The sequence below is a fragment of the Indolivaga macrotermitis genome, from assembly GCF_900128985.1.
In the GTDB taxonomy this organism is placed as follows: domain Bacteria; phylum Bacteroidota; class Bacteroidia; order Bacteroidales; family Dysgonomonadaceae; genus Dysgonomonas_A; species Dysgonomonas_A macrotermitis.
In genome coordinates this window covers 1-115,343 of record NZ_FQUC01000013.1, presented here as the reverse complement: position 1 = coordinate 115,343, position 115,343 = coordinate 1, and the positions used below count along the sequence as shown (strand labels likewise).

The following is a 115,343-nucleotide window of genomic DNA, read 5'->3' as shown; positions in this document are numbered from 1 at the left end:
ATATGATCCGGTCGATTTCTCCTGAAAGGAATTTCTGAATTAGGTCTTTAGATAGATTGAGAGTAAGTTGAAATGCAGGCTTGTCTGCCATCTCCTGAAAGGTTAGATCCTGTACCACAGAAAATCCCGATTTATTAGCAAAATCATATACTTTTTTACCAATAGGGTATACACTAATATTTTGCCTACCTACTATTTGAGTATATTCTGCCACAGTAGAAGCAAGTTCTTTCAGTATGTTGGCATTAAACCCTCCACATAAACTCGAGTTAGATGAGAAAGCCACGATTGCAACTTTCTTATTCTCCCTCTCCTGAGCATATGGAGAATCAAAACTACTGTCAGAAGCTAATAGATTTGTCAGAATCTCATTTAACTTGATAGAGTAGGGAAGAAAGGCTGCGATGGCCTGCTGAGACTTACGCACCTTTGCAGATGCGATCATCTTCATAGCCGAAGTAATTTTCTTCGTACTTTTAACCGAATCTATCCTGTCTTTAACTTCTTTCAAAGATGCCATATCTCAATTATTTTTTATATCTACCGGAAATTTCGTCAGCAACTTTCCGGATAATATCAGTTACATCATCATTAATAATCCCTTTTTGCAATTGGTCCAATACTGACTCGCGATACTGTGTTTCCAGTATCTGTAAGAAATCTGATTCAAACTCATGCACTTTGTCGATAGGTACATTTTTCAGGAGCCCGTTTGTTCCACAGTACAATACAGCAATCTGTTTTTCGACAGGTACCGGAGAATATTGAGGTTGAACCAACAGCTCAGCATTCTTTTGTCCTTTGTCGATTGTAAGAGCAGTAACAGGATCCATATCACCACCGAATTTGGTAAATGCTTCCAATTCGCGGAATTGTGCCTGGTCTATTTTTAGAGTACCGGCCACTTTTTTCATCGCTTTTGTTTGGGCACTACCTCCTACACGGGATACAGAAATACCAACATCAATAGCCGGACGCGATCCAGAGTTGAACAAGTCAATATCAAGGAATATCTGTCCGTCTGTAATTGAGATAACGTTTGTTGGGATGTATGCAGATACGTCCCCAGCCTGAGTTTCGATAATTGGTAAAGCGGTAAGCGAACCGCCTCCCTTTACTTTACCTTTCAAACTTTCAGGTAAATCGTTCATTTGCTCGGCAATTTCTTGTTGGCTGATAATTTTAGCTGCACGCTCTAATAAGCGCGAATGCAGATAGAAAATATCTCCCGGATATGCTTCACGGCCCGGAGGACGTTTCAACAGCAAAGACACTTCACGATATGCGACAGCCTGTTTAGACAAGTCATCGTATACAACAAGCGCATGACGGCCTGTATCGCGGAAATATTCACCGATTGCAGCACCGGCAAATGCCCCAAAATATTGAAGAGCTGCAGGTTCGGCAGCTGTTGCCGATACTATAATAGTATAATCTAAAGCTCCTTTTTCTTTTAAAGTATCTACAATATTAGCTACCGAAGAAGCTTTTTGGCCGATTGCCACATAAATACAATATACGGGGTCTCCTGCCAGATAGTTAGCCCGCTGACTGATAATAGTATCAATAGCAATAGCTGTTTTTCCTGTTTGGCGGTCACCGATAATCAACTCACGTTGCCCTCTACCGATAGGAATCATAGCATCAATTGCTTTAAGTCCTGTTTGTAATGGCTGAGTTACGGGTTGACGGTATATAACACCGGGAGCCTTTCTCTCCAAAGGCATTTCCAGTAATTCGCCGGAAATATCACCTTTTCCATCAATAGGTTCTCCTAACGGGGTGATAACCCGTCCTAATAATCCTTCTCCAACATTTATTGAAGCGATTTTACCGGTACGTTTTACATTATAACCTTCTTTCACGAGACTGCTCGATCCAAGAAGTACAGCACCTACGTTGTCTTCTTCCAAGTTCATCACAACGGCTCTCACTCCATTATCGAACTCTAATAATTCATTTGCTTCTGCATTGTTCAGACCATAAATACGAGCCACGCCATCACCTACTGAAAGCACAACTCCTACTTCGTCGAATTGAACACGGCTATCAATGCCGCTCAATTGCATCTGTAACACGTCAGAAACTTCGCTCGCTTTTATATTTTCAGACATACTATTCCTTCTATTAATAAGGCGTTTCCCTGATAAAAAAGGAAACTATGCTACTTTTTTATTTTTGCTCAATAACTGATCCTTTATACGTCTCAGTTGCGAAGCAACACTTGCGTCTAAACGATAAGTATCAATGTATAAAACAAAGCCGCCTTGAATACTGGGGTCAACTTTTGTTTCGAAGTCTACAGTTCCGGTCTTCTTTAGAAGAACCAACTGTTTGATCTTTTCGACAGTTGCTTTATCCACAGGACAAGCTGTTACCAGTTTACCGATACTTATGTTTTTATAATTCCTATATAAGTCTAAATATCCCAGACTGATTGTTTGCAGATGTTTTTCTCTCTTCTGATGCAATACTAATTCTATAAACCGGATATATTCCTGACTGACCGAACCGCCGCCGGCCGCTTTGATCAACTCAAATTTGTCTTTTTTACTCAGTATAGGATTATCTAGTGTTGCCCTGAAATTGCGTTGAATGGAAAAGCTTTCCGAAAGCTTTTTCATTTCGGCATAAATCACATCCTCTACTTTATTCTTTAAAGCATAGTTAAACAGAGCACGTGCATAACGCTTAGACACCATTCCTGAATTCATATTCGTTAAGATTTAGATACCATAGTTTCGTCAATCAGCCTATCTATCATAGCCATTTGTTCTTTTTCGTCGCTCAGGTTGTTACGGATTACTTTTTCGGCAATATCAACCGAAAGCAGAGCAACCTGACGGCGTATGTCTTTGATTGCATCTTCTTTTTCGCGTTGAATTTGTTTTCTAAGTTCGTCCAGTTCTTTCTGACCTTCCGCGCGAGCTTGTTCTTTGGCTTCGCTAATTATACGGTTTCTGGTGCTTTCAGCATCTTTTAAGATTTTCACCTGCTCATCACGGGCTGTGGCCAATATGGCTTCGCTCTCTTCTTTTATGTGAGCCAATTGGCTATTGGCTTCTTTGGCTGCATCCAAAGATTTCTCGATATACGCATTGCGGTTTTCGACCATCTTTGTTATCACCGGAAATCCGAACTTCGCCAATACGAAGAACACGATACCGAATGACAGAAGCATCCAAAATAAAAGACCGGCTTCAGGTTGTAAAAGCATAATTTATTGATTTTAATTTTTTAAAGGATAAACCCGCAAACTACTACCGCAAATAAAGCTACCCCTTCGACAAGAGCCGCTGCGATAATCATAGACATACGGATATCTCCACTTGCTTCAGGTTGACGAGCGATACCTTCCATTGCAGAACCACCAATCTTACCGATACCGATACCAGCACCGATAGCAGCTAAACCTGCTCCTAAACCTGCACCAAGAGTTCCCAATCCTGCACCAGCTTCAGCTGCTGCTTGTAAAATAGTTGATAGTAACATAATCTTATTTTTTATTAGTTATTTATTTTGTTTCTTAAGTTAATATTAAAATTTATAACCCAATGAAAAACTTGCATTGAGATTCCGATATCTCATATCTTTATAATTATCGTGGTTTGCTATATTAATAATACTTGAGGTAACGCCTACATCAAAGGTATATCTACGATACTCAAGGGCTAGTTTTACACCTGCGCCAAAATCGAACCGGTTTAAGGTTTCACCTTTGAGATGATCACGACTATTGTCATAAACACCGTCACCAAATGTATCCCATTTATATTCGGTATTATCAGTACTATTATTAAACTTCTGTTTAGTCTTTCCGCCTATTCCATATCCGAGATAAGGGCCTGCTCCGAAGACAAGGCTCAGATCGGAAGCTGTCACCAACCTGTATGCTCCATATAATGGAACTTCCAGATACAATTGGCTAAATGTATGAGTCATATCAGGGCTGTTTGGAATCCAGTCGCTTCCATTCAGTTTTTCTTGTTTAGAACCTTTTACTGAGAAAAGGAGTCCTGATTGAATCATAAAATTCATTGGAAGAGTATAGTCTACTGTAACTCCGGCATGAAATCCTAATCTGGCATTGCTTTCACTAGCATCGTTGACTGAGGCGTTTGACAGATTTAAACCGGCCTTTACCCCAAATTGAAAATTATTGGTCTGAGCTGACATATTTGTAACAAAACACATCAATATAAAAGTCAATAATGAAATTTTCAATTTCTTCATGTTATTATATATACCAAATAGCTTACAGTTTACCATCCAATAAACAAGTCAATTCTGGAATTAATATTAATGCTTTTCTGCATGGCTATGATGCGGTTCCACTTGTGCCAATCCTATAAATACAGCCGATAACATAGTAAATACATAAGCCTGAATATATGCCACTAGTATTTCTACAAGATCGATAAATATTGTCAGTACTACCGATACAATAGTCATAGATGTATTAATAGCAGTCCCCAATTGTACTGTAACAAAGATAAGACATACCAGTCCCAATACTATAGAGTGTCCTGCAAGTATATTGGCAAAAAGACGAATCATCAACGCAAACGGCTTGGTAAGTATACCTACTACTTCAATAGCCGGCATAATGGGAATTGGTACTTTTAACCAGGTTGGAACTTCCGGCCAAAAGATTTCTTTCCAATATTCCTTTGTGCCGAATACATTTACTATAACCATAGTAAACAATGCCAAGACTAATGTAACTGCAATATTACCTGTGACATTTGCTCCGAAAGGAAATATCGGAATCAAACCCATAATATTGTTGATGAATATAAAGAAAAAGGCAGTCAGCAAATAAGGTGCGAATTTCTTATAATTCTTTCCAACACAAGGTTTGATAATATCATCGTTGACATTCATTATAAAGAGTTCCATAAAACCGAAGAAGCCTTTGGGAACTTTGGGATCATCCTCTTTCGAATGTTTTTTATACCAACTGGCCATCGATAGGATTATAACAATAAGGAGCACACTACTCAAAAGTAATCCTAAAGTATTTTTTGTAATTGAAAAATCCCAAGGGCGAACTTCTTCTCCTGCTTGATTCTTCTCAACAATCTTTCCTCTATAATCTCCGGAAGATGCTATGTAAAAGCCATTGTGTTCGGCTGTTCCATGATGAAAGTTAGAAGACATGAATATTTGCCATCCACTATTTTCGCCCTTTACTATTATCGGAAGCGGAATTGTGGCATTTAGCCCGAGTATATTAATATGCCCTTCGTATGCATCTGCAACGTGATCGAGGATCAGCTCCTTTACATTGACATCTTCTGAACTTTCTGTCGAAGATGCGAATGTTGGTGCAACGCCTAGTACGAATATGCATATAAATGCCAATATGTATTTTAACCGACTATTCATCTTTACTTTTTTTTTCTTTGATATGCTTCTCTATCTTAACGAAGAGAGATGTTTCGGCAACCAGATATAATAGATATAATAATATAAAAACAGCGACAAATCCTTTTAAATTCTCTTTATCATAAAAGGCAAAAATACCTATCACGACAAGTGCTGCTAATATTTTTACCACCTTAGTCAACATATATATATTAACCATCTGCTTTTTGTCTTTTTTCTCGCTGGCATTGTTCACAAAGAGCATGATCCCAACTTCAAATATCAGAAAGAAAAGGGCTATTCCCACATACCAATCCCAATTGATAAGAGTAGGGAAAAAATAATATAACCCGACACCGATACATCCACTAATTAAAAGACCGAAAGCAATTGTATATGCGATTAATTTGGTTTTGAATATATCCATAAATCATTCGGCACAAACAGTTACAATATTTTTATTTACTTCAATAAAGCCTCCCCCGATAGGTACTTTTACAGCTTCGCCTCCTCTTTGTATTTCGTAAACAACTTCGCCTTTAGCTAAAGCCGAAATAAGTGGGGCGTGATTAGGTAAGAGACTGAATTCACCTTCTGTTCCAGGAAGTTTTACAAACTGTACTCCTCCTTCAAAAATAATCTTCTCAGGCGAAACTATTTTTAATTGTAATTCTTTCATTTGTTATCCTACCTCTCTTTTCAAGATAATTATTTGCCTCTGGATACTTGCTCCTGAAGTTTCTTTCCTTTTTCGATAGCATCTTCGATTGTACCTACATTCAAGAAGGCTTGTTCCGGAAGATAATCTACTTCACCATCAAGAATCATTTTGAATCCTTTGATTGTATCTTTGATATCAACGATAACCCCCGGTACTCCGGTAAATTGAGTTGCTACGTTGAAAGGTTGTGACAAGAAACGTTGTATACGTCTTGCACGGTTCACTGTCAGACGGTCTTCGTCCGAAAGTTCTTCCATACCCAGAATCGAAATAATATCTTGTAATTCTTTATTTCTCTGTAGAATTTGTTTTACACGTTGGGCAATATCATAATGTTCCTGGCCAACTACATTCGGATCCAGACTTCGTGATGTGGAATCCAATGGGTCTACAGCCGGATAGATACCCAGCTCAGTAATTTTACGACTAAGTACGGTCGTTGCATCCAAGTGAGAGAACGTTGTTGCAGGAGCAGGGTCGGTCAAGTCATCGGCAGGTACATATACAGCCTGAACCGATGTGATAGAACCGTCTTTTGTCGAAGTGATACGCTCTTGCATAGCACCCATCTCGGTAGCAAGTGTAGGTTGGTATCCTACAGCCGAAGGCATACGCCCGAGTAGTGCAGATACTTCAGATCCTGCTTGAGTAAAACGGAAAATATTATCGATAAAGAACAGAATATCCTTTGGTCCACCTTCTTCGTGCTTATCGCGGAACGATTCAGCAACAGTAAGTCCCGATAGGGCAACAGACTGACGTGCTCCCGGAGGTTCGTTCATCTGTCCGAAGACCAGAGATATCTGTGAGTTTTCTAGTTCTTTTTCATCTACTTTGGAGAGATCCCAATGACCTTCTTCCATACTTTTCTTAAACTCGTCACCATAGCGCACTACATTCGATTCAATCATTTCACGAAGCAGGTCATTACCTTCGCGGGTACGTTCACCTACACCGGCAAATACCGAATATCCATTATGTTTTTTCGCAATGTTATTGATCAACTCCATAATAAGTACCGTTTTACCTACACCGGCACCACCGAATAAGCCGACTTTACCTCCTTTAGCATAAGGGGCAAGCAAATCGATTACTTTGATTCCGGTAAAGAGTACATCGCGTGAAGTAAGCAGGTCTTCGAATTTAGGAGGGTCTCTATGGATCGGTAGTCCATTACTATTATCTAGCTGGTTCATGCCGTCAATAGATTCGCCCACTACGTTAAGTAAGCGTCCTTTTACCTGATTTCCTGTCGGAACGGTAATAGGGGCACCTGTGGCTATTACTTCGAGATTTCTTTTCAGCCCGTCGGTACTGTCCATCGCAACAGCACGAACTGTGTTTTCTCCGATATGTTGTTGTACTTCTACAATTAAAACCCTTCCATCCAGTCTTTTAATGTGTAATGCTTCATATATCTTAGGTAGATTAGAAGAAGAACCATCCAGATTCTCAAAATAAACGTCCACTACCGGACCAATTACCTGAGATATACGACCTGTTAATTGTGACATAATTATATAATTTTATTTTTCTCTATTTAATTACTGTGCAGGGATATTCCGGATAATACCGTTATACCGGAGATTCGATGTTCGCAGTAAAATGTCTATTTAAGATTTAGTTATAGGCTTAATAACTATATATCTCCTTCTTTAAGGAATGTTGTTTTAGTTAACAAGCATTAAACAATCAGATTGGAAATATGGTTCAATAAGTAAAAATACTTTATCGCTATATAAATACGCATTATTAAATGTCTGCGGGCAACAATATAAAATACTCTCTGATTGTGTAAGCAAATGTAAAGAATATTTCATTTTCAAAATTTAATTTATCAAGAAAAATAAGTGTACTTACTATTTTTTAAATATTAATTAACAAACATTTCTTTTTATGCGAAATAGATGTAATTGCCGATCTTATTCTGTTTGAGATTGTTATGACTGTTTTCGCACACAGGGTGTTATTTCGACAGAAAAATGAAAAAAATATATATTTATGAGATTTTCCGGTAACGATATCATTCGGGCTTTGGGGAAGAATATCGGGTATATGTCGATAATTCTCCCGAATATACTATTTTTGTATTAAAATATTGCGGAGGCAATATACGTAGATTGGAAACAAAACAAATAATTATTATAATGGGAAAAGTTTTAATAATAGGTGCCGGCGGAGTCGGAACAGTTGTAGCACATAAAGTTGCACAGAATTCGAATGTTTTCGACGAAATAATGTTAGCAAGCCGTACTAAGTCGAAATGTGATGCTATCGCCGAAAAAATCGGAGTAAATAAGATTAAAACAGCGAAAGTTGATGCTGATAATGTAGATGATCTGGTACAGTTGTTTAAATCGTTTCAACCCGATTTGGTAATCAATGTGGCTTTGCCTTATCAGGATCTTACGATAATGGATGCTTGTTTAATTGCCGGAGTAAATTATTTGGATACAGCTAATTATGAGCCTAAAGACGAGGCTAAATACGAATACAGCTGGCAATGGGCTTATCAGGATAAGTTTAAGGCCGCTGGTTTGACCGCTATCTTAGGGTGTGGTTTTGACCCCGGGGTAACCAGTGTATTCACAGCTTATGCTGCAAAACATCATTTTGACGAAATACATGAACTGGATATTGTGGACTGTAATGCAGGAGACCACGGAAAAGCTTTCGCAACAAACTTTAATCCGGAAATTAATATACGTGAGGTAACTCAAAAAGGAAAATATTGGCAAGATGGTAAGTGGGTGGAAACAGAACCTCATGAAATACATAAGCCGTTGAATTATCCTAATATCGGAGCAAAAGAGTCTTATGTGATTTATCACGAAGAACTGGAGTCTCTTGTGAAGAATTTTCCGACATTGAAGCGTGCCCGTTTCTGGATGACATTCGGTCAGGAGTATTTGACACACTTACGGGTGATTCAGAATATCGGCATGGCCCGTATTGATCCTATTATATATAATGGTGTAGAGATTGTTCCTATACAGTTTTTGAAAGCCGTATTGCCTGATCCGGGAGAATTGGGTGAGAACTATACCGGGGAAACTTCTATCGGTTGCCGTATTAAGGGTATTAAGGATGGAAAGGTGCAAACCTATTACGTGTACAACAACTGTTCGCACGAGGCAGCATATAAAGAAACCGGAGCACAAGGTGTTAGTTATACAACAGGTGTGCCGGCTACCATTGGTGCTATGATGTTTATGAAAGGGCTTTGGCGTAAACCGGGAGTTTTTAATGTAGAAGAATTCAATCCCGATCCTTTTATGGAAGAACTGAATAAGCAGGGACTTCCCTGGCATGAGTTGTTCAATGTTGATCTGGAAATGTAAAAGAACAAAACTTATATTGTACAGAAAAAGCCCTGAGTACTCAGGGCTTTTTTATTTATATGTATAAAGTAGTTTCTGTCAGGGAAGGTTATAAATAACGGAGCCATTACTCATATTAATAGTTCCGGGTGTCATGGATGGCGGGCATATCACAGTACTACCACCTAGAGTTACCTTACCTAGAGTGGCTACCCGTCCGCCGTCTTCGGCCATCAACGCATAATCGTAATTGGTAACAGTATAAGTAGCGCTGGCATCGGTGATGACTCTTACATTTCCTCCGACGGCATATAAGGCATTTACGACATCCGTCGAGGATGGATCTTTAGTTAATGTTGATGCAGTAGTCGTAGTACCTCCTGCACCTAGGTAGATATCTCCACCTTCAGTTGCATAAAAAGGACTGTTTTTGGTCGTCATCACTATATTGTATCTGAAGTGATCTATTTTACCTCCGTTCGATGCATAGAATACGTGCTTAGGTATAGCTGTTCCTTTTATAGAGCCAAACGTACCTTTCGATCCCTGATTCGCATAAACAACAGCATTGGTAAGAGGTGCATTGGCATTTATATACCCTTGCATATTTATCAGCGAAGCGTTGTCCAGGTATATATAATCATTATATGTATTTGTCCCGTTAAAATTCAGATTGATATTAGTACCGACTTTTAGGCTCGAATAGTTCATGTATAAACCATAATCAACATCTGTATCAGGAGTGAAAGTTATGACTACGGCTCCTGTACCGGCGGTTCCGGATGACTGGTCTAGTAACAGCCTCGAGACTTCAATCGGATAAGTAATGACATTGATATCAAACAAACATTTGTTCAGCATTACGTCTTTGGCCTTAAACGCTGTAAGTACAGTTATCGGAAAAAGTACATAAGAATTGATGCATGTTATATTATTAGCTGTTATATTTCCTTCGAATGTGATGTTGCAATTATATACTTCTATGTCACCAATAGTTGCAGGAGATGTTGTGCTGCCTTTTACTTTTATGTATGGAATAGACCCGTCGACATATAGATCTCCGGCAGAGCCGTTTTGGCAGATAAATTCGACCGGAGCATTATTTACTGTCGGAATGTATTTCTTTTTAGCTTCTTCATCGTAAGCAGCTTGCAAAGACCTGTAGTCGCCTGCTCCTGTAGGATCTATTACAACAGAAGATCTTCTTTCTTCTCTTTCCAATATTTTCCAGGTAGAGTCTAATGCATCGTAATACCAGAATCCTGTTGAAACAATTACCGGATTTACAGCATTAGATGCCTGGGTTGCAAAAACAAGTAATCCATTGTGTACACTTCCTATCGATGCCGAGGTAGTCATTGCTTCTATTTCATTACCTGTCAGCCTCGGAACCAATAGCCCTTCCGGCGATGTGCCGGTTGTAGCACTGGTAATGTCTAAAGTTGCCTGCGGATCTTCTGTATTTACTCCAACTTGGGAGAATACCAGTGCCGTATTCAATCCGACAAATATTAGAATTATTAATATTATTTTTTTCATCCTATTTTGGCGTAAATGCATTCTTGTTAGACTCGTTTTTGTTTAATTATCTATCTATCGTTCAATTATTAAAATACAGCACAGCCATTTGACGAGTAAAGGTTTCCCTGCGGAATATTTGAATGATTGCTGGTTGAAGCGCCTTGTATGAGTTTACTCTGGGTAAACAATTGCCCTCCCATAAGGGACTTCATGGTGTAATCGAAATTATCGAAAGTATAAATGGAACTGTCTGATGATACTTTGATATCTCCACCTGCGGCATTTGCTCCGTTGCTGGTCGGCGTGCTATTTGCGTTAGTTATCACCGAAGGCCCGGTTCCTCTAAGGAATATCTGGCTTCCTATAACAGAATTGAATCCCATGGGTTCAAGGCCATCGGAAGTTCTGCCTACCGAGGCCTGTATGTATCCTGTATGGTGTATCTGTGCACTGGTAAGTGCATATAATACATAGCGGGGATAGTTAGTCCCTTCTTGGATGATGTTCCCTACAGACAGGTTAGAAGCCTGTCTGGCTAATATAATAGCGCCGGTACAGGGAGCATCAGTTCTGATCGTACCGGGTATCGACATAGTGGAAGCATCTTCACAAAAGATGATATTTCCATACGTATACGTACCGGTTAGATATAATGTTGTTGTTGGCTGTGCTATGAAACTTGAGTAACTCATTTTAATACCTCCATTATCACCCGAAAGTGAACTTGTGGGCAAAATTGTAATTGTGGTATTAGGTTCGGTTACATTTACCAAACTCTGATAAAGATCCATTTGTGTAAACTTCAGGTCAGCCTCTATATCAACAAGGGTCTTTTTTAGTGTAAGCCGGCTGCTTGCAGTACTTGCAATATTATGGTTTTCCATTGTCGATGAGAATCGGGCGTACGATCCAATCAGGTCCATATTGCCGACCACCTTTAACCAACCGTCAAATGTAATGATACTATTGGTTATTTTTATGGTACCAAGAGTGGCACCCCATTGTCCGGATATACCGGTGATTTTTATATTGGGTATTGAACCATCAGCAACGAGGCTACCCACATTTCCCTCACATCTGAATTCAACAGGCTGATTTTGGTTAGATATATATTTCTTTTTAGCTTCAGTATCGAACGCTGTTTGTAAAGAATTGTAATCGGCAGCACCAGAGGCACGTACGATAACTATTTTAGCCCGTTCCTGTATTTCAAGGGGGAGCCAGTCATTAGCTATTTCATTGTCATACATCCAAAAACCGGTAGATGTTATTGTAGGAGAAGTTCCTGTCGAAATTTGTGTTGCATATGCTAACAATCCGTGATTGGCTATACTGAGGTTATTAAGCATTGCCTCCATTTGGTCTCCGGTCAAACGGGGAGTTAATAATCCATTGGGTTTTGTGATATCGGTCTGACCTGAATTATTGAGGTGTTTTTCAATATCGAATGTTCCATTTAAATTGGGAGCCTGTTTGTTAATTCCAACTCCTATTCCGTATGTCTGGGCTGATATTACATGGATATTTGTACTAAAAATGATATTTAATACAAATAAATATATTAACAATTGCTTTATTGATATTTTGTTCCTTATTTCCACCATATTAAAGTGTTGTTTTGACTTAATTTAGACTAAGTCTAAGCTATATTCCAACTGTAAAGCTAGTAAAAATGAAGCTTGTGCGAAAATGCGAGTTGTTTTTTTAACAAAAATCAAGAATCTCTTTTTTTGTCGAATTTATAATGCATTTTTGAAATATATAGAGTGATTATTTGTTAAAAAAAAGTTGTTGTTCTAATGATATATCAAAAATATAATTCTAAAAAGTGTAGTGTTAACACCCTTTGTGGGAAGATTCTCTTATTGTTAGGTATGTTCAAATAAGGTGTTTAGTATGTTAGCATATTCAGACAAAACGGACTAAATATCTACAGAAAATAGACATTTAGCCCGTTAAGGTTTTTTGATTAATTTTATGATTTATCCTTGTGTTTCAAGATATACTACATGTGTTTGAAGATATTCTTCCAAGCCATGCTTACCATCGGCTCCACCGATACCCGATTTACGACATCCGGCATGGAAGCCTTGCATTGCTTCGAAATTCTCGCGATTGATGTAAGTTTCGCCGAACTTCAATGCCCTCATAAGTTTGAATGCCGTATCCAGATTTTGGGTATATACCGAAGATGTCAGTCCGAATTCAGAATCGTTAGCCATAGCAATTGCATCCTCGATCTTTGTGAATTCTACAATTGGCAGTACAGGACCGAAAGTTTCTTCTTGGATAATATCCATTTTATTCGTTACATTATCGAGTACGGTAGGCTCAAAGAAATATCCTTTTGTCCCAATACGCTTTCCTCCACATACAAGACGAGCTCCTTGCTGAACCGCTTTATCTACTTTTTCTTGTACCGATTTCAACGCATTAGCTTCTACAAGAGGTCCCATATCCAGATCTTCTACCTGATTTGGGTCACCAACTTTTACCGCTTTCATTCCTGCTACAAGCTTATCCATAAACTTGTCTTTTATGGATGTGTGCACGTACACACGCTCGGCACAATTACAAACTTGTCCTGTATTTATAACTCTTGAAGCTATGATGCATTTTACAGCCAGATCCAAATCGGCATCGGACATAACGATTGCAGGTGCTTTACCTCCCAGTTCGAGCGAAACCTTGGTTAAATTCGGTGCAGCAGCAGCCATTGTTTGTTGACCGGCAGATACACTTCCGGTAAGGCTTACCATCGCAACTTTAGAGTTTGAAGCCAGTTCGTTACCGATAACGGAACCACGACCATTTACCAGATTAAATACACCTTTCGGTAAACCTGCCTCTTCTACAATCTGAGCGAAGATGTAAGCATTGATCGGTGTTTGTTGACTGGGTTTAACTACAATCGTATTACCTGTAACCAATGCCGGAGCAGCCTTACGGGCTATCAGGAAGAATGGGAAGTTCCAAGGAAGGATACCTGTTGTAACCCCCAATGGTTTCTTGAATAAAAAGATATTTTCATTTGGGCGGTCGCTTTGAATGATCTCGCCTTCGTACCGGCGGGCCCAACCTGCCATATATTCGAGGTAATCAGCTGTGAAAAGTGTTTCAACTTTAGCCAACCCTTGAGTTTTACCTCCTTCTTTTACAATTGTATCCGAAATTTCTTTTTCTCTTTTACGAATGCCTTCGGCTATTTTAATCAGGTAGCCGGCACGTTCTACTGCTGGAAGCTTTTCCCATGCAGTTTGAGCTGCATCTGCTGCGTCGATAGCCTTACGGGCATCATCAACTGTACCATCAGGCATTTTAGCAATAACTTCTTCAGTTGAGGGGTTTAGTACATCAATCCACTTTCCCGACGCATTCTCGGTGAATTTGCCGTCAATAAACATTTTTAATTCCTTCATGGCTTTTCTTTCGTGTTAATAAGATTATTTTATTTGGTTGATAATTATTTAAAAGTCCAAATTTTTTGGAGTTTCTCAAAAATATAAAAAAATACCAAGGAAAATAGCCGCTATCAGGAAAGAAAAATAATCAGCGTAGTTAAAAAGTCTGTTTGTCCCCTGTTAATGTTGGAGTTTCGGTTTTCCGGGATTTACAGGAATACATGATTGTGTACAAAATTCCTGTTACGGAAGTGACTAATAAAAGGTGTACTCCTGTTCCTGCATTAGACAATTTAAACATTTTCGAACTTAAGAAATAGTAATACATATATAATGAAACAAGTATTCCGAAGAAACAGGTTATCATCAGAAAGATATTAGCTGTCCGCTTTTTTCTATTGTACAGGAATAGACCGGAAATAAATGCCAGCACTGGTACGATATAAATAAATTTAGCCAGATGAGGAGAATCTTTTTTCGAAAAGAATAAAATAGTATTCGAAATGTTAGTTGATTTTCTGTAGAGGTCGGGTAAATTCCATCCTGATACATTTAGGAGTTTTCCCCATTGAATCCAGTAAAGCGAAAATGCGATGAATATCAGTATGATAATCAGCATTTCGAAACGGAATAAGGCGTAAAATTTAGGTTTCATTATTGCTTTGTATTTTAAAGGCAAATGTAAATAAGAGTCTGATATTTCACAAGTATAGTTTCGTGTAATATTGCGTTCTTTTTATAATTATAAGAATTTGTATTTTAGTATTGTATTCTGATTTTTATAAATTCGTCTAAAAAAGTGTACTTTTGTAAAAATGAAAAATTAATTATGATACAATCAATGACAGGGTTTGGTAAAGCTACATTAGAGTTACCGACTAAAAAAATAACGATAGAAGTTAAGTCCTTAAATAGTAAGCAGTTAGATCTTTCTGCCCGAATTCCCAGTGTTTATAAGGAACATGAATTAAATATAAGGGGATTGATCGGCAGGCGCTTAGAACGAGGAAAAGTCGATTTCGCCATTTATGTTGAAAATACAGGAAAAGAGACCACTTCCCAGATCAATCAGAATATATTGGAAGCATACTATTCCCAGATAAAGGAATCTTCTGAGAAATTAGGAATAAGTGTGCCGGCAGATTGGTTTCAGGTATTACTACGTTTGCCGGATGTTTTGAAATACGAGGCTCAGGAGGCTGACGAAGAAGAGTGGAACCAGTTACAGGCTACTATAAATGAGGCTTTAGATAAACTGATCGAATTCAGAAAACAGGAAGGAGCAATGCTTCAAAAGTTGTTTACCCAGAAAATAGAAAATATTAAGAGGCTGCAAACGGAAATAGAACCTTACGAGTCGGAAAGGGTCGAAAAAGTAAAAAGCCGTATTATAGAAGCCCTCGAAAAAATAGAGAAATTCGATTATGATAAAAATCGCTTCGAGCAGGAAATGATTTTTTATATTGAAAAGCTGGATATCAACGAAGAAAAAAGCCGTTTGACAAACCATCTTAAGTATTTTCTCGAAACAATAGATAGTGGAAACGGGCAAGGAAAAAAACTTGGATTTATCTCTCAGGAGATTGGCCGCGAAATAAATACGATGGGATCGAAGTCTAATCATGCCCAGATGCAGCAGATAGTGGTGCAGATGAAGGACGAATTGGAGCAGATCAAAGAACAGGTGTTGAACGTATTGTAAGTAAAAATAGTAAGTATAGGATGGGTAAACTCATTATATTTTCGGCTCCGTCGGGTGCAGGAAAGTCTACCATTGTAAATTATTTATTGACGCAAGATTTAAATCTTCAGTTCTCTATATCAGCTACAAGCAGACCGGCGAGAGGTACTGAACAAAATGGAGTCGAGTATTATTTTTTATCACCGGACGAATTCAGGTCAAAAATAGAAAAAGATGAATTTCTCGAATACGAAGAAGTGTATAAAGACCGGTATTACGGAACTTTGAAAAGCGAAGTTAAAAGAATTTTGGATAGCGGAGCGAGTGTTATATTCGATGTAGATGTAGTAGGAGGGTGCAATATAAAAGACTATTACGGAAAACAGGCTCTGGCTGTATTTATCGAACCACCATCAATCCAAGTCCTTCGGGACAGGCTTGTCAATCGGGGAACTGATAGTCCGGAAGTGATTAATGACCGTATAGCGAAAGCAGAATATGAACTGACCTTTGCCCCGAAGTTTGACGCTGTTATCCGTAACGATAATTTAGAGAAAGCACAGGAAGATGCACTTGCTATAATACGTAAATTTTTGAGTAAATGAAGGTTGGAGTATTTTCCGGATCATTCAATCCTATTCATGTAGGACACTTAGTTCTGGCTAACTATATTACAGAGTTTGTCGAAATTGACGAAATTTGGTTTTTGGTTACACCCCAAAACCCGTTAAAAGAAAATACGGAATTAATAGACGAAGTTTTGCGTTTGGACATGACGCGTCTGGCATTAGAAGATTATCCGAAGCTAAAGGCTTCTGATTTCGAATTTACACTACCTCGTCCTTCTTACACTATCCATACACTGGATGCTTTACAGACTAAACATCCCGAACATGAATTCAGCCTTATAATAGGAGCCGATAATTGGGACAACTTCCACCTCTGGAAGGACTATAAATCAATATTAGACGGCTACCGGGTTTACGTTTACCCAAGGTTAGAAACTACATTGACTATACCAAAAGGCCTTAGAGACAGGGTCGAAGCCATGGAATCTCCGATAATAGAAATTTCATCGACATTTATCAGGGAAAGTATTGCCGAAGGAAAAGACCTGATGGCCTTTCTTCCGGAAAAGGTTTATAGATATATAAAGGACAAAGATTTGTATAAAAATAATTAGGTAATGGATTTTAATACAGCTTTATCAAATGATTTGAACATACGCCGGAAACGTTTACAGGAAGAAATGCAACGGCAAGGAGTTGATGCTTGTATACTAACTACGAGTGTCAATGTATTTTATATGGTAGGGGCTATCTACAATGGGTATTTCTATTTACCGTCCGAAGGAGAAGCCATACACTTTATTAAGAGGAATATTGATTTTGAACTTGAACATACTATCCATATAAGGAAACCCGAACAGATATTAGAAGAATTACAGAAGGCTGGGTTAAAATGTCCTCAAAAAATATTATTAGAGATAGATACTTTATCTTTTTCGGACTGTGACAGGCTTATTGCTTCGTTGAAGCTACAAAAAGAGAATATTGTGAATGCATCGGTTTTGCTCCGTCGATTAAGGTCCGTAAAAACAGATTTTGAATTATCACAGGTGCGTTTATGTGCAAAGAGGCATATCGAGGTATATAAACAGATACCTTATATATATAAGGAGGGGATGACAGATTTGGATTTACAATTCGAAATCGAGTTTTTGATGCGTAAGCATGGCTCGTTGGGTATCTTCAGAAGCTATGGCGCTAATATGGATATCTATATGGGGAGCCTGCTTGTCGGCGAAAATGCAGAGAGTCCTTCTCCTTTCGACTTTGCTTTGGGTGGCAAAGGTGGCAATTCGGTATTACCATTGGGTGCATGTGGCGAAAAGATAAAAAAGGGAAATACTATAATGGTTGATATGGCAGGCAACTATTCGCCGTGGATGACCGATATGACCCGGGTATTTTCGGTAGGAAAGATTTCTGATCTGGCATATAAAGCCCATGCTGTGTCGGGTGAGATTCACCAAACTATTGTTTCGCAGGCAAAACCGGGTATAGCTTGTGCCGATTTGTACAATATTGCAATGGATATTGTGAACCGCAATGGTTTGGATGCTTATTTTATGGGTACTAGGCAACAAGCCAAATTTATCGGGCATGGGGTAGGGCTGGAGATAAACGAACCGCCTGTATTAACACCCAGATCAAAAGAACTGTTAGAAACTAATATCGTATTTGCTCTCGAACCTAAATTTGTTATTCCGGAAGTTGGGGCAGTAGGTTATGAGAATACGTATTTAGTTACAGACAACGGGCTTGAAAATCTGACTGTACTGGAGGAAAACATTATCGACCTGAATAATCAATGAAATATTTACCGGAAGAATGTCTTATACAATAAATATAAAAGGAGAACTTCTCGATTTGTCCCGTTCGGTAGTGATGGGTATTCTGAATATTACACCCGATTCTTTTTATGCCGATAGCCGTAAACCGGATATAACAGGGGCTTTAAAAAGGGTGGAGCAATGTATAGCGGAGGGAGCAACTATAATAGATATAGGAGCCCAGTCGACACGTCCGGCATCTGATTTTCTATCGGCGGAAGACGAAATACAAAGACTGGCACCGGTTTTAGAGGCTATAAACAAAGAATTTCCTCAGGCGGTTTTGTCAATTGATACATTTCATGCCGGAGTAGCCCGTTTTTGTGTTCAGGATCATAGTGTGGCTATTGTGAATGATATATCGGGAGGGGAGCTCGATAATAAAATGTTCGAAACTGTTGCAGAACTCAATGTTCCCTACATACTTATGCACATGCGGGGTACCCCCCAAACTATGCAGCAAAACACATCGTATGGTAATTTGCTGGAAGATATTGTTCTGTATCTGACAAAAAAAGTCAGAGAATTACATTTATTAGGTGTAAATGATATTATTATAGATCCGGGGTTCGGATTTTCAAAAAATGTAGGACAAAATTATGAATTGATGAGCAGTTTAAGCTTCTTCAAAAATTTTGAACTACCTTTGCTTGTAGGAATTTCACGGAAATCCATGATTACAAAGCTGCTGGATATCACAGCTGATGAGGCGCTCAATGCCTCTACGGTTCTGAATACATATGCATTGTTAAATGGAGCTGATATACTGAGAGTTCACGATGTAAAGGAAGCTGTACAAGCAATAGAGCTTGTCGAACAATTGCAGGGACACACTCGTTCTAAGACTAAAGAATAAAAATAAACGGTCTGAGACCTCAAAGATAAAAATACTTCTGTTTTGGAAAATTTCGGAATAAAAGATATCGTTGATATACTGCTGGTTGCCCTTATTATGTACCAGCTTTATTATCTGGTGAAAAAATCAGGTACAACTACCATATTTAAAGGTATTTTCGCTTTTCTGATACTTTGGATTGTAGTATCCCATGTCTTGCAGATGAGGCTTCTGGGAGCTATACTCAGCCAGTTTGTTAGTATCGGTATGTTTGTGATCATCATACTCTTTCAAGACGAGATCCGGCGTTTTCTTATGTCGTTGGGATCAAACAATACATTCAGGCTTTTGGCTAAATTTTTCGGTTCGAAGAATGAAAATAATGTAACAAATACCGTTATCACTCCTTTGGTTTTGGCTTGCATGAATATGGCGAAAACATATACAGGAGCATTGATTGTTGTAGAAGGTGAAATGTCGTTAGGGCATTATTCGCAGACCGGTGAAACTATCAATGCAGATGTAAGTACCCGGTTGATAGAAAATATCTTTTTCAAAAACAGCCCGCTACATGATGGTGCGATGATAATTTCGGCCGAACGTATTAAGGCTGCCGGATGTATATTGCCGGTATCTCAGGATCCTAACATACCAAAGCAATTTGGATTAAGGCACCGTGCCGGATTGGGGATAAGTCAGGAAACGGATGCTCAGGTAATAATAGTTTCGGAAGAAAGGGGACGTATTTCATATATGAAAGGAGGGCATATTCATCCGAATATTACGGCCGAGAAATTACAGGAATTGTTAAGTGAGCCTCTAACCAAGAAACGGGTAAAAGCTGAAAAGGATCATTAAATTATAGGATAGCTTCTCTACCCGATAATCGGAAAAAAAATTGTAAATTTGTATTATGTAAGTAACGGAAAGTATTTAATGACGCATTTCTAAGTAATAACTAACTATTGCTATTGTACTTGGAAAGTCAATAAAAAGGTCTGAAACTTTATTATACACGTAGGTAAAAAATTAATACAATAACTATTGCATATATAAAGGAAATCGTACGTTTACCGGATGATTTTCTTCGTTTTGTTTATTGTATTTATAATCAAAAGAGATGAAAAAATATATCGTAATAGCGACATCGTTCGCTTGTGTTTGTTTTTTAGGGTTCTTCTTCTTGTCGACTTCAGAGAAAACACTGGAAGATAGTAAAAACCCGAAAGTATTGTCAATGACTACTTCTGTTGAAATCCCTGAGAAAGTCGAATTTGCAGGAGAAGAAATAAAACTCGACAGATACGACCTGTACGAGAGGTTCGACCGCGAGTTGAATAGCTTTACATACTTGCATTCGACTACTTTACTCTTGTTAAAAAGAGCGAACCGTATATTCCCGATGATAGTTCCTATTTTGAAGGAAAACGATATTCCCGAAGATTTTAAATATCTGGCGGCAATAGAAAGTATGTTGGATACGAGAGCTATATCTTCGGCTAAAGCTGCGGGAATCTGGCAGTTGATGCCGGCAACAGGTACGCAATTCGGACTCGAAGTTGGTGCCGAGGTGGACGAACGGTATTCGGTAGAAAAAGCAACACGCGCAGCCTGCAAATATCTCCGCAGTGCATATAATAAATACGGAAGCTGGTCGAGCGTAGCTATTTCTTATAATGCAGGAATGGGACGTGTCAGCGGCGAATTGGAAAAGCAACAAGCCGAAGATGGTGTTGACTTATGGCTGGTTGAAGAATCTTCGAGATATTATTTCAGGATGTTGGCTCTTAAAAGTATTTTCGAAGCTCCGTATAAATATGGTTTTGTACTTTCTGCAGACCAATTATATAAGCCCATTGAGTTTAAACCGGTTGAAGTGACCACAAGTATACCGGATCTGGCAACATTTGCTAAAGAGCAGGGTATCAGCTATGCTCAGCTTAAGGATTTTAATATCTGGTTAAGAGACAGGAAGCTAACAATATCACCAAAGAGCCAGAACTCTTATACATTGCTGATTCCTACAGAAAAATCTCTGTATTACAGAAAAGGAGAAAATATAAAAGTATTTGATAAGAGGTGGATTTCCGAATAAAAAAGAACTACTACCGATATTAAGTAACAATAAGTATTTAATGATATATTTTCGGTATATAACTACTTATTGTTATTTTACTTACAAAATCAATAAAAAGGTCTGGGACCTTAAGATAAAGTTACAGGTTAAAAGATAAATGGATCAGAAGGTCGAAGAAACTGAAAAGATAGAGGTGTACGGCGCGCGCGTACACAATCTAAAGAATATAGATGTAGAAATACCCCGTAATTCGTTGGTGGTAATTACCGGGCTCAGTGGTAGCGGTAAATCGTCATTGGCTTTTGATACTATCTTCGCCGAAGGACAGCGAAGATATATAGAAACATTTTCGGCATATGCGCGGCATTTTCTGGGAGGGATGGAACGTCCTGATGTGGATAAGATCACGGGGTTAAGCCCGGTTATCTCTATTGAGCAGAAGACAGTAAACCGTAATCCCCGTTCTACCGTAGGTACTACGACCGAGATTTATGACTTTTTCCGTTTGCTTTATGCCCGTGCCGGAGACGCATATTCGTATCTTACCGGCGAGAAAATGGTTAAATATACAGAACAGCAAATTCTGGATTTGATTTTGACACGTTATCTCGGAAAAAAAATATATATACTGGCTCCTGTAGTACGCAACCGTAAAGGGCATTACAAAGAGTTATTCGAACAAATCAGAAAGAAAGGGTATTTAAATGTACGTGTCGATGGTGAAATCCGTGAAATTTTGCCGGGTATGCGTGTCGACCGGTACAAAAACCACAGTATAGAGATTTTGGTAGATAAGATGGCCGTATCGAATAAGTTTGCCGAACAATTACGGAACAGCGTAAGAGTGGGCATGAAGCAGGGAGACGGGCTTATTATGATTCAGGATGTGGAAAGCGGCGATGTCCGTCACTATAGCAGCCAGTTGATGTGCCCGAGTACAGGGCTTTCGTACGGAGAGCCTGCTCCACATAACTTTTCGTTCAACTCGCCTTTCGGTGCATGCCCTAAATGTAAAGGGCTGGGTGAGGTCAATCAGATCGATATGGATAAGATTGTACCTAAATCCGAGGTTAGTATTTATTCGGGAGGTATAGCTCCACTGGGAAAATATAAAAACTCATTGTTCTTTTGGCAGATCGAAGCTATTTGCCAGAAATATGATGTGACTATCAAAACACCGATCAAGGATATTCCGCAGGATGCTCTGGACGAAATAATGTTCGGAACAGATGAAAAACTACAAATTAAAAATGAAACATTAGGCACATCCTCGTATACAGTCGCGTTCGAAGGGGTTGCCAAATATATAACCATGCAGCAGGAGTCTGAAGCATCAGCCACTGCGCAAAAATGGGCTAATCAGTTTATCAAAACATCAGTGTGCCCCGAATGTAAAGGACAACGGCTGAATATAGAAGCCCTCCATTATAAAATTAACGGAAAGAATATAGCCGAACTGGCCACAATGGACATTCAGCAGTTGTACGATTGGGTACAAACGATGGATGATCATATATCGGAAAAGCAGCGCCATATCGCAGCTGAGGTGAAGAAGGAAATTGTATCACGCCTGTCATTCTTATTGGATGTGGGACTGAATTATCTTTCAATGAACAGGGCTTCGGCTACATTATCGGGAGGAGAGTCGCAACGTATCCGTTTGGCGACACAGATCGGTTCTCAGTTGGTCAATGTGTTGTATATTCTCGATGAACCCAGTATCGGCCTTCATCAGAGGGATAATGTACGTTTGATCAATTCGTTGAAAAAGCTACGCGATACAGGTAATTCTGTAGTTGTAGTGGAGCACGACAAAGATATGATGCTCGAAGCTGATTATGTTGTGGATATGGGGCCATTTGCCGGCAGACGGGGAGGTGAGGTCGTTTTTGCCGGAACTCCGGATGAAATGTTGAAAGCCGAAACTCTTACTTCCGATTATCTGAACGGAAGGAAGGAAATAGAAGTTCCCCCCGAAAGACGTGAGGGTAATGGTAACTTTCTCCACCTGACAGGTGCTACAGGTAATAATTTAAAATCAGTAGATGTTTCGATACCATTAGGTACTCTTACTTGTATAACAGGAGTATCGGGAAGCGGAAAATCTAGTTTAATAAACGGCACTTTACTGCCTATACTTAGCCAGCATTTCTATCGGTCATTGAAGGATCCCCTTCCTTATGAATCGATCGAAGGAATTGACTTTGTGGATAAAGTGATAAGTGTAGACCAATCTCCGATCGGACGTACACCACGCTCAAATCCGGCAACTTATACAGGAGTATTTTCCGACATCCGTAATTTGTTTGTGAATTTGCCCGAAGCCAAGATCAGAGGATATAAACCCGGACGTTTCTCTTTCAATCTGAAAGGCGGACGTTGCGAAACCTGCGGAGGTAATGGCTATAAAACTATCGAAATGAACTTTCTGCCCGATGTATTCGTTCCGTGTGAAGATTGTCATGGAAAAAGATATAACCGCGAAACATTGGAGGTGCGTTTCAAAGGAAAGTCCATAGCAGATGTTTTAGATATGACTATCAATGCCGCTGTTGAGTTTTTTGAGAATACGCCGAATATCCTTCATAAGATAAAAGTTTTGCAGGAAGTAGGTTTAGGATACATTAAATTGGGGCAACCTTCAACAACCTTGTCGGGGGGCGAGTCTCAGCGTATTAAGTTGGCTACAGAACTAGCTCGGGTTGATACAGGCAATACTGTTTATATCCTTGACGAACCGACCACCGGATTACATTTTGAAGATATAAGGATATTGTTGAAAGTGCTAAACCAATTGGTAGAAAGAGGCAATACAGTAATTGTGATCGAGCATAATCTGGACATAATAAAATGTGCTGATTATATCATAGATATGGGACCCGAGGGTGGATCAGGGGGAGGACAGCTTCTGGTTCAAGGAAAACCTGAAGATATTGTCATAAAAAAAATAGGAATTACCACAGAATTCCTGAAAAGTGAGTTAAAAAAGTAAAAAAAATGATTTTTGTTAAGGATATAAGAAAAAACAGTATTAAATTTGTTATGTAAAAGATATGATAATGATAGTTGAAAAGATAATTTGTTTTATACTATTATTGATTCAATAAAAAGATATTTAAAAAACACTGAGTTGATTCCTGGTTCCGGAATCCTCTGGGATCAGTCCTCAATCAACTCTATTGTGTAGTTTTGTAAAGTTTGTGTTAAGAAGGAGAGTCTGCGAAGTGATTTCGCGGACTTTCTATTTTTTTATACTTTCCCTTCATTTCTATTGACTACGGATGAGCATAAATCATCGAATTTTCCTAACTTCGTAATAAGGTTATATCTAAGAGTTTATTTGGTTGCCGGGCAACAAGATTCCTTCCGATCAATATAACTGAGAATAGAAGAGATAGGTTCTTAATTCAAAAGTATAATTATGAGAAAAGTAACGAAAGAAGAAGCACTGCTGTACCACTCGAAGGGCAAACCCGGTAAGATCGAAGTAGTACCAACTAAACCATACAGTACACAGACCGATCTGGCATTGGCATACTCACCCGGAGTAGCAGAACCGTGCCTCGAAATAGAAAAAAATCCACATACTGCATATGATTATACTACTAAAGGGAATCTGGTAGCTGTAATATCTAACGGAACAGCCGTTCTTGGTTTAGGTGATATAGGTGCTTTGGCCGGAAAGCCTGTAATGGAGGGCAAAGGGCTGTTATTCAAAATATTTGCAGGAATAGATGTATTCGATATAGAAGTTGACGAAAAAGACCCGGATAAGTTTATCCAGACCGTAAAAGCTATTTCTCCTACATTCGGAGGAATTAACCTAGAAGATATAAAAGCCCCGGAATGCTTTGAAATAGAACGACGGCTGAAAGAAGAACTGGATATACCGGTGATGCACGATGACCAGCACGGAACGGCTATAATATCATCTGCGGCCTTATTGAATGCTCTTGCGATAGTAAATAAGAAAATAGAGGATGTACAGGTAGTAGTCAACGGTGCAGGAGCATCGGCTGTAGCTTGTACTAAACTATATATGAGCCTCGGTGTGCGTAAAGAAAACATAGTGATGTGTGATAGTAAGGGTGTTATTTCGGTAAAAAGATCTAATCTGAATGAGCAAAAACGTTTCTTCGCAACAGATAAAGATATAACCACTCTGGCCGATGCGCTAAGAGGAGCCGATGTTTTTCTCGGTTTGTCGGTTAAAGGGGTAGTTACTCCCGATATGTTGAGATCGATGAATGATAACCCGATTGTTTTCGCTTTGGCAAATCCCGATCCGGAAATAAGTTACGAAGATGCCATGCAATCCCGGCAGGATGTTATTTTTGCGACGGGGAGGTCTGATTATCCCAATCAGGTGAATAATGTGCTTGGGTTTCCTTATATTTTCAGGGGAGCACTGGATGTCAGGGCTACAGGTATTAACGAAGAGATGAAGCAGGCAGCGGTAAGGGCATTGGCCGATCTGGCTAAAGAACCCGTTCTTGATGTCGTAAATGCAGCGTACGGTTTGCAACGCACGGTATTTGGTAGAGATTATATCATACCCAAACCCCTTGATCCCAGATTACTGACAAAAGTATCGATGGCGGTAGCAAAAGCTGCTATGGAATCGGGTGTTGCACGTAAACCGATTAACGATTGGAATGCTTATGAGAACCGCCTGACCGAAATGATGGGGTATAGCAATAAACTGGTGCGCCAATTGACTTCATTGGCGAAAAAACATGTTAAACGGATTGTCTTTTGCGAAGGTAACCACATCAATATGATAAAGTCTGCCGTAATTTGCGCGCACGATGGAATCTGTCATCCTATACTAATCGGTAACCCCGAACGTATTTACACTATTGCTCAAGATAATAATCTGAATCTGGAAGGTATAGAGATAATAAACCACAGGGCTATCAGTGAAGATCAGAGACGCGACAGGTATGCTAATATACTTTCTCATAAGCGTGAAAGGCAGGGCGTCACTTATCTGGAAGCCTTCGAGAAAATGAACGACCGTAACTATTTCGGTATGATGATGGTAGAGACGGGCGATGCCGACTCTTTGATTACAGGAGTATATAGCCATTATCAGGATTTTGCTCAAAAAGCGATAGAGGTAATAGGTTTACGTCCCGAAACAAAACATTTCGGAGCCATGCATATAATACAAACTAAAAGGGGAACATTCTTTTTGGCTGATACTCTTATCAACAGGTGGCCTAATACAGATGCTCTGATAGATATTGCCCGGTTAACGAACAATGCGGTGAAATTCTTCAATTACGAACCGGTGATGGCTATGCTTTCTTTCTCAAACTTTGGTGCTGATAATAATGGTAGTCCCCAAAGTATTTCGGATGCGGTAAAATATTTACACGAAAATCATCCGGAGATTGCTGTAGATGGCGAAATGCAGGTTAACTTTGCACTGAAAAAAGAGCTGAGGGACGAGATGTTTCCTTTCAATAGGATTAAAGGAAAAGATGTCAATACATTAATATTTCCAAACCTGAGCTCTGCGAATATCATCAGCCGTTTACTGGTAGATATGGGAATAGCTGGCGAAACGATAGGGCCTATACAGATGGGACTGAATAAACCGGTTCACTTTACAGATATCGAGAGTTCGGTACGCGATATAATCAATCTGGCTACAGTAGCGGCGATTGATGCTATTGTATATGAAAGTAAAGAATCAAAATCAAATAAAACGGAATAAACTTCGTTTATATTATTACTTTAAACTCAATAAAATTGATTTGCATGAAAAAATTATTGTTTATTTTATTACTTCCTTTTGTTTTTGTTGCTTGTACCGGAAATGGACCAGAAGGTGCTGCAAAAGGATTCTCTGAAAGCATGGCAAAAGGAGATATGACAGAAGCAAAGAAGTATGTTACTCCGCAGACCGGAGCTTTATTGGATATGATTGGAAGTATGGGAGGATCGGAAAAGATGCCTACATATCCTGACTATAAATTCGAAATGGTTAAAGATTCTATCGAAGGTGATTCCATTGCTTGGGTAACATATAAGACTCCTACCGGAGACGAGGATGTTCTTAATCTGGTAAAGCAAGATGGAGAATGGAAAGTATCGATGGGTAAATGACCTGTCTTTAATACTTCTGATTATTTGTTTTTGGGGGTGTAGTTCTTCGGAAGAAAAAAAGGATACGGATACCATATCCAAAGAAGAAAAATTACTACTCGAAAATGGAGATATAATATACCGGCATGGGAATGGCATCTTTTCGGGGTACTTTGTAAGTACGTCACAAAAAGAGCAGCTTTATTCTCACGCCGGTATAATTTCTATTAAAGGAGACTCCATTTATGTGATTCATTCCGAAGCCAGTGAATTTACCGGCATAGGAGGAGTTAGAAAGGAGACTTTACAAACTTTTCTGAAGGATATTTCTACATGGGGGGTATATCGTTTAGATACAACTATGGTTGTCAGGGATAGTGTTGCTTTGGTAGCAAGTAACTATCTGAATAAGAATATATCTTTCGACTTTGATTTTAACAGCCTGAATGATGATAAGATATATTGCACCGAACTTATAGCGTTATCCATAAATAAAGCTGCTAGCAGGCAGTTGATAGAGGCTAAAGGAAAACTCGGGAGTAAGACTTACTTTGCAGTGGATGATACCTACATGATACCCCAGATGAAAAAGATTATTTCCCATCATTCTGAAAACAAGCAGTCCAATTAAAGAACAAAATCTGAAAATTAAACGGCAGGTAAACTCATACCTGTAATTTTACGGTAGAGATCGAGCGCATAGATGTCGGTCATACCCGATATATAGTCCAATATGGCAAGTATGCGGGTGTATAATGAAGGATCGTTCACTTCGTATTGTTCCGGAACTCTACGCAATAATAATTGGGAATATGCCTTGTCCGGATTCAGTATGGCATCCATCAAAGCGTCAAGTAGGATACCTATGATGCGATGACCTGCAAGTTCGATATCCAGAACGTCTTTAGCTCTGTAAATGTATGTAACACTGTATTCCGTACAGGTTTTGTAGGCTTTGGCCGAGAGCTCGGGAATATGCTTTATCAAAGCACCTTCGAAAGTTCCGGCTAATATAGCTTCTTCATTATCTATAAATACCTGTGCACATTCGTTAACAAGCAAGCCTATTACATTGGAGCGGAGATATGCAAGCTGTTCATTCACATCATTGACGTGCTGCATAACTTTTTCCATCTTCCCCTGTTTCTCGGGAGGGAAGAAATTCATAAACAGCTCAACAGTCTTTTCTGTTGTCAGTATATGTAATTTATGAGCATCTTCAATATCCATGATCTTGTAACAGATATCATCCGCAGCTTCAACTAAATATACTAATGGATAGCGAGCCAGCCTGAGTGGCTGTTCCTGCAAACGGGGAATGCCCAGTTCTTCTGCAATTTTGTTAACAGATTCTTCTTCTGCCTGAAAAAAACCGAACTTTCCTTTGTTGTGTGCTAACTCCGAAGAGAAAGGATATTTGATGATGGAAGCCAGCATTGAATAAGTCATGGCAAAACCGCCTTTGCGGCGTCCTACGAATTGATGGGTAAGAAGGCGGATGGAATTGGCATTACCATCGAAGTTTGTAAAATCTTCCCATCGTCCTTCGCTTTTTACTATGTCGTGGTATAGCGGGCGTCCTTTACCTTCCGAAAAGTAAGTGGCAATAGCTTTTTCCCCCGAATGTCCGAATGGGGGATTGCCCAAGTCGTGTGCAAGACAGGCTGCGGCAACAATAGAACCTATTTCTTCGAAAGCTATATCAGTATCAGGGTATCTTTTTCTTAGTGCTTTTGATACAATCAGGCTGATAGATCTGCCGACTGAAGATACTTCCAGGCTGTGAGTCAGTCGGTTGTGAACAAATACACTACCCGGAAGAGGGAATACCTGAGTTTTGTTTTGCAGCCTTCGGAAAGGAGACGAAAATATCAACCTGTCATAATCTCTCTGAAAGTCAGAACGGTCATGCTGACGGTCGTCGTGATACTCTTCCATTCCGAATCTTTTGGATGATAATAGTTTACGCCATTCCATATTTTTCTGTCAATTTAGCAGTTCAAAGATAAGGCTATTCAGCTAAAAAACATTGTAGTAGTCAAAAAAATAAGGTCAAAGACTATAGTAGTTTTGACCTTATCGGGTATCTTGAATTTCTAGTGATACTTATTTTCTGTCCTGAATTAATCTGTCAGCCATTGCTTTGCCCAGTTTTACGCAAGCCTCATAAACAGGTATATTCATAGATTGTTTCATTTCAACAGGTTCACCAATAATTTCGAAGTTAGTTGATTCCGCAAAATTACCGATGCGTTTTACCGCTGCACCTGCCCAAGTGAATGAACCGAAGTAAGAGAGATAACGGTTTTTCATATCGCGTTCTTCTATCTTTTCCAGGATAGCGCTTATCTCAGGAAAAAGGCGGTTGTTGTATGTTGGCGAGCCTATAATCAATCCTTTGTATTTAAATATATCTCGGATGATGTAAGAATGCGCCCGTTTAGATGCGTTGTGCATAATTACTTCTTTTATACCTTGCATGGCTAATTCGTGTGCAATGGTTTCCGCCATTTGCTCGGTATTTCCGTACATACTGCCGTATACGATAACAACACCTTCGTCGCCTTCGTATTTGCTCAGCTTATCATAAATGGATATCACTTTCTGTATTTGTTCGGGGATTGTCCATGTAGGACCGTGTGTCGAGCAGATATAGTCGATTTCCAGATCACTTAATTTTTCTAATGCTTTTTGTACGGGAGAACCGAATTTTCCTACTACATTCGAGTAGTAACGGATCATCTCATCGTAATATCGCTCAGGATAAAGCTGTCTGTCGGTAATACCTCCGTCTATTGTTCCGAATGTTCCAAACGCATCTCCCGAAAACAGGATTTTATCGGTAGTATCATATGTCATCATCGTCTCAGGCCAGTGTACCATGGGAGTCAGATAGAATACAAGATTATGTTTTCCTAAAGGAAGTTCTTCTTTATCTCCTATGATTTTTATGTTGTCGGTGATATTATAAAAACCGGCAATCATATCGGCTGTCCTTTTATTTCCGACAATTTCTACATTAGGATATTTTGATCTCAGTAATCCTAACGAGCCGGAGTGGTCGGGCTCCATGTGATTGATTACCAGATAATCGAGAGGTCTTCCGTTAAGGGCTGTTTCTAATTTTTGAAAGAATACATCTGAATAACAAACATCTACAGTATCGAACAGAGCTGTTTTTTCGTCCAGAATCAGATAAGAGTTATAAGATACACCTTTAGGTAAAGGCCATAGATTTTCGAATAAAGCTTTCGTCCGGTCGTTTACACCAATATAGTAAAGGTCTTCTTTTATTTGAATAGGTTTTAACATAACAGTATATTAAGTAGCGTTTTTATTTTTTCTCTTTCAAAGAATTATATATGAGGCAAATTCCCCAGATAACGAATGGCAGGCTGAGCAGTTGTCCCATGTTCATGCCAATTGTTTCGCGCATTTGTATTTCGAACGGCTCTTGTACGTATTTAATATATTCGATGAGGAATCTTGAGAAGAAAATACCTATCAGCGATATACCCAGAATCAACCCGCGTTTTTCTTTAGCTTTCGTTTTGTAAAACATATACATACCCGCACCGAATATGATCAGGTAAATAAGGGCTTCGTATATCTGAGTCGGATGACACGGGAGTTCTCCTGCTCCTCCCATCTCCAGAGGAAGATGCCAGTTGCGGTCCAATACGAAATTGAATCCCCATGGCATTGTGGTAGGACCTCCGTAAATTTCGGAATTCATGAGGTTACCCAAACGGATAAATGCGGCTCCGATGGCAACCCCTATCACCAACCGGTCGAGTACCCTGATGGTCATTTCACGGGTAAGGTATACCATGTAGACACATAGTCCCAGAAGTAATCCTAAGAATGCCCCGATAGTACTTAAACCTCCATCCCAGAACATAAGCATCTTAAACGGACTTTGTAAATATACTTCCGGTGCATCAAAGAAGCAATAACCTAGCCTTAAGCCCAGAATAAGTCCGATAAGCCCGAATATGGAGAATTGTTTCCAGTTGATCTTTTTCTTATCTATAGTTTGAGAGTAGAAACATACGGCAAGAGTCATCCCTATGGCTCCTCCATGACTGGCAAGCCCTCCTTCCCAAATTTTAAAAAGTTCGAGCGGATTGGATAAATAATGTACCGGATCGTAGAATAAACAGTGACCAAGCCGTGCCCCGACAATGAGTCCGACAACGACGTACAGAAATAATCTGTCGAAGAGTTTATCCGGTTCTTTTTCGTACTTGTACATTTTCTGTACGAAATAAGATGTACAGAGGATACCGACAGCCCAGCATAATCCATACCAACGGACTTCACGGCCAAATAAATTAAAAAGCTCGGGATTTATATCCCAGGTGACAAAAGTAAGCATACTTTGTTTTTCAGTTAATCATTATCACTATTCTTTCTCTTCAATCTAAAAGTGTTGTCCACAGTGAATTAAATCAGGAACTTTAAATAGTTTAATTTTTATTATTGAAATGGCTCAAAAGTCTTTCAATGGTAGGCAAAGATAAATAAAATAATATAGAATCATTCTGATTAAGTAACATAAATATAGCTTTGCCGGTTCTGTCTTTTGCGCTACGGTAAACTTATACGGATTACCAAAAACAAAAGCAATCGAATAAATGACTGCTTCTGTTTCTGTATTTTATTTATAAAGGCTTTTGGCTATTCCTAACTCTAGACCTCGTAACTCGGCTATGCCACGCAGGCGTCCGATACACGAGTATCCGGGATTGGTCTTCTTGTTCAGGTCGTCTACCATCTGGTGACCATGGTCGGGACGGAAAGGAATCGATATATTGCGTTTTTGCTGAATTTCGAGGAACCCTTTCATTACATTATACATATCTACATCGCCTTCGAGATGGTTTGCTTCATAAAAATTGCCATCGGCATCCCTTTGGGTTGAGCGTAGATGGACAAAATTGATACGGTCTCCCAGATCGACAATCATTTCAGGAAGGTTGTTATCCGCCCTTACCCCGAATGATCCGGTACAGAAGCATAGACCGTTTGAAGGGTTAGGTACGGCGTCGACCAGTTTTCCGAAGTCTTTAGCTGTACTGAGTATACGCGGTAATCCTAGTATCGAGAAGGGTGGATCGTCGGGATGTATGGCTAATTTTATTCCGGATTCGTCTGCTACCGGAGCTATTTCGCTGAGAAAAGAAATAAGGTTAGCCCGGAGTTTTTCTTCGTCAATACCTGCATAGCGGTCGAGTTGCTTCTGAAATTCTTCGAGTGTAAAACTTTCTTCGGCACCCGGCAAACCAGCTATCATGTTACGGACAAGTAAAGCTTTTTCGTCTTCATTCATCTTTTCGAATCTTGCTTTAGCTTTAGCAATCTCTTCGGTAGAATAATCCTTTTCGGCACCCGGACGTTTGAGTATAAACAGGTCGAAGGCGAGAAAAGCCGCTTTCTCGAAACGTAATGCTTTAGAGCCATCGGGCATTGTATATGCCAGATCGGTACGAGTCCAGTCTAATACAGGCATAAAATTGTAGGTAACTATCATTACTCCACATTGCGCCAGATTGCAGATACTTTCTTTGTAATTCTCGATATACTGTATATAGTTTCCTTCACGGGTTTTTATGTGTTCGTGAACGGGAATACTTTCTACAACCGACCATTTTAACCCAACGGCTTCAATTTCGTTTTTCCGTTTCTGTATTTCATCGACAGTCCATACTTCACCGTTCTTTATGTGGTGTAAGGCTGTAACTATACCGGTGGCACCGGCCTGTTTTATATCCCAGAGGCTTACGGGGTCATTAGGTCCGTACCATCTCCATGTTTGTTCACTAAGTATCATGTTTCTTTTAGTATTAAAGATTTAAAGCATTAAATTGAGTATGAATCGAATCCTCCGTCAACAACCAGTATCGATCCGTTGACAAAGGTAGAAGCATTGCTTACCAGATAGTGAACTGATCCGAGAAGTTCGTCGGCTTCACCGAAACGCTTAAATGGTGTATGTGCAACAACCGATTTGGCACGGTCTGTATAAGACCCGTCAGTATTAAGCATCAGGTTTCTGTTCTGGTCAGTGATAAAGAATCCGGGAGCAATTGCATTTACCCTGAATTTATCTCCGAATTTGAGAGCTAATTCGCCTGCCATATATTTTGTGAAGTTGGCAATAGCCGCTTTGGCCACACCGTATCCCATTACCCGGGTAAGCGGACGGAATGACGACATGGAAGCGATATTGATAATGTTCCCCGCACGGTGTTTTACCATAGCTTGTGAAAATACCAGAGTAGGAATAACCGTTCCGAAGAGGTTGAGGTCTATTACTTTACGAAAATCATTCATGTCTACATCAAATATTGTTTTATCGGGTGGAATAACAGCACCGGGCATATTTCCTCCTGCAGCATTGATAAGCACATCTATTTTGCCATATTTCTTAACTATCTGTTCCCTGCAGCATTCGAGGCTTGCTTTGTCCATTACGTCCGATTTGAAGAATGTGACATTATAGCCTTTTTCCCTGATTTCTCTGGCAAGGGCTTCTCCTTTTTCGAGCGAACGTCCAAGTATAGCTACTTTGGCTCCGTTTGCCGCCAGATATTCAGACATACTCGATCCTAAGATTCCATATCCGCCTGTAATAACAACAACTTTGTCTTTGATATTGAATAATTCGTTTTCCATTAATACGGGGTTTAATTATTATAATTGATATTTAATTCATAGTATTTTAAGGTTTCATCCCTCTTTATTGGTTTTGTAAGTAATATTATTAAATACTTACTTCTTTTATAACCTGAAATTATTATAGTTATCTATATTTTCCTTCACAAGTATATCCAGAGGCATGTAATTCAGTTTTTCGGGACATTGTTTAAACAGCAAATAATTACTTAATGCTTTAACACCATCATATCCTTGCAGTCCGGGCCGTTGAGCTATAAGAAACGAAACCTGATCGTTTTTCATAGCATCAGTATTTTTTTCGATAGAGTCGTAGCCTATCAATACGATATTGTTGTTTTCCGGGCTATGTAACTTTTGACAGAGAGCAGCCAGTTCATATATTCTCGAATTGAACACAATACCTCCGACAGCTCCGGCCGTATTTTCTATAATTTCCTCAATTTGCCTGATTGCGCTAACGTAGTTTTGGGGATCGATTTCGATAGGATGAAGAGTCCCGTTAAACCGGGTTTTATGGAGATAATCTTTGAATCCCAACTCACGTCCATGCATTTGGGTAGATGTCCCTTTATCTGTATTTTTAATGTGTGCAATAATGATATCAGCCGATTTCCCTATTTCTTTGGTCATCAGTTTGGCCGCGATCGTTCCGCTCACAAATGAGTCTGCTCCGAAGTAGGCCAGATTATTTAGACCGGGGATATTGGAGTCGATAAACACATAAGGTATCTCTTTTTGATCCAACTCTTTCGATATGTCAATTACCCTGCTGCCAAAGAGGGTAGCTATAAGTATTCCGTCAAAATCCTTATTGGCGATATTGCTGGTTACTTTCATAAATGAGTCGGTTTCCTGCTGGTCAAAAAATACATATTCAACCGAAACGTTGAAATTCTTGAGTTCGGCAATAGCTCTGTTTATACCCTCTGTGACCTGTTCCCAATAATCACCTTTGGCATAGTCGGGAATGATGGCACAAAGCCTGTACACACGCTTGGATGCTAGAAACCGGGCGACCATGTTAGGTTCATAGTTGATTTCCTGTAATACCCGCTCTACCTTTTCCCGTTTTTCTTCCGACACATATCCTCTTTTATGAAGAACCCTGTCGACAGTTCCTGCCGAAACTCCGGCTAGTTTTGCAATATCGACAATACGTATATTTCCTTTCTGATCGTTACTCATGCGCATTAAATTCTAAATGGTGTGTACGCACACATATTGAAGGCAAATATATGGATTATTCGATATAAAAGGCAAACTTTTCAAAAAAAGATTTTAATGGAAACATTTATTGTAAAATACCGATGCGGCCTGTATTTCCTTTTATCTATATATTGAATTAAAGATACAAAGATAAAATAAAAAAAAGATGAAATTGGTGTCACCTTTGTCACTTTTGTCACCTTTTTATTTATTAGGTATTGATTATAAGGGTAATGGGTAGGTGACAAAGGTGACAATAGGGTAACATTGATGTATAAGATTTTGTATAAGAATGTTTACAAGATGAACGGATAAAGGGTAAATATGCTTCTCTGCTGCTACCTAAAAGCCTTATTAGCTATGTTATTTGTAGATTATTCCTTATTTTTATACTCAAATGAAAAGGGATACGGTCTCAGGCCTTTGATCGGTACTGCGGGTAGAGCAATAATAGCCGGCTATCTTTAAAAAACATTTCATTAAATACTGTTATTTTATATTATGAAATCGGGACATATTTTAGTTGTGGATGATAACCGGAATGTATTAAGTGCATTGCGTATTTTACTCGAAAACTATTTTGAGAAGGTTACTTTATTGACAACACCTAACCAGTTGCTCGTTAGCCTAAGGGAAGGAAAGCCCGATATTGTTCTACTAGATATGAACTTCTCGGCCGGTATTAATTCAGGAAACGAAGGTTTGTACTGGTTGGCCGAGGTAAAGAAATATGACAAAGATATACCGGTAGTCCTATTTACAGCATATGCAGATATCGATCTTGCAGTAAAGGCATTAAAAGAAGGGGCGAGCGACTTTGTTGTAAAACCTTGGGATAACGCCAAATTGATAGCGACTTTACAATCTGCTTATTCCCTTCGGAAATCGCAAAAGGAAATAAAACGACTGAAAGAAAAGCAAGGTGTATTGAGCCGTGTTCTCAATCGTGAAGAAGAATTGTGCTGGGGTAAGTCACCTGTGATGCAGCAGCTGCTGACCCTGATAGAAAAGGTAGCTAAAACCGATGCCAATATACTGATAACCGGAGAGAACGGAACGGGGAAAGAAGTTGTAGCTCGTGAGATTCACCGTTACTCGTCCCGGAAGGAAGAACCCTTAGTAAGTGTTGACATGGGAGCAATCACCGAATCCCTTTTCGAGAGTGAATTGTTCGGTCATGTCAAAGGAGCTTTCACTGATGCAAGGGCAGATAGGGCAGGGAAGTTCGAAGCTGCCGATGGAGGAACTCTCTTTTTGGATGAAATAGGTAACCTATCTTATACATTGCAGGCGAAATTATTGGTTGCATTACAGTCTCGCCATATCATCAGGGTAGGGAGCAACGACCCTATTCCCGTCAATATACGTTTGATCTGCGCAACAAACAGTAATCTGCACGAGTCTGTGCAAAACGGAACATTCCGCGAAGACTTACTATATCGTATCAATACTATTCAGGTAGAGATTCCCCCATTACGCGATAGGAAAGAAGATATATCGTTACTAGCCGATTTTTTCCTTCAAAAATATGCATCGAAATATGCTAAAGGAGCACTGAGGCTATCTAAAGAAACTGTTCGTAAACTCGAATCTTACTCTTGGCCGGGCAACGTCCGCGAACTTCAGCATGCTGTGGAAAAAGCAGTGATTTTGTGTGACGGAAGCGAACTTCAGCCATCTGACTTTTATATGAAAGAGCAAAGTGACCGCACCGGCAACGGAACAGCCTCAATAGATAATATGAGTCTGGATGAGGCAGAGCAATTGCTGATCGGTGCATCACTCAAAAGAAACGGAGGTAATATGTCGGCAGTAGCAGCAGAGTTGGGTATCACCCGTCCGACTCTTTATAGTAAGATAAAGAAATACGGACTCTAAATTGATTGGTATATGTTTAAATCTATTCATAATAAACTGGTTATACTTATAGCGTTACTGATTGTTTCAGTTTCTTTGCTTACTTATTGTCTTGTTGCCGGATATTATGTTTATGCAGCTTTGCCAGCCTTGTTGTTGGTTATATGCCTTTCTGCTTTGTCTCATCAATATAATAAGTATAATCAAAACATCTTATTTCTGCTCAATGCATTAGACAATGGAGATTACTCATTCCATTTTACAGAGACAAAGATGTCTGTACGTGAAAAGGAACTCAACATGATGTTGAACCGTATCAAGGATATTCTGACCAATGCCCGTAAAGAGGTTATACAGAATGAGAAATTCCTGAGCCTTATTATTGAGAATGTCACAACCGGGATTGTCATTGTTACCGAGCGAGGCAATGTGAGAACTGTTAACCAGATGGCATTAAGGTTATTGGGGCTGCCTGTTTTTACCCATCTCAATCAGCTGAATGCGATAAATGAAAGCTACCCTGAATTGTTTTATCAGATAAAGACGGGAGACCAGCAACAAATCTCGGTAATCAATGAGAGGGAAGAAGTACAGGTAAGCATACAGGCTTCGCTGATAAAGGTAAAAGATGAGACCATTAAAGTAATAACTCTTAATAATATAGGCAACGAACTCGAAGCTAAAGAAATGGAATCGTGGATACGGTTGATCCGTGTAATGACCCATGAAATAATGAACTCCATAGCTCCTATTTCTTCGTTAAGTGAAACGATGCTGACTCTGTTGAATAATCCGGATATGGAGTATGAAACCGAAAGTCTGAAGAATAATACAAGGGAAGCCTTTGATACAATACATATTACAGCTAAAGGGCTGCTTTCGTTTGTTGAATCGTACCGGAGGTTTACAGGAGTGCCTAAGCCGGTTATTAAACCCTTCGAACTACTTCCGTTAGTAAACAAATTAGTGCATTTACAGGAACATCTGATGGAGGAGAAAGGTATTGAAACCAAAATCATATCGGAAGACAATAATCTTATAGTTGCCGGAGATGAGAATCTGATAACTCAGGTATTAGTCAATATAATAAAGAATGCTATTCAAGCAATTGGTGCTTCGGAGAATGGTAAGATCTTTATCAACTGTAATAGACAAGATTCCCATACTTACATCGATATCAGTAATACCGGGAAACCGATCCCGAAAGAAGAACTATCCAGTATCTTCATTCCCTTCTTTACCACTAAAGAATCGGGCTCGGGTATCGGATTGAGCATATCCCGTTATATTATGCGTTTACACGGAGGAAAGCTGATGCACTCTCTTTCCCCCGAAGGATATACAACATTTACTTTGGTATTTCCTAACTGATAATTTAATCATTTTTCAATGCTATAACAGGATTCATAGTCGCCACTTTCCAGGTCTGATAACTTACTGTTATCAGAGCAATCATAACAGCTAATAATCCGATAAGGGCAAATATCCACCAGTCGAGGGATGTTCTGATCATATAGTCATCCAGCCATTTATTCAGGGCGAAATAGGAAATAGGGCAAGCTATAACAAATGCAGTAAGTACCCAGATAATGAAATTCTGGTTCAAAAGCTTTATTAGGTCAGAGGTTGTAGCTCCGTTGACTTTTCGTAACCCGATCTCTTTTATTCTTCTTTGTGTAGAATAATAAGCCATAGCAAATAAACCCGCTACTGTTATAATAATGGTTATAAACATCGCAAAGAGCAATACTTTACCAGAATTTGTGTCTGCTTTATAGAGGTCGTGATATATTGTATCCATATACAGATATTCAAAAGGAACGAGAGGAATCTCGGCTTTCCATTTTTGCTCTATTTTATTCAAAGCTCTTTCAGGATCACCTTTTATTTTGAAAAAGATCGGGCCTGTCCATTTTGATCCTAATTTTATATACACTTGAGGATCTACCGGCGAATGGAATGAACGTGTTTGAGCGTCTTTTACGACTCCTGCAATAGTCATAGAACGAGGTACATCTCCATTCGGAACTATAATCTTTCCTACAACCGGAGCCGTTAATCCAAAAACCTTGACAGCAGATTCATTAATAACACATATCCTTAAGCTGTCGGCAGTATCCAGATACAGAGGATTTTCTCCTTCTATGATTTTCATATCGAAGAAATCGAAATAGTTGGGTTTTATACGGCAGACTTCGGCGTTATATAATACTTCCAGATTATCAGGTAAACTGAATCCCCAACCCTGAACCCAATTCGTAGGTAAAGAGTTCTTCTTCGTAACATCGATAATTGAGGTTTCCTGCATCATTTCGGTACGGAACGATTCAAAGTTTTCCCCGAATTTATCCCTGTCGTTTACTGTGATTATATGCTCGGTATTAAATCCTTTATCATGGCTAACCATAAAATCTATTTGCTTGTATATAAAAACTACAACAGTCAGAAGTATAATTGAAACCGAGAACTGGATAATAATGAGACTCTTTTGTAAAAGAGAAACACGCTTGCCCCTGAATTTACCTGATAAGGTTTCGATTATATTGAACTTCGTCATATAAACAGCAGGGAATGAACCCGCCAGAAGCGTAGTAAATACAAACAATACTATAATGTAAATATAAAATATGGGTGATGTAAAATCTATTTCTATGCCGGAGTTGACAAACTGATTAAATACAGGTAACGTAAAATATGTCAAAGCAATACCAATAATAATAGCTGTAAGAACATAATAAGCTGTTTCCAGATAAAAGTCCCTGATAAGAGCCCATTTGGTAGCACCCTGAGATTTACGGATACCTATACTCCGGGCTCTGATAAATGAGGTCGAAACAAAAAGATTTGCAAAATTAATACATGAAAGAACTAATATAATTAAAGAGATAGAAGCGAATACGACGACAAGCGATTTGCTCTCAGAAACAGAATTATCAAATTTAGCTGACACTTTTTCCAAGTGAATATCTTTGAGTGGCTGTAATATAACTTTCGCTTGATTCAACTTATAAAAGTCAATACCATTTTGAGCAATCTCACTAAGCCCTTTTGATAACTGTTCTTTATCAGTATTATCCCTGAGTAGAAAATAAGTGGTAAACACATCTGACCAACCCCATTGATTTTTCAGATAATATCCGAACAAAGGGAAAACATAATCACCTTGAATATGTGAGTTTGCCGGAATATTCTTCATAACTCCACTCACTGTAAAATCTTGATCACTGTATTTAAATTGTTTTACCTATCGCATTTTCTCCGGGAAATAGCCTTTTTGCTGCTTTTTCGCTGATAACGACTTTGTCGGGGCTATCTATTACAGAAGCCGCATTATCTCCTTCTATAATAGGGAAAGTAAAGACTGTAAAGAAGTTATTATCGGCTATTAGTGTTTTCGAATCAGGGTATATCTGGTTTCCGACCCAGACTTCTTCATTGTTGTAATTTATAACAACTCTACACATAGCTTCGATATCAGGATATTTAGCAATTGCTTCTTCCCCGTATGGTTTGAATATCGATGGGTAGAGGTTTTCAACCCCATTAACCTTTACCTGAGTGATAGACCGGTATATACGATTTCCATTAGTATGGAAATTATCAAAACTAAAGGATTGTATAGTCCAAAGCCCAACAATAACTGATACCATAATACCCAAACTCAGGCTACTGATATTTAGAATACCAACAGTTTTCTGCTTGACGAAGTTTCTTATAAATAGTTTTAACATTATACCCTGATATTTTAGTAATAACTTTACTTGGTTTATAACTTATTGGCAACTTCGGTTACAATCTGTCCGTCGAACAGATTGATTACTCTATGGGCAAAAGACGAGTCGTGTAACGAGTGCGTAACCATAACAATAGTAGTACCTTCTCCATTCAGCTCCGACAATAAGTTCATAACATCCTGACCGTTTTTAGAGTCAAGATTACCTGTCGGCTCATCGGCAAGTATTAGTTTTGGATTAGCTACAACCGCGCGGGCTATGGCTACACGTTGCTGCTGTCCTCCCGATAACTGATTCGGGAAGTGTTTTGCCCGATGGCTGATATTCATTTTATGAAGAGCCTCTTCTACACGGGCTTTACGATCGGATGCACTAACTTTCATGTATATAAGCGGAAGTTCTACGTTTTCATATACATTCATTTCTTCGATAAGATTGAAACTCTGAAATACAAAACCGATATTTCCTTTACGGGTTTCTGTACGGTCTTTCTCTTTTAGATGTCCAACTTCTTTATCTGCTAAATAATAATCGCCGGATGAGGGGTTATCCAGTAGCCCCAGAATATTTAGAAGTGTAGATTTACCACATCCCGAAGGTCCCATAATGGCTACAAACTCTCCCTCTTTTACATGTAATGAAACATCATTCAAAGCAACGGTTTCGATCTCTTCTGTGCGGAATACTTTCTTTAGGTTATTGATCTTAATCATAATTTTATGTTTTTTGTTATGTTATTTTACTATTAATTGACTGTGAGCATTTAATGATATATTTTCGGTATATAACCGATTATTATTGTTTATAGGTCTGTGACCTTAATTTTTTAAAGATGCTACCGGATTTTCATTAAGCACTTTGATACTTATCCCGGAAGTGACAGCAATGGCTATGATACATTGTAATAATATTGGTAAAGCAAATACAATCCAATTAACAGATGTTCGGTTTGCATAATTCTCGAGCCAATTTGTCGACAGGAAGAAAGCTATAGGTATAGCTATAATACCTGCTATTAAGACCCATTTCAAAATGTCGAATGACAATAAGTTAAATATATTCTGTTTACTGGCACCATTCACTCTCCGTATGCTCAACTCTTTTTTCCGGCGTATGGTGTTGAAGGCATGGATTGCTAATAAGCCCAACATAGAGATAAATACAGAAAGGAACGAAGCTAATAAAAGAATTCTCGACTGTATCTCCAGATTTTTGAATTTACCTTTGTATATATCTTCTAGCCACGCCGGGTTTATCATATATGCTGCATCTATCTTTTTGGTCACATTCTGTATAATCGTCTGTACATCCAGCCGGTTCATATTATCGGCATATTTGATATATACAGAACCGGCATGCTCCCGATATGTAAGGATAATTGGAGTTATCGGATTTTCTAGTTTATTATAATAAAAGTCCTTTACTACTCCCCTGATTTCTTTTTGCCCTTTATAATCGACTACTGTACCCACAACCGGATATTGGAGTCCCAGCATCCTGATCGCAGCTTCGTTAAGTATAATAGATTTACTATTCTTACCTTCCTCATTTTCTTTATAGAACTCACCTTCGACCAACTGTAATTCCAGCATTTCGCATATTCCGTCCGTAATACGGTATTCCGAAATGGATTGGGAAATGGTTTGTCCCAATAAAGATATTCCTTGACCACTGGTTCCCATACCGAATGTATGATCAGACATTGCCACTCTCAAAATGCCTGTTTGCTTTTCCAGTTCTTGTTTTAAAGTTCCATACTCTTTGTGCAGGCTGCTATTTATATATAAGACAAGTACATTCTTTGGATTATAACCAAGCGGTAAATCTTTTAGATAGTTCGTCTGCATATTCACAACAAGGATAAAGGATATTATTACAATCGAAATAATTGACTGGAAAACTATGATAACAGACGTTAGGCGACGCTTAGAAAATAGAATCCTGTTAGCCAATATTTCTAAAGTATTGAACCTCGCCAGATACAAAGTCGGGTAGGAAGCGGATAAAAAGACGGTCAAAACAAAAACAAAGACGACCGAAATTATAAACACAGGGTTATACAGTTGCGCCAAATCGATATCACGGTCTATAAGCTCCGGAAAATAAGGGGTGAAGAGCAAAAGTAGCCCAAAGCCGATGATAAATGAGATAAGTACAACGAAGAATATTTCGGACAAAAATAACTTGCTTATGTCTTTTATACTAGCACCGTTCGATTTACGTACACCTATCTCTAACATACGTGTTTCGCCTTGTGCTATAAAGAGATTTATAAAATTAGTGATAGCTAATAATAATATAAAAACGGCAATAGCAGAAAGAAGCCAAACAAAAGATATGCTGCTTTTCTTTCCTAATGTATTGGTCGCTTTCGTATATAAATAGATATCGGCCAACTTCTCGGTTACACCATAGCCTTTTCCGTCGAAACCTTTCAGAAACTCTGAAGTAAGCTCAGTGTATTCTTTCTCTACAGCAGTTCGGGTTTCATCCACCGAAACGCCTTTCTTTATCTTGTAAAAAGTAAAAAACTCAATAGAAGGCCAGCTTTTTATATCATTATTCATCGATATTAGTAAATCGAAACTGAAATGGGTATTCTGAGGCCATCCTTTAATAACACCCCGTACAGTGTATTCGGTAACATCCATTTTTATAACCTTATTCATGGCCTTATTTATTCCTCCAAATATGATATTGGCATATTTTTCGGTAATAACGACTGAATTCGGAATATCCAGAGCTTCTTTATTCCCGTCTATAAATTCGATACCGAATACATCACAGAATCCCGATTCGGTCATATGCGAAGGGATATTCTGAAAATTCTCGTTTTCATATTTTATATCAGATTCTCCCACAAAATATATTTGTGTCGCAGCCTCGATACCCGGTACTCTCTGAGGAATATCGGTTAATGCCCGCCGTGTTGCAATGGGGATAGTATTTGCTTCTCCATTGGCTTCCATTACGGTATTCAGGCTTATGATACGGTCATTGTCCGGTATCGATTTGTCGATACTTAATTCGTTTACGACAAACAGAAGTAGCATAATGGAAGTTGCAAGGCCGATTGCAAGCCCTGTAATATTCACGAATAGAAACAACCGGGAGCGTTTGTAAGATCTGAGTACATTCATAGTATTTTCGTTTATTCAAAGATTAATTCTTCTACATCTCCATAAGTGTCATATCCTGAGGTTATAACTTTTTCGCCCGGGTCCAGCCCTGCCGTTACTTCATAGAAGGTCGGATTCTGACGGCCGATACTTATTTTCCGGCGGACAGCTTTCTTTCCATCAGGTGTAACTACGAATATCCATTGTCCTCCAGTAGTTTGATAAAATGCTCCACGGGGAATAAGTACAGCTTCTACAGGCTGTCCCAGTTGTAAGTTGATGTAGTAGGTTTGTCCTGCGCGTATATTGTCAGGTCGTTCCCCTACAAATATAAAATCTGTTTTGAACTGTTTTTCCCTTACTTCGGGATATACCTTTCGTACTCTTAAAGCAAAATTCCTATCCTGACGTTCGAAGGATGCATCCAGCCCGATTTTCACCCTGTCGATATAATGTTCGTCAATAGAAGCTTCGATCTTATAATCTGAAAGGACACTGATTTGCCCGATACGTCCACCGGAGGATACCGATTGCCCTATTTCCACATCCAGCAATCCCAGTTGACCGTCAACAGGAGCTTTTACATTCAGGTTATCGACACGCTGACGAACCAGTATCAGATTCTGACGCATGTTGTATAAACTCTCTTCCATTTGTTGTACTTGTATACCACGGTATATAGAGTCCTGCTTTTGGCGTTCAACAACCAGTTTACGTCCGTCTACGGCATACTCGTAGTCTTCTTTTGATTGAAGATATTCTTCTTTCGAGGTAAGGTTCTCGTCATACAGCTGTTTGTACTGGAGGTATTTTCTTTTTTTACGTTCTACATCCAGATCTAACTGTAGCTTTTCCTTTTTTAGGTTTAGTTTCTCTTGTTCCATGGAAACCTGAGTATTCCGTAAGAAGTTTTGCTTTTCGGCAAGTTGAGCTTCGCTATCCAGAATATTAAGATTTAGCATGGGATTGGTAAGCCTTATTATAATCTCGCCTTGTCGAACAGTTGCACCTTCTTCAACTAAGCGTTCGGCAACCATTCCACCTTCCACGGCGCTAAGCTGAATGGTGTTTATTGGTTGTACTTGCCCATTGACGCGTACATAATCATTGAATTCGCCTTTGGTTACTTCCTGAATGCTTACTTTTTTGCTATCTACATTCATTTTTGAGGCATGATTACCGAAAACCAACCAAGCGATAACGATTAGTACGAATGCTCCGCCGGCGATATAGGGTATATGTTTTTTTTGTAACCCCTTTTTCTTTTCTATAATTCTGTCCATATTGCGTTTGTTTTTTTCGTTACTGTATAAAGGGTTGTCCTTTGTAATAAGCTACCAATTTTGTTTTTAACTGATATTTCAAACCGGCATTAAGTTGTTCCACTTTTGCTTCAAGCAGTCTTTTGGAACTGGTAGTAAGTTCTAAAGCGCTTATGAGGCCTTCGGTATATTTGCGCTGGTTGACGTTATGTGCGGCATCCATTGCTACAACTTGTTGTTGTGCCTGAATGTATTCCTCGCCTTGTCCGTTCATATCGGCTACCGCTTGTTCTATTTCGCTGTATACAGTCCGTTTAGTCTCCTCTAATTCATTTTGGGCAATAATTACATTCTGCTTACTTCTCTTTACGGAGTTAAGGTTTGAGAAGCCGTTGAAAATAGGGATACTCAATGTAAAGCCAACATAATATCCTCTACGGTCTCTCAACTGGTCTGTAAATGAAGAGTATGCACTGCCATCCATTAATCGGGAGAAATTGGTAGAATAACCCGCTCCTAAATATAGGGACGGTAATAAACTACCCTTACTGACTTTGTACTGAGCTTTTTGTGCGAGTAATGCTCTTTCCGAAGCTAGTATCTGAGGAGAATATGTAACAGCCTTTTCAAAAATCTCGAAGGCATTGTCTTTTTCAGCAGAGACAAGTACATCGTTGTTCGTTTTGGTATCTATAGAGATCTCTTGATCCATAGGATAATTCATTTTCTGTTTTAACCGTATGATTTCTATATCAAGTAGATTTTGTTGTTTTATGAGGTTGTATTTATCAGAAGCAGCTTTTGCTTTTATTTCCAGCACATCAGGTCCGGCTTTTAATCCCAGTTCCTGCATGCGGGTAACTTGTTTTAGTGTGGTTTCACTTTCTTCCAGTTGCTGAACAGCTAAATCTACAGTCCCTTGATAGTATAAAATATTGAAGAATATTTCCATTGTTTCGAAAGCCAACATATCTTCTATCTGACGGAGCTGTTCTTTCCCCATCATTTGATTCATTTTCTGAAGTTTTATTCTGGAAACCTGGGCAAGTCCGTCGAATAATAATAATGAGGTTTGTAAGCTGTATGTATTGTTAAATGAGTTTTTATCGATATAAGTATTTGTCTCGGAATCCAGCCCGCGTCCAAAATTGAATGTAGCACCAACTGTGCCATTTACTTTGGGCAGGAGTCCTCCGATAGCTTCAGTATGATTCAATTTATATATCTGGTTTTGTGAATTTTGTTTTGTACGTTTCGAACTATGTTCTATCGCATATTGCATACATTCGTTTAATGTCCAGACTTTATCTTGAGCCGGAAGATATAAGCTGATGTTTACAAACAGGATTAATAAAAAATATTTCATACGATTAACTGCTTTTATGTTTTTAATAACTAAAACTATGCCATTGTTTGTAAATAGTAGTTTATCAGTGTGTTATAGGTGTGTGTGCTTGCCGTCTTTGTAAAAATATATTACACAACAATGAAAAATATTTTTACAGATAACACTATGTCTATAGATGTAAATCTTATATTTGGCTGAAAATATAAATCGGGATAAGGATGAAAAAAGGGATAAAGTATTCGTTATTTGGAGTAGGTGGCATAGTAGCTTTATATTGTGCAATTAAATTCTTTTGGATTATGGGGCATTTTGCCGGAAGTTACCCCTATACAGAATATTATGAGTTTAATACCAAACGGGATGATCTGATAAAACTTGTAGAATGGTACAAGAGAGATAATCCCGATCATGCATTGAAAGGGGAATATTTTGTCGGAAGTCGAGAGGGAAATTTTTATCATACTTATTTTTATTTTCCGGATATAGACTATTCGGTTCATTGCCATATTCGGTTGAATGGAGATGATACACCAGCTTATCTCGGTTTTGACGGAGTATCCAAAGGAACTAATTTTGGAGGATGGAAAGATATTAATACTTCAGATCTCACAAAAGAGGAGAATAAAATGTTTAAACGAAAATTTGAAGAAGAGATATTATCTAAAGTAGGACCATTCAAAAAAGATGAGAGCTTTTTCAAATGGTTTAACGAAAATTTTTAGTGCTACCATTTACTGAGGTTATTCCCAGAATTTTATCCACCAGAGACTGTTTATATAAACTAAGGTGTGTATACATATATGATTTTCTTCTGAAAAGTATTATCTTTGTATTGGATATTAGCACAGAAAGTATTTTGTAAATAATATCTAGGTTGGTATAAAGTGTTATATCAAAACAACAAACTCACGGGGTTGACTGGCTTTGACAGCGAGATGAAGTGGTTTGTAAGCATGCAGTGCATAGTCGGCTGGCACTATAATCTCAGACGTCAAAATTTTAACTGGCGAAGAAAATTACGCTCTTGCTGCTTAATCGAAGTATAGTAGATATAGCTTAATCTCGGCACATGTGTTGAGACAAGACATCACCCGGAAGCTGTGGCTCCGAAGCGTTTCGAATCGGTGGTGTAGGTAAATCGGAGATAGGATAGGGGAGGTTTTGGCTCCTGTTCGAAAATTAAGAAACTAAGGTTTGGGTTGATAGCTTTGGTCTTGCCCACTCCCGACAATTAAAGCAAAGATAAGCATGTAGAAAGCAAATTAGTTCCTTGTTTGGACGAGGGTTCGACTCCCTCCAGCTCCACAAATGAAACCTGCAGGAATGCGGGTTTTGTTATATATAGAACAAAGTTATTTATTCTCAAATGACTTCACAATCTGTTCAAGTTCAGAAAAAGGGATCTTCCATTTGATATTATAGGCATTGACCGGCCAGGCTTGCAATACTGTATCTACTTTGAGCTTATGATTTTTGACGACATTGTAGCAACTCGTCTCGCGTTTGCTAAGCTTTTTCATTTCTCCTTTTTCAGGTATGAATAGCAAGTCTCCTTGGTATAACATCTTTTCTTCCGGAAAGTAAAATGTAAGGTAATCATATGTATGATTAGACTTATCGCCTATAAAAATTATCTGCATTTCATATTTTCCGTCCGAGATTATATAAGGTTTATCTTTGTCTATTGTCTCAAATTGCAGTGGTTTGCTTTCTAATTGAAGACTATAGGTAGTTATTGTATGCAGATTCGATATTTGTTCTGTTATATATTCATAGTTGTCTTGTATTGATAACACTGTAGCGCCTTTGTGAACAAATGCACGCAATCCTCCCAGATAGTGTGGATGGAAATGTCCTGCAATAAAATATCTGACGGGTTTATGAGAAGCAATCTTACAGGCTTCCGCAATAATAAATTCACCGTTCTAGCTACGTTTGGGTGCTTCAACAGCCACAAAAAAGTTTTCGAATTCCACGAGTAATGCAATTGTATTTTCCTCTTTTATATTTATCAGATGAATATGGTCACTATACCGGGTTATTTCTATCTCAGCCGTTTGCCCCTCCTTTTGAGGAGCGCTAGCCTCCCATCTTTTTATCGCCTTATCTGTAACTGATATCTGGCGGATTTCTATCTTATCGGATATCTTACCATTGAGTTTCTCTATCCTTATCAACTGAGGAATATATATCCCTTGCTGTTCGGTATAAGAGGAGTAATAATATATGTCTTCCATATCGCCTAACGACTTTCCGAATCCGGAAATATCATCATACCGGGTACGGACTTTTTCGATCAGGTAATCTGATTTACGGATCTTAAATTCGACCAATACTTTATTTATCATAACCTTATATCCGGCATATTTATCATTTTCGAAATAAGGCAATAGATCGGGGTTCTTATCATAGATGTATTTTAAGAGATATCCCGGATTATAACGTATTGTCATAACCAAATATTCATATATCAGATTATTATCAATCGGGGATAGCTCAGCGTTACTATTATAATCATATAACAATAGGTGATTGTCTGCCAGTTGAAACGAAGAGGCTATTTCTCTTGCATTTGTAGAAATAGTATCTTGTCGCATAAAAGTCAGCCCGTCCGTTTGTATTATCCCTTTAATGTTGTATTCTGTTCTGCTCCATGGTTTAAATCCATGATTAAGATAACCTGAGTTTTCACTATAGGAGAGATTTAGTGTTTTATTATAAGAAAACAGAGCCTGTTTTTTCTACAGATATTTGCAGGGGATTTTGTGTATGAAGGTTGAATGACGAAAAGATTATGAATAAAAAAGACAGAGTGTATGTTCTCATAGAAACAATAAATTTTCTCAAAGATAACAGCACTTTTTATTTAAAAAATATTTATATAGAAAAAGACTTTGACTTGATAATCAAAGGCTTTTATAAATAGGGGTCGAAAGTAGTGCTTGTTAAAACCGATAGCCGATACCGATACTTATGGTTTGAGTGTCTGCTCCCGAAATCTTATCCTTAGAGCTTAAGTCATACCCGAGTTTATATCCGGCATTGAACATTAGTCCGTTTTCGAGTTCGTATCCGGCAATAACACCTCCACCCATATACCAGTGGCTCAATTCTAATTTGTTTGAACCTGGATCGGTTTCCGGAAGATCCTCGGTTCTGGTGTCAATGCTGAATCCATATCCGATATGTGGACCTATACCCAAAAATACTTTTCCGTTTCCGGCGTTGAATTGCCCCATTGCATATACCGGAATTTCCACCGAAGCATATTTAAACTTTAGTTTTTCGCCTTCTGCTTTTTCCTTTCTTTCTGTGTAGTTAAACAGCAATTCGGGTTGTAAGACAAAAGTTTCCCCAAATTCTATCTTAGCAAAACCTCCAAGTGAAGCGCCGGGCTTGAATGAACTGTTGTTACCTTGTAGATTAGATACTTTTACATTAGTCAGATTACCATTAAGTTTGATCCCGAAAGATGTGGTTGTTTGAGCATTTGCAGTTAAAAAGAAACTCCCACAGATTGTAATGGCTGTTGTTAAAATAATTTTTTTCATAATTCGATTGTTTTTATATTTAGTATTGTTTTTATATTTAGTATTGTTCTTATTTTATTTTTCTCTCAAAAAAGAGTTCTTTCTCGTTGATCACAACGATAATAGCTGCTATACTTAAGAGTATTGTCTGGATTATTTTACTATCCGGATGTGGGGCGAACAGCTCGTTGAAGAACCCTGCAGTGATATGGAATATGATAGCAACAATGATATTGCGCCCGGTTTTATAGTAGAGCCAGTTCATCAGCAGTACAAAGGGAATAATACTCACCAGAAAATTGATACCATATATCATTCCGTCATTTATCAGATTGCTTTGATAATAATCCCTGATGGACGAAAGAGGTATATGCCAGATTCCCCAGATAATCGCGAAAATAAGAGAAGTATTGAACAGGTTGAACTTGTTGCGTAAGCAATCGGTACCATATGAGTGCCATGCCAACTCCTCTATAATTGGAGCCAGTATCAAAAGGAACCACACCGGAAGTATACCCGAAGTGAATGTGAAGTTACCTGTGATAATGAATTGTTCCGGACTGTATCCGAACAAGAGGGAAATCGCTTGTGCTATCATTATACTGACGGGCATAATGAGACAGGTCATCAGTAAATATACAGGCTTGATATCTTTAAAGTTGAAAAACCGTGCTGATATATCTTTCCTTAAATCCTTATTCCGTGCAGTTAGAAAATAAACGACAGCCAGAGGTGCCAGCAATCCGGCTAATGCTAATATACTGGCTATTTGAAGATATTTTTCCTGATGAGGTGTCAGCCAGCTGACGTACCCTGCTGTAAACCAAAATGCCCATGGAATAAGTGTTACCAATAAATAAAATAATACAGGGTATTTGTATTGACGGATAATATTGTCCTGATCCTGAGTGTTCTTTTTTGTAATCATAATGCTTGACCTTTTTTGTTTGTTTCTGTTACGAAAGTATCAAGCATTTGCACTTGGTTTTTAAATATGAGACAATATGCCTGGGGTTTGAGACGAAAGCTTACTTTTTGAAGAAAAGAAGGTCAGGAGATAATAATTTTTATAAGAGAGTAAATCGGTTAGCTGATTATTTTACATAACTTTATTGTATCATCTTAAATTTAAACGAAGTTATGAACAGAATCAACCTTATTTGTCTTGGAGTCCGCGATATGGAACGGTCTTTGGATTTTTACAAGAATATTGGTTTTAAAACATATACAAAGGAAAATAATCCGCCGATTGTATTCTTTGATAATCAGGGAACCAAACTCGAGTTATATCCTCTAGAACACTTAGCGATGGATATTGATCAAAGTAATCCTCCTACAATATCTCAGGGGGGATTCGCCGGAATAACTCTTGCCTGTAATATGAAATCGGAGAGGGATGTCGACGAAATGATGACGCTTGTAGTAAAAAATGGAGGAGTAATTGCCAAACAACCGCAAACAGTATCATGGGGAGGTTACAGTGGATATTTTCAGGATCCCGATGGTTATTACTGGGAAGTTGCTTATGGCGAATCGTGGCGTTTCGATGATAATGATATGCTTATAATTGAGGATATGAATATATAAGTCGTAATAAGCTTCTTTTAAGAGAACTTGTGATATTAAGGTTTAAGGTTTGCCGATAATATTGACAGGATCGAGAGTTACTTTTTCCCATTTATCGAAAACATCATCAAGAAAACCTTCGGGTAAAGCATCTTTATTTATACCTGAAAATGAGAAAGACTCCAGATAACTTTCGATCCTTGTTACCGGATATATTAATTTCCAGTCAATATTATAAGAAATTGTCAGCCGGTATATCACCTCCATGCCTTTGCAGTTTCCGCATCCGGGTATCCATCGGGGCATTCCGTTTAATATTTCCAGAACCTGTTTGCTATATGCCGATGAAAAACTATCCACCACTTTTGCCTCTTTAATTTCTCCTATCTTATCTACAAAAAAATGAATAGCAATCTTGCCTTTCTTATTTCTCATTTTGTCTGCTAACCGGTATTTTAGCTTATGAAGGAGATATTTTTGGAATTCTTCGTTTCCTCCTGGAAACTGAGACCGGATTTCATGTAAAATAAAAGGGCGTTTTTCCTGATTATCCGCTTCAGGGATGCTGAAATTAACCGGCAGGATATAGACAACATTTTTAGAATTGTTTGCCGGGCCGGGCACAAATTCAGGTAAAGAATCCAATGCTCTTTTTACCTCTTTGTCGAATACATTGTCAAAGATGCTGCTTGTCACAGCTCTTATAATAGAACCGTTTTTATCAACATAGCAGTTTATATAGACAGATTCAAACAATTTCTTTTCTGATAATGAGGCAGGATAATGCACATTTTTTTCGAAAAACTCTTTATACCCTTTTTCCCCACCCTGAAATTGTGGGCAGGATTTTTCGACGGTAGTTCGATTTTCTCTTATTATTATGCGCTCAGATGAACAAGAGTAAAGCAAAATGAATAGAAAGCAACCTCCTGATAGAAGTATACGATTGGTCATAATTATAATAAGTGTTGTTTTGCAGCCTATACAAATATAGAAATATTAACTTCATTCTTTGATGTTATTAAAATAAAAAGCACCCCATTTCTTCATGAAGAAATGGGGTGTTCCCGTTTGTGTAAGTAATTGATTGATTATGAAAAAGTATTGGGTTTTATTTTTAATGTTAGCATTCGAAGAATGTTACTATATCCGGTAAATGTTTTTTTATAATAAGTTCCATCTCTTTCATCTCTTTAGCCTGTGTGGACGTAAGTGAGTCTACAGAATGTATAATTCCAAACATAGAGTGAACTGCATTATCTACAAGGATATGGTTTCTATTCTCTATTATATTTTGATAAAAATCATATTTGTCGTTGAAATGATTTCTGTTTTTATAGTTATTTGAATCCTCTGAATATGTATTTTTATCTCGTTTTTCAGAACTTTCTTTATTCATTTGCTGATTATTTAGTTGTTCGTTTCTTTTGTTGCGTAAAATTACGCATTGGTTTCTTATATAATAGCATCGTTATGTTTTCTTAGTTAAATATATCGATATTATGCTATTTTTTATGTGTTAATAGCGCTTATTCTAGTTAAAATATAAAAACTTACTCACATTTTTGTTTTTTGCTTTAATGTTTAGCTTGTGTAATGTGTTGTATTTTAGTATTATAATTTGTATCTTTGTGTTTAGTGATGTAACTTTTAGGCAATATGCTGAAAAGTTATTTTTTTAACACTTATGGGGTGCGCTGCAAAACTAAAATCTTCACACAATAGAGAATTGTACTGTAGTAAAGCGATTCCGTACTTTTATTATCACTCTGTTTTACTAAACAACTCTGAATAATTAGACTTAAAATGGCATATAAGAGAACAAAAACATTTTCAACATTACTCAAAAATAACAAACAGGTTATAACCCAGTTATACTATAAATATATTTTTCTGATAATTATATTCGGAACTGTTCTAATCGGATATATTTTTTACAGGAACGGCGCACATATATTACTATATGGTGATACACCTTCCGCACTTGGCGAATATGTAAAAACGGTAGCGACAGTACTTGGGGGAGCTTTGGTTGTATTGGGGCTTTGGATCAATAATCGTCGTGTAGCTGAACAAACGCGGCAAAATAATATTGCCGAAAAAGGTCAGATCAATACCCGATTCAAAGATGCTGCCACGCTTCTGGGTAGTGACAGTGTGAGTTCGATACTTTCGGGTATTTATGCACTTCATCAAATAGCGATGGAAGTTTCTGTCGGAAACCAGAAGCAACGCGGATATGTAAGTATTGTTCATGATATACTCTGCGCATATATCCGGGAAAATACGGCGACCATACAAAACGAGAAGAATGGAAAAGCCTGGCGCATTAATCAAAAGCCGGCTATTGTAATTCAGACAATCATGAAAGTTCTATTCAAGAATAATGAATTTATATACGGTGATCTTGTGACGGATCTTTCGAATTGTGTATTCGAGAATCTGGACATAGACAATGCCCATATGTCGAATGTCGATTTCTCGCGTACAAAATTTATCAAATCGAGTATGAAAGATGCGGTATTTACTTCTTGTTATCTGGAAGAAACATTTATGGATGAGGTCGATTTTACAGACAGTACTTTCGAAAAAGTGTTGTTCGATTACTCGCATATAAAAAATTCTGTATTTGCCGGATGTAAGATGGGCGGTTCAGATTTTTGGGATGCTGTACTTACAAATGTAAATTTTAAAGGAGCGAAATTTAATATGACAGATTTCAAGAGTTGTATTTTTGAAGAAAATGTAAACTTCGAGGATACAATTCTCGAAGGATATTCTTACGATGAAATTAAAAATAACTCAGCCTCACTCACAAAATGAGAGGCTGAGTATATTAACTAGGATTAATCAATTATAATGTTTGCAAAAGTAAAACTAATAGTTATATCTTACTTTATCTTCCAAATTCATAATGTTTAGCTAACTTTATTATGTTATCTGTTATATAATATTTTATTTTTTTTGCAAATTGATTTTAAAAAGGCTTTATAGTTGTGAAGGTCTTATTTTTATTATATTTTAGTAGGCAAATACTCACAGACGGAATATATGACATCGTTTAACAATGCATTAATAAGTGCAATACAGGGACAAATACCAAAGAAGAGAGAGCAGCAATGCTTTCTCAAGGATATTATCCCTTTGGGTAAAGAAACAATTTATCGCCGGCTACGGGGCGAAATACCTTTTACCTTCTCAGAAGCCTGTATAATTGCCCGAAAATTAGGAATATCGCTTGATAGTCTTGCTAATGTTGAGATGCAAGCCAATCCGAAGTTCGAATTAGAAATATCCGTCGCAACCCCGTCTGATTATATTGCGGCCAAACTTGAACAATTTGCAGAGTCTTATTCGTCAGTGTTAATTGAACCTAATTTAGTAGTTCAGTCTATCTTTAGTTGTATTCCGTATCCGATGTTCTTTCCGTTTAAGAATCTGTTTAATTTCAAAATGTTTAAGTTTCTCTATCAGTTAGATAATAAAAATATACCCGAGTACTTTTCTGAATTTTCCCTGCATCCCGATTTGGAAAAAAAGAGATTGCATATGGTAGAGCTAAACCGGGGTACGCCTAAGGATACTATAATTGTAGACCGCAAAATGTTTGTCTCTTTGATGGAGGAAATTAAATTCTTCCATTCGATAAATGTTGTTTCAGATGAAGAAAAGAATATTCTGAAAAAAGAAATGCTCGAATTGCTGGACTATTTCGAACACCAGGCTTCGTTTGGAATCAGGAGGGATAGCGGAACCCAAAGTTTAGTTTATCTGTCAAACATACATATCGATCATTGTTATACTTATGTGAAGGCTGATAATTATGAGTGTGCTTATATGGACGGGATTTATGCTCTGGATACCATATCAACTACTGATCCTCGGATTTGTAAAATCCATTTGGAATGGATTGAATCATTGAAGCGTTTCTCTACACTAATAAGCGTCAGTGGCGAAATTGAGCGAAGGGCATTTTTTTCTGAACAAAAAAGACTTACCGAAGAGATTCTAAATGTTTAGTACGTTTTATTTTAGATTTTTATTGAATATTTCGTATTATATTTTAAAAAGGGTTCAGAAAAGGACTCTTTTTTTTATTTTGATTCTATAATTCTGCATATTTTCATATGAAAATGAACCATTTAGTCCCAGAAAAATAATTTGTGTCAGAATTTGTTGTTATTTTTCTTTTCTGTTAAAAATGTGTCTTTTTTTGACAGATAGAAAACGAAAAGATTACACAATAAGAACCTAAAAAAAGGCTTCTTTAAACCTGTTTCCCATATATTTGTATTGGACATAAGAAAAAATATATAATCTAATACTATTGTTAAAACACGCAATATGGGATGATGAAACAAGAGGTTGATATTAGAGCAAAATTTATCTTAGGTTTACTGTTAACCAACAGAAAAATGTCGTTGAGACAAATAGTTGAGTTAACGAAACTGGAAGATACTGCAGTCGCAATGACTTTAGGTTGGTTATTACACAAGAATAAGATCATCCTGTACAGAGATCGATCTGGAAATTTGACTATAGAGTTTAATAACATAGATACTGAACTTTACTACTAATTATCCAGTTCTTTTTTACCTACACTTAAAAAAGAATCATAGATGTGGGTTGAATGTCCTAAGACTGAGAAGTGATTTTTCGGTCTTAGGCTCTTTTTTACAGGGAATGTAATAAAACTGGATTATATTTGTATATCCTTTTAGGATTATGTTACTTTTAGGTTCTCATTACCCGATTCAGCCAAATATTATTATGTTGCACCCTTATATCAGTAAATTCATCAAAAAGGTAGAACAATTACCCATTTTCTTATACTTATTACAATGGAGCCTTTTTTCCATTATCATAGGGTTGTTGGCCGGTTCTGCTTCGGCATTGTTATTGGTGTCCCTGGATTGGGCTACAAACTATCGCGAAAGCCATCTCTGGATTATCGGTTTGCTGCCGTTGGCCGGATTGTTAATCGGGTTAATGTACTACTATTGGGGTGATCGGGCTGTGAAAGGAAATAATTTGCTGATCGAAGAAGTGCATTCTCCAGATAAAATAATACCGCTTCGTATGGCCCCTTTGGTATTGATCGGGACATTTCTGACTCATTTGTTTGGAGGTTCTGCCGGACGCGAAGGAACTGCCGTGCAAATGGGTGGGGCAATCGCTGACCAATTTTCTAAATTTTTTGGATTGAGAAAGCGGGATCGAAAAATAATTATAATAATGGGTGTTAGTGCTGGTTTTGCTTCGGTGTTTGGTACGCCTTTAGCCGGAGCCGTTTTTGCCCTCGAAGTTCTTATTGTGGGGCGTATGCGCTATGAGGCTATACTTCCTAGCTTCTTGGTAGCTATAATAGCTAATTATACATGTCACGATCTTTGGAAAGTTTCACATACACATTATTCTGTTCCATTTGTGCCCGAAATGACTCTTATAACCTTATTGTACGCCGTTATTGCCGGAATTATATTTGGATTGGCAGCCTTGTTATTCTCTAAGTCTGTTCATTTCTGGAGCAACTTGTCGAAGAAGGCAATAAATTACCCGCCTCTACGTCCTTTCATCGGAGGTGCGATCATAGCGCTGGTTGTTTGGTTTATAGGTTCTACTAAGTATATTGGGTTAGGAGTACCTGTTATAGTCGAGTCTTTTACTGTGCAACAGCAGTGGTATGATTTCCTTTTAAAAATACTGATAACGACTTTTACTCTTGGTGTAGGATTTAAAGGGGGAGAGGTTACGCCTCTGTTTTTTGTCGGTGCTACTTTGGGTAGTGCATTATTCTTGATAATACCTTTGCCTATGGCTTTACTCGCGGGAATGGGGTTTGTTGCAGTTTTTTCGGGAGCGACTAATACTCCGATCGCATGTTCGCTTATGGGGATAGAATTATTCGGCGCCGAATGTGGTGTATTTGTGGCTATAGCCTGTATAGTAGCTTATTTATTTTCCGGACATACGGGTATTTATACTTCCCAGATAATTGGTAGCCCCAAGCATTTATTATTTGGATTATCAAAAGGAAAAACCTTGTCGGATATATCAGATGCAACAAAAGAAAGAAGCGCAAAATAAAGATTATTTATATAAAGTGCATATCTTAGCACCTATCATAGAAAAAACAACCATATGCAATTATTTGATACATACTACAAAGAAATATATAATCTGCTTGAATATGATGATTATCCCAATCTGTTGAAGAGGATAATTGATCTTACTCTTGATACCGAAGATCTGGTATATTATAAAAAAGCAGCAGATTTACTTGACTGGCTTGAGTTGAATCAGAATAATATAGACGAAATAAATGTTCGATTCAAAGTTATATTAGAAGATTTATACAATGTTCTCAGTAAAAAAGAGATTAAGAAACGAAAATATCTTCTCGAAGTAAATGAACTGGTAAAAGGTTATCCAAACTCAGCTTTTGCGCTGGGACCTATATCTTTTACTATTTCCGAAGGAGAGATTATCGGACTGGTAGGCGAGAATGGCAATGGAAAAACAACCTTGCTTCGTTCTCTTTGTGGAGAATTAGCTATAACCGGTGGCTCTGTAAAATATATATTCGAGAGGGAGAATAGTTATGACTTGCGTACTAAGCTCATATATATTCCTCAAAGGACAAAGGACTGGCATGGCTCGTTGCTGTCTAATTTACAGTTTACAGCATCTTCATACGGAATATTAGGTGAGGAGAACGAGCATCTTGTTCAATTGGTTATTGCCCGGATGGGACTGAGAGGATATCGCCATCTGAATTGGAAAAGTTTATCATCCGGCTATAAGATGCGTTTCGAGCTGGCGCGTATGCTTTTACGTAAGCCTCATTTGTTATTGATAGACGAACCGTTGGCTAACTTGGATATCTTGGCTCAGCAAGTAGTTTTGGACGATTTCAGGAATATCGCAAAATCTTTGTTCCGTCCATTAGGGGTTGTTCTGAGTTCGCAGCAATTGTATGAAGTGGAAAAAACTTCAGACAGGGTTATTTTCCTTAAACAAGGTAAACCGCAAAGCGTAACAAATACAGGTTCGGATGCTTCTCTGCATATGGAAGATGATGCTGAACTGATTATTGAGTTTGAAAGCGATTGGGGGCAAGAACCGATACGGGAGGCGTTAACATCTATCGGGTTACTCAATCTACAGTTGAAAGGCGGGACATATATTGCTATATTCCCATCCGTTGTATCTCAGGAGCAGTTCTTACAATTAATTATCGATAAACATATATCACTGACCTATTTCAGAAATATATCTAATTCGACCCGACGTTTCTTCCTTTAAACTTGATAAAAATGCTACATAAAATACAAAAATACTTGCTGTTAAATTATCCGTTGCTTTGGAATATACGGATTGTACCTGTGTTGGGATTCGCCGTAGTTATAAATATAGCAGCCTTTTTGATTGGCTATTTCGGGGAATCTATAGATTTTACTTCCAGATATTATTATGATCAGTTTGCCAGTAGTGGATTTACTTATTTTGGAATAGGAGTTGCCAGCCTTCTGACATTGATTGTATGGTTGATCTTTTATTCGAAAAATAGCGCATTTAAGTCGTTTTATCCTCAAAAGAGTACTTCTCTTTATCTGGAGTGGATTATGATCTTTGTAATTGTATTGTCCATTATATTACCTTTTCTCACATTCCATACAAGTTCTATTGTAAAGCAGCGATCTTATGCAAGCAAGACTGAAACGATAAAAGCAGTTGAAACACTAAATATGGTTAAGATGCTTATCCCTACTGATAAGACTACTTACTATAAAGAATATCCGGATGAAGAAACTATGGAAATGTTCCGGAAGAAAGAATACACCCCAATGGATTCGCTGATTATGTTGGCCGAGAATCAAAATGTGTACTATGAGAACTATCCTAATTTTACTCAGTTATCGTTACTAAACTATTCAGGTTACAGCCCTATATATGTAACGGAAGAATACGGTTTAAAATTGAGGGATGACCGGGATGTAAAGAAAATGTTGGTCGATCAGGATAAGGCTGCTATCAGCCAGTTGATGGATGATTTTCTAAAATTGCAAACAAAGCACGGACTGAAATCAAATCTAACAAAAGATATATGGTTGAAGCTGATTTATAATCCGGCTAAATACCCCGTTGGAGACTTTAACCTGATGTCTTCGTATAATACCAATTTCGAAAGGGAAACCGAAGATTATTCTTCAAGATATAATTATAAATATTACGGAGATCCGACAAATAACATTCGTAATTATTATGTACAATACGATGAACTAGAAAGTGCTTATAAGGAAATTTTCGATGCACATATGGAGCCGCTTGTTAGTCCGATATTTTTACTGGTATTGGTTTGTATTGCTCTGGGGCTTTCTTTATTGATGTTTTCGTACCGGGCTACATCCGGAAAAGCATGGCTGATTGCTTTTGTAGCAGCAGGTGTTATATTGTTTATCAATTCTGTATTTTCTTTTGCACCGATCATTTTAGGCGCAGATTTTGGTATATTTTCGTATATGTTTGTATTGCTCGTGTTATTTATAGTTGAGCTGTTGATGATTATCAGCAAAAATCAAAGTATGAGCAGTAAAGGTAAGTCGAATATATATATAAGCCATGTAATATGGGCATTGCCGGCAGTACCTGTTATCTTATTCATTTTTGTTTATACAATAACTAAAACGGCATGTTATGATACAGTTGGTGTCGACTATTTAGGAAGAGATGAAAATGCGTTAAGTTGCCGTTGGTATGATTTTATGGATAAACACATCGCTGAATTTGTTTGGGGAAATATCTGTTTGACATTCGCAACAATGTGGCTTTTTATCCGTTATGTTTTATTAAAATGGAAGAGCTTACCTGAAGAGTAAGTCATACAATATATCTATGCAATCCATCAGAAAAATATTTAAGATCGGTTTTGGTCCATCCAGTAGCCATACAATGGGGCCGGGTAATGCTGCCCGGATTTTCAAGGAGCGGAACCCTAAAGCCTCTTCGTATATAGTTGAATTATACGGAAGCCTTGCTGCTACCGGTAAGGGCCATATGACGGATGTGGCTATAGCTGAAGTTTTAGCCCCTAAAAGTGTAGAAATAGTCTGGATTCCGGAGATAGAATTACCATTCCATCCCAATGGGATGATATTAAAATCATTGTCTGCAAATAAAGATATACTTGATACATGGACGATATACAGTATTGGAGGTGGAGATTTAGCAGATGAAAAAACAAAAATTTCTGTTCAATCAATATATGACAAACATTCGATGAAGCAGATTCTGGAATGGACTCATAAAACAGGAAAAACATTCTGGGAATATGTGGAAGAAACCGAAGGGCCTGAGATATTCAATTATCTAGCAGAGGTATGGAGTGTTATGAAGGCCGCGATTAAGCATGGGATCGAAGAAGAAGGTGTACTTCCCGGTGGGCTTGGTTTGCAGCGTAAGGCTTCGTCTTACTATGTGAAAGCCAAAGGATATAATGGCTCTATGATGAGCCGTGCCTTACTTTTTGCTTATGCTTTGGCTACATCCGAGACAAATGCATCAGGGGGAAGAGTAGTGACAGCACCCACTTGCGGTTCGTGTGGAGTATTGCCTGCTGTATTGTATCATTTACATACCGGTCACCATAATGTAAGTGACAAGAAGATTATCAGAGCTTTGGCTACGGCAGGATTGATAGGTAATATTGTAAAGGAGAATGCATCTGTATCGGGTGCAGAGGTAGGATGTCAGGGAGAAATAGGCGTAGCATGCGCTATGGCGGCAGCCGCAGGCGCACAATTATTCGGAGGTACAACTTCTCAAATAGAATATGCCGCAGAAATGGGACTCGAACATCATTTAGGATTAACGTGTGATCCTATTTGTGGATTAGTACAAGTACCATGTATAGAGCGTAATGCATTTGCTGCAGTACGGGCATTAGATTCTTGTTCTTATGCTATGCTTTCGGATGGGAAGCATCTCGTAAGTTTCGATAAGGTAGTGCGTACAATGAAAGAGACCGGACACGATCTGCCTAGTTTATATAAAGAGACTTCTCATGGAGGCTTGGCAAAAAATGTAGAAGGAGAAGATTAGCCTATAAATAACATTAAAACAGAATAAGAAGGCATAATTTATCAGGTCAGGATAAATTATGCCTTTGTTGTTTTAATTAAAATTTAGTGAAATTATATTAATCTAAGATACTATATATATGGCTCGCGCCACTAATTGTTAAGTCGAATTGTCAAAAAGATTGTTTTTTGTATCTTGTGTTTAACAGGATGTAACATATTGATAAAATAAATGGCTTCATAGATGGTTTTTGTTAGTTGTTTGTTTATATTTGTAAGAGAAATGTAACTAAATGTCATTTTTGACAGATCCTAAAATAACTAAGAAATGCAATCAGGTTTATATGATTTTGTGCCTATATTAATACAAGTAGCATTTTCTGCTGTATTTGTTTTCGGCACAATCTTAGCATCCAATTTTTTGGGGCCTAAACACAAAGCTTCTAGAAAAAGCGCCAACTTCGAATGTGGATTAGACTCCATAGGTAATGCCCGAACTCCTTTCGCAATTAAATATTTTCTTGTAGCGATTCTGTTTGTCCTTTTCGATATAGAAATCGTTTTTATGTATCCTTGGGCAGTTAACTACCAGGAAATAGGAATCAGCGGACTTCTTAAGATGGGAGGCTTTATAATTGTACTCCTTATCGGATATCTTTATATTGTTAAGAGAAAAGCCCTTGATTGGGAAAAATAAGCATTTTAGTCATGAGTAATACAACTCCTATTAATATAGCACCGGCTCCTGAAGGATATTCAGGAAGTGGTTTTTTTGCGACCAAGTTCGATTATGTGATCGGTTTGGCTCGCGCCAATTCATTATGGCCTTTGCCTTTCGCTACATCTTGTTGCGGAATTGAGTTTATGGCTACAATGGCTGCGACATACGATATGGGACGTTTCGGTGCTGAGCGTAACAGCTTTTCGCCACGTCAAGCTGATATGCTTTTGGTAATGGGTACTATCTCTAAAAAGATGGCGCCTATTTTACGTCATGTATATGAGCAAATGGCTGAACCTAAATGGGTGATAGCTGTTGGAGCCTGTGCGTCGTCGGGTGGAGTGTTTGATACATATTCGGTATTGCAAGGCATTGATAAGGTAATACCTGTAGATGTATATGTACCGGGTTGCCCGCCACGTCCCGAGCAAATACTGGATGGTGTGATGCAATTACAGGAAATAGTAAAAAGCGAATCTATCCATCGCAGAGGTTCAGAGAGGTATCAGGAATTATTAGAATCATATAAATTTGAATAATGTCACTAGAAATTACAGATATTCAAACTAAAGTCAGTGGTCGTTTTGAAGGTGGAGTGTCGAATTTTCGAATGGAACAGGATATCTTTACTTTCGAAGCCGGTTCTGAGATAATAAAGGATGTTATCCGTTTTATGAAGGAAGACGAGACTTTGCGTTTTAATTTCCTTACCGACCTTTGCGGGGTGCACTATCCCGATAATGATACTTCTAGCCAATATGCAGTTGTGTACTTGTTACATAACTGGATTGATAATGTGAGGGTACGTGTGAAGACATTTCTTCCTGCCGATAAAGTTGAGGTGGATACCGTAACCGGTGTATTTGCGTCCGCCAATTGGATGGAGCGCGAAACATATGACTTTTACGGGGTGCACTTTATAGGGCATCCGAACCTGAAACGGATATTGAATGATGAAGGAATGAAATCATTCCCCATGCGAAAAGAATATCCGTTAGAAGATTCGGCACGTACCGATAAAGATGACCGCTTCTTCGGACGTACTCCAGATAATTATGAACCTAATACCAAGTAAAGGGAAAATCAGATGTCAGACTTATTTATAGATCAGGAACACCGTTTTGCAAAGATTGTCAGAGAACAACGCTTTGAAGATGGGCGTGAACTATCGGTATTGAATTTCGGACCGACTCACCCTTCTACACATGGTGTATTTCAGAATATATTGTTACTTGATGGTGAGCGTATAATTGATGCGGATACCACCGTCGGGTATATACATAGAGCATTTGAAAAAATTGCAGAAAACAGAACCTTTTATCAGATCACTCCGCTAACAGACCGTTTAAATTACTGTTCGGCACCTATAAATAATATGTGCTGGTGGTTGACTGTTGAAAAGGCTTTAGGTGTTGAAGTTCCTAAACGGGCACAATATATGCGTGTCATAATTATGGAAATAGCACGTATAACTGATCACCTTATCTGTAACTCTATTCTCGGAGTAGACTTAGGTGCGTATTCTCCATTCTTGTATGTGATGAAATACCGCGAGTTGGCTTACGAGATATATGAAGAAATCTGCGGAGCACGTATGACTACCAATATGGGTAGGATCGGAGGTTTCGAGCGTGATTTCAGCGAAGCTTGCTGGAGCAAAATCAGAGAGTTTTTAGAAGGATTTCCTAAAGCTTGGGACGAGCTGGAACGGGCATTTATCCGTAACAGGATATTTATGGATCGTACGGTTGGTGTAGGGGCTATTTCAGCAGAGAAAGCCATAAACTACGGGTTTACCGGTCCCAATTTAAGAGCTACAGGAGTCGACTATGATGTACGTGTAGCCCAGCCTTATAGTTCGTACGAAGATTTTGATTTCGTTGTGCCTGTTGGTACAGGTGGTGATACTTATGATCGCTGGTGTGTGCGATGCGCCGAAATCAAAGAGAGCTTGAAAATAATCCGTCAGGCTTTAGATAATTTACCTGATGGTTCTTATCATGCCGATGTACCCGATTACTACCTTCCTCCTAAAGATGAGGTTTACACGAGTATGGAGGCTTTGATTAATCACTTCAAGATTGTAATGGGCGAAGTACCGGTTCCTATAGCAGAAGTATATCATTCGGTAGAGGCTGCTAATGGAGAATTGGGTATGTACCTGATAACAGACGGATCGAGAGCCCCATTCAGATTACACTTCCGTCGTCCGTGCTTTATATACTATCAGGCATTCCCTGAATTGATTAAAGGAGGAATGTTCTCGGATGCAGTAGCAACCTTGTCAAGTATCAACGTAATTGCCGGAGAGCTCGACGCATAAATGATTCGTATCAATGGAAAGAAGAGAGTATAAACAAGAAATAAATATTACACCTGAACTTCAGGCTCGTATAGACGAGTTGCTGAGCCACTATCCGGCTGATAAGAAAAAATCGGCTATGCTGCCTGTTCTGCATGCAGTACAGGATGCTCACGAAAACTGGTTGAGTGTAGAGTTGATGAATAGGGTGGCTGAGATATTAGATGTAAAGCCTATCGAAGTGTACGAGGTGGTTACATTTTATACTATGTTTAATCAAAGACCCAGAGGTAAGTATACATTTGAGTTTTGCCGGACTTCGTGCTGCACTATACGCGGCGGGGAGGATATGATTGAATATGCGTGTAAAAAACTTGGAATCAAAGAAGGAGAAACTACCGAAGATGGGCTTTTCAGTGTCGTTGGTGTAGAATGTCTTGGAGCTTGCGGTTATGCCCCTATGCTTCAACTGGGAGATTTTTACCATGAGCATCTTACCGAAGAGAAATTTGATGTGTTGGTAGAAGACTGTAAACAAGGTAAAATAAAACTGGATTAAGGTCGCAGACCTTCTTATTGCTTAGGTAAGTAATAAGACGAATTTAGTTATTATTAGAAAATATATCATTAAATACGTTTAATTGCGTAAGTACGATGGCCAGAAAGATATTATTAGAAAATATACATATCCCCGGAATAAAGGAATACGAAGTCTATCGTAAAAACGGAGGGTATAGTGGTGTTGAAAAAGCACTGAAAACTATGACTCCTGATCAGATTGTTGAAGAAGTTAAGACTTCAGGAATACGAGGCCGTGGGGGAGCAGGTTTCCCTATGGGTTTGAAATGGAGTTTCATTGATAAAAAATCGGGTAAACCCCGTCATCTTGTTGTTAATGCAGATGAATCGGAGCCCGGAACATTCAAAGACCGCTTCTTGATGGAGCATATTCCTCATTTATTAATAGAGGGAGCTATCATCTCTAGTTTTGCTCTGGAGGCTCATCTGTCTTATATCTATATAAGAGGTGAGTACATGTGGGTTTTTAAAATCCTTGAAAAAGCAATTAAAGAAGCCTATGCTAATGGATGGCTGGGTAAAAACATACTGGGTACAGGTTACGATCTGGACTTATACGTACACTGCGGAGCAGGTGCATATATTTGTGGAGAAGAGACAGCCCTTATCGAGTCATTAGAAGGAAAAAGAGGTAATCCCCGTATAAAACCACCGTTTCCTGCCGTAAGCGGATTGTGGGCAGAACCTACTGTGGTGAATAATGTCGAGTCTATCTCGGCTGTATCATGGATTGTAAACAATGGTGGGGCAGAATATGCTTCTATCGGAGTTGGCAAGTCTACAGGAACAAAACTTATTTCAGCTTCGGGGCATATTAAAAATCCCGGAGTATATGAAATCGAATTAGGACTGACCGTTGATGAGTTTATGAACTCGGATGAATATCTGGGTGGAATGATCGATGACCGTCCGCTGAAAGCCTTTATTCCCGGAGGTTCATCAGTGCCTATTCTTCCTGCACAATATATATTCAAGACAGCAAATGGCGAAGATCGTCTGATGACATATGAATCTTTGGCGGATGGCGGTTTCACTACCGGTTCGTCATTAGGATCGGGAGGTTTCATCGTTTATAACGATTCGGCATGCGTTGTTCGTAATACATGGAATTTTTCACGCTTCTATCACCACGAAAGCTGCGGACAGTGTTCGCCATGCCGTGAAGGAACAGGCTGGATGGAGAAAATACTTCACCGTATCGAAACCGGGTACGGACGTGAAGAAGATATAGAATTACTTTGGAGTATTCAAGGTAAAATAGAAGGGAATACAATATGCCCGTTAGGTGATGCTGCCGCTTGGCCGGTTGCCGCTGCTATCAGACATTTTCGTGAAGAGTTTGAGTATCACGTGAGATTCCCTGAAAAGGTAAAAAATATCAAACATTTCGTAGATGAACCCATGGAAAAGGTTAGACATCTGCTGACAAAAACAGTTCAACAATGAAAGTTACAATAGATGAACATACAATAGAAGTAGAACCGGGAACCACAGTCCTGCAGGCTGCTCGTATGATCGGTGGCGATTGTGTGCCTCCTACCATGTGTTACTACTCTAAGTTGGAAGATTGCGGAGGAAAATGCCGTTGTTGCCTGGTTGAAATATCAAAAGGTAGCGAGCGCGATCCGCGTCCTATGCCTAAGTTGCAACCTTCGTGTGTTACAGCTGTGCAAGACGGAATGGAAGTAAAAAGTGCTACTTCGCCCAGAGCTCTGGAAGCCCGTCAGGCAGTAACCGAATTCTTACTTATAAATCACCCGCTGGATTGTCCTGTATGTGATCAGGCAGGAGAATGTGATTTACAAAATCTGGCTTATGGAAATAAAAATTTCAAGACCAGATACATCGAACAAAAAAGAACATACGAACCCGAAGATATCGGCCCTTATATACAACTGCATATGAACAGATGTGTTCTGTGTTATCGTTGTGTAAAATTAGCTGACCAATTGACCCCCGAACGTGTACATGGTGTAATAGGCAGAGGAGATCATGCACAGATTTCGACCTATATATCAAAAGCGATCGATAATAATTTCTCAGGAAATATGATCGATGTATGTCCGGTTGGGGCATTAACTGATAAGACTTTCCGTTTCGAATCGCGTGTATGGTTCAACAAGCCTTTTAATGCGCATCGCGATTGCCCTCATTGTTCGGGTAAAGTAACTCTATGGATGTTTGGTGATCATGTACAACGCGTTACAGCACGCAAGGATGAGTATCATGAAGTAGAAGAGTTTATCTGCAACGAGTGTCGTTTCGATCATAAGAAAGCTGAAGACTGGGTTATCGAAGGGCCTCGCAAATTCGAAAAAGATTCTGTTCTGAATGTAAATAATTATACCCGCCAGTTGAAAAAGGTAAAGATTGATACTGACGATTTGGTACTGGAGGGAAGAAAACAAGATCAGAAAAAAATAAGTATGTCTGAATTCCCTTTCGACCAGGCTGAAATGGAAGCAATTAAGAAAGCAAACGAAGAATAACGTCTAAGCGATGGAAATATCATTTATCATAGAAAAACTGGTTCTTGTACTGATTATTTTTGCACTAACCATGTTCTTTGCCTTGTATTCAACACTGGCTGAACGTAAGATAGCCGGATTTATTCAAGACCGCTATGGACCTAACCGTGCCGGTATATTCGGAATCTTGCAGCCTATATGTGATGGTGCAAAACTTTTTTCTAAAGAAGAGTTTATACCCAATACACCCAATAAGTTATTATTTATTATCGGACCGGGAATTGCGATGACAGTTTCTCTTTTGGGAAGTGCAGTTATTCCGTGGGCTGAGAAATTTGTGATAGCAGGTGTCGAATATGTTCCGCAGGTAGGCGAAATAAATATAGCTCTGCTTTATGTAGTTGCCGTTATGTCGACCAGTATATATGGTATAGTTATAGGTGCATGGGCTTCAAATAATAAGTTTTCTTTATTGGGAGGGATTCGTGCAGGTGCTCAGATGGTTTCGTACGAAGTTGCAATGGGCTTATCTCTTATAGCTCTGGTGATGATGACCGGAACTTTAAGTTTGAGAGAAATAACCGAGCAGCAGGCAGGATTCGGGTGGAATATATTTTTCCAACCTTTAACGTTCATGATTTTTCTGGTTTGCTCATTTGCGGAATGTAACCGTACACCTTTTGACTTGGCTGAATGTGAATCAGAGCTGGTAAATGGTCACCATACTGAGTTTTCTTCTATGAAGATGGGATTTTACATGTTCTCTGAATATGTAAGTATGTTCTTCTCTTCGGCACTTATTTCGGTATTATTCTTCGGTGGATATAATTATCCGGGAATGGAATGGGTCGCTGATAATTGGGGAGTAAACATTGCTAATATTTTTGCACTACTTTCTATTCTGGCAAAAACATCATTCTTTATATTTTTCTATATGTGGGTTCGTTGGACTATTCCTCGTTTCCGCTATGACCAATTGATGAATCTGGGCTGGAAAATACTATTCCCATTGGCTTTGGTAAATATTCTTTTGGTTGGATTAGGTGTGTTACTATTTAAATAAGGAAAGAAATGGCTATTGAAAATATATCACTCTCGGGACGTAAAACGGCGGTTACGAACAAAGATATGTCGTTTTGGGAACGTATCTATCTTGTACAGATAGTAAAAGGTATGATGATTACTATAAGGCACTTCTTCAAAAAGAAGATCACGATACAATATCCTGAACAAACACGTACATACAGTCCGGTATACCGTGGACTACATGTTTTGATGCGTGACGAAGAAGGGCGCGAACGTTGTACTGCATGTGGATTGTGCGCATTGGCTTGTCCGGCAGAAGCAATAACGATGAAAGCAGCCGAGCGTACTAAAGATGAATTACATCTGTATCGCGAAGAAAAATATGCAGCTGTTTACGAAATCAATATGTTGCGTTGTATATTCTGCGGATTGTGTGAAGATGCTTGTCCGAAAGAAGCCATTTTCTTGACCAAGTCGCAAAAGCACGTAAATGTGGGAACCAACCGCGAAAGCTTTATCTATGGAAAAGATAAGCTGGTAATATCCGTAGAAGATGGTAAAAACAAAAGATATAATTGATTCTTTGAAAAGATGATTACAATAATTTTTTACATTTTAGCAGCAATTACATTAGCATCAGGGCTTCTGACCGTTTTATCGAAGAATCCTGTACATAGTGCCATATATATGATTGTGTGCTTCTTTTCTATTGCAGGTCATTTTTTGATGCTGAATGCACAGTTTTTGTCAGTGATTCATATTATCGTATATACCGGAGCTATAATGATACTGCTGCTGTTTACATTGATGCTAATGAACCTGAATGAACAGCACGAACCGGTAAAAAAAGTAGCTAGTCGTATAGCTGCAACAGTTTCGGCATGTCTCATGGTTGTTCTACTGTTAGGGGCTTTCCTTAAAGCTACACCGACAATAGAAGCATACAAGGCAGCTGAAATCGATTTTCAGTCGGTAAAAGTAATCGGAGATGTGATATTGAACGAATATCTGGTTCCGTTCGAATTTACTTCTGTGTTATTGATTGCAGCGATGATAGGTGCAGTATTGGTTTCAAAAAGAGAGAATAAAGCTTAAAGCTATGCATGATATTTTAGAACAAGTAGGAATTAACAATTACATCTACCTCTCGGCATTATTGTTTTGTGTGGGTGTTCTGGGTATGCTCTATAGGCGCAGTACTATAGTAATGCTAATGTCTGTCGAGCTTATGCTCGCCGCAGCAAATATGCTGCTCGCCGTATTTTCGGTTTACCACCAGGATGCAAGTGCGCAGGTATTTGTTATTTTTTCGATGGCAGTAGCTGCCGCCGAAGTAGCGGTAGGATTGGCCATTCTGGTGGCTATATTCAGAAATATCGGTTCTATTGATATTGATAATTTAAAAAACTTGAAAGGATAATTTTCGAATGGAGACAGGATTGATATTATTGCTTTTGATTTTTCCTCTGGCAGGTTTCTTGATAAACTTGTTTGTTGGTAAAAAGCTGGGAAAAACATTACCGGGACTGATTGCTACAGCTGCAGTTACAGGTAGTTTTGTGATCACACTGATTTATTTTATAAAGATTGTTTCAACAGGACAGGCTATCCATGTACATCTGTTCGAATGGGTAAGTTTTTCGGATTTCAAAGCTAATTTCGAACTGGTTCTGGATCAGTTATCATTGATTTGGCTGATGTTTGTAACCGGTATCGGAGCTCTTATACATTTGTATTCGATAGGGTATATGAAAGGTGACGAAAATATCGACCGCTTTTTTTCTTACCTGAACTTGTTTATATTTTTCATGATTATTCTGGTTACAGCTAATAACCTGGCGATCATGTTTATCGGATGGGAAGGAGTCGGACTTTGTTCATATCTGCTTATAGGGTTCTGGTATAAGAATCATAAGTTTAACGATGCGGCAAAGAAAGCCTTTATTATGAATAGGATAGGGGACTTAGGATTCCTTACCGGAGTGTTTACTCTTGGATATATATTTAAGACAATCGATTTTGATAGCCTAAAATTAGCAGTAACTACTACTTCTAATCTCGAAGTGTCTGGTTTACTTGGGCTCGGAACTTTATGCCTTTTCATAGGGGCAATGGGTAAAAGTGCTCAGATTCCATTATATACATGGCTACCCGATGCAATGGCAGGGCCAACTCCGGTTTCGGCATTGATACATGCTGCAACTATGGTAACGGCAGGTATATTTATGATAACCCGATTGAACTTTATTTTCAATCTAACACCCGATGTTCAACTGTTTATTGCGATAATAGGTGCTGTTACTGCTCTGTTTGCTGCATCTATTGGTATTTTCCAAACTGATATTAAAAAGGTTCTGGCATACTCAACTGTTTCGCAACTTGGTCTTATGTTTTTAGCTATCGGGCTAGGTGCATATCATGTAGCAGTATTCCACGTAATTACACATGCATTTTTCAAAGCGTGTCTGTTCTTAGGATCGGGTTCGGTAATTCATGCCATGGGAGGAGAACAGGATATGCGTAAAATGGGTGGATTGAGAAAAGTTCTTCCAATAACATTTGCTACCTTCTTTATATCTACCTTATCTATTTCGGGCATTCCTCCATTTGCGGGATTTTTCTCGAAGGATGAAATAATGGTAGTTGCTTTTGAAAATAATATAGGACTTTGGGTATTAGCAGCTCTTGCTTCGTTGATGACTGCTTTTTATATGTTCAGAGCTTTGTTCCTTACTTTTAATAAAGGTTTTAGAGGAACGGAAGAACAAAAACATCATTTACATGAATCTCCATTTGTAATGACTTTGCCTTTGATAATACTGGCTGTTTTAGCTACAATAGGCGGACTTATCAGTTTACCGTTCGGCTACAGTTGGCTTAATGAATATTTGTCACCTATATTAGTTGCTGGCGTTCCGGCAGAGCACGGAGCTACTTCCCATCAGTTTATGCTGATAGGTATATCAGTTCTTATAGCATTGATTGGTTTAGCTATCGCATATTACCAGTATATAGTTAAGTCTGTTGTTCCCGAAGAAGATGATAAGATAACAGGATTTGCAAAAGTAGCTTATAACAAATACTATATCGATGAGATATATGATACTCTATTTGTAAAGCCGTTTTACGTATTGGCAAATTTCTTCAAGAATATAGTAGAAAATATAATGAATGCCATTGTATTTGGATTCGGTTACCTGATAGCAGCTCTGTCTATACCATTGAGGGCTATACAAAACGGAAGTATAGGGCTTTACTTATTCTTCTTTGTTATCGGTTTCTGTTCGATTGTCGCTTACTTATTTTTCGTGTAAAAATTTTATATAGAAATGAATATCGCTATTATACTACTTATTTTATTAGCAGGGTCATTGGTAACCTACTTTTCGGGAAACAGATTTGCTTCGAAGGTAGCCATGTTGTTTGCCATAGCGGCAGCAGCATTTTCGATATCACTTTTACTCGAATACCAATCTACAGGAGCAACTTCGTACAGTATAGAATGGATAAGTAAACCAAATATTGCTTTCTCATTGAAGGTAGATGGCTTATCATTGGTTATGCTCTTGCTTAACTCGCTGTTACTGCCCATTATCATGCTTACGAGTATATCACATACGGTAAAATCAGAACGGATTTTGTATAGCCTTGTGTTATTCATGTCTTTTGCTATGACTGGTGTTTTCTTGAGCAGTAATGCCCTTGTGTATTATGTATTCTGGGAAATGTCTCTGATACCGATTTATTTTATTGTTGTACTTTGGGGTAATGGAGAAAGAGCAAAACGCCGTAGGTCAGCTATGACATTCTTCATCTATACATTTGCAGGCTCGCTGTTTATGTTAGCGGCAATTATATATATGTATGTAAAAGTCGGAAGTCTTGAACTTCATGATATATACAATGCAAACCTGAGCCATACTGAACAGATATGGATATTCCTCGCATTCTTTTTAGCGTATGCGATAAAGATTCCGGTATTCCCTTTCCATACATGGCAGGCAAGTGTATATCAAAAGGCCCCGATTATGGGAACCCTTTTGTTGGGTGCACTGATGTCAAAAATGGGATTATATAGTGTTATCCGTTGGCAATTGCCTGTTACTCCGTATGCTGCACATGAATTACGGTCATTGGTATTGATCCTTTCTATTATAGGTGTGTTATATGGTGCGATTATAGCATTGAGACAAGATAACCTGAAACGCTTTTTCGCCTATGCATCGCTTTCGCATGTTGGTTTTATTGCTGCGGGTGTTTATGCGTTAACATATGATGGATTGCAAGGTGCAGTTATACTGATTTTAGCGCACGGGTTTGGAATTATAGGTTTATTCTTCTCGGCAGAGGTTATACACCGTAGATTGAAAACACCTTTGATTAGCAAAATGGGTGGGATCAAGTCTAGTGCACCTAAGTTTACAATAGCATTCTTCTTTATGATATTGGCATCTATAGCGATCCCTCTGACGTTTAATTTCGTGGGAGAGTTCACTATTATGTATGGAGTTTACCAGGTACACCTTGGATATCTTCTGCCGTTAGGTGCTTCTATGTTCCTTGGAGCATTCTTTATGTTGCGTATGTACCAATATGTGATGCTTGGGGACAAAATTAACCGGTCATTTCCTGACCTGACTATCAATGAAACATTGGTATTTGTGTTGTCGGCTGTAGTTCTGATATTTTTCGGGATTTATTCTAAACCTATTGTAGATATAATATCGCCGAGCCTTCAGGAATTAATGACATATATAAATAGATAACGAATAAAATAGCAAGATATAGTAATGAGTACATTAGTAGCTGTCTCAGCATTAGGTATAATCTGCCTGTTACTGGAGGTTTTGAATTTAAGAAAAATCCTGGTTCCGATAACCCTTTTAGGTCTGGCCGGAATATTGGGCATGACTATTGCCGAGTTTTATCTAAATACATCATTTCTTGATATTGATACTTACAAGATGGTTGTGAGTACAGGATATTCGAGAGGATTTTCGAGCCTGTTTATTATTCTCACCATGCTTGTTCTGATGATGAGTCCTAAATTCTATGCTGAACGGATAGATAAGATTGCGGATTATGTAGCACTGATAATCTTCATGCTTGCCGGTGCAATAGCAATGGTCTCTTTCAGTAATTTATCTATGTTCTTTATCGGGGTCGAAGTCCTTTCAATTCCGGCTTATATATTAGCAGCCAGTAATCCGAAAGATAAAATGAGTAATGAGGCCGGAATGAAATATTTCATTATGGGTGCTTTTGCCTCGAGTTTCATTCTGTTCGGTATTGCTTTGGTATACGGTGCTATTGGTTCCTTTGACATCGAAACTATCATTGCAATATCCATGGCTCAGGGAGAAGCTTTACCCGTTTGGTTTAAAATAGGTTTTGTAATGATAGCAGTCGGCTTATTCTTTAAAGCCGGTGTTGTGCCATTTCATTTCTGGGCTCCTGATGTATACGAAGGTTCTCCAACATTGGTAACGGCATTGATGAGCACTTTGGTTAAAGTGGCTGCTCTGGGAGCTCTTTACAAGGTATTTGTAATCTTTGCGGTAGGTATGACCCCTGCATTCCAGATAGTAGTTGTTATTCTTACTATACTTACATTGTCGGTTGGTAATATAACAGCTTTACGTCAACGTAATCTGAAACGATTGATGGCATATTCGGGTATTTCTCATGCCGGATTTATGATGATGGATCTGCTGTCTAATGGCGCAGGGACGAACGTTATACTTTATTATGCTGCTGCTTATTCTCTGGCAGGTATCGCTGCTTTTGCCGTGATAATGGCTGTCTGTGGAGATAAGGATGAAGATATCTCTAATATATTCGGTTTAGCTAAAGAGAAATCTTATTTGGCAGGATTATTTACTTGTGCAATGGTATCTTTAGGTGGTATACCTATTTTTGCCGGGTTCTTTGCAAAGTTATTTATGTTTACCCAAATGATAGAATCGGGTTACCTTATATTGGTCATCTTCGGGGTTATTAATTCTATTATCGCTATTTACTATTATTTTGGTACGGCGAATGTGATGTTCTCTAAAGATTCGGTACGTACTCAAGCTCTGAAAGTCGATGCACGCTATGTGATCGTAGCTTCGATTGCTATTACATTAAATATTATATTAGGTCTTTTCCCTTCGGTAATTATGGGATTAACTATTTAAAATATAAGAGATATATGAAAATAGCCACAGGGAAAGTTCCTGTGGCTATTTTTTTATCTTGATTTTCAAAATGTTTCCATCATGATTTTCGTTGCATAGGCTATAAATATTCCAAAAGCGATTGCAATAATAAAATATGCTACAAGCATTACTATCATCATTATTCCCAGACTTTTGTAATGGGCTTTCAGATGTTCGAACGATTCAGTCAGTACATCCGAATTGTAGGATTCAATGGCGAACTTCACTGTACCTGAGAACTTAAGAATTCTGTAGAGAGAGTAAAAGTAAGTAGCAGTTACTGCAATCAGAATAATAGATGAAATAGCAGTAAAGAGAGATAATCCGGTTTTGGCTTCGTCAGGAACTCTAGATATACTCTGCGCCATAAGGTACATAATATAAGTACCCATACCGATAACGGCCGTGAACAGAATCGAAAATATGGCTACGAACTTTGCCCAATTAGCTGAACTCTTTAGGAGTTGTTGGGCTCGAAAGGTTACGGTCAATCCCTGATGATTTTGTTGTACATTTTCCATTGTTATTTTTATTTGAAGGTCAGCGAATAAAAAACTCAGGAAGAATTCTCCCCGAGCTTTTTATATTTATTTGATTTCTACTATATCAGCCGCATTTAGATGCACCGCAGTTGTTGCATTTCAAACAACCCTCCTGATATACTAGTGTTTCCTGTTCACATATAGGACATTTTTGCCCTTTGACTTCAGCTCCGTTAGGAAGATACTTTTTCAAAGCCCGCTCAACACCGTTTTTCCATGTGTTGATTGTTTCGCTATCTAACTCCAAACCTTGTACAAGTTTTATTACCTGATCAATAGGCATTGCATATCTTAGTACTCCGGAAATCAATTTGGCATAGTTCCAGTATTCAGGATTAAACTTACTGTTAAGTCCTTCGATTGTCGTTTTATAGCCACGTTTGTTCTTGAACTGGAAGTCGTAACTACGTTCTCCGTCATCGTCAGTTCTTTTTATTATAACGCCTTTGTTGACATGTTTTGGTAACATAATACCTTCATCATCATCATTCAAACCGGTAAAGATCTCATATGGACGATTATCGACCATTCCGATAAAAGCAATCCACTTTTCTTTATTATTCTGGAATCTGATCACATCAGCTTCTAATTCTTTAGGCCTGGAAGGTATAACCGTCGGACGTTCGAAACAGTCTCCACAATCTTCTTTTTTGGTGTTTTTCTTATCGTCAGCAGATATCAGTACCCCGGCTCTCGAACCGTCGCGATAGACTGTACATCCTTTACATCCACTTTTCCAAGCTTCGATATAGAGCTTATTTACTAAGTCTTCGGAAACGTCAGAAGGAAGGTTTATAGTCACACTGATCGAGTGGTCAACCCATTTTTGTATACGTCCCTGCATCTTTACTTTCTGTAACCAGTCTACATCATTCGATGTCGCTTTATAATAGGGAGATTCGGCTATAAGCTTATCTAATTCTTCGTTATTATACTTTTTAGAAGTTGAATATCCTTTGGCTTCCATCCAAGTTACAAATTTATGGTGGAATACGATATATTCTTCCCAAGAGTCTCCGTTCTCATCTACGAAATCAATCTTAGTTACTTGGGCATCATTCGGATTTACTTTCCGGCGACGTTTATATACGGGAAGGAATACAGGTTCAATACCCGAGGTGGACTGAGACATTAAGCTCGTAGTTCCTGTTGGAGCGATAGTAAGACATGCAATATTACGTCTACCATATTTTTCCATTTTGGCATAAAGCTCTGGGTCAGCAGCACAAAGTCTGTTAATAAAAGGATTATTCTTTTCTCTTTCGATATCGAATATTTCAAAAGCACCTCTTTCTTTCGCTAAATCTACAGATGAATGATAAGCTGCTATAGCAAGCGTGCGTTGTATTTCTTCAGCAAATGCAGTTGCATCTTCTGTTCCGTAACGAAGGTTCATTGCTGCAAGCATATCTCCTTCGGCTGTAATACCAACACCTGTTCTGCGTCCTTGAAGTGTTTTTTTACGAATCTTATTCCAAAGGTTACGTTCTGTATATTTTACTTCTTCAACTTCGGGGTCTTCTTCTATTTTTAGAAGGATATTGTCTATCTTTTCAGTTTCAAGGTCGATAATATCGTCCATGATACGTTGTGCTAAAGCAACGTGTTTCTTGAATAATTCGAAGTCGAAATATGCTTTATCAGTAAAAGGATTGACTACATAAGAGTATAAATTGATAGCTAATAAACGACAGCTGTCATAAGGACACAAAGGTATTTCGCCACAAGGATTTGTTGATACAGTTCTAAAGCCTAAATCGGCATAGCAGTCAGGCACTGATTCTCTGATAATCGTATCCCAGAATAATACACCGGGTTCGGCTGACCTCCATGCGTTATGAACGATCTTTTCCCAAAGTTTGGTTGCTTTTATTTCTTTTACTGTTGTAGGATTATCGGAGTTGATCGGATACTGCTGTGTATAACTCGACTGGTCTACTACAGCCTGCATAAACTCGTCATCAATTTTCACCGATACATTGGCTCCGGTAACTTTACCTTCAGTCATTTTTGCATCAATAAACGATTCTGCATCAGGATGCTTTATTGATACACTAAGCATTAATGCTCCACGACGGCCGTCCTGAGCAACTTCGCGTGTTGAGTTAGAATACCTTTCCATGAAAGGAACCAGTCCAGTAGAAGTTAATGCTGAGTTTTTAACCGGAGAACCTTTAGGGCGGATATGTGAAAGATCATGTCCTACACCACCTCTACGTTTCATTAGTTGAACCTGCTCCTGGTCAATATGCATAATAGCCCCGTATGAGTCCGCAGAACCATCTACTCCTATAACAAAACAGTTCGAAAGAGAAGCTATTTGGTAATTGTTTCCAATTCCGGTCATGGGGCTCCCCTGTGGAATTATATATTTGAAATTATCAAATAAGTCATATAATTGTTGGCTCGTAAGTCCGTTTTCATACTTATTTTCGATGCGAGCAATTTCATTGGCTAGTCGCCAGTGCATATCAATAGGAGTTTTTTCATAGATATTACCTTCTGCATCTTTTAAGGCATATTTATTGACCCAGACTTTTGCGGCCAATTCGTCCCCCTTGAAGTAATTTAATGTAGCCTCATAGGCTTCATTAAATGTATAGACTTTACGTTCCATTATCTTATTTTGATGTTATGAGTTTATGAATACGAAATTATGAATACTGATCATAGATCGCAAGTTTTATAACAAAATCTTTTCAACAAAGTTTAAAGTTTTCCAAATATTTTTTTAATTATCTCATTATCAATGTGTATTTGTTTATTTTTTTTAGAAAAGTTTTCCGAAAATATTTTTATGTATAGTTTTGGTATTTGCAAAATTATCTTAAACTATGTATCTGGTAAATCAGGGTTTTTTCCAAAAAAGAAATTTTACTTGTTGTTAAACATAAAAAAACTCCGGGTTTTAAGTCCGGAGTTTTCATTATTATTTGTTTTCTAAGAGAATCTAATCTACGCTAAAATCGAGTGTAAATAAGGGTTAGCCTCATATTATCAACATTGTTACGGAATATTGAAGCCGTTGGTAACATCTTATTATAAACATTAACCAATACCGGATTCGAATATATAGATGCTTGTATATATGATAAATCTACAGGAACAAGTACGAATGTTGGATCTTCTTCAAGGTTTTTATCCTTATAAATAGATATTAAACGCGACAAGTTACCAAACTTATACGTATTAGTCGAAGTATTCCTTTCTGCTGTGAATGTTGTGATACTATTTGGTAAAGACCTCGTTTTAAAGAAGTAATCAACGGAGTCTTTATTGACTAGTAGCAAATACTGCGATCTTCCGTACGAAAATGCGCCAGTAGGTTCTTTTTCTGTATATCCGGTAACACTAAACATCGCTGAGTTGACAGATGCGAAGTTATTGCTCACCATATTTTGCTTAATTTGTTTGATGGGCAAAACTACTTCAGGATATACTCCAGCCGGAGTTTTTGAGTAAATCATACCAGAAGAAGTATCAAATAACGATTCAGGATTTTTGTTCTCCACTCGATTCAACTGGTTTACCTCCTTGGTTACAGCTAATGATAGTGTTCCTTTAATTATAGTGTCAGTCGTATTATCGAAGTTAGGGGTTTTATATCTGTAATATATGTCAACGGTTGTTTGCAAGGCTTGTATCAGAGTTCCTGAACCGAAAGTAGTTGTTACATACATTCCCGGAAAATATTTATTAAAAGAAACGTCATCTGTTACAGTGCCTGCTTTCATTGCAGAATATAGGTCATTACCAAAAGATGTATCCATTTCGGCAATAACTTGTCTATAAATAACACCGCTGGATATTTCTGTTATTTTAGAACCGGCAACAGAGAAGGCTTGGCTCGCTATTGTCGATTTCATATCCGTATATTTCTTAGGATCTGCGTTTGTATAGAAGTATTCGGGAAGTTCTTTTGTTACCTTGTATACAGAGAGTCCCATTGGTGCTAAGGAATCACCTATGTAGCTTGCATAATCGATCACGAACTGAACAGAATCTATTGCTAAAAGATCTTCTTTGAATTTCGTGTCTTTAGGAAAATATAATTGACAGAGATAATCGGACTTAGTAGTGCCGAAGATATCATCTTCATAATTACCTAATATTCCGTTTATAGTTTGTGCAAATACTGAATCCTGCATTGATATAGTTCTTGCGGAAACAGCTAAAGTATCGGTTCCTACACTGATAAGGTCACTGGGGGGTTGTAATGATCCACCTATATCGTTTAAGTTGTCATCACAAGAGATAAATCCGAATGTGATAGATAAAGCGAAAGCTAAAGATAATAGCGTACTTAGTTTCATTCTTCTTTTAAAAATTACATTTTAGGAAGTTCAAAGATCATAAAAAATATGTACTTGCAAAAGCAAATACATATTTTTCATTTTTTTTATGAATTACAGAGTGTCATAAAATTCATTAATCGCTTCAGCTGCTTCTAGTGCTGTGCCCTTATATGGCAGGAATTTTATCTTATTCTTTTCGACATATTCCAGTGAAGCCAAGTCTACATTTTCTTCCTGCTGAATAACTCCATCCGAATACTTCATTGCAAACTGGGTCAATTTGTCATAGTCTACCGAAGTTCCGGCAATATCTTTTACATGCTTATCTGTAATTCCAGACAACTTCAGTTTTGAAGAGAATTTATCGGAAAACGGTTGTTTGAAATTATCGTTATACAGCGAGTAAGCAATCTTAACATCTTTAAAACAAGGGTCGTCAGCAAATGCTGATTTAAGATATAAGGGAGCTAAGGCTGTCATCCAACCATGACAATGTACTACATCGGGTATCCATCTCAGTTTTTTGATTGTCTCGAGTACTCCTCTGATATAAAATATGCTTCGCTCTTCGTTATCGGGAAACTCAACACCGTTTTCGTCTTCAGTTGTAAATTTACGACTGAAGAAATCATCATTATCAATAAAGTATACCTGCATGCGGGCAGCCTGTATCGACGCAACTTTTATAATTAAAGGATGATCAGTGTCGTCTATAATTAAATTCATCCCGGATAAACGAATTACTTCATGTAATTGATTTCTTCGTTCATTGATGCTACCAAATCTAGGCATGAATGTTCTGATTTCCTTACCTTTTTCTTGTATTGCCTGAGGCAAATTTCTACAGGTTTCGGCTATTGCAGATTCGGGTAGATACGGAAAAATTTCTTGTGTGATGAATAAAACTCTTTTTACGCTCATTATAGTTGTTTCGTTTTTACAATACAAAGATAATAAAAAAAAATCTGGTTTTATGCAATTTCTGGTGAATCAAAAAAAGCCTGGGTTATAAAAGATGTTGTTTTTTCGGAAATGATAGGCTCCGAAAGTTTCATTTTTCATAAATATTTAGTTGCTTTGCATTGTTATTTGGATAACAAATTTAGGTTAAACGTTTATGATTATTTTAGAGACGGTTTCTGACCTCCAAAAGGCCACTTTATCACTTAAAAAAGAAGGAAAATCGATAGGTTTTGTTCCAACGATGGGCGCTTTACACGAAGGACATGTGTCGTTAGTTGTAAAAAGTACCGAGCAAAACGATATTACGGTAGTTAGTGTTTTTGTAAATCCCACACAGTTTAATAACCCAAGCGATCTTGAAAAATATCCTAGAACATTGACCGAGGATACTGCTCTGTTGGAAAAAGTGGGAGCCGATATCGTTTTTGTACCAACTGCAAAGGAGATTTATCCGGAACCGGATACCCGTCAATTTGACTTTGGACAACTGGATAAAGTGATGGAGGGAAAGTATCGTCCGGGGCACTTTAACGGGGTTGCACAGGTTGTTAGCCGTCTTTTTGATATTGTAAAGCCTGATAGGGCATATTTTGGAGAGAAGGATTTTCAGCAATTAGCAATTATCCGCGAAATGGTAAAGCAATACAGTATTCCGGTCGAAATAATCCCAATGCCTATTATCCGGGAAGAATCGGGGCTTGCAAAAAGTAGCCGTAATCAAAGATTATCAGAGAAGGATAAAGAAGCTGCTGTAACTATAAGTAAGGCTTTATTTAAGAGTAAAGATCGAATAAACTTATACACAGTAGAAGAAACTACCAAAACAGTAAAAGACGAAATAAATAGGGTAGAGCCTCTCGAAGTAGAATATTTCGAAATTGTAGATGGCAATACATTACAATCTATAACTAATTGGGAAGATACAAAGTATGCCGTTGGATGTATAACTGTATTTTGCGGAGAAGTAAGACTGATTGATAATATAACTTACTATCAAAAGGACTGAGTAAATATTAGAAGTATATTAAACTAAAAGAAAGGTTTTCTGAACCTTCAGTAAGAAATGAAAATAGAAGTTTTAAAGTCGAAAATACATAGGGTTACTGTAACAGAAGCTAATCTGAATTATGTAGGAAGCATAACTATTGATGAAGATCTGATGGATGCTGCCAATATGATTGAAGGAGAAAAAGTATGTATTGTTGATAATAACAATGGTGAGCGCCTCGAAACATATATAATTAAAGGAGAAAGAGGCTCGGGGACCATTTGTTTGAATGGTGCAGCTGCTCGCAAGGTCCAGCCGGGAGATATCATTATTATAATCTCGTATGCGATAATGGATTTTGAGGAAGCCAAAACATTTAAACCCTGGATAGTATTTCCCGATACGGTAACCAACAAGCTGGTTAAATAAAGAAACACTAATTAAACAATTATATAAAGCGGGGTGATACAAAAAGAATCACCCCTGCTTTGTCTTTAAAAGATACAAAGCAACATTTATGGAGTCAAAAGTATATTCTTATGCGGATATATGGAAAGTAAGTCTGCCGATCATGCTTGGGTTGTTGACCCAGAATGTTATGCAGATCGCCAATACCATATTCTTAGGAAGAGTAGGAGAGGTTGAGTTTGGAGCTGCCGGATTAGCCGGTATATATTATATAGCTTTTTTCATGCTGGGTTTTGGTTTCAGTATCGGTGCTCAGATAATGATAGGACGCCGTAACGGAGAACGAAATTATGACCAGATAGGGACTATAGTGATGCAGGGAATGATGTTTTTGCTGGCTTTTGCAGCAATACTATACTTTGCGTCTACAGCTTTTTCTTCGCATCTGTTACCTATATTGATAAAATCTCCGCATGTGTACGAAGCTGCTTCTGAATATTTGGAATGGCGTACTTTCGGATTTTTCTTTGCATCCGTCAATATAATGTTCAGGGCATTTTATGTCGGAATTGCCCGCACAAAGGTGTTAACAATGAATGCGGCAGTAATGACTGTTGTGAATATTGTTTTCGATTATATTCTGATATTCGGAAATTTCGGTTTCCCCCAGATGGGTATAGCCGGAGCAGGTATGGCCTCTGTATTAGCAGAAATATCTTCCATATTATTTTTCGCAATATATACAGCAAAAACGGTGGATTTAAAGAAATACGGCTTCCAGAAGATGAAGTTTCGTTTTTCGATAGTACGCCGTATTCTTAATATATCGGTGTTCACAATGGCTCAATATGCTATTTCGATGTCTACCTGGTTTATCTTCTTTTTGGCAATAGAAAATCACGGGGAAAGGGATTTGGCAATAACCAATATCATCCGGACTTTCTATATGATATATTTTATCCCTATGAATTCACTATCGACTACGGCTAATACTTTAGTAAGTAATACGATGGGTACTAAGGTATATAAGAATGTATGGCCTCTGATTCAAAGGATCTGTATACTTAATCTTGCGATCATTGTGGTGATGGCTCTTATTACAGTTGTTAATCCTGAATTTTGGATCGGACTGATAGCATCTAACAAAGATATGTCCCTGGTATATGAGACTGTAACTCCATTGTATGTATTACTGTTAGCTTTGCCTATCTGTAGTATTGGTACTGTGTTATTCAATTCGATATCGGGAACAGGAAATACCCGTTGGGCTTTGATCTTTGAGCTTATAACTATTGTTTTCTATGTGTTTGCAATGTATGTTATAGTGATCCATAACAAGTCGTCGGTCGCTGCTTGCTGGACTGTTGAATATGTATATTGGGGTACGCTGATGGTTCTTTCATTCATCTATCTGAAAAAGGCCAACTGGCGGACTAAAGAGATATAAGTAAAACAAAATTATATACAGGAAAAGAGGCATGTTCAGAATATCGGATATGCCTCTTTTATTTTTATCTATTAGCAAAGAGACCTTTGACATATTGGAACAGAACAAACTTGAAAACTATAAATTAAAAAAAAAATAAATTCAAAAATGGTGTCACTTTTGTCACCTTTGTCACCTTTTTTTAGAATATTTTACTGATTTATAGCGCAATAGCAAGGTGACAAAAGTGACACTCAGGTAACAGCCAAATGTCACCTCTGTTTAGTTATTGTCACCTATCTATAAAGATCATTACAGCAAAATATAGAACATCTTCAACAACTGATTCGCCTTATAAATCTTCTTTTCCGGGTCTTGAATAATATATCACGGCTTTAGTTTCAAAGTTGATTCCTATAGTCACAGAGACTGGTATTTTCTTACCATCAATAGCTCCCGGATTCCACATGTCTCTCATTGTTTTAATGACTCTTTCACATTCCTTTTCTATGAGCGGATCTACTCCTTCCACTACTGTTATATCAGATATTGTTTTATCCGGATTGACATAGAATGAAAGAAAGGTCTTTCCTCCAATTTCCATATCGAGAGATGCCATTGGGTAACGGATGTTATTTTCTATATATTCTTTTAGATCAGTGTTGCCGTTAAGAAAACGTAGGCTAAAAAGAAAAAGCTGTATTTCTTTAAATACAGCTTTACTTCTGAAAAACGGAATATGCATATCAGAGATTATAAGATATCCCTAATGTTACATATATATTGTGCATCTTGAAAGGAACAGCTTTGAAGCTGTTATGAAAAATAGGGGTTAAACCCCAGTTAAAGGTTCCGAAGACATTGAACCGTTGATTGATTTTCATTTCACCTCCGGCTAAAATTCCGAAGTCAAATGTTTTGACATCGTCTCCAAAGTCAAAAGTCGCATCTCCTTTGTTTTCGATAACAATCTCCGAACCTGTAGGATCCGGAGCTCTCATATATCCGTCCCAAACCTTACCTTTGAAAGATGTACTATAAGCATAAGACATATACCCTCCACCTCGTACATTCCATGTGTCATTTATCTTAAACCGGGCGTATAATGGTATAGTCACATATGCCATTTTCACGGTAGTCTCGTTCTTTCCGGTAAAGTACCCAGTAAGATAATTACCATCTTTTTCAAGTTTGACCTCGGTATAAAGGTATTTAACGCGGTCTCTCACTCCCATACCTTTGTAATCGAGTAATATACCTGATCCTACAGCCCATTTGTCGCTGGTGTTATAGATAATATTATAACCCAGCTGGGGGGTAAATTGTGGCCACCATCCCTCTATTTTTCGTATTTCGCGGGGGATAGAAGTTGGAGTAGTTGCTCCAAAATTAAATCCGGCTACTATTTTGTGTTCTAAATTTTCTTTTCTGAAATCGAAACCGTAAGCAGATGCGGTAACGAGTAGAACAATTAAAATGCTGATATATCTGGTCATATGTTTGTCTTTCTAAAAGTTTGCTATTATTCTTTGTCTCGGCTCGAATATGTCTGGCATACAACTTCTATTTCGTCAACTATCAGGGTGCTACCTATAGCTCCTCTATAGAAGTCACCTTCCTTACTGGATGCAAACACAACGGCCAACTTGTAATCGTATAAAGAATAGTTAGGGGCTTCTTTATATTTGAACGGAATTTCGAAATAGGTATATTCGCTTTTAGCACTATTATCAGCTAGTATAGCTGTCGCCACTATTTTGTCCGAAGTCAGGATATTAGTTCCATCCAGAAATTCATCGTCTTTAGTTCCTGCAACACCTTTGGTTATTTTATATAAGACTGCATATATAGAACATTCGTCAATTCGTCCGGGTACTATATTGTCATTTTCATCATAGAATGGTTCTCCCACTTTATACTTATAGTATCCTTTAAAGATGATAGGACGCCCTTTTTCCTGAGGGTGAGGTTGTCCGAATTGTACGGTCTTGGCAAAATCAGACATATTTATAGACCCGAATTTTCCTCTGAATAACGAACCTGAGAATATCGGGATCTTAAAGCCGAAGTAGGTTCCTCCTCTTTGTGTTTCCAGCAATGCAGCATATTCGCCATTGTAAGCATCGGTAGTTGACCGGGTAGGGTATTCGTCTACTCTTCCGAATTTTGCCAGTGCTATACCGGGATTCGCATTTGCCCATGTTTCGTCACTCAGTGTCGGATATTTCATGATGCCTGTTCCGGCCGTACCCCAATCTTCAAAAGAAAAATGAAGCGGTATCATTTGTTTAATTAATACCTGATAGGAGCGCGACCATCGTTTATTTTCTGATGATACGATGTAAGTAACAGTATCCGAAAAATCCTGAGCAATATCGGGCGAGGGAGTGATCGTTGCGCCTGTCGATATTTCTATTTTAGGAATTAACCGGGTAATGTCGATAGTTGTATCGGTTATTTCGAATACCATCTTACTGGACTCTTTACTCGGTATTGCCTTCATCTCAGGATAATCTTCGAAACTGAAACTGAGAATATCGGCTTCGATATTTTCGGGCTCATCCTTGATGCATGAGATGAAAGAAATTGTTAGACAACAAAAGAATAGGATTAGCTTTGTTTTCATATAGTTATTATTATCGTTAGTTAGGCTACATGTTAATTCACGAATACGTTATTGTTGATCTGATACCCACTGTAATATCATTGAAAAGGAAGTATTAGCCACTACAAAATTAAGATACTTATATCTGTAATATGGTATACTTATTTTATATAGTGTTTTTAACTTTATATATTTAACAATCTTTTAACGATTTTGTTTTAACAGGTCGTCTGGTCAATTATATCATTATGATAAAATGTTTTATGCTTTTTATTTTATGTAAATGAACTTAATTTGTAACTTTGCGTAGTTACTGAAACAGAGAATATAAAACTTCGTATATGGAGAATTTGATCATATATGGTATTATTGCAATAGGAGTGGTAGTTAGTATTATCCGCAATTATCAAAAAGAAGTAAAAAAGAATAAAGAGAGGGCTCTCACTCAACCTCGTCCCCGATTGGTTCCTTCGCAACAAAATCAAGAACAGGCTCAGCCCAGTGCTGCACCATTTTCACGTCCCAGAAGGTTATCTACCGAAAATCAGGAATCTTCCACAGTAGAGGTTAATTCCCCTTTATCAACAGAAAGGTCTTTCCCCCAGTCGGTGCCTACTGTTGCCAGTTATAATTATATGGAAGAAGGTGTTTCTGCAATTCAGCAAATGGAGAATGAGAAGAAGGAAGAGAGAATTGCGTTTTCGCAAGATGAGGGGAAAGCAAGTCGCTCAATTGACTTACAGCTCGAAACTCAGGAGGATTTGAGACGGGCTTTCATTCATTCCATTATACTGGAACGTAAGTATTAAACTATTATACTAGAAAAAAATAAAATAATCAATTAACAAAAGTAATGGCATTAAAGTTTATGAGTGCTGACGAGGCTGCCAGTCTTGTCAAAAATGGAGATAATGTAGGTTTCAGTGGTTTTACTCACGCCGGATGTCCCAAAGTTGTACCTGTTGCTATCGCTAAACTTGCAGAAGCAGAACACGCGAAAGGTAATCCGTTCAAGATCGGAATGTTTACCGGAGCATCAACAGGAGATTCAATTGATGGAGCATTAGCTAGAGCACATGCAATTAAGTTCAGAACACCTTATCAGACTAACAAAGATTTAAGAAGTGCAATTAATTCGGGCGAAGTTCCTTATTTCGATATGCATCTTTCGTCTTTGGCTCAGGAAATCCGTTATGGATTCTTAGGAGGTGTTGATATAGCAATTATCGAAGCATGTGATGTAACAGAAGATGGTGAAATCGTTCCAACATGTGGTGTAGGCATCTCTCCAACAATTGCTCAAAAGGCTAAAATTGTGATTGTAGAATTAAATACCTGGAATCCTAAGGGGATGAGAGGTATGCATGATATTGTAGAGTTAGCAAGCCCTCCTCACCGTCAGGAGATTCCTGTATACACAGTCCGCGATAGAATAGGCAAAGATCATCTTAAAGTAGATCCTAGCAAAATAATAGTTGTGAAATCAAATACCCCTAATGAGGGTGGAAGTTTTGCTCCGGTAGATGAAGTTACTACCAAGATAGGAAATAATGTTGCTAACTTCTTTATCAAAGAAATGGCTGAAGGCCGTATGCCGAAAACATTTCTTCCCGTACAGTCTGGTGTAGGTAATATAGCAAATGCAGTATTGGCTGCAATGGGCGAAAGTAAAGAAATTCCGGACTTTGAAGTTTATACAGAAGTTATTCAGGATGCAGTTATTGACCTAATGGAGTCAGGTCGTATTAAATTTGCGAGCGGATGTTCTTTAACCGTAAGTAATCCTTGTATCGAAAAAGTTTATAAGAACCTTGAGTTCTTTAAAGAAAGAATAGTTCTTCGTCCTTCCGAAATTTCTAACAATCAGGAGGTCGTTCGCCGTTTAGGTGTTATTGCAATTAATACAGCATTAGAAGCGGATATCTTCGGAAATATCAATTCAACTCATGTAATGGGTACGAAAATGATGAATGGTATCGGTGGTTCAGGTGATTTCACCAGAGGATCTTATGTTTCTATCTTTGTTACACCATCTACTGCAAAAGACGGAAAGATCAGTGCATTTGTTCCTTCTGTAGCTCATGAAGACCATAGCGAACATTCTGTTAAGATCATTATTTCTGAATATGGAGTTGCAGACCTTCGGGGAAAATCTCCAAGGCAACGTGCCGAAGAGATTATTGAAAAGTGCGCACATCCCGAATACAGACCCCTATTACGTGAGTATCTGAACAATAATGTTCAAGGTCAAACACCTCTGGATATTTATAATTGCTATGCATTTCATAAAGCATTCCTTGAAACGGGAGATATGCGTAATGTAAAGTGGGAAAATAAGTAAGACAAAGACATTATAGTCTGATAAGTATAATAAAAAAGGTCTCAGTATTAATTATTCTGAGACCTTTTTCTTTTTGGTAACTTTCGGTTTCTTCTTTCTGGAAAAGAGAGATTGCACTTTCTTTACCACAAGCCCTATAACCATCGGTTGTATCATTTCCCATATCAAGGGAGCCGCACTCAAAAGTATAGGTCCAAAACTTATGCTTGAAGATTCGTTTTCGTCCTCCTCTTCGTCTTCGGTATTCTTTTTCTTCTTGGATTTCTTTCCGCCACCACTGGTAAATAAAGAGAATATACCGGCCAGTCCTGATTTAGAAACAGGAAAGACAGTACCGAGAAGCAATCGTCCCCAATTGTCACGTGCATATCCGAGACGCTCTAATAATATCTCTTCCTGCTCAGCGCATTCACTCGCTAAACGGGCTTTTTCTTCGCGCAATTGTTCAAGCGGGGATAATTTAGTCTTCATCGTCTTCTATTTTCTTGATTGTACGAACAGTCATATTGACAAAGAATCTGCGTAGTGGCCTCCGGAAAAGGAATGTCAAACCCAACATAGCCAATATGATAAGGATAAGTACACCGAATCCTGCCGAATAATTATGTAATGCTTCTCCTATCAAGAGGGCTAAGCCGAAAAGGAATAAAGCAAACAGGATCAAGATAAAAACAGCTATTATCAAGCTATATATGATATACGAAGTAGCACTTGCTCCTTTCTCGTAGGCCTTGAGCTTAGCCAAGGTCAAACGTTTATCTATATAGCTTGATAAGTCTGCTTTTGACTCATCTATGAGTTCAGTAAAGTCTTGATATTCGTTCTTTTCGTTATTATCAATCTTCATCCTCTACTAAGTCTTCCAGTTCCTCCTCGATTTTCGAGTGCGAACCTTTTACATTGCTTTTAACTTTTTCTACAAGTTTGTTGATCTCTTTAAGCCATTCTTCTTTTTTATCAGAGGCTGCAACATAACCAGCGGCAGCACCTACAGCAGCACCGATAGCAAGAAAAAGTAAGTTCGAATTCGATTTTTTCATTATAATTCAATTTTATATATGTAACAACTTATTGATATGTTCTTAACAAAGTTAGATTAGTTTTGTTTTTTGTATTTATCTAAAGTAATATTTTTTGGTAATATTCCGGTAAAAATAACAACATAATTAACCTTTGTTAATTATCGGAATTTAATCAATCGCTTCACCAAAAAGGGTTGCAGATGTATTTCCCGTTACTCTCACATTTACCAATTCGCCTATACGGTGGTTACCTTTGTCAAATATAATCACTTTATTCTGCGATGAACGTCCGAAAAGCTGTTCTTTAGAGCGTTTCGAGAATCCTTCTACCAGTACTTCAAATACCTTGCCTACGTCGCGTTTGTTACTCTCGAGAGAAAGCTCGTTTTGTAAGTTTATTATTTCTTGAAGACGTTCGATCTTGACATCTTCAGGAATATCATCTACAAGTTTCTTAGCAGCATATGTACCGGGACGTTCCGAATATTTGAACATAAAAGCAGAATCAAATCCTGATTCCCTCATCAGAGACAACGTTTCCTGCTGATCCTCTTCTGTTTCGGAATGGTATCCGCACATAATGTCGGTCGACAGACCGCAACCGGGAATAATACGTTTGATAGCAGCTATACGGTCGAGATATAATTCGCGGTCGTATTTACGTTTCATAATACCCAGCATACGGGTACTTCCCGACTGTACCGGTAAGTGGATAAACTTACATAGGTTATCATACTTAGCTATCATTTCCAGAGTAGCGTCGGTCATATCAGTTGGATAGGAGGTTGTGAAACGGATACGCATCTTAGGAGCAGCTAATGCTACCAGTTCTAATAGCGCGGTGAAGTCTGTAATCTTCCCCTCTTCATCTTCGAAACGGTACGAGTTTACATTCTGACCAAGTAGGGTTACTTCTTTAAACCCTTTTTCCTTCAGGTCGTTCAATTCATTAACGATACTTTGTGGATCACGGCTGCGTTCGCGTCCTCTCGTGTAAGGTACAATACAATATGTACATACTTTATCGCATCCACGCATAATGGAAATATATCCTGAGATATGGTTTCCTCCTATTTTGAGGGGGATAACGTCTTTGTAAGTTTCTGTTTTAGATAATTGCACATTGATGGCTTTCTCGCCACGTTCGGCAGCTCCAACCAGATTCGGCAGGTCTAGGTATGCATCAGGTCCTACTACTACATCGGCATGATGCTTATCCAGCAGTTCTTCTTTAGCCCGCTCGGCCATACATCCCAGAACACCAATGATCAGATCTTTGTTTTTCTTCCGCTTGATGGCATGGAAATACTCTAAACGCTGTATAACTCTTTGCTCAGCATTGTCTCTGACCGAACAGGTATTTACGAATACTGCGTCAGCATCTTCGAGTTTGTCGGTTACGGAATAACCATCCATTTGCATCACGGAGGCTACTACCTCACTGTCGGCTACGTTCATCTGGCAACCATAGGTTTCGATGAACAATTTTTTGTCAGTCGTGGATTTAAAGTCCAGTCCTTGTTCGTTGCTCATAATATTTCTTTATAAAATTGTATAGTAAATCGGCGACAAAGATAACCTATTTGCATCAGATATAATGTTAATCAATCTTCGAATATGTTTACAAAAGTGACAACAGGGTTACTGAAAGGTGACATAAAAGTGACACTGTCACCTTAAGTGTCACCCCTGTATCGGGTTTGTTATCAGTTGATTTGCTCCGAAAAGTTACAAATGTAACGTGTAATATTGAATTTATATTATTTTCTGTCATATCGTGGTTTTGTATATAGATAAAAGAAGACTTATTTATCTTGCAAATAAATAAGTCTTAAAAATTCTTTGGGATTGTATACATTATAATTAATCAGTTTTTTGATTAATTATATACTCTATTTTTGCAAAAAGTGGATGAAATTCTTTAAAATATGAGGGTGCTAAGTTTGTTAGATTCTTTGCAAATTTGCGTTTATCACCCTTGAACAAATATATACTTCCTCCTCCGAGTACCGATTCTTTGATAAAGTAAGTTTCTTTAAATAGGGGAACATTTAGAAATAAAGATTCAATAGTTAAATTTGATTTGTCTTCAAATGTTTCATTTTTATTTTTTATTACTAACTTCTTTATCTCGTCATCATCTGGAACTGGTAAGAGTAATAGATAACCATTTTTTTTATTAGATCGAACTAAACATCTTGTAGGGTCAGTTTCTTCTAATGATGGAAATTTTTTTTCCCTATTCCAATTACTATAGCCTGCCTGATCAAAATCAAATAATGCAATCTTTATTTTCTCTGGAAATTGAATGAAAATTCCATCTGGATCTTGATCCCCTTGATTAAACATATTTCCTAAAAAGCTAGCTGAAAAGGAATCTTGAATAAAAAATGGCATCTCTTTGTTATTATAAAGTTTTTTCCATGCAATTTCAAGAATTATTTTATCAGTTATTCCTTCCGTAAAAACAATATGTTTTGTTGTGTTTTGTAAATTGTATGAAATACCTAAGTTTCCATATTCAATAGTTACTGAAGCAAGTCCATTACTGAGACTTTGAATTGCTGTGTTTTTATTCTCTTTAACAGGATAGCCCAAAGTACGATCCATCCTATATATTGAATCATCAGGAGCTAAGGCAATAGTAGATGGAGAATGTGTCGTTAGCATTACTTTAACTTTTTGTTCTTCAACTAAAACTTTCTCTATTACAGAAAGGAATAGTTGTGTCAACGAGGGATGGAGGTGAGCATCTGGTTCATCAAATAGTATTACCTCAGGGAACTTTCCATTACTGGATGAATGATAAAGGACAAAAATTAAAGCCATAATAGTTTTTTCTCCAGAAGAGAGAGTCTCAAAATAAACATTGCTCATACCATTCTCCTTGTCAATAAGGTTAACAGGAGAAGGAAACTCCTCATTTTCAGAAGGAATGTATTCAGCCCTATATTTGAAATTAGCTTTCTCTAATATATTATAAAAAACTACCCAAGGGGGTGGAGTGTTGATTGTTAGCTCTTTATAATATTTTTGTTTAAGATGGAACTGATGGAATAGCAAGTCCAAGGCAGACGAAAATATGTTTGTTGGGAGATCGTAAAAGATTATAAAATCGATAAATGTTAGATTTTCTATTGATTTATTAGATTGGATACTAATTTTTTTTAATTGCTTAAGTTGGTGTTCTGATACTTTTTTTACTTGTGAATCAGATAACCGAGTGTTGTCTGTTGTTAGAGATTTGGCAAAATTTACAATAGATTGATTTAGTATCATCAATTCTTTATTGATATCATTATCAAATGTTTGATCTTTAATGAGTATGTATGATTTTGAAATGGGGTTTAGTATATTCCATTGTTCTTTTATATCTTGAATGAGAGGCTTTTGATATTGATGATGCTCAATTTCAGCAGTTTTTAAACCAGGAAAGGAATAAATTATATCTTTCAGTTCTCTACCGTCATTACTTAAAACAGGGTAGATTAATTGAGGATTTGTATTGGGGATATTCGATGTTGTAGTATTTTGCAATTCCCAGTATCCATGAGAGTTCTCTATAATTGACATTAGTAGTTGAGTCTTTCCGGAACCATTTTCACCTGTTAAGATTGTTAAGTCAGGTAATAATATATTAAAACTATCTTTTAGTATTCTTCCGTTATTTATTATATTTACAATCATTGAATCTTTTAATTGATATAGTGAATTTACAAATATAAGATGTTTTAACAGTTATGAGGTTTAGAAACAAATTGAATTTCATCTATTCATAGTAATAATATAGAGAGAACTGGTTATAAAAGCTAGTTCTCTCTATACAATTAAAATGATAATAAATGAGAAACTTACTTCTTCCACAATTGCTCCATATCCTCCAGAGTTTTTCCTTTGGTTTCAGGAATTTTTTTCCATACGAATAAGGCAGCTACTATAGCCAGTGCGCCATATACCCAGTATGAAAATCCGTGATTGAATGAATTTACCAATGTTTCGTTCTTATCCATAATCGGGAATGTCCACGACACAAGGAAGTTAGAAACCCATTGGGCAGCCACGGCAATGGACATAACAGCTGAACGTACCGAGTTCGGAAATATCTCGGCAAGCATAACCCAGCATACCGGTCCCCAAGACATGGCGAAACCTGCTGTATATGTAAGCATGAATATCAACTTAAGTGTACCGGAAAGATCGGCAGCAAAAGCAGAACCTAAGCCCAGCATAGATACAGCCATAACCAAAGCTCCTGTTATCAGTAGAGGTTTACGCCCGAACTTATCAACTGTAAGTATAGCCAATGTTGTGAATGACAGGTTGACTACCCCTACAATAATGGTTTGAAGTAGCGAACTGTCGGTATCGGCTCCCATACTCTTGAATATCTCGGGAGCGTAATACAGCACAACATTGATACCCACAAATTGCTGGAATGCCGAAAGTAGAATACCTGTTATAATAATAGCAAATCCGTATGACTTGATAGGTACAAACAAGGCTACAAGGAAACTTCCGATCATGGCAATCTCCAATGCGCTCGAAACCTGAGCGAGTTGAAGAATAAGGTATCCTACAACGAATAGCACCAACCATGTCATCATAAATTTATAATATGGTTTTAGAGATGCTTCTTGGTCACGTTCAAAACTATGCTTAATCTCTTTGATTTCGTTATTAGCTTCGGTTGATCCTACAAGCTTGGTTAAGATTCCATGTGCCTTTTCGGTTTTACCTCTCATCACCAGCCACCTCGGAGTTTCGGGGGCAAAGAAAAGTAAAAGGAAAAACAATCCCGAAGGAATAGCTAAAGAGGCAAACATGTATCTCCAGCCTACCGAATGTAACCATTCGCCGGTGCCGGTATCTTGTTTTGCAATAAAGTAATTTACAAAATATACAACCAACATACCAAAGATAATAGCAAATTGATTGAGTGCAACCAGACTACCCCGTTTAGCAGGAGGTGCAATCTCAGCAATATACATTGGTGAAACCATAGAGGCAATACCTACTCCTACACCGCCTAATATACGGTAGAATACAAAATGATATACAAATGTATGGTCTCCGGCATCGGGCATGCGGAAACCTACTTCGGGCCATGCCGAACCGATAGCAGCAAGAAAGAATAATACGGCAGCGGCAAACAGGGCAGGCCTGCGCCCGAAACGCTGGCTCAGCCAGCCTGCAATAGCGGCTCCCACAATACAGCCTATAAGGGCGCTACTGACAACAAATCCTTCCATCGCACTTGCTTCGAAAGGAGATAATCCCATCGGATCGATGAAGAAATGCCGCAGCGACTCCACAGTTCCGGATATGACGGCTGTATCGTATCCGAATAACAGACCTCCGAGAGTTGCGATCAACGTAATCCCAAAGGCATATGATTTACTAGCTTCGTTTTTCATATGGTGGTTATTAGGTCTAAGACCTGTTTGTGGTTATTAAAACGAAGTGCAGGGCTACTTTCGGCAGTCCTGCACTTTATCTCTGGATAATTATTTAGTATACATGTTTACAATGGCTTCGTAAAGCTCTTGTTTTCCACTGATTTGTTTAGGCTCTCCGGCTTGTTTAGCGTGAGCTACAAGATCTTCAAGACTTAGTTTGCCTGTTTCGAATTCCTTACCTTTACCGGAATCGAAAGATGCATAACGGTCTTTCAACATTTGAGAGTATGGCGATTCATTTAATAACTGTGCTGCATTTTCCAAAGCACGAGCCATCACATCCATACCTGTAATGTGAGCAATGAAGATATCTTCAAGGTCAGTAGAATTACGGCGGGTTTTCGCATCGAAGTTTGTACCTCCGTTGCCAAGACCACCGTTACGGATAATCTGGATGTATGCGTGTACTAACTCGAATTGGTCGATAGGGAACTGGTCTGTATCCCATCCGTTTTGATAATCGCCACGGTTGGCATCTATAGAACCTAACATTCCTGCATCAACAGCACAAGCCAGTTCATGTTCGAACGTATGGCCTGCCAATGTAGCATGGTTTACCTCGATATTGATCTTAAAGTCTTTGTCTAATCCGTGATGACGAAGGAATCCGATTACTGTTTCAACATCATAGTCGTATTGATGTTTAGTTGGTTCCATCGGTTTAGGTTCGATAAGGAAGGTTCCCTTGAATCCTTTAGCACGGGCATAGTCACGCGCAATCTTCAACATTTGAGCCAAATGGTCTTTTTCGCGTTGTTGGTCAGTATTTAAGATAGACATATAACCTTCGCGTCCACCCCAGAATACATAGTTTGTACCCCCAAGCTCGATAGTAGCATCAATTGCATTTTTAATCTGGATGGCAGCACGGGCAACTACATCGAAGTTAGGATTAGTTGCAGCACCATTCATATAACGTTTGTGACTGAATACATTAGCAGTACCCCACAATAGTTTAATACCTGTTTCAGCTTGTTTTTGTTTTGCATAAGCAGTAATTGCTTTCAGATTAGCTTCATATTCTTCGATAGTATCGGCTTCGTCGATCAAATCCACATCGTGGAAGCAATAGTATTCGATACCGATCTTTTGCATGAATTCGAATCCGGCATCCATTTTAGCTTTAGCTTTGTCTAGAGCAGTAGCACCTTCACCCCAGGGGAAAGTTTTAGTTCCGGGACCGAATGGGTCGCCGCCTTCAGCACAAAGCGTGTGCCACCAAGCCATAGCAAATTTCAACCAGTCTTTCATTTTTTTACCGTTCACCAGTTTTTCAGGATCATAGTAATGGAAAGCCATTGGGTTTTTACTGTCTTTACCTTCAAATTTGATTTTACCGATACCAGGGAAAAATTCTTTTGTAGCCATGGTTATTCTTTAAATTTTAAATGAAACAATTAAGGTCTCAGACCTCTTTATTATTTTGTAAGTGCAATAAGGATAAGTTGTTATGTTCTGAAATGTATCATTAAAGACTTACATTTATTAATGATATAGATTATTTATTTTATCAGGGATTTCCATTTTTCGTACGCATCACGGTACTGAGTTTTCTTGTCAGCCTCAGGCTCAATAACAGATATTTTGATTAGTGATGCAAAGGCTTCTTCGTTCGATGCATAAATACCTGCCCCCATCCCTGCTGCTTTGGCTGCACCAGCTGCACCGTCGGTATTAAATAACTCGATTGTAGCACCGCTTACACTTGCCAGCGTTTGGGCAAATACCGGGCTGAGGAACATATTGGCATATCCGGCACGGATAAGGTGGATATTCATACCCATTTCTTTCATGATTTCCATTCCGTACTCATAAGAGAAAACGATACCTTCCTGTCCGGCACGAAGTAAATCGGCTTTAGTATGTATGTTGAAGTTGATACCGTGTATCGAGCAATCAACTTCTTTGTTTTCCAATACTCTTTCCGCTCCGTTTCCGAAAGGAATAACCGATAAGCCTTTTGATCCGATAGGAGATTGGGCAGCCAGATTATTCATATCATTGTACGATAGTCCTTCGACAGCCAGATTACGTCTGAGCCAAGAGTTGAGAATTCCTGTGCCATTGATACATAGTAATACTCCCAAACGGGTCTGATCTGGAGTATAATTAACGTGCGCAAAAGTATTTACACGCGATTTCTTATCATAGTCTAGTTTATCAAGTACTCCGTATACTACACCCGATGTTCCGGCGGTAGATGCTATTTCTCCGGGGTTGAATACATTCAGCGATGCTGCATTGTTGGGCTGATCACCTGCACGATAGGTGAGGGGAATACCTTCTTTCAACCCCAGTTCTTTGGCAGCTTGCGCAGATACTTCTCCCTGAAGGCCGAATATAGGTTTGATCTCTGGAATAAAACTTTTAGGTATTCCATAATAAGACAATATATCTTCGGATACCGACTGAGTTTTGAAATCCCAGAACATTCCTTCCGAAAGTCCTTCTATCGTCATAGATATATTGCCGGATAGTTTCATGGCAATATAATCTCCGGGTAACATCAATTTGTCTATTTTATCAAATACTTCGGGTTCGTTCTCTTTTACCCAGGCAAGTTTAGATGCTGTAAAGTTTCCGGGAGAGTTAAGCAGATGTGACAGGCATTTTTCTTCACCGATTGCTTTGAATGCTTTCTCACCGTATGGTACAGCACGACTATCGCACCAGATGATAGAAGGGCGTAGCACATTCTGGTCTTTATCTACAAGTACCAATCCGTGCATTTGCCATGTAATACCGATTGCTTTAATATCTTCGGCTTTTACCTGCGACTGCTGAATGACAGACGCATGAGCCAGTTTCAGGTTTGCCCACCAGTCTTCGGGAGCTTGTTCAGCCCATCCTGCTTTTACTGCAGTGATAGCCATTTCCTCTTTCGGAAAGAAGTCCGAAGCAACGATTTTTCCCGTGTTGGCTTCTACCAGACAAGCCTTAACGGACGAACTACCAATGTCGTATCCTAATAAATACATATGCTTTTTGATATTTTCAGGTTATCTAATAAAGATTAGTTTTATAATATTAAGTAACAGTAAGTCTTGAATGACGTATTTCCGGCATATAGCAGGTTATTGTTGTTTTACTAACAAAACCAATAAAAAGGTCTGAGACCTACTGTATGTTGGTTTTACGTTTATTGTATGTAACCTTGTCAAATTTATAGTACCGTGCGGCCCGGTGCGATACGTCTTTCTGCTTTTCTTCTAAAGCAATTACATAGGGCATAATGGCTATCTTCTTATGGAAATTGCGTATGTCGATTTTTTTGTCGTAAACGGCTTCGTATAACCGGTGAATCTGGCTGATTGTAAATTTCTGCGGCAGCAGTTCGAATATGATTGCCGGTTCGGCTTCTATCCATTTCCTTATTTCGGCTAACGATTCTTTTACGATTTGATTGTGGTCGAATGGCATCTTAGGCAATTTGTTTATCGGACACCACTGAGAATTTTTGTATTTGGATATGTTGTTTAATTTCCGGTCTATTTTACATAACGACAGGTATGCTACGGTTATTAACCTGTTGATGTCGGGTTTGTATTCTTTGTCGAGCCATTTTATATCATTGGGGTTATTGGCTCTCTCGGGCGATGCAAAGCAACGGAATTGCTTTAATGTCATCTTCTTGATTCCCGTCAATTCAAACAGAACCCGTTGAGCAGCATCGTCTACATCTTCGTCATCATAAATGAGGCTCCCGGGTAGTTTTAGGTCTACAAGGTTGTCACTTTCCTCGTTGCGTTGTACCAGAAGTATGTCAAGTTGGTTATCGTCGAAACCAAAGACTACGCAGTCTACCGATACATAGGTGTGTATAAAATTTGTTTTCATGGTAATATCAACTCTTTTCGATTCTTGGTACAAGCAAATATAAGTGAAATTTTTGTTTGTACAAGTATGTTTTGTGTTTATTTTAAAGTTAATCAAATGTAAATCAGCTTATTAAATATCATGTCTATTACAATAAGTGTTAGTGTGTATATTGTATGATATACATTAAGATATAGCTAATTATCAGGGACTTTGTGATGAAGTAGGTATGTATATAGCCCTTAATTTTTTTGTTAATTTTGACAATAACGGAACTGTAGTTTTTTATCGTTATTATTTCTAATCAATATAGGTTTTAGTACTGCCTTTTATCGATTATAACTGCCTATCGGTCGATAACTGTTGTACCGGAAATCAAATAATACTTCTTTTGAATTATAAATCAATAAAACGCTAACAGTCATGAAGAAGATTATTTTTATTTTAGCAATTATATTATCGGTAAATTCCTTTAATACAGCGAATGCTCAGGTGAATGTAAATATTAACATTGGTAATCAACCGGCATGGGGACCTTCCGGATATGATTATGCAGGTTATTATTATTTTCCGGACTTGAATATCTATTTTGATGTAACCAATTCTTTGTTCTATTATTTATCAGGGTCTAAATGGATATCTAATCAATACCTTCCTAATAAGTATAGTAGATACGATTTCTACAATATGTATAAGGTTGTGGTAAATGAAAAACAGCCTTGGTTGCAAAACAAGACCCATAAAAAAGAGTATTCCAATTATAAAGGAAATAAAACGCAGATTTCTATTCGTAATACCAGTGATACGAAATATAACCAAAGTAGAAACAATACCAGATCGTGGGTAGACAATAACCAGGTTTCTAATAATAAAAACCAAAAACAGAATAGTACAAAACAGAATAATACAAAGAACAGTAATAATGATAGGCAATCGTCTAACAATCAGAGTAAGTCCAATAACAGACGGTAATGTCAGAATTTAAACTAAAAGTTAGCTATCTGTTCTTGAAAGGATAATTATTTATTTTATCAAAAAGAAATACTCCTTTCACATCCGCTCCAAGAGATTAAGAGTAATCCGGGGGCGGATTTATTTATTGTACTTTTTGAATGGAGAAGCTTGTTTATGCGTAAAGCTCTATCAGGCTTACAGTACTGGTTAATAAGCCTACAACCCCTATAATGAACAGTATTACACCCAAAATATTATTGAATATCTTTAGTCCCCGCGGATTAAAGATATTTCGTACCTTATCTACTACTGTAGAAACACCTAGCCACCAGATAACCGTTCCTAATCCAATAGATAGTATTCCGACGAAATTTTTTGTTGAATCTATTGGATCAATAAAGTTAAACCGGGCAAACATGGCTATGAAGAAAAACAGAATGCCAATGTTTGCGAGATTAATGAAAAAAGAAGATATGAAGTTTTGCCAAATGGCAGTGGACTTTTCTTTACATTGTTTTTTTAGTGTCCGCGCAGGGTTGGACCTATATATATAATAACCTGCACCCATAAGCAGAATGCTTCCGACAATCTGCAATGGATAATGGTTGGCTTGAATAAAGTCTAAAATAAAACTGATACCTAAGCCTGTAATGATGGCATATAGCAAATCGGAGAAGGTAGCTCCCAAGCCGGATATAAATCCGTGGGTTCTGCCCTCATTCAGCGTTCGCTGAACACATAGTACCCCAATAGGTCCCATTGGAGCCGATACGAGGATACCGATCAGTATTCCTTTTACTACTATATCGAACATTGTAATAAACTTCTGTCTTATAGTTTAACAAACAAATATACTACCAAAATGTAAGAATCCTGCAAAAATATACCTTGCATTAGGCTATATTAACGCATCACATTTATTAGTTTTCCGGTGCTTACCTTATTAAAAAAAGACCTTCTTTCAGTGAATCAGAGCTTTAAATATTAGCAAAAAGAATCGCCGGATTCCTTTATTATTGAATCCGGCGAGATTATATATTATTAATGGTCTCATTGTTAATAATCACCTTCAAGCATTGAGTCCCTGTATCCTAAAAAGTATAGAATACCGTCGAGACCTACTGTTGATAACGATTGCTGTGCATTGGCCTTCACTTTAGGCTTTGCATGAAAAGCGATTCCCAAGCCTGCGGTAGCCAGCATCTGCAAGTCATTTGCTCCGTCGCCGACAGCTACAGTTTGTTTAAGGTCAACTTTCTCTACTTGAGCAATAAGACGTAGTAATTCGGCTTTACGTTTACCATCTACAATATCTCCCACATGGTTTCCTGTAAGCTTGCCATCCGCAATTTCGAGTTCGTTGGCATAAACATAATCAAAACCATATTTTTCTTTCAGGTAATTGCCAAAATAGGTAAATCCTCCTGATAGGATAGCTATTTTGTATCCGCTTTTCTTTAGTATACGTACCAGGCGTACCATTCCGTCTGTAATAGGAAGATTTTCGGCAATATCTTTCATTACCGATTCGTCTAAGCCTTTTAAAAGTCCGACCCGTCGTTTGAAGCTTTCCGAAAAGTCTATTTCTCCACGCATGGCAGATTCGGTTATAGCTCTGACTTCTTCACCTACTCCGGCACGGTCGGCCAGTTCGTCTATAACTTCGGTTTGTATCAGTGTCGAATCCATATCGAAACAGATCAGACGGCGCATGCGTCGATACATACTTTCTTCCTGAAATGCTATATCTATCTGATGAAGAGAAGATAAGCGCATAAAGTCCCTTTGCAGGTCTTTAAAACTTTCTACAGTTCCCCTGATCGATAATTCGATACATGACCTGCCTATACGGTCTTTTTTATTTATAGGAATACGTGCTGTAAGACGGTTTATCTTCTCAATATTCAGCTTATTATCTAACAAGACCTGAGATACGAGGGAAATCTGTGTTCCGTTAAGTTCTTTCCCGAGAATGGTGACTGTATAACGGTTCTTACCTTGAAGGTTTACCCAAGTGGAATAGTCTTCTTTGCTGAGGTGGGAAAAACGGACGTTGACTCCAAGTTCATCGGCTTTAAACAGAAGGTCTTTCAGAATATAGCCCGATTGACTGGTTTCCGATTCGAAAACAATAGCCAAAGATAGCGAATGGTGAATATTGGCTTGGCCTATATCCAGAATCGTAGCATTGTAATGCCCTAAAATACCGGTAAGTGCAGTAGTTACACCCGGACGGTCTTGTCCTGATATGCGAACTAGGATAATTTCTGTTTTCTCCATTTCGGAAGGAAGTGTATTATTTTTACTTGTTTTAGTTTAATAATCTGTTTTCGGCGGCTTCGATTGCCGAGAAATCGAATTGATCTATAACTTTCTGTTTTAAAATCTCTATCTGGTCATTGCAGAGGTTGCCGATACTACCTTCATGTGTGTGGTTTACAGTACGGTCGTGCTCGAAGTTACCGGCTTCTATATCCAGTCCTACTTTTTTATAAGCATCCCGGAATGGCATTCCTTCTTCGAGAACGAGGCGGTTTACTTCTTCGACACTGAATATATATGTGTATTTGTCGTCGTTGATAATATCCTCATTCACTTTTATTTCGGCAAGCATCCGTCCGATCATCGAAATGCAATTGTTCAGTTCGTCGAATGATGGAATAAACATTTCTTTAATCAACTGCATATCGCGAAAATATCCGGAAGGCAAATTGTTAGAAATCATAGTGATTTCAACCGGTAAAGCTTGCAGCTTATTGCATTTGGCACGGGATAATTCGAACACATCAGGATTTTTCTTATGAGGCATAATACTGGATCCGGTAGTATATTCATCGGGTAGTTTTATAAACCCGAAGTTCTGGCTGTTGTACATACATGCGTCAAAAGACAGTTTGGATAGGGTAGCGGCTATTCCTGCAATAGCAAAAGCTACTGTACGCTCCATTTTACCCCTGCCCATTTGCGCATATACGACATTGTAATTCATCGAGTCGAAGCCTAACAGGTCTGTAGTCATTTGTCTGTTGAGGGGGAATGACGATCCGTATCCTGCCGCAGAACCTAAAGGATTGCGGTTGCATATTTTGAATGCTGCCAGAAGAAGCTGCAAATCGTCGACAAGGCTTTCGGCATATGCGCCAAACCATAGTCCGAACGACGAAGGCATGGCTATTTGTAAGTGAGTATAGCCGGGTAGCAGCACATGCTTGTATTTTTCGCTTTGTTTTAACAACAGGTCTATCAGGTTAGAGACTGATCCGACAATTGTTTTTATCTGCTCTCTGGTAAAAAGCTTGAGATCGAGCAGAATCTGATCATTTCTGGATCGTCCGCTATGGATCTTTTTCCCTACATCACCCAACTTACGTGTAAGTAGTAGTTCTACTTGCGAATGAACGTCTTCTACATCGTCTTCTATGACGAATTCGCCTCGTTCGATCGAAGCATGGATCGACTTGAGTTCTTTCAGCAGAATATCCAGCTCTTCCTTAGTTAGCAGATTAATAGACTGTAACATGGTGATGTGAGCTATGGATCCCAGTACGTCATGTTTGGCAAGGTATAAATCCATTTCCCGGTCTTTACCGACCGTATATTCTTCGATATCCTTGTTGACAAGGGTGTTTTTTTGCCAGAGTTTCATTATAAATATTAGGTGTTACCGGAATTCCCGTCAGTTAATACATTAACTAAAACAGACAAATAAGGCTTGATGCTTTATTTATCTGTTAATTCGTTGTATGGCAATGATGCCAGCATATCAGCCATTTTATTTAAGCCTTCTTGTAAAGGTTTGGATACCATTGGCTTCAAAAAGGGATTAAGATTTGCATTAACAACCAGCCCCAGATTTGTTTCGTTTTCGGAGTTCTGTTTCAACTCGATGGTTAAATTCAACTCAAAGGGTAATTGCTGGGCTTCGAGCTTTATACTACTGTGAGGATTTCTCTCTACAATCACAAATTTGACATTACCTATAGGGCTTACATTAAGACTGCACGAATCTTGGTCATAAGTAAAGTTATTAACTTTATTCTCCGGTAATTTGTCCTTTACTAAATCCAGCTTCCGAAAATCGGATAGTACTGCAAAAATAACTTCAGACGAATAAGGTATCGTCTTTACATCACTGGTATATTCTGTCATTTCGATTTTATATGTAACTGATACTGCGACTTAGCTCCACTTGGACGGAGCTTTTCTCCATTCTTGTAAAGTATCTAAGTCCGATTCTTCAATATAGTCTATCTTCAAGGCCTGTTCCAAAACAGCGTCGTAGTTGGTCAAAGTCGATAATTCAATATGTGCTTTCTCGAAGTTTTCTACAGCTACGGGAAATCCATAATTAAAAATCGCTACCATACCCACTACTTCAGAACCATCCCTTTGGATAGCTTCCACAGCTTTTAGGCTGCTGCCCCCTGTCGAGATCAGGTCTTCTATAACCACCACTTTACTGTTGGGTTTGAGATCGCCCTCGATCAGATTTTCCAACCCATGGTCTTTAGGTGTGGATCGCACGTATACAAAAGGTAGACCTAAAACATCGGCAACTAAAGCTCCCGGAGTTATAGCACCGGTAGCAACCCCTGCAATAGCATCAGCTTCCGGATATTTCTCGGCAACGATGCGGCTCATTTCCAGCTTAACAAAGTTGCGGATAGCCGGATAAGAAAATAGCTTCCGGTTATCGCAATATATAGGTGATTTCCAACCCGAAGCCCAGGTGAAAGGATTAGAAGGTTGAAGTTTTATAGCCTTTATTCTCAAAAGCTTTTCAGCCGTCATTTTTTCTAAGTTGCTCATTGTTATTAAAATAAGTAGGTGATAGTGTAATATGTAATATTCAAAGACAAATATAGCTAATCTATCAGATATGAGTAATACATTTTAGTATTTTTTTACTCTTATTTAGTCTGCAGCCACTATGTATATGGGGTATAAATGTCTTTTGGCAAATAAAATATTTCTATCTTTGTCGCTGAACCGTACAGTATTGGTCTATTCCATAAAGTGAAACAATGAAAATAATCTGTGTAGGTCTTAATTATCAGCAGCATAATAGGGAAATGGGAAGGGATGATACTGCTGTTCCCGAAGATCCCGTACTCTTTATGAAACCCGATTCGGCTTTATTAAAAGACAATAAGCCCTTTTTTATCCCCGACTTTTCAGATAATATACATTACGAGCTAGAGGTGGTAGTGCGTATAAACCGTTTGGGGAAGAATATAGCGGAGCGTTTTGCCCACAGGTACTACGATGAATTGACGGTCGGGATAGATTTTACCGCCCGTGATATTCAGTCTGACCTGAAAGAAAAAGGATTACCCTGGGAGATATCCAAAGGTTTCGATAATTCGGCTGTAATAGGAGAGTTTGTACCGAAAGAAGTATTTTCAAAGGAAATAAATACGCTGGATTTCAGCTTGTCGAAGAATGGTATTGAAGTACAGAAAGGTAATACCTCCGAAATGATACATCCGGTGGACAAGGTAATAGCTTATGCCAGCCGTTTTTTTACTTTAAAGATAGGGGATATATTGTTTACAGGGACTCCTGCCGGAGTAGGGCGTGTCGATATTGACGATCATCTCGAAGGTTTTCTTGAAGATCGTAAACTATTTGATTTTCACGTTCGTTAATTATATTAGGGACTGTCGTTACTACACCCGCAAAGAGTTGTATCGATTAAAATACAGGATATTAGTGCAAAAAAAGTTATTCGTAATACTTATATTGTTGCTGTCGATATCGATCCGGATTTATTCGGTCGATAACGATCCGGGTCGTTATACCGCAAACTCGGTACTATCGCAAGGCAAATGGTATAAAATAAAAATTTCGCAAACAGGTGTTTATAAGCTTACTTATCAGGATCTGAAAAAGATGGGGTTGTCCAACCCTCAGAATGTAAAGATCTATGGATATGGAGGATGGGTACTCAACGAGGATTTTCAGCAGCCGTATATCGATGATCTCCCCCCGGTATCTATATGGATGAGTAAATCTCAAGCAGAATTTAAGAATAATGATGATTATATTTTGTTTTATGCCCGTGGAGATATTAAGTGGACATATAACAGCACTACCGGAGAATTCGAACAAACACAGAATCCGTATTCGTCCGACTCATACTATTTTGTAACCGAAACAGAAGGCGATGCCAATCTGATGGCAACTCAGGCTTCGTTAACAATAGGTAGTAATCTTATTAGCGCTTACGATGATTATGTTCTGCATGAACAAGAGCTTGTAAATGTCGGTTCTACCGGACGCGAGTTTTATGGAGAGAATCTATTGAGTTCGTCTTCTGTAAATATCACCCTTAATACAGAAGGAGCAACAACAGATCCGGCTATACTTAGGTACAACTTTATATCGAATGTATATCCGACCTCGGGTAAACTATCGGTTAGCTTAAATGGTACCAAGGTTAAAGAGGTAAATACATGGACTAATAACGATTATTATATATTTGGCAGAACTGTGTCCGAAGGCCTGTCTGTAAACACGTTGCAAAGCCAAAATACAGTCTCATTGGCTTACACCAAAGGCAGTAGTACTGATAAGAATGTATATCTCAATTACCTCCGGATCAATTTTAAGCGGAAACTGAAACCTTACGGAGCTGTAACCCTTTTCAGAAGTACTTCTCTCTCTTCCAATTTAGGATTTAATATATCGGATGCATCATCATCGGTAATGGTATTTGATGTAACTGCTAATACTGCGCCTGTGCGTATTAGTACGCAACTGAGCGGAACGTCATTGCGCTTTGCGTCCGATAACTCTTCGATCCGCGAGTATGCAATGGTCGATTTATCTAAGGTGAGTAATATACCTGTACCCACGTATAGCGGTACGGGATTAGGTGCAATTTCGAATCAGAATCTGCATGCGTCTTCATCAGTAGACATGATAATAATAGTACAGGATTATTTGAAAGATTATGCTAAGCGGTTAGCTGACCTGCATGAGAAAAATTCAGGATTGAAATCGTTATTGGTAAATCCTGAAGATATATATAACGAGTTTTCTTCAGGAAAACCTGATGCTTCGGCATATCGTCGTTTTATGAAGATGTTTTACGACCGTGCCGGAGGAGGGGATGGGCGTCCCCAATACCTGTTATTGTTCGGGGGAGGAAGCTACGATAATAAGATGATACAGAATTGGACTGACGATGCCCGGAAGTCGATGTTGCTGACTTATCAGTCGCCAGAGTCTTTAGATGAAACAAACTCTTATGTGACAGACGATTATTTTGGATTTATGGACGATGCTATTAGTAGCATGTCATCGGCTGTCTTAAGTATAGGTATCGGGCGTCTACCTGTCAGGTCTGCAACAACGGCGGATAATATTGTAAGCAAAATAGAGACTTATGTAGAGAATCAGAATAAGGGAATCTGGCAGAACAATCTGACTTTTGTAGCTGATGATGCTGTTGCCGGAACAAATGAGCCCTCTAGTGAGCGTAACCATATGCTTGATGCGGAAGAATTCTCGAGTTCTATTACTGCTGGTTATCCCGATTTTGTTATCAAAAAAATATATGAAGACATGTACGAAAGGGTTGTTCAAAGCAATGGAGCCCGGTATCCCGATGCAAACAGGGCATTGTTGGAACAAATTAACAACGGAACCCTTTTCATAAACTTTATCGGGCATGGAGCGACTACTTATTGGACGCACGAAAACCTGCTGACTATGACCGACATAGAAGGGCTGAGTAACGATAAACTCCCATTATGGATTACTGCTACCTGCGATTTTAGCCGTTTTGATTCTAATACTACGTCGGGTGGGGAAGAGGCTCTCTTAAAGGAATCAGGAGGAGCTATAGGGTTGTTTTCGACTGTCCGGGTTGTTTATATCGGAGAGAACAGAATAATGAACCGGAGCCTGATGAAACATATCTTTGAAAAAAAGGATGGAAAGAATCCCCGGCTAGGAGACGTGTTGCGTAATTCGAAAAATGACTCGAGCCTTTCGAGTGACGGTAATAAACTCCGCTTTGTGCTATTAGGTGACCCTGCTTTGAAATTAGCATATCCGGAAGATACATACAGGGTGGAAATTACCGAAATGAATAACAGGGATGCAGATGCTACTGATATAAATATTCAGGCGTTAGATGATACATCTATAAAAGGGGTGATTGTAAATCAATCCGGAGATATTACAACGGACTTCAACGGAACACTGGAGTCCATTATATTTGATGCCCAGCAGGAATTGCAAACAAGAGGCAATACACAATCGGGGAGCCAGAATTCGAATATTGCTGTACCATATGTCGACTATACCAATACATTATTTTCGGGTAAAATCCAAATTACAAACGGCGAGTTTGAATTTAACTTTGTAGCCCCCAAAGATATCCTTTATGCAGACGATAAAGGGAAAATGAGTTTCTTTGCTTATGAAACGTCAGGAGACAGGAAAGCGCAAGGTTCGTTCTATAACTATACAGTAGGAGGTACTAACACCAATATGCCGGAAGAAGAGAACCCTCCGGTGATATCCCGGATTTATTTAAATTCGGATCAGTTTAGACCGGGCGATATTGTTAATTCCACGCCCTTGTTTTATGCTGAGTTTTCAGACGATACAGGTATAAATTTAACGAGTACCATCGGACATGGTATATCTCTTATTCTTGATGGAATAACTACTTATGACCTGACTCCTTATTTTTCGAATGAAGAAAATTCTAACAAAAAAGGAAGTGTAACTTACAGGCTGCCTCAGATGTCGGAAGGAAGCCATACACTCGAATTCAGGGTTTGGGATGTGTGGAACAATTCGGCTTCCGAAACTTTGAATTTTACGGTGTCGGATGATTATTCACCCACGATCTATTCATTCGAAATATGGGGAAATCCGGCTAAAGAATATACCCGCTTTGTTGTAAATACCAATAATGTGGAAACGAACGTAGACCTCACCCTCAGGGTTTATTCGCTGACAGGTGCTTTAGTCTGGGCAACACAAAAAAGTGGATCGGTAGATACATTGAACCGTTATATTTACGATTGGGATTTGAATACATACCGTGGAGGCCGTGTACAACCCGGTATTTACATATGTACGGCACAGATCAGTATAAATGGGAAACAGTCTTCGCTGAAGGCCGCAAAGCTGATTGTTTCAGACATAAATTAAGATTTATATATTTGCCTTTTTTATCTATACGATAAGAATAAACATAAGAAAGAATAAGCAAAAATAAAATCAGGTAAAAAATGTCACTTTTGTCACTTTATAGGGGTTTATTTGTTGATAATGAGTATTTAAGTAGGGTGACAAAGTACACATAACCGTGACATTGAATATGTAAGGATGTTTACTTTTTGTAACCTTCGGAAGATAAAACGATTAAGAATTAAAGTATATCGGGGGATACCCGTAACATATATATGAGAAATATGAAAGTAACAAACAAATATCTTTTTTCGGGTCTGTTTATGCTGGCGTCATTGGCAGCATCGGGGCAAACAGGTACGGTAGTAACTGCAGTGCCATCCTTATCAATAGCACCTGATGCACGCGGTGGAGGTATGGGAGATGTGGGAGCCGCTACATTGCCCGACTATTATTCTCAGCACTGGAATCCGGCAAAGCATGCTTTTCTCGAAAGTAAAGCCGGTGCAACAGTATCTTATACTCCATGGCTTAGAAAAATCGTACAGGATATAGCACTGGTATATGCTTCGGGTTTTTATAAGTTCGGGTATGAAGAAAATCAGGCTGTGAGTGCTTCTATCCGTTATTTTTCGATAGGAGACATACCTGAAACTAACTTGGAAGGACAATTCGTGTCTATGATTTCTCCTTATGAGATGGCATTTGATATAGGTTATTCGCGTAAACTAACCGAGACTTTTGCCGGAGGTGTTACCTTACGGTATATACGTACTGACTATTCGACTGCAACCGACGAAAATACAACTGCCGGAAATGCTTTTGCTGCAGATATTGCAGGTTATAATGAAGCATATATCAATATCGGGAGTGTAGAAAGTATTCTGGGATTAGGATTCAATGTCTCGAATATCGGTACTAAAATCTCGATGGATGATGGTAATACCAGTTATTTCCTGCCAACTAATATGCGTTTAGGGGCATCATTAACATACCCTTTGGATGAGTATAATACACTGGCGTTCAATGTTGATTTGAATAAACTTCTTGTGCCGTCCCGCCCTGTTCAGAAAGATGGCGAAAGTGATAATGACTTTGCCGATAGAGCGGAAAGTGTAAGAAACACATCTTCGATATCGGGGATTTTCAAATCATTCGGCGATTCGCCTGACGGATTCAAAGGCGAACTCGAGGAAATAACATGGTCAGCCGGTTTGGAGTATGCTTATAACAACCAGTTCTTGTTACGTGGCGGGTATTACAATGAAAGCCAAAGGCAAGGTAACCGTAAATATTTTTCGTTTGGAGCAGGATTTAAGATGAGCGCTTTTCAACTGGATGCTGCTTATTTGATTTCGACAGCCGATTCGAATCCGTTGGATCAAACATTACGTTTTTCATTGGGTTTCAATATGGAAGGCTTACGTAATCTATTCAAGTAAAGACGATTTTAGAAAATACATAAAGATTAGAGTAACAGTAAAATTATGAAGATAAGAGTAGGATACGGATACGATGTACACCGCTTAGCCGAAAACCGTGATCTTTGGTTGGGTGGGATCAGGATAGATCATAGCAAAGGATTATTAGGACATTCCGACGCCGATGTATTGTTGCATGCCATATGTGATGCATTGCTGGGAGCAGCTAATCTACGGGATATAGGTTTTCATTTTCCGGATACAGCCAGCGAATATAAAGATGTCGATAGTAAACTTCTGTTGAAAAGAACATTGGAAGTAATTTCAGCGAAAGGATACAGGGTAGGGAATATCGATGCTACAGTGTGTGCCGAACGCCCGAAGATCAATCCTCATATTCCTGCTATGCAAAAAGTGATAGCAGATATTCTGGAGATAGATATCGATGATATTTCTATAAAAGCGACTACTTCAGAAAAGATGGGATTTGTAGGACGCGAGGAAGGTTTTGCCGCATACGCTGTAGCTCTTATCGAAAAAGAATAACGAAAATGAAGCTGGTAGATAGAGATGTGATAATTGAGCCGACAGCCGATGGGTCACATACATTGTTTGTTCCGGAACTCAATGAACACTATCATTCGGTAAACGGAGCAAGGCAAGAGTCGGAACACATCTTTATCAAAGCTGCATTGGAGCAAAGCCCCGAAACTAATATACGTATTCTGGAAGTAGGATTCGGAACCGGACTAAATGCTTATCTGACATTATTGAGACTCAGAGATACAACAAAAGTTGTAGACTACACAGGTCTTGAATTATATCCACTGCAAGAGTCGATTATTAGTCAATTGAATTACACCGAGAAGGATTCATCCGAATCTCAGGAACTGTTCAGGCAACTACATAGAGTTCCGTGGAATATCCGGACAGAAATAACCATATGTTTCTATCTTACCAAGATAAATACAGATTTCAGGCTATTGAACTGGCAGGTAAATGAGCCTTATAATATAATTTACTTTGATGCATTCGCTCCTGATAAACAACCGGATATGTGGAGTCAGGATATTTTTGACTATTTGTATGCGAATACAGCAAAAGGCGGTATTCTAACTACATATTGTGCTAAAGGCGTAGTCAGGCGAATGATGCAACAGGCAGGCTATAAAGTGGAGAGATTACCGGGACCTCCCGGCAAAAGGGAAATGCTCCGGGCTACGAAAGGTTAGTTCGGGAGATTTGCCGATTTTTCATTCTTCTCAATAGTCTGAATAATCGAATCTAGTTTATGCCCTACTATTTCGGCACCCTTACGGCTTAAATGATCCGAATCGAAAAACACTTCATTCTTTCCGTCTTTTAACTCAGGATCCAGAACGTCGAGCATATTGAAGTAAAACACATATTTACCATCCTGAAGTTGATTTCCGGTCTTATAGAGTAGTTCTAATTGCTTTGGATGCATTAATTCCCGGAATGTTTTGTACACAGGCAAAGTAACAAATATCACTTTTGCATTTTTCTTCTTTGCTATTTCTATAATTCCTTTCAGATCTTGCATATTCTGGTCGTACATGAATGCCAGATCAGGCGCGTGGTGTGCTCCTATTATCTTATGGGATTTACTTTCTAATACATCGAGGTCCGCTTCCGGACGGAGATTGTTTAACCCTTTGGAGGTTAAATCTTCTTCGATATTATTATCCTTATTATAGTAATAGTTCCATATCGTCTCTATATCTGTACCTATAGGCTCATCCATAAAAAGAAGGTTTTTGAAGGGATTATGATCCTTAGTTATCCTATAGTATATACTGTAATATTTAGATCTCCATATTTGAGGATGATATTCGAGCCGTGTCCATAATATATGATAAGACAAAGGAACTATGATATACTCTAAGGATGAAAGTTTATCCTGATATTTATCAAGAATGGCATAATCATAATCCAAAGTTTGAGCATAATTCGCCGTATTATATGCATTTTTAGAAAAGGCGTCCGGATCAATACCTGTTATACCATGCGAACTTCCTAATATGATCACTTGTATGTTCTGAGCTTCTTGATCAAGATACCCGGCCTTCTCTTTATAAATATTAGGTTGGTTACGAAGTAAAACCTCTATACCTATTATTAAGATAAGAAAGGGGCTTACAAAAAAGAGGGTATATAGGATAAATCGGTTCATTGTTTAGTAGAATGTAATAGAATTCCTTTATTATCAATATTTCTAATAATAGAGTCCAGCTTTTCTGTTATTTTTTGAGCTCCATTTTTGCTAAGGTGGTCTCCATTAGAAAAGTCTGTATCATCAAGGAGTCTGGCTTCCTGTAAAAAATTAAAATAGAATACATCATTATCATTTTGAATGTCTTCCATTGTCTTTTGCATAACACTCAATTGCTCCAAATTTAAGAAATCAAGATAAGACTTATAACAGGGTACTGTGATAAAAATTACTTTTGCTTTCTTTTTTCTGGCAATAGCAATTATGCTATTTATATAACTTACGTTTTCATTGTATAAATGAGTAAAATCTGTGACTGTATAATTTTTTGCAGCAGACTCCCCTTGTTTTTCTAGTAATGAAGGGTCTGATATTGGAACAGCCGGCATAAATCCATTAATAAATTGATATTTAATAACTTTATTTCCACTATAATACTCATTAATGATGGAGATGTTTTTAAGCATAGGCTCATCTAATAATAAGAATCTTTTCAGAGGGTTTTTCTCAATATTAATGTCAAAATATATGTTATTATATTTAGCCATCCATTTGTAGCTGGGTATCTCAGTAAGTTTGAACCAAAGGGAATGATATGATATCCCGGCAATAATATATTTCAGAGAATCGATCTGTCCACTATATTTGTTTAAGAGGGCATAGTCTATATCCAGGGTTTGAGCACCTTGAGCCAGATTGTATGCCGGTTCATGAAGGTAAGTCGGATCTATAGCATTGTCTATATGAGAGTTCCCTAAGATTAATATCTGTGTGTGTGCAATTTTTCCATTTATGTCCTGAGCCTTATATTGATGCATATTAGGTATTTTCCGAAGTAAATACTCCATGCCTATCAGGCATACAATAAAAGGAGTGATAAACAGTAATGTATATAAGCAAAACCTCTTCATAAATTTAGAATTGGAAATATATGAATGCTTGGTGATGCCCAAAGTAAAGAAAGACAAGTACAGCAATAATATAATAGAACAGCCATCGTAAATATTTGTTAGAGATTGCTGTCTCTATTTTTTCCAAAGCATGATTACTCTCTCTGCCAAACCATTCGATAACGAAAAAGAACAAAATAAGGAGGAGTACTTTTCCCGAATATATTTTAGGAATACTAAATAATTCGTATGTAAATATCCCTTTGATATAGGCAATTGCATGATGAATACTTTCTGCTCTGAAGAATATCCATGCAAAAGTGGCTAATGCAAACGTTGTTATCAATTGTACGGTTTCTCTGATAGAAGGTAATAGATGCCCTCTCGCAACAACATCGAGGTGACGCCGGTTTCTTTTCAGTATTGTTGAAGGCATTTGAAATAAAGCATTAAGTCCTCCCCAGACAATAAAAGTCCAGTTTGCTCCATGCCAGAATCCACTGACCAAAAATATGATAAAAGTATTACGTATAGTCTTAGTCATACCTTGGCGACTTCCTCCTAAAGGAATATAAAGATAATCTTTAAACCATGATGAAAGAGATATATGCCAACGTCTCCAGAACTCAGCTATATCTCTTGAGAAATAAGGATAATTGAAATTCTTTAGCAATTCGAAACCTAATAATCTGGCTGACCCCAGAGCTATATCAGAATATCCCGAAAAGTCACCATAAATTTGTATAGAAAAGAATATAGCTCCCAAAACGAGAGTTGCCCCCGAATACGTATCCGAGTGGTTGAATATACTATCAGCTAATCTGGCACAATTATCAGCTATAACTACTTTTTTAAATAATCCCCAAAGTATCTGCCTGAGGCCATCAATTGCCTTATCGAAGCTAAAAGATCTTTTTCGCTCAATTTGAGGAAGCAGATGTGTTGCTCTTTCTATCGGGCCTGCAACCAAAAGAGGGAAGAATGCAACAAATAAAGAGTAATTAACCAAATTCTTTGTTGGCTTTATTTTGTCGTTATATATATCCAATATGTATGACAACCCATGAAATGTATAAAATGATATACCAATAGGTAGGATGATATTTAAAGTCGTGATATGCGGTGTAAATCCTAATTTGAGTAAAAGGTCTGCAAATTCACTGATAAAAAAGTTGAAGTATTTGAAGAAACCAAGAAATCCTAAATTAATAGCAACAGTTATCCATAGCCAAGCTTTTCGTACCGAAGTATTTGTCGAATCTGCGATTTTTAATCCGGCAAAGTAATCTAAGAATGTAGAGAATGCAAGAAGAAATAAAAAACGCCAATCCCAACATCCATAAAAGAAATAACTGGCTACTAATAGAAATATGTTTTGGAGCTTAAAGCTTTTTTTCAGTACGTTCCAATATATAATAAATATAAGAGGTAGAAAAAGAGCATATTCAAATGAGTTGAAAAGCATATATTGTGGCTGGCTTGTTTTAAATGAATATCCTTATCTGTTTTTTCGACATGCAAAGATAGAAAATTTCATAAGATAACTTTACCCTTTTACCTGAACTGTCATTTTTTTATTTTCTCTTTTCATTTAATTTAAAAAATAACTATTGCATAACTAGGCCTTTACGATATCGTTATGATTTTCTCTTAAAAAAACCTCATAAAATATTTGGAATGGAAGGGTAAGTGTATTACTTTTGCACTCGCTTTAAAACCGAGAGTGGTAATAAAGAAAAGA

The 115,343-nt window shown here is 38.2% G+C and carries 104 protein-coding genes and 1 other RNA gene (1 of these 105 running past the window's edge); 49 read left to right on the top strand and 56 right to left on the bottom strand.

Going from position 1 to position 115,343, the window contains the following annotated elements; all coding sequences use genetic code 11:
- The 10 genes from BUC12_RS15380 to atpD form a co-directional block, all read right to left on the bottom strand.
- Nucleotides 1-520, bottom strand: partial view of a F0F1 ATP synthase subunit gamma gene (locus tag BUC12_RS15380; RefSeq protein WP_062181300.1) — the 5' portion only. It extends 383 nt beyond the left edge of the window; the window shows 520 of its 903 coding nt (coding positions 1-520); the start codon lies at nt 518-520; its stop codon lies off the left edge, out of view.
- A 7-nt stretch (nt 521-527) separates the two neighbouring features.
- Nucleotides 528-2,114: a F0F1 ATP synthase subunit alpha gene (atpA, locus tag BUC12_RS15375; protein ID WP_062181297.1), complete on the bottom strand. Its 1,587-nt coding sequence runs from the start codon at nt 2,112-2,114 to the stop codon at nt 528-530.
- A 45-nt stretch (nt 2,115-2,159) separates the two neighbouring features.
- The gene (locus BUC12_RS15370; RefSeq protein WP_062181296.1) at nt 2,160-2,714 is read right to left on the bottom strand and encodes a F0F1 ATP synthase subunit delta; all 555 of its coding nucleotides are present in this window, start codon (nt 2,712-2,714) and stop codon (nt 2,160-2,162) included.
- A 5-nt stretch (nt 2,715-2,719) separates the two neighbouring features.
- Nucleotides 2,720-3,220 (bottom strand): F0F1 ATP synthase subunit B, encoded by a 501-nt coding sequence (gene atpF, locus BUC12_RS15365; RefSeq protein ID WP_062181294.1) that lies wholly within the window; start codon nt 3,218-3,220, stop codon nt 2,720-2,722.
- A gap of 17 nt (nt 3,221-3,237) precedes the next feature.
- The gene (gene atpE / locus BUC12_RS15360) at nt 3,238-3,492 is read right to left on the bottom strand and encodes an ATP synthase F0 subunit C (protein ID WP_026625601.1); all 255 of its coding nucleotides are present in this window, start codon (nt 3,490-3,492) and stop codon (nt 3,238-3,240) included.
- Between the two features lie 45 nt (nt 3,493-3,537).
- On the bottom strand, nt 3,538-4,233 hold the full coding sequence (locus tag BUC12_RS15355) for a porin family protein (protein WP_062181292.1): 696 nt from the start codon (nt 4,231-4,233) through the stop codon (nt 3,538-3,540).
- Nucleotides 4,234-4,299: 66 nt separating this feature from the next.
- Nucleotides 4,300-5,388 carry a F0F1 ATP synthase subunit A gene (gene atpB, locus BUC12_RS15350; protein ID WP_062181287.1) on the bottom strand — a complete coding sequence of 363 codons (1,089 nt, stop codon included), beginning with the start codon at nt 5,386-5,388 and terminating at the stop codon, nt 4,300-4,302.
- Nucleotides 5,381-5,794 carry a 7TM diverse intracellular signaling domain-containing protein gene (locus BUC12_RS15345; protein WP_062181284.1) on the bottom strand — a complete coding sequence of 138 codons (414 nt, stop codon included), beginning with the start codon at nt 5,792-5,794 and terminating at the stop codon, nt 5,381-5,383. Before BUC12_RS15345 ends, atpB begins: the two co-directional genes overlap by 8 nt.
- Nucleotides 5,795-5,797: 3 nt before the next feature.
- A complete protein-coding gene (gene atpC, locus BUC12_RS15340) occupies nt 5,798-6,046 on the bottom strand; it encodes an ATP synthase F1 subunit epsilon (protein ID WP_062181281.1) in 249 nt (82 codons plus the stop codon).
- A gap of 29 nt (nt 6,047-6,075) precedes the next feature.
- On the bottom strand, nt 6,076-7,602 hold the full coding sequence (gene atpD, locus BUC12_RS15335; protein WP_062181278.1) for a F0F1 ATP synthase subunit beta: 1,527 nt from the start codon (nt 7,600-7,602) through the stop codon (nt 6,076-6,078).
- Nucleotides 7,603-8,235: 633 nt separating this feature from the next.
- Between atpD and BUC12_RS15330 the strand changes: the two genes are divergently transcribed.
- Nucleotides 8,236-9,429, top strand: a complete 1,194-nt coding sequence (locus BUC12_RS15330; RefSeq protein ID WP_062181276.1) for a saccharopine dehydrogenase family protein — start codon at nt 8,236-8,238, stop codon at nt 9,427-9,429.
- 78 nt (nt 9,430-9,507) lie between these two features.
- Here the strand turns inward: BUC12_RS15330 and BUC12_RS15325 are convergent, their stop codons facing one another.
- The 4 genes from BUC12_RS15325 to BUC12_RS15310 all read right to left on the bottom strand — a co-directional run bounded on the left by BUC12_RS15325 (nt 9,508) and on the right by BUC12_RS15310 (nt 14,985).
- Nucleotides 9,508-10,947 carry a hypothetical protein gene (locus BUC12_RS15325; RefSeq protein WP_062181273.1) on the bottom strand — a complete coding sequence of 480 codons (1,440 nt, stop codon included), beginning with the start codon at nt 10,945-10,947 and terminating at the stop codon, nt 9,508-9,510.
- Between the two features lie 68 nt (nt 10,948-11,015).
- Entirely contained in the window at nt 11,016-12,533 is a 1,518-nt protein-coding gene (locus BUC12_RS15320) for a hypothetical protein (RefSeq protein ID WP_062181270.1), read from the bottom strand.
- A 378-nt stretch (nt 12,534-12,911) separates the two neighbouring features.
- Nucleotides 12,912-14,348, bottom strand: a complete 1,437-nt coding sequence (gene aldA, locus BUC12_RS15315) for an aldehyde dehydrogenase (protein WP_062181267.1) — start codon at nt 14,346-14,348, stop codon at nt 12,912-12,914.
- Between the two features lie 139 nt (nt 14,349-14,487).
- Nucleotides 14,488-14,985 (bottom strand): hypothetical protein, encoded by a 498-nt coding sequence (locus BUC12_RS15310; protein ID WP_062181264.1) that lies wholly within the window; start codon nt 14,983-14,985, stop codon nt 14,488-14,490.
- Nucleotides 14,986-15,159: 174 nt separating this feature from the next.
- On the opposite strand from BUC12_RS15310, the gene BUC12_RS15305 reads away from it, so the two are divergent.
- The 11 genes from BUC12_RS15305 to BUC12_RS15255 all read left to right on the top strand — a co-directional run bounded on the left by BUC12_RS15305 (nt 15,160) and on the right by BUC12_RS15255 (nt 28,042).
- Complete coding sequence (locus BUC12_RS15305; RefSeq protein WP_062181261.1) at nt 15,160-16,032, top strand: YicC/YloC family endoribonuclease; 873 nt, start codon at nt 15,160-15,162, stop codon at nt 16,030-16,032.
- A 20-nt stretch (nt 16,033-16,052) separates the two neighbouring features.
- Complete coding sequence (gene gmk, locus BUC12_RS15300; protein ID WP_062181258.1) at nt 16,053-16,616, top strand: guanylate kinase; 564 nt, start codon at nt 16,053-16,055, stop codon at nt 16,614-16,616.
- Nucleotides 16,613-17,194, top strand: a complete 582-nt coding sequence (nadD, locus tag BUC12_RS15295) for a nicotinate (nicotinamide) nucleotide adenylyltransferase (protein ID WP_062181255.1) — start codon at nt 16,613-16,615, stop codon at nt 17,192-17,194. Before gmk ends, nadD begins: the two co-directional genes overlap by 4 nt.
- A 3-nt stretch (nt 17,195-17,197) precedes the next feature.
- Nucleotides 17,198-18,388 carry a M24 family metallopeptidase gene (locus BUC12_RS15290; RefSeq protein WP_062181253.1) on the top strand — a complete coding sequence of 397 codons (1,191 nt, stop codon included), beginning with the start codon at nt 17,198-17,200 and terminating at the stop codon, nt 18,386-18,388.
- Between the two features lie 16 nt (nt 18,389-18,404).
- Nucleotides 18,405-19,262 carry a dihydropteroate synthase gene (folP, locus tag BUC12_RS15285; protein ID WP_062181251.1) on the top strand — a complete coding sequence of 286 codons (858 nt, stop codon included), beginning with the start codon at nt 18,405-18,407 and terminating at the stop codon, nt 19,260-19,262.
- 42 nt (nt 19,263-19,304) lie between these two features.
- Nucleotides 19,305-20,099, top strand: a complete 795-nt coding sequence (cdaA, locus tag BUC12_RS15280; protein WP_073357329.1) for a diadenylate cyclase CdaA — start codon at nt 19,305-19,307, stop codon at nt 20,097-20,099.
- A 262-nt stretch (nt 20,100-20,361) separates the two neighbouring features.
- Entirely contained in the window at nt 20,362-21,336 is a 975-nt protein-coding gene (locus BUC12_RS15275) for a lytic transglycosylase domain-containing protein (protein ID WP_062181249.1), read from the top strand.
- Between the two features lie 139 nt (nt 21,337-21,475).
- Nucleotides 21,476-24,310, top strand: a complete 2,835-nt coding sequence (gene uvrA / locus BUC12_RS15270) for an excinuclease ABC subunit UvrA (RefSeq protein ID WP_062181248.1) — start codon at nt 21,476-21,478, stop codon at nt 24,308-24,310.
- A gap of 429 nt (nt 24,311-24,739) precedes the next feature.
- Nucleotides 24,740-27,040: an NADP-dependent malic enzyme gene (locus BUC12_RS15265; protein WP_062181246.1), complete on the top strand. Its 2,301-nt coding sequence runs from the start codon at nt 24,740-24,742 to the stop codon at nt 27,038-27,040.
- Between the two features lie 44 nt (nt 27,041-27,084).
- The gene (locus BUC12_RS15260) at nt 27,085-27,432 is read left to right on the top strand and encodes a DUF4878 domain-containing protein (protein WP_062181243.1); all 348 of its coding nucleotides are present in this window, start codon (nt 27,085-27,087) and stop codon (nt 27,430-27,432) included.
- The gene (locus tag BUC12_RS15255) at nt 27,401-28,042 is read left to right on the top strand and encodes a YiiX/YebB-like N1pC/P60 family cysteine hydrolase (RefSeq protein WP_062181240.1); all 642 of its coding nucleotides are present in this window, start codon (nt 27,401-27,403) and stop codon (nt 28,040-28,042) included. Before BUC12_RS15260 ends, BUC12_RS15255 begins: the two co-directional genes overlap by 32 nt.
- 17 nt (nt 28,043-28,059) lie before the next feature.
- Here BUC12_RS15255 and BUC12_RS15250 read toward each other — a convergent pair whose 3' ends face one another.
- The 6 genes from BUC12_RS15250 to BUC12_RS15225 all read right to left on the bottom strand — a co-directional run bounded on the left by BUC12_RS15250 (nt 28,060) and on the right by BUC12_RS15225 (nt 35,277).
- On the bottom strand, nt 28,060-29,388 hold the full coding sequence (locus BUC12_RS15250) for a deoxyguanosinetriphosphate triphosphohydrolase (protein WP_062181237.1): 1,329 nt from the start codon (nt 29,386-29,388) through the stop codon (nt 28,060-28,062).
- A gap of 129 nt (nt 29,389-29,517) precedes the next feature.
- Entirely contained in the window at nt 29,518-30,723 is a 1,206-nt protein-coding gene (locus BUC12_RS15245; protein WP_062181234.1) for an FprA family A-type flavoprotein, read from the bottom strand.
- Between the two features lie 22 nt (nt 30,724-30,745).
- On the bottom strand, nt 30,746-31,789 hold the full coding sequence (locus tag BUC12_RS15240) for a prolipoprotein diacylglyceryl transferase (protein ID WP_062181229.1): 1,044 nt from the start codon (nt 31,787-31,789) through the stop codon (nt 30,746-30,748).
- Nucleotides 31,790-32,071: 282 nt separating this feature from the next.
- Nucleotides 32,072-33,244, bottom strand: a complete 1,173-nt coding sequence (gene uxuA, locus BUC12_RS15235; protein ID WP_062181226.1) for a mannonate dehydratase — start codon at nt 33,242-33,244, stop codon at nt 32,072-32,074.
- A 29-nt stretch (nt 33,245-33,273) separates the two neighbouring features.
- Nucleotides 33,274-34,089, bottom strand: a complete 816-nt coding sequence (locus tag BUC12_RS15230) for an SDR family oxidoreductase (protein ID WP_062181224.1) — start codon at nt 34,087-34,089, stop codon at nt 33,274-33,276.
- A gap of 105 nt (nt 34,090-34,194) precedes the next feature.
- Nucleotides 34,195-35,277 (bottom strand): LacI family DNA-binding transcriptional regulator, encoded by a 1,083-nt coding sequence (locus tag BUC12_RS15225; RefSeq protein ID WP_070808598.1) that lies wholly within the window; start codon nt 35,275-35,277, stop codon nt 34,195-34,197.
- Between the two features lie 522 nt (nt 35,278-35,799).
- Here BUC12_RS15225 and BUC12_RS15220 point away from each other — a divergent pair.
- Both BUC12_RS15220 and BUC12_RS15215 read left to right on the top strand, forming a co-directional pair.
- Nucleotides 35,800-37,176, top strand: coding sequence for a sigma-54-dependent transcriptional regulator (locus BUC12_RS15220; RefSeq protein WP_175552637.1), 1,377 nt, complete (start codon nt 35,800-35,802; stop codon nt 37,174-37,176).
- Between the two features lie 12 nt (nt 37,177-37,188).
- Nucleotides 37,189-38,526 (top strand): sensor histidine kinase, encoded by a 1,338-nt coding sequence (locus tag BUC12_RS15215; protein WP_062181215.1) that lies wholly within the window; start codon nt 37,189-37,191, stop codon nt 38,524-38,526.
- A 4-nt stretch (nt 38,527-38,530) separates the two neighbouring features.
- On the opposite strand, the gene BUC12_RS15210 is transcribed toward BUC12_RS15215, so the two are convergent.
- The 6 genes from BUC12_RS15210 to BUC12_RS15190 form a co-directional block, all read right to left on the bottom strand.
- On the bottom strand, nt 38,531-40,351 hold the full coding sequence (locus BUC12_RS15210; RefSeq protein WP_062181212.1) for an ABC transporter permease: 1,821 nt from the start codon (nt 40,349-40,351) through the stop codon (nt 38,531-38,533).
- A gap of 34 nt (nt 40,352-40,385) precedes the next feature.
- A complete protein-coding gene (locus tag BUC12_RS19755) occupies nt 40,386-40,886 on the bottom strand; it encodes an ABC transporter permease (protein ID WP_062181209.1) in 501 nt (166 codons plus the stop codon).
- Between the two features lie 35 nt (nt 40,887-40,921).
- Complete coding sequence (locus BUC12_RS15205) at nt 40,922-41,602, bottom strand: ABC transporter ATP-binding protein (RefSeq protein WP_062181206.1); 681 nt, start codon at nt 41,600-41,602, stop codon at nt 40,922-40,924.
- A gap of 105 nt (nt 41,603-41,707) precedes the next feature.
- Nucleotides 41,708-44,029, bottom strand: a complete 2,322-nt coding sequence (locus tag BUC12_RS15200; RefSeq protein ID WP_062181203.1) for an ABC transporter permease — start codon at nt 44,027-44,029, stop codon at nt 41,708-41,710.
- 11 nt (nt 44,030-44,040) lie between these two features.
- Entirely contained in the window at nt 44,041-45,291 is a 1,251-nt protein-coding gene (locus BUC12_RS15195; RefSeq protein ID WP_062181199.1) for an efflux RND transporter periplasmic adaptor subunit, read from the bottom strand.
- Nucleotides 45,292-45,310: 19 nt separating this feature from the next.
- The gene (locus tag BUC12_RS15190) at nt 45,311-46,636 is read right to left on the bottom strand and encodes a TolC family protein (RefSeq protein ID WP_062181196.1); all 1,326 of its coding nucleotides are present in this window, start codon (nt 46,634-46,636) and stop codon (nt 45,311-45,313) included.
- Between the two features lie 200 nt (nt 46,637-46,836).
- Here BUC12_RS15190 and BUC12_RS15185 point away from each other — a divergent pair, with 200 nt between their 5' ends.
- Nucleotides 46,837-47,340, top strand: coding sequence for a hypothetical protein (locus BUC12_RS15185; RefSeq protein WP_062181193.1), 504 nt, complete (start codon nt 46,837-46,839; stop codon nt 47,338-47,340).
- A gap of 188 nt (nt 47,341-47,528) precedes the next feature.
- Nucleotides 47,529-47,926: a transfer-messenger RNA gene (gene ssrA, locus BUC12_RS15180) on the top strand.
- 44 nt (nt 47,927-47,970) lie between these two features.
- Here the strand turns inward: ssrA and BUC12_RS15175 are convergent.
- The 4 genes from BUC12_RS15175 to BUC12_RS15160 form a co-directional block, all read right to left on the bottom strand.
- Nucleotides 47,971-48,414 (bottom strand): MBL fold metallo-hydrolase, encoded by a 444-nt coding sequence (locus BUC12_RS15175; protein WP_062181190.1) that lies wholly within the window; start codon nt 48,412-48,414, stop codon nt 47,971-47,973.
- A 129-nt stretch (nt 48,415-48,543) separates the two neighbouring features.
- A complete protein-coding gene (locus BUC12_RS15170; RefSeq protein ID WP_062181187.1) occupies nt 48,544-49,215 on the bottom strand; it encodes a hypothetical protein in 672 nt (223 codons plus the stop codon).
- Nucleotides 49,216-49,563: 348 nt separating this feature from the next.
- Complete coding sequence (locus BUC12_RS15165) at nt 49,564-50,169, bottom strand: porin family protein (protein WP_062181184.1); 606 nt, start codon at nt 50,167-50,169, stop codon at nt 49,564-49,566.
- Nucleotides 50,170-50,218: 49 nt separating this feature from the next.
- Nucleotides 50,219-51,076 carry a CPBP family intramembrane glutamic endopeptidase gene (locus tag BUC12_RS15160; RefSeq protein ID WP_062181181.1) on the bottom strand — a complete coding sequence of 286 codons (858 nt, stop codon included), beginning with the start codon at nt 51,074-51,076 and terminating at the stop codon, nt 50,219-50,221.
- A 212-nt stretch (nt 51,077-51,288) separates the two neighbouring features.
- On the opposite strand from BUC12_RS15160, the gene BUC12_RS15155 reads away from it, so the two are divergent.
- Nucleotides 51,289-51,735 (top strand): VOC family protein, encoded by a 447-nt coding sequence (locus tag BUC12_RS15155; protein ID WP_062181178.1) that lies wholly within the window; start codon nt 51,289-51,291, stop codon nt 51,733-51,735.
- A gap of 42 nt (nt 51,736-51,777) precedes the next feature.
- Here the strand turns inward: BUC12_RS15155 and BUC12_RS15150 are convergent, their stop codons facing one another.
- Nucleotides 51,778-52,668 carry an energy transducer TonB gene (locus BUC12_RS15150; RefSeq protein ID WP_062181175.1) on the bottom strand — a complete coding sequence of 297 codons (891 nt, stop codon included), beginning with the start codon at nt 52,666-52,668 and terminating at the stop codon, nt 51,778-51,780.
- A gap of 169 nt (nt 52,669-52,837) precedes the next feature.
- Nucleotides 52,838-53,113, bottom strand: coding sequence for a hypothetical protein (locus BUC12_RS15145; protein WP_062181172.1), 276 nt, complete (start codon nt 53,111-53,113; stop codon nt 52,838-52,840).
- 407 nt (nt 53,114-53,520) lie between these two features.
- On the opposite strand from BUC12_RS15145, the gene BUC12_RS15140 reads away from it, so the two are divergent.
- From BUC12_RS15140 to BUC12_RS15040, 21 genes are all read left to right on the top strand, one after another.
- On the top strand, nt 53,521-54,537 hold the full coding sequence (locus BUC12_RS15140; RefSeq protein ID WP_062181169.1) for a pentapeptide repeat-containing protein: 1,017 nt from the start codon (nt 53,521-53,523) through the stop codon (nt 54,535-54,537).
- Nucleotides 54,538-54,765: 228 nt separating this feature from the next.
- Nucleotides 54,766-55,734 (top strand): helix-turn-helix domain-containing protein, encoded by a 969-nt coding sequence (locus BUC12_RS15135; protein ID WP_062181165.1) that lies wholly within the window; start codon nt 54,766-54,768, stop codon nt 55,732-55,734.
- Nucleotides 55,735-56,063: 329 nt separating this feature from the next.
- The gene (locus tag BUC12_RS20465) at nt 56,064-56,291 is read left to right on the top strand and encodes a winged helix-turn-helix domain-containing protein (RefSeq protein ID WP_062181162.1); all 228 of its coding nucleotides are present in this window, start codon (nt 56,064-56,066) and stop codon (nt 56,289-56,291) included.
- A gap of 148 nt (nt 56,292-56,439) precedes the next feature.
- On the top strand, nt 56,440-57,801 hold the full coding sequence (locus tag BUC12_RS15125; protein ID WP_317041633.1) for a voltage-gated chloride channel family protein: 1,362 nt from the start codon (nt 56,440-56,442) through the stop codon (nt 57,799-57,801).
- 54 nt (nt 57,802-57,855) lie between these two features.
- Complete coding sequence (locus BUC12_RS15120) at nt 57,856-59,019, top strand: ABC transporter ATP-binding protein (protein ID WP_062181160.1); 1,164 nt, start codon at nt 57,856-57,858, stop codon at nt 59,017-59,019.
- Between the two features lie 11 nt (nt 59,020-59,030).
- Nucleotides 59,031-60,593, top strand: coding sequence for a hypothetical protein (locus BUC12_RS15115; RefSeq protein WP_062181156.1), 1,563 nt, complete (start codon nt 59,031-59,033; stop codon nt 60,591-60,593).
- A gap of 16 nt (nt 60,594-60,609) precedes the next feature.
- Entirely contained in the window at nt 60,610-61,815 is a 1,206-nt protein-coding gene (locus BUC12_RS15110) for an L-serine ammonia-lyase (protein WP_062181153.1), read from the top strand.
- Nucleotides 61,816-62,121: 306 nt separating this feature from the next.
- Nucleotides 62,122-62,490 carry an NADH-quinone oxidoreductase subunit A gene (locus BUC12_RS15105; protein ID WP_062181150.1) on the top strand — a complete coding sequence of 123 codons (369 nt, stop codon included), beginning with the start codon at nt 62,122-62,124 and terminating at the stop codon, nt 62,488-62,490.
- A gap of 11 nt (nt 62,491-62,501) precedes the next feature.
- Nucleotides 62,502-63,053, top strand: a complete 552-nt coding sequence (locus tag BUC12_RS15100) for an NADH-quinone oxidoreductase subunit B (protein ID WP_062181147.1) — start codon at nt 62,502-62,504, stop codon at nt 63,051-63,053.
- Nucleotides 63,053-63,589, top strand: a complete 537-nt coding sequence (locus BUC12_RS15095) for an NADH-quinone oxidoreductase subunit C (RefSeq protein WP_062181145.1) — start codon at nt 63,053-63,055, stop codon at nt 63,587-63,589. Before BUC12_RS15100 ends, BUC12_RS15095 begins: the two co-directional genes overlap by 1 nt.
- Before the next feature lie 12 nt (nt 63,590-63,601).
- Nucleotides 63,602-64,837: an NADH dehydrogenase (quinone) subunit D gene (gene nuoD / locus BUC12_RS15090; RefSeq protein ID WP_062181143.1), complete on the top strand. Its 1,236-nt coding sequence runs from the start codon at nt 63,602-63,604 to the stop codon at nt 64,835-64,837.
- A gap of 13 nt (nt 64,838-64,850) precedes the next feature.
- On the top strand, nt 64,851-65,375 hold the full coding sequence (locus tag BUC12_RS15085; RefSeq protein WP_062181141.1) for an NADH-quinone oxidoreductase subunit NuoE family protein: 525 nt from the start codon (nt 64,851-64,853) through the stop codon (nt 65,373-65,375).
- Nucleotides 65,376-65,470: 95 nt separating this feature from the next.
- Nucleotides 65,471-66,841, top strand: coding sequence for an NADH-quinone oxidoreductase subunit NuoF (gene nuoF, locus BUC12_RS15080; protein ID WP_062181139.1), 1,371 nt, complete (start codon nt 65,471-65,473; stop codon nt 66,839-66,841).
- A complete protein-coding gene (locus BUC12_RS15075; protein WP_062181138.1) occupies nt 66,838-67,884 on the top strand; it encodes an NADH-quinone oxidoreductase subunit G in 1,047 nt (348 codons plus the stop codon). The genes nuoF and BUC12_RS15075 overlap by 4 nt, the downstream gene beginning before the upstream one ends.
- 10 nt (nt 67,885-67,894) lie before the next feature.
- Nucleotides 67,895-68,926 carry an NADH-quinone oxidoreductase subunit NuoH gene (gene nuoH, locus BUC12_RS15070; RefSeq protein WP_062181135.1) on the top strand — a complete coding sequence of 344 codons (1,032 nt, stop codon included), beginning with the start codon at nt 67,895-67,897 and terminating at the stop codon, nt 68,924-68,926.
- An 8-nt stretch (nt 68,927-68,934) separates the two neighbouring features.
- A complete protein-coding gene (locus BUC12_RS15065) occupies nt 68,935-69,468 on the top strand; it encodes a NuoI/complex I 23 kDa subunit family protein (protein ID WP_062181132.1) in 534 nt (177 codons plus the stop codon).
- Between the two features lie 12 nt (nt 69,469-69,480).
- Nucleotides 69,481-69,984: an NADH-quinone oxidoreductase subunit J family protein gene (locus tag BUC12_RS15060; RefSeq protein WP_062181129.1), complete on the top strand. Its 504-nt coding sequence runs from the start codon at nt 69,481-69,483 to the stop codon at nt 69,982-69,984.
- A gap of 4 nt (nt 69,985-69,988) precedes the next feature.
- Nucleotides 69,989-70,309 (top strand): NADH-quinone oxidoreductase subunit NuoK, encoded by a 321-nt coding sequence (gene nuoK / locus BUC12_RS15055; protein ID WP_062181126.1) that lies wholly within the window; start codon nt 69,989-69,991, stop codon nt 70,307-70,309.
- A 7-nt stretch (nt 70,310-70,316) separates the two neighbouring features.
- Nucleotides 70,317-72,203, top strand: a complete 1,887-nt coding sequence (nuoL, locus tag BUC12_RS15050; RefSeq protein ID WP_062181124.1) for an NADH-quinone oxidoreductase subunit L — start codon at nt 70,317-70,319, stop codon at nt 72,201-72,203.
- Between the two features lie 15 nt (nt 72,204-72,218).
- Entirely contained in the window at nt 72,219-73,655 is a 1,437-nt protein-coding gene (locus tag BUC12_RS15045; RefSeq protein ID WP_062181121.1) for a complex I subunit 4 family protein, read from the top strand.
- Between the two features lie 24 nt (nt 73,656-73,679).
- Nucleotides 73,680-75,068 (top strand): NADH-quinone oxidoreductase subunit N, encoded by a 1,389-nt coding sequence (locus tag BUC12_RS15040; RefSeq protein WP_062181118.1) that lies wholly within the window; start codon nt 73,680-73,682, stop codon nt 75,066-75,068.
- 65 nt (nt 75,069-75,133) lie between these two features.
- Here BUC12_RS15040 and BUC12_RS15035 read toward each other — a convergent pair whose 3' ends face one another.
- The 4 genes from BUC12_RS15035 to BUC12_RS15020 form a co-directional block, all read right to left on the bottom strand.
- The gene (locus tag BUC12_RS15035; RefSeq protein WP_062181115.1) at nt 75,134-75,610 is read right to left on the bottom strand and encodes a hypothetical protein; all 477 of its coding nucleotides are present in this window, start codon (nt 75,608-75,610) and stop codon (nt 75,134-75,136) included.
- A gap of 85 nt (nt 75,611-75,695) precedes the next feature.
- Nucleotides 75,696-78,248: an adenosylcobalamin-dependent ribonucleoside-diphosphate reductase gene (locus BUC12_RS15030; protein ID WP_062181112.1), complete on the bottom strand. Its 2,553-nt coding sequence runs from the start codon at nt 78,246-78,248 to the stop codon at nt 75,696-75,698.
- A gap of 343 nt (nt 78,249-78,591) precedes the next feature.
- Nucleotides 78,592-79,944, bottom strand: coding sequence for a DUF4270 domain-containing protein (locus BUC12_RS15025; protein ID WP_062181109.1), 1,353 nt, complete (start codon nt 79,942-79,944; stop codon nt 78,592-78,594).
- 93 nt (nt 79,945-80,037) lie between these two features.
- The gene (locus BUC12_RS15020) at nt 80,038-80,847 is read right to left on the bottom strand and encodes a glycogen/starch synthase (protein ID WP_062181106.1); all 810 of its coding nucleotides are present in this window, start codon (nt 80,845-80,847) and stop codon (nt 80,038-80,040) included.
- 196 nt (nt 80,848-81,043) lie between these two features.
- On the opposite strand from BUC12_RS15020, the gene panC reads away from it, so the two are divergent.
- The 3 genes from panC to BUC12_RS15005 all read left to right on the top strand — a co-directional run bounded on the left by panC (nt 81,044) and on the right by BUC12_RS15005 (nt 83,732).
- On the top strand, nt 81,044-81,895 hold the full coding sequence (gene panC, locus BUC12_RS15015; protein ID WP_062181103.1) for a pantoate--beta-alanine ligase: 852 nt from the start codon (nt 81,044-81,046) through the stop codon (nt 81,893-81,895).
- Between the two features lie 57 nt (nt 81,896-81,952).
- On the top strand, nt 81,953-82,306 hold the full coding sequence (panD, locus tag BUC12_RS15010; RefSeq protein ID WP_062181100.1) for an aspartate 1-decarboxylase: 354 nt from the start codon (nt 81,953-81,955) through the stop codon (nt 82,304-82,306).
- Between the two features lie 88 nt (nt 82,307-82,394).
- Complete coding sequence (locus tag BUC12_RS15005) at nt 82,395-83,732, top strand: MATE family efflux transporter (protein ID WP_062181096.1); 1,338 nt, start codon at nt 82,395-82,397, stop codon at nt 83,730-83,732.
- A 331-nt stretch (nt 83,733-84,063) separates the two neighbouring features.
- Here the strand turns inward: BUC12_RS15005 and BUC12_RS15000 are convergent, their stop codons facing one another.
- Genes BUC12_RS15000 through BUC12_RS14990 form a run of 3 tightly spaced genes read right to left on the bottom strand, consistent with a single transcriptional unit; the run spans nt 84,064 to nt 86,337 of the window.
- Nucleotides 84,064-84,456: an energy transducer TonB gene (locus BUC12_RS15000; RefSeq protein WP_062181093.1), complete on the bottom strand. Its 393-nt coding sequence runs from the start codon at nt 84,454-84,456 to the stop codon at nt 84,064-84,066.
- Between the two features lies 1 nt (nt 84,457).
- Nucleotides 84,458-85,207, bottom strand: coding sequence for a porin family protein (locus BUC12_RS14995; protein WP_062181090.1), 750 nt, complete (start codon nt 85,205-85,207; stop codon nt 84,458-84,460).
- A 26-nt stretch (nt 85,208-85,233) separates the two neighbouring features.
- The gene (locus BUC12_RS14990) at nt 85,234-86,337 is read right to left on the bottom strand and encodes a PCMD domain-containing protein (RefSeq protein WP_062181087.1); all 1,104 of its coding nucleotides are present in this window, start codon (nt 86,335-86,337) and stop codon (nt 85,234-85,236) included.
- Nucleotides 86,338-86,657: 320 nt separating this feature from the next.
- Here BUC12_RS14990 and BUC12_RS14985 point away from each other — a divergent pair, with 320 nt between their 5' ends.
- Nucleotides 86,658-87,125 carry a hypothetical protein gene (locus BUC12_RS14985; RefSeq protein ID WP_062181084.1) on the top strand — a complete coding sequence of 156 codons (468 nt, stop codon included), beginning with the start codon at nt 86,658-86,660 and terminating at the stop codon, nt 87,123-87,125.
- Nucleotides 87,126-87,169: 44 nt separating this feature from the next.
- Entirely contained in the window at nt 87,170-88,657 is a 1,488-nt protein-coding gene (locus tag BUC12_RS14980; RefSeq protein WP_062181081.1) for an acetyl-CoA hydrolase/transferase family protein, read from the top strand.
- A gap of 51 nt (nt 88,658-88,708) precedes the next feature.
- On the opposite strand, the gene BUC12_RS14975 is transcribed toward BUC12_RS14980, so the two are convergent.
- From BUC12_RS14975 to BUC12_RS14935, 9 genes are all read right to left on the bottom strand, one after another.
- A complete protein-coding gene (locus tag BUC12_RS14975; RefSeq protein WP_062181078.1) occupies nt 88,709-89,128 on the bottom strand; it encodes a hypothetical protein in 420 nt (139 codons plus the stop codon).
- Complete coding sequence (locus tag BUC12_RS14970; RefSeq protein ID WP_062181075.1) at nt 89,118-89,504, bottom strand: phage holin family protein; 387 nt, start codon at nt 89,502-89,504, stop codon at nt 89,118-89,120. The genes BUC12_RS14975 and BUC12_RS14970 overlap by 11 nt, the downstream gene beginning before the upstream one ends.
- Complete coding sequence (locus tag BUC12_RS14965; RefSeq protein WP_062181071.1) at nt 89,494-89,697, bottom strand: YtxH domain-containing protein; 204 nt, start codon at nt 89,695-89,697, stop codon at nt 89,494-89,496. Before BUC12_RS14965 ends, BUC12_RS14970 begins: the two co-directional genes overlap by 11 nt.
- A gap of 150 nt (nt 89,698-89,847) precedes the next feature.
- Nucleotides 89,848-91,212 (bottom strand): tRNA (N6-isopentenyl adenosine(37)-C2)-methylthiotransferase MiaB, encoded by a 1,365-nt coding sequence (gene miaB / locus BUC12_RS14960; protein WP_062181068.1) that lies wholly within the window; start codon nt 91,210-91,212, stop codon nt 89,848-89,850.
- A gap of 330 nt (nt 91,213-91,542) precedes the next feature.
- Nucleotides 91,543-93,366 (bottom strand): ATP-binding protein, encoded by a 1,824-nt coding sequence (locus tag BUC12_RS14955; protein WP_062181064.1) that lies wholly within the window; start codon nt 93,364-93,366, stop codon nt 91,543-91,545.
- A gap of 164 nt (nt 93,367-93,530) precedes the next feature.
- Nucleotides 93,531-95,093: a D-xylose transporter XylE gene (gene xylE, locus BUC12_RS14950; protein ID WP_062181061.1), complete on the bottom strand. Its 1,563-nt coding sequence runs from the start codon at nt 95,091-95,093 to the stop codon at nt 93,531-93,533.
- A 90-nt stretch (nt 95,094-95,183) separates the two neighbouring features.
- The gene (xylA, locus tag BUC12_RS14945; RefSeq protein ID WP_062181058.1) at nt 95,184-96,503 is read right to left on the bottom strand and encodes a xylose isomerase; all 1,320 of its coding nucleotides are present in this window, start codon (nt 96,501-96,503) and stop codon (nt 95,184-95,186) included.
- Nucleotides 96,504-96,637: 134 nt separating this feature from the next.
- Nucleotides 96,638-98,113, bottom strand: a complete 1,476-nt coding sequence (locus BUC12_RS14940; protein WP_062181055.1) for a xylulokinase — start codon at nt 98,111-98,113, stop codon at nt 96,638-96,640.
- Between the two features lie 139 nt (nt 98,114-98,252).
- A complete protein-coding gene (locus tag BUC12_RS14935) occupies nt 98,253-98,972 on the bottom strand; it encodes an NUDIX hydrolase (protein ID WP_062181052.1) in 720 nt (239 codons plus the stop codon).
- A 402-nt stretch (nt 98,973-99,374) separates the two neighbouring features.
- On the opposite strand from BUC12_RS14935, the gene BUC12_RS14930 reads away from it, so the two are divergent.
- The gene (locus BUC12_RS14930; RefSeq protein WP_062181049.1) at nt 99,375-99,923 is read left to right on the top strand and encodes a hypothetical protein; all 549 of its coding nucleotides are present in this window, start codon (nt 99,375-99,377) and stop codon (nt 99,921-99,923) included.
- Nucleotides 99,924-100,077: 154 nt separating this feature from the next.
- Here the strand turns inward: BUC12_RS14930 and BUC12_RS14925 are convergent, their stop codons facing one another.
- From BUC12_RS14925 to pyrE, 5 genes are all read right to left on the bottom strand, one after another.
- On the bottom strand, nt 100,078-100,719 hold the full coding sequence (locus BUC12_RS14925) for a LysE family translocator (protein WP_062181046.1): 642 nt from the start codon (nt 100,717-100,719) through the stop codon (nt 100,078-100,080).
- Between the two features lie 242 nt (nt 100,720-100,961).
- On the bottom strand, nt 100,962-102,185 hold the full coding sequence (gene serB, locus BUC12_RS14920) for a phosphoserine phosphatase SerB (RefSeq protein WP_062181043.1): 1,224 nt from the start codon (nt 102,183-102,185) through the stop codon (nt 100,962-100,964).
- A 31-nt stretch (nt 102,186-102,216) separates the two neighbouring features.
- On the bottom strand, nt 102,217-103,551 hold the full coding sequence (gene argH / locus BUC12_RS14915) for an argininosuccinate lyase (RefSeq protein WP_062181040.1): 1,335 nt from the start codon (nt 103,549-103,551) through the stop codon (nt 102,217-102,219).
- A gap of 74 nt (nt 103,552-103,625) precedes the next feature.
- Nucleotides 103,626-104,054, bottom strand: a complete 429-nt coding sequence (locus tag BUC12_RS14910) for a hypothetical protein (RefSeq protein ID WP_062181038.1) — start codon at nt 104,052-104,054, stop codon at nt 103,626-103,628.
- 30 nt (nt 104,055-104,084) lie between these two features.
- Complete coding sequence (gene pyrE, locus BUC12_RS14905; protein ID WP_062181034.1) at nt 104,085-104,714, bottom strand: orotate phosphoribosyltransferase; 630 nt, start codon at nt 104,712-104,714, stop codon at nt 104,085-104,087.
- 215 nt (nt 104,715-104,929) lie between these two features.
- Between pyrE and BUC12_RS14900 the strand changes: the two genes are divergently transcribed.
- From BUC12_RS14900 to mnmD, 5 genes are all read left to right on the top strand, one after another.
- Nucleotides 104,930-105,553, top strand: coding sequence for a fumarylacetoacetate hydrolase family protein (locus BUC12_RS14900; protein ID WP_062181031.1), 624 nt, complete (start codon nt 104,930-104,932; stop codon nt 105,551-105,553).
- A 64-nt stretch (nt 105,554-105,617) separates the two neighbouring features.
- On the top strand, nt 105,618-109,079 hold the full coding sequence (gene porU, locus BUC12_RS14895) for a type IX secretion system sortase PorU (RefSeq protein ID WP_062181027.1): 3,462 nt from the start codon (nt 105,618-105,620) through the stop codon (nt 109,077-109,079).
- 263 nt (nt 109,080-109,342) lie between these two features.
- A complete protein-coding gene (porV, locus tag BUC12_RS14890; protein WP_062181324.1) occupies nt 109,343-110,500 on the top strand; it encodes a type IX secretion system outer membrane channel protein PorV in 1,158 nt (385 codons plus the stop codon).
- A gap of 45 nt (nt 110,501-110,545) precedes the next feature.
- A complete protein-coding gene (gene ispF, locus BUC12_RS14885) occupies nt 110,546-111,025 on the top strand; it encodes a 2-C-methyl-D-erythritol 2,4-cyclodiphosphate synthase (protein WP_062181024.1) in 480 nt (159 codons plus the stop codon).
- A gap of 5 nt (nt 111,026-111,030) precedes the next feature.
- The gene (gene mnmD / locus BUC12_RS14880; protein ID WP_062181021.1) at nt 111,031-111,711 is read left to right on the top strand and encodes a tRNA (5-methylaminomethyl-2-thiouridine)(34)-methyltransferase MnmC2; all 681 of its coding nucleotides are present in this window, start codon (nt 111,031-111,033) and stop codon (nt 111,709-111,711) included.
- On the opposite strand, the gene BUC12_RS14875 is transcribed toward mnmD, so the two are convergent.
- From BUC12_RS14875 to BUC12_RS14865, 3 genes are read right to left on the bottom strand one after another with little or no spacing between them, the layout of a single operon-like run.
- Entirely contained in the window at nt 111,708-112,673 is a 966-nt protein-coding gene (locus tag BUC12_RS14875; protein WP_062181018.1) for a hypothetical protein, read from the bottom strand. The two genes, mnmD and BUC12_RS14875, sit on opposite strands and share 4 nt — an antisense overlap.
- Complete coding sequence (locus BUC12_RS14870) at nt 112,670-113,623, bottom strand: hypothetical protein (protein ID WP_139262074.1); 954 nt, start codon at nt 113,621-113,623, stop codon at nt 112,670-112,672. Before BUC12_RS14870 ends, BUC12_RS14875 begins: the two co-directional genes overlap by 4 nt.
- Nucleotides 113,624-113,627: 4 nt before the next feature.
- Nucleotides 113,628-115,067: an MBOAT family O-acyltransferase gene (locus tag BUC12_RS14865; RefSeq protein WP_062181012.1), complete on the bottom strand. Its 1,440-nt coding sequence runs from the start codon at nt 115,065-115,067 to the stop codon at nt 113,628-113,630.
- Nucleotides 115,068-115,343 lie beyond the last annotated feature (276 nt).

Excerpts from the sequence above, each read along its gene's own strand:
- BUC12_RS20465 (WP_062181162.1), top strand. The coding sequence starts at position 56,064 with ATGATGAAACAAGAGGTTGATATTAGAGCAAAATTTATCTTAGGTTTA.
- BUC12_RS15290 (WP_062181253.1), top strand. The coding sequence starts at position 17,198 with ATGGATTTTAATACAGCTTTATCAAATGATTTGAACATACGCCGGAAA.
- BUC12_RS14980 (WP_062181081.1), top strand. The coding sequence starts at position 87,170 with ATGGCATTAAAGTTTATGAGTGCTGACGAGGCTGCCAGTCTTGTCAAA.
- BUC12_RS15000 (WP_062181093.1), bottom strand. The coding sequence starts at position 84,456 with ATGCATATTCCGTTTTTCAGAAGTAAAGCTGTATTTAAAGAAATACAG.
- BUC12_RS15155 (WP_062181178.1), top strand. The coding sequence starts at position 51,289 with ATGAACAGAATCAACCTTATTTGTCTTGGAGTCCGCGATATGGAACGG.
- BUC12_RS14935 (WP_062181052.1), bottom strand. The coding sequence starts at position 98,972 with ATGAAAACAAATTTTATACACACCTATGTATCGGTAGACTGCGTAGTC.
- BUC12_RS15190 (WP_062181196.1), bottom strand. The coding sequence starts at position 46,636 with ATGAAATATTTTTTATTAATCCTGTTTGTAAACATCAGCTTATATCTT.
- BUC12_RS15330 (WP_062181276.1), top strand. The coding sequence starts at position 8,236 with ATGGGAAAAGTTTTAATAATAGGTGCCGGCGGAGTCGGAACAGTTGTA.
- BUC12_RS14955 (WP_062181064.1), bottom strand. The coding sequence starts at position 93,366 with ATGATTGTAAATATAATAAATAACGGAAGAATACTAAAAGATAGTTTT.
- BUC12_RS15150 (WP_062181175.1), bottom strand. The coding sequence starts at position 52,668 with ATGACCAATCGTATACTTCTATCAGGAGGTTGCTTTCTATTCATTTTG.
- BUC12_RS15065 (WP_062181132.1), top strand. The coding sequence starts at position 68,935 with ATGGCTATTGAAAATATATCACTCTCGGGACGTAAAACGGCGGTTACG.
- BUC12_RS15225 (WP_070808598.1), bottom strand. The coding sequence starts at position 35,277 with ATGAGTAACGATCAGAAAGGAAATATACGTATTGTCGATATTGCAAAA.
- atpB (WP_062181287.1), bottom strand. The coding sequence starts at position 5,388 with ATGAATAGTCGGTTAAAATACATATTGGCATTTATATGCATATTCGTA.
- BUC12_RS15165 (WP_062181184.1), bottom strand. The coding sequence starts at position 50,169 with ATGAAAAAAATTATTTTAACAACAGCCATTACAATCTGTGGGAGTTTC.
- BUC12_RS15205 (WP_062181206.1), bottom strand. The coding sequence starts at position 41,602 with ATGATTAAGATCAATAACCTAAAGAAAGTATTCCGCACAGAAGAGATC.
- panD (WP_062181100.1), top strand. The coding sequence starts at position 81,953 with ATGAAAATAGAAGTTTTAAAGTCGAAAATACATAGGGTTACTGTAACA.
- BUC12_RS15260 (WP_062181243.1), top strand. The coding sequence starts at position 27,085 with ATGAAAAAATTATTGTTTATTTTATTACTTCCTTTTGTTTTTGTTGCT.
- ispF (WP_062181024.1), top strand. The coding sequence starts at position 110,546 with ATGAAGATAAGAGTAGGATACGGATACGATGTACACCGCTTAGCCGAA.
- BUC12_RS15075 (WP_062181138.1), top strand. The coding sequence starts at position 66,838 with ATGAAAGTTACAATAGATGAACATACAATAGAAGTAGAACCGGGAACC.
- porV (WP_062181324.1), top strand. The coding sequence starts at position 109,343 with ATGAAAGTAACAAACAAATATCTTTTTTCGGGTCTGTTTATGCTGGCG.
- BUC12_RS15045 (WP_062181121.1), top strand. The coding sequence starts at position 72,219 with ATGAATATCGCTATTATACTACTTATTTTATTAGCAGGGTCATTGGTA.
- BUC12_RS14990 (WP_062181087.1), bottom strand. The coding sequence starts at position 86,337 with ATGAAAACAAAGCTAATCCTATTCTTTTGTTGTCTAACAATTTCTTTC.
- BUC12_RS15145 (WP_062181172.1), bottom strand. The coding sequence starts at position 53,113 with ATGAATAAAGAAAGTTCTGAAAAACGAGATAAAAATACATATTCAGAG.
- atpD (WP_062181278.1), bottom strand. The coding sequence starts at position 7,602 with ATGTCACAATTAACAGGTCGTATATCTCAGGTAATTGGTCCGGTAGTG.
- BUC12_RS14900 (WP_062181031.1), top strand. The coding sequence starts at position 104,930 with ATGAAAATAATCTGTGTAGGTCTTAATTATCAGCAGCATAATAGGGAA.
- BUC12_RS15105 (WP_062181150.1), top strand. The coding sequence starts at position 62,122 with ATGCAATCAGGTTTATATGATTTTGTGCCTATATTAATACAAGTAGCA.
- serB (WP_062181043.1), bottom strand. The coding sequence starts at position 102,185 with ATGGAGAAAACAGAAATTATCCTAGTTCGCATATCAGGACAAGACCGT.
- BUC12_RS14910 (WP_062181038.1), bottom strand. The coding sequence starts at position 104,054 with ATGACAGAATATACCAGTGATGTAAAGACGATACCTTATTCGTCTGAA.
- mnmD (WP_062181021.1), top strand. The coding sequence starts at position 111,031 with ATGAAGCTGGTAGATAGAGATGTGATAATTGAGCCGACAGCCGATGGG.
- BUC12_RS15245 (WP_062181234.1), bottom strand. The coding sequence starts at position 30,723 with ATGTTAAAACCTATTCAAATAAAAGAAGACCTTTACTATATTGGTGTA.
- nadD (WP_062181255.1), top strand. The coding sequence starts at position 16,613 with ATGAAGGTTGGAGTATTTTCCGGATCATTCAATCCTATTCATGTAGGA.
- BUC12_RS14870 (WP_139262074.1), bottom strand. The coding sequence starts at position 113,623 with ATGAAGAGGTTTTGCTTATATACATTACTGTTTATCACTCCTTTTATT.
- BUC12_RS15035 (WP_062181115.1), bottom strand. The coding sequence starts at position 75,610 with ATGGAAAATGTACAACAAAATCATCAGGGATTGACCGTAACCTTTCGA.
- BUC12_RS15140 (WP_062181169.1), top strand. The coding sequence starts at position 53,521 with ATGGCATATAAGAGAACAAAAACATTTTCAACATTACTCAAAAATAAC.
- BUC12_RS15095 (WP_062181145.1), top strand. The coding sequence starts at position 63,053 with ATGTCACTAGAAATTACAGATATTCAAACTAAAGTCAGTGGTCGTTTT.
- BUC12_RS15250 (WP_062181237.1), bottom strand. The coding sequence starts at position 29,388 with ATGGAATGGCGTAAACTATTATCATCCAAAAGATTCGGAATGGAAGAG.
- xylA (WP_062181058.1), bottom strand. The coding sequence starts at position 96,503 with ATGGCTACAAAAGAATTTTTCCCTGGTATCGGTAAAATCAAATTTGAA.
- BUC12_RS15310 (WP_062181264.1), bottom strand. The coding sequence starts at position 14,985 with ATGAAACCTAAATTTTACGCCTTATTCCGTTTCGAAATGCTGATTATC.
- BUC12_RS14940 (WP_062181055.1), bottom strand. The coding sequence starts at position 98,113 with ATGTATTTATTAGGATACGACATTGGTAGTTCGTCCGTTAAGGCTTGT.
- BUC12_RS15200 (WP_062181203.1), bottom strand. The coding sequence starts at position 44,029 with ATGAATGTACTCAGATCTTACAAACGCTCCCGGTTGTTTCTATTCGTG.
- atpC (WP_062181281.1), bottom strand. The coding sequence starts at position 6,046 with ATGAAAGAATTACAATTAAAAATAGTTTCGCCTGAGAAGATTATTTTT.
- BUC12_RS14970 (WP_062181075.1), bottom strand. The coding sequence starts at position 89,504 with ATGAAGATTGATAATAACGAAAAGAACGAATATCAAGACTTTACTGAA.
- pyrE (WP_062181034.1), bottom strand. The coding sequence starts at position 104,714 with ATGAGCAACTTAGAAAAAATGACGGCTGAAAAGCTTTTGAGAATAAAG.
- BUC12_RS15170 (WP_062181187.1), bottom strand. The coding sequence starts at position 49,215 with ATGCGACAAGATACTATTTCTACAAATGCAAGAGAAATAGCCTCTTCG.
- argH (WP_062181040.1), bottom strand. The coding sequence starts at position 103,551 with ATGAAACTCTGGCAAAAAAACACCCTTGTCAACAAGGATATCGAAGAA.
- BUC12_RS15110 (WP_062181153.1), top strand. The coding sequence starts at position 60,610 with ATGCAATCCATCAGAAAAATATTTAAGATCGGTTTTGGTCCATCCAGT.
- BUC12_RS14925 (WP_062181046.1), bottom strand. The coding sequence starts at position 100,719 with ATGTTCGATATAGTAGTAAAAGGAATACTGATCGGTATCCTCGTATCG.
- BUC12_RS15210 (WP_062181212.1), bottom strand. The coding sequence starts at position 40,351 with ATGAAGAATATTCCGGCAAACTCACATATTCAAGGTGATTATGTTTTC.
- atpE (WP_026625601.1), bottom strand. The coding sequence starts at position 3,492 with ATGTTACTATCAACTATTTTACAAGCAGCAGCTGAAGCTGGTGCAGGA.
- BUC12_RS15220 (WP_175552637.1), top strand. The coding sequence starts at position 35,800 with ATGAAATCGGGACATATTTTAGTTGTGGATGATAACCGGAATGTATTA.
- miaB (WP_062181068.1), bottom strand. The coding sequence starts at position 91,212 with ATGAGCAACGAACAAGGACTGGACTTTAAATCCACGACTGACAAAAAA.
- BUC12_RS15020 (WP_062181106.1), bottom strand. The coding sequence starts at position 80,847 with ATGAGCGTAAAAAGAGTTTTATTCATCACACAAGAAATTTTTCCGTAT.
- BUC12_RS15030 (WP_062181112.1), bottom strand. The coding sequence starts at position 78,248 with ATGGAACGTAAAGTCTATACATTTAATGAAGCCTATGAGGCTACATTA.
- BUC12_RS15275 (WP_062181249.1), top strand. The coding sequence starts at position 20,362 with ATGAAAAAATATATCGTAATAGCGACATCGTTCGCTTGTGTTTGTTTT.
- BUC12_RS14995 (WP_062181090.1), bottom strand. The coding sequence starts at position 85,207 with ATGACCAGATATATCAGCATTTTAATTGTTCTACTCGTTACCGCATCT.
- BUC12_RS14975 (WP_062181078.1), bottom strand. The coding sequence starts at position 89,128 with ATGAAGACTAAATTATCCCCGCTTGAACAATTGCGCGAAGAAAAAGCC.
- BUC12_RS15240 (WP_062181229.1), bottom strand. The coding sequence starts at position 31,789 with ATGCTTACTTTTGTCACCTGGGATATAAATCCCGAGCTTTTTAATTTA.
- nuoF (WP_062181139.1), top strand. The coding sequence starts at position 65,471 with ATGGCCAGAAAGATATTATTAGAAAATATACATATCCCCGGAATAAAG.
- BUC12_RS14865 (WP_062181012.1), bottom strand. The coding sequence starts at position 115,067 with ATGCTTTTCAACTCATTTGAATATGCTCTTTTTCTACCTCTTATATTT.
- BUC12_RS15255 (WP_062181240.1), top strand. The coding sequence starts at position 27,401 with ATGGAGAATGGAAAGTATCGATGGGTAAATGACCTGTCTTTAATACTT.
- BUC12_RS15370 (WP_062181296.1), bottom strand. The coding sequence starts at position 2,714 with ATGAATTCAGGAATGGTGTCTAAGCGTTATGCACGTGCTCTGTTTAAC.
- BUC12_RS15040 (WP_062181118.1), top strand. The coding sequence starts at position 73,680 with ATGAGTACATTAGTAGCTGTCTCAGCATTAGGTATAATCTGCCTGTTA.
- BUC12_RS15345 (WP_062181284.1), bottom strand. The coding sequence starts at position 5,794 with ATGGATATATTCAAAACCAAATTAATCGCATATACAATTGCTTTCGGT.
- BUC12_RS15115 (WP_062181156.1), top strand. The coding sequence starts at position 59,031 with ATGCTACATAAAATACAAAAATACTTGCTGTTAAATTATCCGTTGCTT.
- BUC12_RS15230 (WP_062181224.1), bottom strand. The coding sequence starts at position 34,089 with ATGGAAAACGAATTATTCAATATCAAAGACAAAGTTGTTGTTATTACA.
- BUC12_RS14985 (WP_062181084.1), top strand. The coding sequence starts at position 86,658 with ATGGAGAATTTGATCATATATGGTATTATTGCAATAGGAGTGGTAGTT.
- BUC12_RS15060 (WP_062181129.1), top strand. The coding sequence starts at position 69,481 with ATGATTACAATAATTTTTTACATTTTAGCAGCAATTACATTAGCATCA.
- BUC12_RS15005 (WP_062181096.1), top strand. The coding sequence starts at position 82,395 with ATGGAGTCAAAAGTATATTCTTATGCGGATATATGGAAAGTAAGTCTG.
- atpA (WP_062181297.1), bottom strand. The coding sequence starts at position 2,114 with ATGTCTGAAAATATAAAAGCGAGCGAAGTTTCTGACGTGTTACAGATG.
- nuoH (WP_062181135.1), top strand. The coding sequence starts at position 67,895 with ATGGAAATATCATTTATCATAGAAAAACTGGTTCTTGTACTGATTATT.
- BUC12_RS15160 (WP_062181181.1), bottom strand. The coding sequence starts at position 51,076 with ATGATTACAAAAAAGAACACTCAGGATCAGGACAATATTATCCGTCAA.
- nuoD (WP_062181143.1), top strand. The coding sequence starts at position 63,602 with ATGTCAGACTTATTTATAGATCAGGAACACCGTTTTGCAAAGATTGTC.
- BUC12_RS15185 (WP_062181193.1), top strand. The coding sequence starts at position 46,837 with ATGAAAAAAGGGATAAAGTATTCGTTATTTGGAGTAGGTGGCATAGTA.
- BUC12_RS15320 (WP_062181270.1), bottom strand. The coding sequence starts at position 12,533 with ATGGTGGAAATAAGGAACAAAATATCAATAAAGCAATTGTTAATATAT.
- BUC12_RS14875 (WP_062181018.1), bottom strand. The coding sequence starts at position 112,673 with ATGAACCGATTTATCCTATATACCCTCTTTTTTGTAAGCCCCTTTCTT.
- BUC12_RS14930 (WP_062181049.1), top strand. The coding sequence starts at position 99,375 with ATGAAGAAGATTATTTTTATTTTAGCAATTATATTATCGGTAAATTCC.
- gmk (WP_062181258.1), top strand. The coding sequence starts at position 16,053 with ATGGGTAAACTCATTATATTTTCGGCTCCGTCGGGTGCAGGAAAGTCT.
- BUC12_RS15135 (WP_062181165.1), top strand. The coding sequence starts at position 54,766 with ATGACATCGTTTAACAATGCATTAATAAGTGCAATACAGGGACAAATA.
- BUC12_RS19755 (WP_062181209.1), bottom strand. The coding sequence starts at position 40,886 with ATGTTAAAACTATTTATAAGAAACTTCGTCAAGCAGAAAACTGTTGGT.
- aldA (WP_062181267.1), bottom strand. The coding sequence starts at position 14,348 with ATGAAGGAATTAAAAATGTTTATTGACGGCAAATTCACCGAGAATGCG.
- BUC12_RS15355 (WP_062181292.1), bottom strand. The coding sequence starts at position 4,233 with ATGAAGAAATTGAAAATTTCATTATTGACTTTTATATTGATGTGTTTT.
- xylE (WP_062181061.1), bottom strand. The coding sequence starts at position 95,093 with ATGAAAAACGAAGCTAGTAAATCATATGCCTTTGGGATTACGTTGATC.
- BUC12_RS15325 (WP_062181273.1), bottom strand. The coding sequence starts at position 10,947 with ATGAAAAAAATAATATTAATAATTCTAATATTTGTCGGATTGAATACG.
- panC (WP_062181103.1), top strand. The coding sequence starts at position 81,044 with ATGATTATTTTAGAGACGGTTTCTGACCTCCAAAAGGCCACTTTATCA.
- folP (WP_062181251.1), top strand. The coding sequence starts at position 18,405 with ATGTCTTATACAATAAATATAAAAGGAGAACTTCTCGATTTGTCCCGT.
- nuoL (WP_062181124.1), top strand. The coding sequence starts at position 70,317 with ATGGAGACAGGATTGATATTATTGCTTTTGATTTTTCCTCTGGCAGGT.
- BUC12_RS15265 (WP_062181246.1), top strand. The coding sequence starts at position 24,740 with ATGAGAAAAGTAACGAAAGAAGAAGCACTGCTGTACCACTCGAAGGGC.
- BUC12_RS15195 (WP_062181199.1), bottom strand. The coding sequence starts at position 45,291 with ATGGACAGAATTATAGAAAAGAAAAAGGGGTTACAAAAAAAACATATA.
- BUC12_RS15215 (WP_062181215.1), top strand. The coding sequence starts at position 37,189 with ATGTTTAAATCTATTCATAATAAACTGGTTATACTTATAGCGTTACTG.
- BUC12_RS15100 (WP_062181147.1), top strand. The coding sequence starts at position 62,502 with ATGAGTAATACAACTCCTATTAATATAGCACCGGCTCCTGAAGGATAT.
- BUC12_RS15025 (WP_062181109.1), bottom strand. The coding sequence starts at position 79,944 with ATGAAACTAAGTACGCTATTATCTTTAGCTTTCGCTTTATCTATCACA.
- BUC12_RS15305 (WP_062181261.1), top strand. The coding sequence starts at position 15,160 with ATGATACAATCAATGACAGGGTTTGGTAAAGCTACATTAGAGTTACCG.
- nuoK (WP_062181126.1), top strand. The coding sequence starts at position 69,989 with ATGCATGATATTTTAGAACAAGTAGGAATTAACAATTACATCTACCTC.
- uvrA (WP_062181248.1), top strand. The coding sequence starts at position 21,476 with ATGGATCAGAAGGTCGAAGAAACTGAAAAGATAGAGGTGTACGGCGCG.
- BUC12_RS14965 (WP_062181071.1), bottom strand. The coding sequence starts at position 89,697 with ATGAAAAAATCGAATTCGAACTTACTTTTTCTTGCTATCGGTGCTGCT.
- BUC12_RS15120 (WP_062181160.1), top strand. The coding sequence starts at position 57,856 with ATGCAATTATTTGATACATACTACAAAGAAATATATAATCTGCTTGAA.
- uxuA (WP_062181226.1), bottom strand. The coding sequence starts at position 33,244 with ATGATACTTAGTGAACAAACATGGAGATGGTACGGACCTAATGACCCC.
- BUC12_RS15085 (WP_062181141.1), top strand. The coding sequence starts at position 64,851 with ATGGAAAGAAGAGAGTATAAACAAGAAATAAATATTACACCTGAACTT.
- BUC12_RS15125 (WP_317041633.1), top strand. The coding sequence starts at position 56,440 with ATGTTACTTTTAGGTTCTCATTACCCGATTCAGCCAAATATTATTATG.